General features: G+C 71.8%; 91 protein-coding genes, 1 pseudogene and 1 riboswitch. Of the genes and pseudogenes, 67 read left to right on the top strand and 25 right to left on the bottom strand.

Annotated features, from left to right (window positions below; genetic code table 11):
• From JYK17_RS18905 to nusB, 8 genes and pseudogenes are all read left to right on the top strand, one after another.
• Positions 1-139, top strand: a pseudogene (locus tag JYK17_RS18905) (shikimate dehydrogenase); the annotation flags it as partial.
• A gap of 205 nt (positions 140-344) precedes the next feature.
• Entirely contained in the window at positions 345-1529 is a 1185-nt protein-coding gene (gene aroC / locus JYK17_RS18910; RefSeq protein WP_108011380.1) for a chorismate synthase, read from the top strand.
• 32 nt (positions 1530-1561) lie between these two features.
• Positions 1562-2044 (top strand): shikimate kinase, encoded by a 483-nt coding sequence (locus JYK17_RS18915; protein WP_222810877.1) that lies wholly within the window; start codon positions 1562-1564, stop codon positions 2042-2044.
• Positions 2041-3132 carry a 3-dehydroquinate synthase gene (gene aroB / locus JYK17_RS18920; RefSeq protein WP_128803599.1) on the top strand — a complete coding sequence of 364 codons (1092 nt, stop codon included), beginning with the start codon at positions 2041-2043 and terminating at the stop codon, positions 3130-3132. The genes JYK17_RS18915 and aroB overlap by 4 nt, the downstream gene beginning before the upstream one ends.
• 185 nt (positions 3133-3317) lie before the next feature.
• Positions 3318-4202 (top strand): Pro-rich N-terminal domain-containing protein, encoded by an 885-nt coding sequence (locus tag JYK17_RS18925; protein ID WP_108011371.1) that lies wholly within the window; start codon positions 3318-3320, stop codon positions 4200-4202.
• A 65-nt stretch (positions 4203-4267) separates the two neighbouring features.
• On the top strand, positions 4268-5374 hold the full coding sequence (locus JYK17_RS18930) for an aminopeptidase P family protein (RefSeq protein ID WP_108011369.1): 1107 nt from the start codon (positions 4268-4270) through the stop codon (positions 5372-5374).
• 58 nt (positions 5375-5432) lie between these two features.
• A complete protein-coding gene (gene efp, locus JYK17_RS18935; RefSeq protein ID WP_037742222.1) occupies positions 5433-5999 on the top strand; it encodes an elongation factor P in 567 nt (188 codons plus the stop codon).
• 2 nt (positions 6000-6001) lie between these two features.
• Positions 6002-6436: a transcription antitermination factor NusB gene (nusB, locus tag JYK17_RS18940; RefSeq protein WP_108011366.1), complete on the top strand. Its 435-nt coding sequence runs from the start codon at positions 6002-6004 to the stop codon at positions 6434-6436.
• 236 nt (positions 6437-6672) lie between these two features.
• Here the strand turns inward: nusB and bldD are convergent, their stop codons facing one another.
• On the bottom strand, positions 6673-7173 hold the full coding sequence (gene bldD / locus JYK17_RS18945) for a transcriptional regulator BldD (RefSeq protein WP_016434222.1): 501 nt from the start codon (positions 7171-7173) through the stop codon (positions 6673-6675).
• A 253-nt stretch (positions 7174-7426) separates the two neighbouring features.
• Here bldD and pyrR point away from each other — a divergent pair, with 253 nt between their 5' ends.
• From pyrR to JYK17_RS19015, 14 genes are all read left to right on the top strand, one after another.
• Positions 7427-7984 carry a bifunctional pyr operon transcriptional regulator/uracil phosphoribosyltransferase PyrR gene (gene pyrR, locus JYK17_RS18950; protein ID WP_108011363.1) on the top strand — a complete coding sequence of 186 codons (558 nt, stop codon included), beginning with the start codon at positions 7427-7429 and terminating at the stop codon, positions 7982-7984.
• An 83-nt stretch (positions 7985-8067) separates the two neighbouring features.
• Positions 8068-9048, top strand: coding sequence for an aspartate carbamoyltransferase catalytic subunit (locus JYK17_RS18955; RefSeq protein ID WP_108011361.1), 981 nt, complete (start codon positions 8068-8070; stop codon positions 9046-9048).
• A 5-nt stretch (positions 9049-9053) separates the two neighbouring features.
• Positions 9054-10340 carry a dihydroorotase gene (locus JYK17_RS18960; protein ID WP_222810863.1) on the top strand — a complete coding sequence of 429 codons (1287 nt, stop codon included), beginning with the start codon at positions 9054-9056 and terminating at the stop codon, positions 10338-10340.
• On the top strand, positions 10337-10903 hold the full coding sequence (locus tag JYK17_RS18965; RefSeq protein ID WP_108011356.1) for a PH-like domain-containing protein: 567 nt from the start codon (positions 10337-10339) through the stop codon (positions 10901-10903). The genes JYK17_RS18960 and JYK17_RS18965 overlap by 4 nt, the downstream gene beginning before the upstream one ends.
• The gene (gene carA, locus JYK17_RS18970) at positions 10900-12066 is read left to right on the top strand and encodes a glutamine-hydrolyzing carbamoyl-phosphate synthase small subunit (RefSeq protein ID WP_222810864.1); all 1167 of its coding nucleotides are present in this window, start codon (positions 10900-10902) and stop codon (positions 12064-12066) included. The genes JYK17_RS18965 and carA overlap by 4 nt, the downstream gene beginning before the upstream one ends.
• Entirely contained in the window at positions 12059-15367 is a 3309-nt protein-coding gene (carB, locus tag JYK17_RS18975) for a carbamoyl-phosphate synthase large subunit (protein WP_108011349.1), read from the top strand. Before carA ends, carB begins: the two co-directional genes overlap by 8 nt.
• An 88-nt stretch (positions 15368-15455) precedes the next feature.
• The gene (locus JYK17_RS18980; RefSeq protein WP_108011346.1) at positions 15456-16562 is read left to right on the top strand and encodes a quinone-dependent dihydroorotate dehydrogenase; all 1107 of its coding nucleotides are present in this window, start codon (positions 15456-15458) and stop codon (positions 16560-16562) included.
• Positions 16559-17404, top strand: coding sequence for an orotidine-5'-phosphate decarboxylase (pyrF, locus tag JYK17_RS18985; RefSeq protein WP_108011344.1), 846 nt, complete (start codon positions 16559-16561; stop codon positions 17402-17404). Before JYK17_RS18980 ends, pyrF begins: the two co-directional genes overlap by 4 nt.
• Positions 17405-17737: 333 nt before the next feature.
• Positions 17738-18061 carry an integration host factor gene (locus tag JYK17_RS18990; protein WP_003977346.1) on the top strand — a complete coding sequence of 108 codons (324 nt, stop codon included), beginning with the start codon at positions 17738-17740 and terminating at the stop codon, positions 18059-18061.
• Positions 18062-18120: 59 nt separating this feature from the next.
• On the top strand, positions 18121-18714 hold the full coding sequence (gene gmk / locus JYK17_RS18995) for a guanylate kinase (RefSeq protein ID WP_222810865.1): 594 nt from the start codon (positions 18121-18123) through the stop codon (positions 18712-18714).
• A 53-nt stretch (positions 18715-18767) separates the two neighbouring features.
• The gene (gene rpoZ, locus JYK17_RS19000) at positions 18768-19040 is read left to right on the top strand and encodes a DNA-directed RNA polymerase subunit omega (protein WP_003977348.1); all 273 of its coding nucleotides are present in this window, start codon (positions 18768-18770) and stop codon (positions 19038-19040) included.
• 100 nt (positions 19041-19140) lie between these two features.
• The gene (gene coaBC, locus JYK17_RS19005) at positions 19141-20343 is read left to right on the top strand and encodes a bifunctional phosphopantothenoylcysteine decarboxylase/phosphopantothenate--cysteine ligase CoaBC (RefSeq protein WP_108011339.1); all 1203 of its coding nucleotides are present in this window, start codon (positions 19141-19143) and stop codon (positions 20341-20343) included.
• Positions 20344-20583: 240 nt separating this feature from the next.
• Complete coding sequence (gene metK, locus JYK17_RS19010) at positions 20584-21792, top strand: methionine adenosyltransferase (RefSeq protein ID WP_108011336.1); 1209 nt, start codon at positions 20584-20586, stop codon at positions 21790-21792.
• 166 nt (positions 21793-21958) lie between these two features.
• Entirely contained in the window at positions 21959-24112 is a 2154-nt protein-coding gene (locus tag JYK17_RS19015; protein ID WP_108011333.1) for a primosomal protein N', read from the top strand.
• A 174-nt stretch (positions 24113-24286) separates the two neighbouring features.
• On the opposite strand, the gene JYK17_RS19020 is transcribed toward JYK17_RS19015, so the two are convergent.
• Positions 24287-24829, bottom strand: a complete 543-nt coding sequence (locus JYK17_RS19020) for a hypothetical protein (protein WP_108011330.1) — start codon at positions 24827-24829, stop codon at positions 24287-24289.
• A 269-nt stretch (positions 24830-25098) separates the two neighbouring features.
• On the opposite strand from JYK17_RS19020, the gene fmt reads away from it, so the two are divergent.
• Together fmt and JYK17_RS19030 are read left to right on the top strand one after the other, a co-directional pair.
• A complete protein-coding gene (gene fmt / locus JYK17_RS19025) occupies positions 25099-26031 on the top strand; it encodes a methionyl-tRNA formyltransferase (RefSeq protein ID WP_108011327.1) in 933 nt (310 codons plus the stop codon).
• 138 nt (positions 26032-26169) lie between these two features.
• Positions 26170-27588: an RsmB/NOP family class I SAM-dependent RNA methyltransferase gene (locus JYK17_RS19030; RefSeq protein ID WP_108011324.1), complete on the top strand. Its 1419-nt coding sequence runs from the start codon at positions 26170-26172 to the stop codon at positions 27586-27588.
• Here the strand turns inward: JYK17_RS19030 and JYK17_RS19035 are convergent.
• Entirely contained in the window at positions 27569-29752 is a 2184-nt protein-coding gene (locus JYK17_RS19035) for an MMPL family transporter (RefSeq protein WP_222810866.1), read from the bottom strand. The genes JYK17_RS19030 and JYK17_RS19035 overlap by 20 nt on opposite strands.
• A 121-nt stretch (positions 29753-29873) precedes the next feature.
• On the opposite strand from JYK17_RS19035, the gene rpe reads away from it, so the two are divergent.
• The 9 genes from rpe (at position 29874) to JYK17_RS19080 (ending at position 39944) form a co-directional block, all read left to right on the top strand.
• Positions 29874-30560 (top strand): ribulose-phosphate 3-epimerase, encoded by a 687-nt coding sequence (rpe, locus tag JYK17_RS19040; protein WP_108011319.1) that lies wholly within the window; start codon positions 29874-29876, stop codon positions 30558-30560.
• Between the two features lie 90 nt (positions 30561-30650).
• Positions 30651-31694 (top strand): sugar-binding transcriptional regulator, encoded by a 1044-nt coding sequence (locus tag JYK17_RS19045; RefSeq protein ID WP_108011316.1) that lies wholly within the window; start codon positions 30651-30653, stop codon positions 31692-31694.
• A gap of 116 nt (positions 31695-31810) precedes the next feature.
• Positions 31811-32128: a barstar family protein gene (locus tag JYK17_RS19050; protein ID WP_108011313.1), complete on the top strand. Its 318-nt coding sequence runs from the start codon at positions 31811-31813 to the stop codon at positions 32126-32128.
• Positions 32129-32256: 128 nt separating this feature from the next.
• Entirely contained in the window at positions 32257-33699 is a 1443-nt protein-coding gene (locus JYK17_RS19055) for a GuaB1 family IMP dehydrogenase-related protein (protein ID WP_164932404.1), read from the top strand.
• Positions 33700-33921: 222 nt separating this feature from the next.
• A complete protein-coding gene (locus tag JYK17_RS19060) occupies positions 33922-35421 on the top strand; it encodes an amino acid permease (RefSeq protein ID WP_108011307.1) in 1500 nt (499 codons plus the stop codon).
• 10 nt (positions 35422-35431) lie between these two features.
• Positions 35432-35884 carry an Lrp/AsnC family transcriptional regulator gene (locus JYK17_RS19065; protein ID WP_108011304.1) on the top strand — a complete coding sequence of 151 codons (453 nt, stop codon included), beginning with the start codon at positions 35432-35434 and terminating at the stop codon, positions 35882-35884.
• 149 nt (positions 35885-36033) lie between these two features.
• Entirely contained in the window at positions 36034-37305 is a 1272-nt protein-coding gene (locus tag JYK17_RS19070; RefSeq protein WP_108011302.1) for an MFS transporter, read from the top strand.
• A gap of 101 nt (positions 37306-37406) precedes the next feature.
• Entirely contained in the window at positions 37407-38195 is a 789-nt protein-coding gene (locus JYK17_RS19075; RefSeq protein ID WP_128803610.1) for a carbon-nitrogen hydrolase family protein, read from the top strand.
• Between the two features lie 48 nt (positions 38196-38243).
• Entirely contained in the window at positions 38244-39944 is a 1701-nt protein-coding gene (locus JYK17_RS19080) for a flavin monoamine oxidase family protein (protein WP_108011296.1), read from the top strand.
• 97 nt (positions 39945-40041) lie between these two features.
• On the opposite strand, the gene JYK17_RS19085 is transcribed toward JYK17_RS19080, so the two are convergent.
• Together JYK17_RS19085 and JYK17_RS19090 are read right to left on the bottom strand one after the other, a co-directional pair.
• Positions 40042-40971: an LLM class F420-dependent oxidoreductase gene (locus tag JYK17_RS19085; RefSeq protein WP_222810867.1), complete on the bottom strand. Its 930-nt coding sequence runs from the start codon at positions 40969-40971 to the stop codon at positions 40042-40044.
• 66 nt (positions 40972-41037) lie between these two features.
• Positions 41038-41724, bottom strand: a complete 687-nt coding sequence (locus JYK17_RS19090; RefSeq protein ID WP_108011290.1) for a DUF5995 family protein — start codon at positions 41722-41724, stop codon at positions 41038-41040.
• Between the two features lie 174 nt (positions 41725-41898).
• On the opposite strand from JYK17_RS19090, the gene JYK17_RS19095 reads away from it, so the two are divergent.
• Positions 41899-43011 (top strand): glycoside hydrolase family 6 protein, encoded by a 1113-nt coding sequence (locus tag JYK17_RS19095; protein ID WP_222810878.1) that lies wholly within the window; start codon positions 41899-41901, stop codon positions 43009-43011.
• On the opposite strand, the gene JYK17_RS19100 is transcribed toward JYK17_RS19095, so the two are convergent.
• On the bottom strand, positions 42990-44369 hold the full coding sequence (locus JYK17_RS19100; RefSeq protein ID WP_108011285.1) for a uracil-xanthine permease family protein: 1380 nt from the start codon (positions 44367-44369) through the stop codon (positions 42990-42992). The two genes, JYK17_RS19095 and JYK17_RS19100, sit on opposite strands and share 22 nt — an antisense overlap.
• 175 nt (positions 44370-44544) lie before the next feature.
• On the opposite strand from JYK17_RS19100, the gene JYK17_RS19105 reads away from it, so the two are divergent.
• Positions 44545-45804, top strand: coding sequence for an alginate lyase family protein (locus JYK17_RS19105; protein WP_222810868.1), 1260 nt, complete (start codon positions 44545-44547; stop codon positions 45802-45804).
• Positions 45805-45904: 100 nt separating this feature from the next.
• Here the strand turns inward: JYK17_RS19105 and JYK17_RS19110 are convergent, their stop codons facing one another.
• Complete coding sequence (locus JYK17_RS19110; RefSeq protein WP_108011280.1) at positions 45905-47116, bottom strand: MFS transporter; 1212 nt, start codon at positions 47114-47116, stop codon at positions 45905-45907.
• Positions 47117-47268: 152 nt separating this feature from the next.
• On the opposite strand from JYK17_RS19110, the gene JYK17_RS41370 reads away from it, so the two are divergent.
• Positions 47269-48969, top strand: coding sequence for an ROK family protein (locus tag JYK17_RS41370; protein ID WP_222810869.1), 1701 nt, complete (start codon positions 47269-47271; stop codon positions 48967-48969).
• An 89-nt stretch (positions 48970-49058) separates the two neighbouring features.
• Here JYK17_RS41370 and JYK17_RS19120 read toward each other — a convergent pair whose 3' ends face one another.
• Both JYK17_RS19120 and JYK17_RS19125 read right to left on the bottom strand, forming a co-directional pair.
• Complete coding sequence (locus JYK17_RS19120; protein WP_128803615.1) at positions 49059-49793, bottom strand: SDR family oxidoreductase; 735 nt, start codon at positions 49791-49793, stop codon at positions 49059-49061.
• Positions 49794-49938: 145 nt separating this feature from the next.
• Positions 49939-50826 (bottom strand): RNA polymerase sigma-70 factor, encoded by an 888-nt coding sequence (locus JYK17_RS19125; RefSeq protein WP_222810870.1) that lies wholly within the window; start codon positions 50824-50826, stop codon positions 49939-49941.
• 227 nt (positions 50827-51053) lie between these two features.
• A riboswitch (FMN riboswitch) is annotated at positions 51054-51184 on the top strand.
• A gap of 144 nt (positions 51185-51328) precedes the next feature.
• Here JYK17_RS19125 and JYK17_RS19130 point away from each other — a divergent pair.
• The 9 genes from JYK17_RS19130 to JYK17_RS19170 all read left to right on the top strand — a co-directional run bounded on the left by JYK17_RS19130 (position 51329) and on the right by JYK17_RS19170 (position 58716).
• Entirely contained in the window at positions 51329-51934 is a 606-nt protein-coding gene (locus tag JYK17_RS19130; RefSeq protein ID WP_108011268.1) for a riboflavin synthase, read from the top strand.
• Complete coding sequence (gene pnuC / locus JYK17_RS19135) at positions 51931-52572, top strand: nicotinamide riboside transporter PnuC (RefSeq protein ID WP_108011266.1); 642 nt, start codon at positions 51931-51933, stop codon at positions 52570-52572. Before JYK17_RS19130 ends, pnuC begins: the two co-directional genes overlap by 4 nt.
• Positions 52569-53858: a bifunctional 3,4-dihydroxy-2-butanone-4-phosphate synthase/GTP cyclohydrolase II gene (locus JYK17_RS19140; protein WP_128803616.1), complete on the top strand. Its 1290-nt coding sequence runs from the start codon at positions 52569-52571 to the stop codon at positions 53856-53858. Before pnuC ends, JYK17_RS19140 begins: the two co-directional genes overlap by 4 nt.
• A gap of 35 nt (positions 53859-53893) precedes the next feature.
• On the top strand, positions 53894-54379 hold the full coding sequence (ribH, locus tag JYK17_RS19145; RefSeq protein WP_108011261.1) for a 6,7-dimethyl-8-ribityllumazine synthase: 486 nt from the start codon (positions 53894-53896) through the stop codon (positions 54377-54379).
• A gap of 34 nt (positions 54380-54413) precedes the next feature.
• Positions 54414-54686, top strand: a complete 273-nt coding sequence (locus JYK17_RS19150; RefSeq protein WP_016434182.1) for a phosphoribosyl-ATP diphosphatase — start codon at positions 54414-54416, stop codon at positions 54684-54686.
• Between the two features lie 52 nt (positions 54687-54738).
• Positions 54739-55596, top strand: coding sequence for an ATP phosphoribosyltransferase (hisG, locus tag JYK17_RS19155; protein ID WP_108011258.1), 858 nt, complete (start codon positions 54739-54741; stop codon positions 55594-55596).
• A 13-nt stretch (positions 55597-55609) separates the two neighbouring features.
• Positions 55610-56065 (top strand): PH domain-containing protein, encoded by a 456-nt coding sequence (locus tag JYK17_RS19160; protein ID WP_108011256.1) that lies wholly within the window; start codon positions 55610-55612, stop codon positions 56063-56065.
• 243 nt (positions 56066-56308) lie between these two features.
• Complete coding sequence (locus JYK17_RS19165; protein ID WP_108011254.1) at positions 56309-57634, top strand: hemolysin family protein; 1326 nt, start codon at positions 56309-56311, stop codon at positions 57632-57634.
• On the top strand, positions 57631-58716 hold the full coding sequence (locus JYK17_RS19170; protein WP_108011252.1) for a hemolysin family protein: 1086 nt from the start codon (positions 57631-57633) through the stop codon (positions 58714-58716). The genes JYK17_RS19165 and JYK17_RS19170 overlap by 4 nt, the downstream gene beginning before the upstream one ends.
• 91 nt (positions 58717-58807) lie before the next feature.
• Here the strand turns inward: JYK17_RS19170 and JYK17_RS19175 are convergent, their stop codons facing one another.
• Complete coding sequence (locus JYK17_RS19175) at positions 58808-60673, bottom strand: AAA family ATPase (protein ID WP_128803618.1); 1866 nt, start codon at positions 60671-60673, stop codon at positions 58808-58810.
• 429 nt (positions 60674-61102) lie between these two features.
• The gene (locus JYK17_RS19180) at positions 61103-61762 is read right to left on the bottom strand and encodes a uridine kinase family protein (RefSeq protein WP_234547548.1); all 660 of its coding nucleotides are present in this window, start codon (positions 61760-61762) and stop codon (positions 61103-61105) included.
• Positions 61763-61997: 235 nt separating this feature from the next.
• On the opposite strand from JYK17_RS19180, the gene JYK17_RS19185 reads away from it, so the two are divergent.
• From JYK17_RS19185 to JYK17_RS19205, 5 genes are all read left to right on the top strand, one after another.
• Entirely contained in the window at positions 61998-62948 is a 951-nt protein-coding gene (locus tag JYK17_RS19185; protein WP_181362431.1) for a hypothetical protein, read from the top strand.
• Positions 62949-63040: 92 nt separating this feature from the next.
• Positions 63041-64495 carry an amino acid permease gene (locus tag JYK17_RS19190; RefSeq protein WP_181362442.1) on the top strand — a complete coding sequence of 485 codons (1455 nt, stop codon included), beginning with the start codon at positions 63041-63043 and terminating at the stop codon, positions 64493-64495.
• A gap of 240 nt (positions 64496-64735) precedes the next feature.
• Positions 64736-66079, top strand: coding sequence for a C39 family peptidase (locus JYK17_RS19195; protein ID WP_108011244.1), 1344 nt, complete (start codon positions 64736-64738; stop codon positions 66077-66079).
• Positions 66080-66221: 142 nt separating this feature from the next.
• Positions 66222-66362 carry an SCO1431 family membrane protein gene (locus tag JYK17_RS19200; protein ID WP_108011242.1) on the top strand — a complete coding sequence of 47 codons (141 nt, stop codon included), beginning with the start codon at positions 66222-66224 and terminating at the stop codon, positions 66360-66362.
• Positions 66363-66484: 122 nt separating this feature from the next.
• Positions 66485-67144: a TetR/AcrR family transcriptional regulator gene (locus tag JYK17_RS19205; RefSeq protein WP_108011240.1), complete on the top strand. Its 660-nt coding sequence runs from the start codon at positions 66485-66487 to the stop codon at positions 67142-67144.
• Positions 67145-67195: 51 nt separating this feature from the next.
• Here JYK17_RS19205 and JYK17_RS19210 read toward each other — a convergent pair whose 3' ends face one another.
• A complete protein-coding gene (locus JYK17_RS19210) occupies positions 67196-68428 on the bottom strand; it encodes a glycoside hydrolase family 18 protein (protein ID WP_108011238.1) in 1233 nt (410 codons plus the stop codon).
• A gap of 348 nt (positions 68429-68776) precedes the next feature.
• Between JYK17_RS19210 and JYK17_RS19215 the strand changes: the two genes are divergently transcribed.
• Positions 68777-69949: an acyl-CoA dehydrogenase gene (locus JYK17_RS19215; protein WP_222810871.1), complete on the top strand. Its 1173-nt coding sequence runs from the start codon at positions 68777-68779 to the stop codon at positions 69947-69949.
• On the opposite strand, the gene JYK17_RS19220 is transcribed toward JYK17_RS19215, so the two are convergent.
• Positions 69912-70160, bottom strand: coding sequence for a hypothetical protein (locus JYK17_RS19220; RefSeq protein WP_222810872.1), 249 nt, complete (start codon positions 70158-70160; stop codon positions 69912-69914). The genes JYK17_RS19215 and JYK17_RS19220 overlap by 38 nt on opposite strands.
• A 137-nt stretch (positions 70161-70297) precedes the next feature.
• On the opposite strand from JYK17_RS19220, the gene JYK17_RS19225 reads away from it, so the two are divergent.
• Both JYK17_RS19225 and JYK17_RS19230 read left to right on the top strand, forming a co-directional pair.
• Complete coding sequence (locus tag JYK17_RS19225) at positions 70298-71398, top strand: Rv3169 family protein (RefSeq protein WP_222810873.1); 1101 nt, start codon at positions 70298-70300, stop codon at positions 71396-71398.
• Positions 71399-71411: 13 nt separating this feature from the next.
• The gene (locus JYK17_RS19230; protein WP_222810874.1) at positions 71412-72506 is read left to right on the top strand and encodes a phosphotransferase family protein; all 1095 of its coding nucleotides are present in this window, start codon (positions 71412-71414) and stop codon (positions 72504-72506) included.
• A gap of 10 nt (positions 72507-72516) precedes the next feature.
• Here JYK17_RS19230 and JYK17_RS19235 read toward each other — a convergent pair whose 3' ends face one another.
• Complete coding sequence (locus JYK17_RS19235; protein ID WP_108011228.1) at positions 72517-72951, bottom strand: hypothetical protein; 435 nt, start codon at positions 72949-72951, stop codon at positions 72517-72519.
• Positions 72952-73218: 267 nt separating this feature from the next.
• Here JYK17_RS19235 and JYK17_RS19240 point away from each other — a divergent pair, with 267 nt between their 5' ends.
• The 4 genes from JYK17_RS19240 to fxsA all read left to right on the top strand — a co-directional run bounded on the left by JYK17_RS19240 (position 73219) and on the right by fxsA (position 77395).
• Positions 73219-73659 carry an Lrp/AsnC family transcriptional regulator gene (locus JYK17_RS19240; protein WP_108011226.1) on the top strand — a complete coding sequence of 147 codons (441 nt, stop codon included), beginning with the start codon at positions 73219-73221 and terminating at the stop codon, positions 73657-73659.
• A 143-nt stretch (positions 73660-73802) separates the two neighbouring features.
• Positions 73803-75419 carry an amidohydrolase gene (locus tag JYK17_RS19245; protein ID WP_108011224.1) on the top strand — a complete coding sequence of 539 codons (1617 nt, stop codon included), beginning with the start codon at positions 73803-73805 and terminating at the stop codon, positions 75417-75419.
• A 535-nt stretch (positions 75420-75954) separates the two neighbouring features.
• Positions 75955-76749, top strand: a complete 795-nt coding sequence (locus JYK17_RS19250; RefSeq protein ID WP_108011222.1) for a polyprenol monophosphomannose synthase — start codon at positions 75955-75957, stop codon at positions 76747-76749.
• A gap of 91 nt (positions 76750-76840) precedes the next feature.
• Positions 76841-77395 carry an FxsA family membrane protein gene (gene fxsA / locus JYK17_RS19255; RefSeq protein WP_128803622.1) on the top strand — a complete coding sequence of 185 codons (555 nt, stop codon included), beginning with the start codon at positions 76841-76843 and terminating at the stop codon, positions 77393-77395.
• 122 nt (positions 77396-77517) lie between these two features.
• Here fxsA and JYK17_RS19260 read toward each other — a convergent pair whose 3' ends face one another.
• The 4 genes from JYK17_RS19260 to yczE all read right to left on the bottom strand — a co-directional run bounded on the left by JYK17_RS19260 (position 77518) and on the right by yczE (position 80987).
• Positions 77518-77892, bottom strand: coding sequence for an RNA polymerase-binding protein RbpA (locus JYK17_RS19260; RefSeq protein ID WP_003977404.1), 375 nt, complete (start codon positions 77890-77892; stop codon positions 77518-77520).
• 278 nt (positions 77893-78170) lie between these two features.
• On the bottom strand, positions 78171-79508 hold the full coding sequence (locus JYK17_RS19265) for an MFS transporter (protein ID WP_128803623.1): 1338 nt from the start codon (positions 79506-79508) through the stop codon (positions 78171-78173).
• Positions 79509-79569: 61 nt separating this feature from the next.
• On the bottom strand, positions 79570-80337 hold the full coding sequence (locus JYK17_RS19270) for a glycerophosphodiester phosphodiesterase family protein (protein ID WP_128803624.1): 768 nt from the start codon (positions 80335-80337) through the stop codon (positions 79570-79572).
• Positions 80334-80987 (bottom strand): membrane protein YczE, encoded by a 654-nt coding sequence (gene yczE / locus JYK17_RS19275; RefSeq protein WP_222810875.1) that lies wholly within the window; start codon positions 80985-80987, stop codon positions 80334-80336. The genes JYK17_RS19270 and yczE overlap by 4 nt, the downstream gene beginning before the upstream one ends.
• A gap of 99 nt (positions 80988-81086) precedes the next feature.
• Here yczE and JYK17_RS19280 point away from each other — a divergent pair, with 99 nt between their 5' ends.
• Positions 81087-82595, top strand: a complete 1509-nt coding sequence (locus JYK17_RS19280; protein WP_108011214.1) for an SCO1417 family PLP biosynthesis transcription factor — start codon at positions 81087-81089, stop codon at positions 82593-82595.
• A gap of 43 nt (positions 82596-82638) precedes the next feature.
• Here JYK17_RS19280 and JYK17_RS19285 read toward each other — a convergent pair whose 3' ends face one another.
• Together JYK17_RS19285 and JYK17_RS19290 are read right to left on the bottom strand one after the other, a co-directional pair.
• The gene (locus JYK17_RS19285; protein ID WP_222810876.1) at positions 82639-84369 is read right to left on the bottom strand and encodes a hypothetical protein; all 1731 of its coding nucleotides are present in this window, start codon (positions 84367-84369) and stop codon (positions 82639-82641) included.
• Between the two features lie 40 nt (positions 84370-84409).
• Positions 84410-84604: a hypothetical protein gene (locus JYK17_RS19290; RefSeq protein ID WP_016434155.1), complete on the bottom strand. Its 195-nt coding sequence runs from the start codon at positions 84602-84604 to the stop codon at positions 84410-84412.
• A gap of 258 nt (positions 84605-84862) precedes the next feature.
• Here JYK17_RS19290 and JYK17_RS19295 point away from each other — a divergent pair, with 258 nt between their 5' ends.
• From JYK17_RS19295 to JYK17_RS19315, 5 genes are all read left to right on the top strand, one after another.
• Positions 84863-85255 carry an ankyrin repeat domain-containing protein gene (locus JYK17_RS19295; protein ID WP_108011210.1) on the top strand — a complete coding sequence of 131 codons (393 nt, stop codon included), beginning with the start codon at positions 84863-84865 and terminating at the stop codon, positions 85253-85255.
• A gap of 301 nt (positions 85256-85556) precedes the next feature.
• Entirely contained in the window at positions 85557-86975 is a 1419-nt protein-coding gene (locus JYK17_RS19300) for a HEAT repeat domain-containing protein (RefSeq protein WP_108011208.1), read from the top strand.
• A 216-nt stretch (positions 86976-87191) separates the two neighbouring features.
• Positions 87192-88337, top strand: a complete 1146-nt coding sequence (locus tag JYK17_RS19305) for a glycosyltransferase family 4 protein (RefSeq protein ID WP_108011206.1) — start codon at positions 87192-87194, stop codon at positions 88335-88337.
• Positions 88334-89491, top strand: a complete 1158-nt coding sequence (locus tag JYK17_RS19310; protein WP_108011204.1) for a glycosyltransferase — start codon at positions 88334-88336, stop codon at positions 89489-89491. The genes JYK17_RS19305 and JYK17_RS19310 overlap by 4 nt, the downstream gene beginning before the upstream one ends.
• The gene (locus JYK17_RS19315; RefSeq protein ID WP_108011202.1) at positions 89488-90336 is read left to right on the top strand and encodes an SGNH/GDSL hydrolase family protein; all 849 of its coding nucleotides are present in this window, start codon (positions 89488-89490) and stop codon (positions 90334-90336) included. The genes JYK17_RS19310 and JYK17_RS19315 overlap by 4 nt, the downstream gene beginning before the upstream one ends.
• Positions 90337-90454: 118 nt before the next feature.
• On the opposite strand, the gene JYK17_RS19320 is transcribed toward JYK17_RS19315, so the two are convergent.
• The 5 genes from JYK17_RS19320 to JYK17_RS19340 all read right to left on the bottom strand — a co-directional run bounded on the left by JYK17_RS19320 (position 90455) and on the right by JYK17_RS19340 (position 94875).
• A complete protein-coding gene (locus JYK17_RS19320) occupies positions 90455-91324 on the bottom strand; it encodes a 5-oxoprolinase subunit C family protein (protein ID WP_108011200.1) in 870 nt (289 codons plus the stop codon).
• Positions 91321-91938: a 5-oxoprolinase subunit PxpB gene (gene pxpB / locus JYK17_RS19325; RefSeq protein WP_108011198.1), complete on the bottom strand. Its 618-nt coding sequence runs from the start codon at positions 91936-91938 to the stop codon at positions 91321-91323. Before pxpB ends, JYK17_RS19320 begins: the two co-directional genes overlap by 4 nt.
• Positions 91935-92693 (bottom strand): LamB/YcsF family protein, encoded by a 759-nt coding sequence (locus tag JYK17_RS19330; protein WP_108011196.1) that lies wholly within the window; start codon positions 92691-92693, stop codon positions 91935-91937. The genes pxpB and JYK17_RS19330 overlap by 4 nt, the downstream gene beginning before the upstream one ends.
• A gap of 68 nt (positions 92694-92761) precedes the next feature.
• Entirely contained in the window at positions 92762-93583 is an 822-nt protein-coding gene (locus tag JYK17_RS19335) for a putative hydro-lyase (RefSeq protein WP_108011194.1), read from the bottom strand.
• Entirely contained in the window at positions 93580-94875 is a 1296-nt protein-coding gene (locus JYK17_RS19340; RefSeq protein ID WP_108011192.1) for an MFS transporter, read from the bottom strand. The genes JYK17_RS19335 and JYK17_RS19340 overlap by 4 nt, the downstream gene beginning before the upstream one ends.
• Positions 94876-95050: 175 nt before the next feature.
• Between JYK17_RS19340 and JYK17_RS19345 the strand changes: the two genes are divergently transcribed.
• The 4 genes from JYK17_RS19345 to JYK17_RS19360 form a co-directional block, all read left to right on the top strand.
• Positions 95051-95755 (top strand): GntR family transcriptional regulator, encoded by a 705-nt coding sequence (locus tag JYK17_RS19345; RefSeq protein ID WP_108011190.1) that lies wholly within the window; start codon positions 95051-95053, stop codon positions 95753-95755.
• 95 nt (positions 95756-95850) lie between these two features.
• Entirely contained in the window at positions 95851-97377 is a 1527-nt protein-coding gene (locus tag JYK17_RS19350) for a hypothetical protein (RefSeq protein ID WP_108011188.1), read from the top strand.
• A 52-nt stretch (positions 97378-97429) separates the two neighbouring features.
• Positions 97430-98320, top strand: a complete 891-nt coding sequence (locus JYK17_RS19355) for a hypothetical protein (RefSeq protein ID WP_108011186.1) — start codon at positions 97430-97432, stop codon at positions 98318-98320.
• 37 nt (positions 98321-98357) lie between these two features.
• On the top strand, positions 98358-101206 hold a 2849-nt coding region (locus JYK17_RS19360; RefSeq protein WP_504739976.1), incomplete at its 3' end, for a coiled-coil domain-containing protein.

The following is a 101206-nucleotide window of genomic DNA, read 5'->3' on the forward strand; positions in this document are numbered from 1 at the left end:
CGCCTGGGAGGCGCGCGGCGGGCAGGCGCTCGGTGGCCTCGACCTGCTGGTGCACCAGGCCGTCTTTCAGTTCCGGCAGTTCACCGGCGATCCGCGCTCCCCGCTGGCCGCGATGCGCGAGGCCGCGCAACAGCGCTGACCCGCCCGTCTCGCCTTGGCCTCTGTCAGGCTCCGCTCCCGCCCGTCAGCCCCGTGTCCGTCTGCCGGACCGGGAGCAGAGGTGCCCCGCGGACGTGGGAGGATCGGAGGTGGCGGGCCGGGGCCGCGCACCTGGTCGCGCCGTCGCCGTGCGCGAGGACGTGCGTACGCAGGCAGTACCAGGGCGCGAGCACTGAGGAGCACCGTTGAGCAGGTTGCGCTGGCTGACCGCGGGGGAGTCCCACGGTCCCGCACTCGTGGCGACGCTGGAGGGCCTTCCCGCCGGTGTGCCGATCACCACGGAGATGGTGGCGGACCATCTGGCCCGGCGCCGGCTCGGCTATGGACGCGGTGCGCGCATGAAGTTCGAGCGCGACGAGGTGACCTTCATCGGCGGTGTCCGGCACGGTCTGACCCTGGGTTCCCCGGTCGCGATCATGGTGGGCAACACGGAGTGGCCCAAGTGGGAGCAGGTCATGGCGGCCGATCCGGTCGACCCGGAGATCCTGGCCGGGCTGGCGCGCAACGCGCCGCTGACCCGTCCGCGTCCCGGTCACGCCGATCTCGCGGGCATGCAGAAGTACGGCTTCGACGAGGCGCGGCCGATCCTGGAGCGTGCGTCGGCGCGTGAGACGGCGGCGCGGGTGGCGCTGGGCGCGGTGGCGCGGTCGTATCTGAAGGAGACGGCCGGTATCGAGATCGTCAGCCATGTGGTGGAGCTGTGCTCGGTGAAGGCCCCGGCGGGGGTGTACCCGACGCCGGCGGATGTGGCGCGGCTGGACGAGGACCCGCTGCGCTGCCTGGACGCGGACGCGTCGAAGGCGATGGTGGCGGAGGTCGACCAGGCCCACAAGGACGGCGACACCCTGGGTGGTGTCGTCGAGGTGCTCGCCTACGACGTGCCGGTGGGCCTGGGCTCGCACGTGCACTGGGACCGCAAGCTGGACGCCCGGCTGGCGGGGGCGCTGATGGGCATTCAGGCGATCAAGGGTGTGGAGATCGGGGACGGTTTCGGGCTGGCGCGGGTGCCGGGGTCGAAGGCGCACGACGAGATCGTGAACACGCCGGAGGGCATCCGGCGGGTGTCGGGGCGTGCCGGTGGCACCGAGGGCGGGCTGTCCACGGGTGAGCTGCTGCGGGTGCGGGCGGCGATGAAGCCGATCGCGACGGTGCCGCGGGCGCTGCAGACGGTGGACGTGGCCACGGGCGAGGCGACGCAGGCGCACCACCAGCGCTCGGACGTGTCGGCGGTTCCGGCCGCGGGCATCGTCGCCGAGGCGATGGTGGCGCTGGTGCTGGCGGACGCGGTGGCGGAGAAGTTCGGCGGCGACAGCGTCGCCGAGACCCGCCGCAATGTGCGCTCCTACCTCGACAACCTGGTCGTCCGGTGACCGCGGTGACCGCGATCGTGCTGGTCGGCCCGATGGGCGTGGGCAAGTCCACGGTCGGGCGGCTGCTCGCCGAGCGGCTCGGCGCCGGATATCGCGACACGGACGACGACATCGTGGCCGAACAGGGCCGCACGATCGCGGAGATCTTTGTCGACGAGGGCGAGTCGGCCTTCCGCGCGATGGAGAAGGCCGCCGTGCGCAAGGCGCTCGCCGAGCACGACGGCATCCTGGCGCTGGGCGGCGGCGCGATCCTGGACCCGGACACGCGCGCGCTGCTGGCCGGTGCGCGGGTCGTCTATCTCTCGATGGACGTCGAGGAGGCGGTCAAGCGCACCGGGCTGAACACCGCGCGCCCACTGCTCGCGGTCAACCCGCGCAAGCAGTGGCGGGAGCTGATGGAGGCCCGGCGCGCGCTGTACGAGGAGGTCGCCACCGCGGTCGTGGCCACCGACGGCCGTACGCCCGAAGAGGTTGTCCAAGTCGCCCTGGACGCACTGGAGTTGAAAGAAGCATGAGCGAGGCAGTCACCCGGATCCAGGTCGGCGGCAGCGCGGGCAGCGACCCCTACGAGGTCCTGGTCGGCCGTCAACTCCTGGGCGAACTGCCCGGGTTGGTGGGGGAGAAGGCCCGGCGCATCGCGGTGATCCACCCCGAGGCGCTCGCCGAGACCGGTGACGCGCTGCGCGCCGATCTGGCCGAGCAGGGCTTCGAGGCCGTCGCCATCCAGGTGCCCAACGCCGAGGAGGCCAAGACCGCCGAGGTCGCCGCCTACTGCTGGAAGGCGCTGGGGCAGTCCGGCTTCACCCGCTCCGACGTCATCGTGGGCGTCGGCGGCGGCGCGACCACGGATCTGGCCGGCTTCGTCGCCGCGACCTGGCTGCGCGGGGTGCGCTGGATCGCCGTACCGACCACCGTCCTCGCGATGGTGGACGCGGCGGTCGGCGGCAAGACCGGCATCAACACCGCCGAGGGCAAGAACCTGGTCGGCGCCTTCCATCCGCCGGCCGGAGTGCTGTGCGACCTGGCGGCGCTGGACTCCCTGCCGGTCAACGACTACGTCTCCGGGCTCGCCGAGATCATCAAGGCCGGCTTCATCGCCGACCCGGTGATCCTGGAGCTGATCGAGGCGGACCCGCAGGCGGCCCGCACCCCGGCGGGACCGCACACCGCCGAGCTCATCGAGCGCTCGATCCGGGTCAAGGCCGAGGTCGTCTCCTCCGACCTGAAGGAGTCGGGCCTCAGGGAGATCCTCAACTACGGCCACACGCTCGGCCATGCGATCGAGAAGAACGAGCGCTACAAGTGGCGGCACGGCGCCGCGGTCTCCGTCGGCATGCACTTCGCCGCCGAACTCGGGCGCCTCGCGGGCCGGTTGGACGACGCCACGGCCGACCGCCACCGCACCGTCCTGGAATCGGTCGGCCTGCCGCTGCACTACCGCCACGACCAGTGGCCCAAGCTGCTGGAGACGATGAAGGTCGACAAGAAGTCCCGCGGCAACCTGCTGCGCTTCATCGTCCTGGACGGACTGGCCAAGCCCACCGTCCTGGAGGGCCCCGACCCCGCCGTGCTGCTGGCCGCGTACGGCGAAGTGGGGGAGTAAGTACTCCGGAGCGTCATCCGTCCGATTTGCCTTGCGAGGCTGGGCACTTCGGGCCTTCCCCGGCCGTTCACCAAACGACGGCCGGGGAAGGTACCGTTCGGTAGGGAGCGGGATCAGCCCCCGCTCCCGGCGTCGATTGCCTGCGGCGACACCGCGCCCACGAGAACGAGACGGAGTGGCACCGGATGCAGCACGCAGTGGGTCCTCCGCTGCCGCCGCCCCATCAGCCGGGGCACGGACCGGCCGCCGGCTGGTCGCCGGCCGCACATCACCCGGGTCCGCATCAGGCGGACCCGCAGCACGGCCCGGCCCCCGTTCCTCAGCCGCCCCCGCCGCCCTCGGCCCCCGGCCATCCCTCGGCACCGGGCCACCCCTCGGCGCCGGCCGGGCCCGCGGCTCAGCACGCCCCCGTTCCGCCGCCCCCGGAGACCACGGGCCATGTCCCGCTGCCGCCCGGCGGCCCGGTCGCCATGCCCAGCGCACCGCCCGCCACGGCGGTGCCGGACGCGACGGGCACGACCCTCGCGGTGCTGCTCATCGGCCCCGCGGGCGCCGGAAAGACGAGCGTCGCCAAGTACTGGGCGGACCACCGCCGGGTGCCCACCGCCCACATCAGCCTCGACGACGTACGGGAATGGGTCCGCTCGGGCTTCGCCGACCCCCAGTCGGGGTGGAACGACCACTCGGAGGCGCAGTACCGCCTCGCCCGCCGCACCTGCGGCTTCGCCGCCCGCAACTTCCTGGCCAACGGCATCTCCTGCATCCTGGACGACGCCGTCTTCCCCGACCGCCCGGTCGTCGGCCTCGGCGGCTGGAAGCGCCATGTGGGCCCCGGCCTCCTGCCGGTCGTCCTGCTCCCCGGCCTGGAGATCGTCCTGGAGCGCAACGCGGAACGCTCCGGCAACCGCCGCCTCACCGACGAGGAGGTCGCCCGCATCCACGGCCGTATGGCGGGCTGGTACGGCTCGGGACTGCCGATCATCGACAACTCCCAGCTGGACGTGCCCTCGACGGCCCGTGTCCTGGACGACGTACTGGCGCGGTCGATCGCGAGCCCGCCCGCCTGGTAGCGCCCGTCCCCCGAACGGCACCCTCCCAACCGGCACAAAACGCCCACCGCTCCTACGCTCGTGTCATGTCAGAGGTGTACGCCACCCGCCGCAGGCGGCTTCGGGAACAGTGCCAGGCGAGCGGCAGCGCAGCGGCGCTGATCTCCCGCCCCGCCAATGTCCGCTACCTCGCGGGCACGGCCCCGCGGGGCGCCGTCCTGCTCCTGGGCAAGGCCGACGACGTGCTGCTGTGCGCCGGTCCGCCGGACGACCGCCTCGCGGAGGGCAGGCCGGACGACCTGCTGCGGGTGCAGACGCTGCCCGGCACCGCGGGCGATCCCGCGGTCGCCGCGGCCGACCTCGCCGAGGCCGGGCGCGCCGACACCCTCGCCGTGGAGGAGCACCACCTCACCGTGGCCCGCCACCGCGCCATCCGCTCGGTCGTCCCGCGGCTGCGCCTGACCGACCTCGGGGGAGTGGTCGAGCAGCTGAGGGTGGTCAAGGACGAGGAGGAGATCTCCTGTCTGCGCATCGGCGCAGAGATCGCCGACCAGGCCCTGGGCGAACTCCTGGAGTCCATCCTGGTCGGCCGCACCGAGCGGCACCTCGCCCTCGAACTGGAGCGCCGCCTGGTCGACCACGGCGCCGACGGACCCGCCTTCCCGACCTCCGTCGCCACCGGCCCCAACGCGGGGCGCCGCGGCCACCGGCCCACCGACCGCCGGGTCGAGGAGGGCGACTTCCTCTCCGTCTGCCTGGGCGCCGCCTACCGCGGCTACCGCTGCGAGATCGGCCGCACCTTCGTCATCGGCACCTCCCCCGCGGACTGGCAGATCGAGCTCTACGACCTCGTCTTCGCCGCCCAGCGCGCCGGACGGGAGAATCTGGTGCCCGGCGCGGCCTGCCGCGACGTCGACCGCGCCGCACGTCAGGTGCTGGACTCCGCGGGGCACGCGGAGGGACTGCCGCCCCTGACGGGGCACGGTGTGGGACTCGAAATCGACGAGGACCCGCTATTGGCCCCTGCGGCCATGGGTAAACTGGACGCTTGCGTGCCGGTCACCGTCGAACCGGGGGTCCACCTCCCGGGCCGGGGCGGCGTCCGGATCGATGACACGCTCGTCGTCCGCCCCGAGGCGGACGGCGGACCCGAGCTACTCACCATCACGACCAAGGAGCTGCTCGCGCTCTAGCTCTCGGCTATGCGCGTGCGCCGGGGTCGTCCACGTCAGTCCAGGAGATTCCGCAACCGTGGCTTCCACGAACGACCTCAAGAACGGCCTGGTGCTCAAGCTCGAAGGCGGCCAGCTCTGGTCCGTCGTCGAGTTCCAGCACGTCAAGCCCGGCAAGGGCCCTGCCTTCGTGCGCACCAAGCTCAAGAACGTGCTCTCCGGCAAGGTGGTCGACAAGACCTTCAACGCCGGCGTCAAGGTCGAGACGGCCACTGTCGACAAGCGCGACATGCAGTTCTCGTACATGGACGGTGAGTACTTCGTCTTCATGGACATGGAGACCTACGACCAGCTGATGGTGGACCGCAAGGCCGTCGGCGACGCCGCCAACTTCCTGATCGAGGGCTTCACGGCCACCGTCGCGCAGCACGAGGGCGAGGTGCTCTTCGTCGAGCTGCCGGCCGCCGTCGAGCTCGTCGTCCAGGAGACCGAGCCGGGCGTCCAGGGCGACCGCTCCACCGGCGGCACCAAGCCCGCCACCCTGGAGACCGGTCACCAGATCCAGGTCCCGCTCTTCATCACCACCGGCGAGAAGATCAAGGTCGACACCCGTACCAGCGACTACCTCGGCCGGGTGAACAGCTAACCGTGGCTGCCCGCAACACGGCCCGCAAGCGCGCCTTCCAGATCCTCTTCGAGGGCGACCAGCGCGACGCCGATGTCCAGACGGTCCTCGCGGACTGGATCCGGCTCTCCCGGGACGACACCCGCCAGCCGCCGGTGAGCGAGTACACCATGCAGCTGGTCGAGGGGTACGCCAAGCACGCCCGGCGCATCGACGACCTCATCGCGCAGTACGCGGTCGGCTGGACGCTGGACCGGATGCCGGTGGTGGACCGCAACGTCCTGCGTCTCGGCGCCTACGAGCTGATCTGGGTCGACGAGACCCCGGACGCCGTCGTGCTGGACGAGATGGTGCAGCTGGCGAAGGAGTTCTCCACGGACGAGTCGCCGGCGTTCGTCAACGGTCTGCTGGGCCGGTTCAAGGAGCTGAAGCCCTCGCTGCGCCGGGACGAGGCGTAGGAGACTGGTCTTTCTCGCAGGCCTCGCAGGCCTCGCAGGCCTCGTGGAAGCCACCTGCAGAGCCACGTATCGCCAGGGGGCCCGCAGCGCGACTGCTGCGGGCCCCCTGGCGTCCCCCGGCGTGTGCCGCCGTCTCCCGGTGCCCGCGAGGCCCCCGAAGCCCGCAGAAAGCCGCCGGGGTGGCCGGAACCATGAAGTTCCGGCCACCCCGGCGGCACGTTTCTGCGCTGTGGGCGTCAGGCGTCCTCGTGGACGACCGCGCGGCGTGCGTCCGCGTCCAGCACACCCCAGCTGATCAGCTGCTCGGTCAGGACCGAGGGGGACTGGTCGTAGATGACGGCGAGTGTGCGCAGGTCGTCCTGGCGGATCGACAGCACCTTGCCGTTGTAGTCACCGCGCTGGGACTGGATCGTCGCCGCGTAGCGCTGGAGGGGGCCCGCCTTCTCGGCCGGCACCGTGGCCAGCCGCTCCAGGTCGAGGACCAGCTTCGGCGGCGGCTCGGCGGCACCGCCCGGGGTGGTGCCCGGGAGCAGCTCCTGGACCGGGACCCCATAGAAATCCGCCAGCTCGGCAAGGCGCTGCACGGTCACGGCTCGGTCGCCGCGCTCGTACGATCCGACCACGACCGCCTTCCAGCGTCCCTGGCTCTTCTCCTCGACACCGTGGAGGGAAAGGCCCTGCTGGGTGCGGATGGCCCGGAGCTTGGCCCCGAGCTGTTTGGCGTATTCGCTGGACATATAGCTCCCCGGACACTGTGTCGGCGCAGCTCGAGGGGTTCCGAGCCGCGCGTCTCGTAACTCACTGTGAGGTTACGCAGCGTGACTCTCGCGCGTCAAGCCGAATGGTCCACACCGACTCTTCCGTGACAGCGGTGGCCGGTTACGCCAGGGGGGTGATCCGGGGCGTCCGACGGGCCTGCTACCGTGGATGGCGCAAATCCGACGTCCTTTAAGGTCCGTCCCGTGAGGCGGAGAAGGGGGTCCGTTTCGTATGGACATGCAAGCGTCCGATGCCCGGCCCGTGCTCGAAGGGCCCGACATCGCGCGGGTGTTGACCCGCATCGCCCACGAGATCGTCGAGCGCGCCAAGGGCGCCGACGACGTGGTGCTCCTCGGCATTCCCACCCGAGGTGTCTTCCTCGCCCAGCGGCTCGCCGCGAAGCTCGAGGAGATCACCGACCGGAAGATCCCGGTCGGCTCGCTCGACATCACCATGTACCGCGACGACCTGCGCATGCACCCGCCGCGTGCGCTGGCCCGCACGGAGATCCCCGGTGACGGCATCGACGGCCGGCTGGTCGTCCTCGTCGACGACGTGCTCTTCTCCGGCCGCACCGTCCGCGCCGCCCTCGACGCCCTGAACGACGTCGGGCGCCCGCGCGCGGTCCAGCTCGCGGTCCTGGTCGACCGCGGCCACCGCGAACTGCCCATCCGCGCCGACTACGTCGGCAAGAACCTCCCCACGTCGCTGCGGGAGACGGTCAAGGTCCTGCTCGCCGAGGAGGACGGTCGCGACACCGTGCTGCTCGGTGTGAAGCCGACCCAGTAGCAGACCGAGGGGCGTGCCGTCCTTCGGCGTGCCCCGGTCTGCCCGGAATCTCCCCGACCGAACTGCCTTACGGAGCCTGACAGATGCAGCGTCATCTCATCTCGGCCGCCGACCTCACCCGCGACGACGCCGTCCTGATCCTCGACACCGCCGAGGAGATGGCCCGGGTCGCCGACCGGCCGATCAAGAAACTGCCGACCCTGCGCGGCCGTACCGTCGTCAACCTCTTCTTCGAGGACTCCACGCGCACGCGGATCTCCTTCGAGGCCGCCGAGAAGCGGCTGTCCGCGGACGTCATCAACTTCACCGCCAAGGGCTCCAGCGTCTCCAAGGGCGAGTCCCTGAAGGACACCGCGCAGACCCTGGAGGCCATGGGCGTCGATGCCGTGGTCATCCGGCACGGCGCCTCCGGAGCCCCGTACCGCCTGGCCAACTCCGGCTGGATCGACGCCGCCGTCATCAACGCCGGTGACGGCACGCACCAGCACCCCACGCAGGCCCTGCTCGACGCCTTCACCATGCGCCGCCGCCTGGTCGGCCGGGACGCCGGTCTCGGCCAGGACCTGTCCGGCAAGCGCATCACGCTCGTCGGCGACGTCCTGCACAGCCGGGTCGCGCGCTCCAACGTCGATCTGCTGCACACCCTCGGCGCCGAGGTCACCCTCGTCGCGCCGCCCACCCTGGTGCCGGTCGGCGTCGAGACCTGGCCCTGCGAGGTGTCGTACGACCTCGACGCCGTACTGCCCAAGTCCGACGCCGTGATGATGCTGCGCGTGCAGCGCGAGCGGATGAACGCCGCGTTCTTCCCGACCGAGCGCGAGTACTCGCGGCGCTACGGCCTCGACGGCGACCGCATGGCGCGGATGCCCGAGCACGCCATCGTGATGCACCCCGGCCCGATGGTCCGCGGCATGGAGATCACCGCCGAGGTCGCCGACTCCGACCGCTGCACCGTCGTCGAGCAGGTCGCAAACGGAGTCTCCATCCGGATGGCCGTTCTGTACCTGCTGCTCGGTGGCAACGAGCCCGCCGTCACCCACGCCCGCACCACCGAGGAGAAGTAAGACACATGAGCAAGATCCTGATCCGTGGTGCGAAGGTGCTCGGCGGCGAGGTGCAGGACGTCCTGATCGACGGCGCGACGATCGCCGAGGTGGGCTCCGGACTGAGCGCCGACGGCGCCGAGGTCGTCGAGGCCGCCGGCAAGGTGCTGCTGCCGGGCCTGGTCGACCTGCACACGCATCTGCGCGAGCCGGGCCGCGAGGACTCCGAGACGGTGCTGACCGGCACCCGCGCGGCCGCCTCCGGCGGCTACACGTCCGTCTTCGCCATGGCCAACACCTTCCCCGTGGCCGACACCGCCGGCGTGGTCGAGCAGGTCTACCGGCTCGGGCAGGAGCACGGCTACTGCGACGTGCAGCCCATCGGCGCCGTCACCGTCGGCCTGGAGGGCAGGAAGCTCGCCGAGCTCGGCGCCATGCACGAGTCCGCCGCCGGCGTCACCGTTTTCTCCGACGACGGCAAGTGTGTCGACGACGCCGTGATCATGCGCCGGGCGCTGGAGTACGTGAAGGCCTTCGGCGGCGTCGTCGCCCAGCACGCCCAGGAGCCGCGGCTGACCGAGGGCGCCCAGATGAACGAGGGCGTCGTCTCCGCCGAGCTGGGGCTCGGCGGCTGGCCGTCGGTGGCCGAGGAATCGATCATCGCCCGGGACGTCCTGCTCGCCGAGCACGTCGGCTCCCGCGTGCACATCTGCCATCTGTCGACCGCCGGGTCCGTCGAGATCGTCCGCTGGGCCAAGTCCCGCGGCATCGACGTCACCGCCGAGGTCACCCCGCACCACCTGCTGCTCACCGACGAGCTGGTGCGCACCTACAACCCGGTCTACAAGGTCAACCCGCCGCTGCGCACCGAACGCGACGTGCTGGCTCTGCGCGAGGCGCTCGCCGACGGCACCATCGACATCGTCGCCACCGACCACGCCCCGCACCCGCACGAGGACAAGGACTGCGAGTGGGCCGCGGCCGCCATGGGGATGGTGGGCCTGGAGACCGCCCTGTCGGTGGTGCAGGAGACCATGGTGGACACCGGGCTCCTCACCTGGGCCGGGGTCGCCGAGCGGATGTCCGTCAAGCCCGCCGAGATCGGACAGGCGAAGGGGCACGGGCGTCCCGTCTCGGCCGGTGAGCCCGCCAACCTCACACTCGTCGACACGGCATACCGTGGGTCGGTGGACCCCGCGGGCTTCGCCTCGCGCAGCCGGAACACCCCGTACGAAGGGCGTGAGCTGCCCGGCCGAGTGACGCACACGTGGCTGCGGGGCAAGGCCACGCTCGTCGACGGGAAGCTCACGTGACACCTCTGCATCTGACGTATCAGGCCGCCGCGAAGCAGTCGGCCGAGGTCACCGACTGGGCCGCCCGGGTCGGCTGGCTGGTCGGCCTCCTCCTGTTCGTCGCGCTCGTCTACTGGCTGATGCGCGAGGGCTGGAAGTGGCGCGGCACGCTCCAGGGAGACGTGCCCGAACTGTTTACCTCGCCGGACGAGCCCGGCGAGGCGAAACTGACCATGAGCGGGCGTTACCACGGCTCCACCACGGCCGGTCAGTGGCTGGACCGCATCGTGGCGCACGGCCTGGGCACCCGCAGCCGGGTCGAGCTCACGCTGACGGACACGGGACTGGACGTCGTACGCCCCGGCGCGAGCGACTTCTTCGTCCCCCTCGCGCAGCTGCGCGAGGCCCGGCTCGACAAGGGCATCGCCGGCAAGGTGCTGACGGAGGGCGGACTGCTCGTGGTGACCTGGCAGCACGGCGAGCGACTGATCGACTCGGGCTTCCGCTCCGACCACGCCGCCGAGCACACCGAGTGGGTCGAGACCCTGAACCACATGATCAACAAGACGGAAGGCGCACGATGACAACCTCCACCAGGGGAACCGCCGCTCGCAGGCACGCGGCTCCCGCCGTACTCGTCCTGGAGGACGGCCGGATCTTCCGCGGCCGTGCCTACGGGGCCGTGGGGGTGACCTTCGGCGAGGCGGTCTTCTCGACCGGCATGACCGGCTACCAGGAGACCCTGACCGACCCGTCGTACCACCGCCAGGTCGTCGTGATGACCTCCCCGCACGTCGGCAACACCGGCGTCAACGACGAGGACCCGGAGAGCAGGCGGATCTGGGTCGCCGGCTACGTCGTGCGCGACCCCGCGCGCGTGCCGTCCAACTGGCGCTCCCGGCGCTCGCTGGACGAGGAGCTGCGCGAGCAGGGCGTCGTCGGCATCTCGGGCATCGACACGCGCGCGCTGACGCGCCATCTGCGCGAGCGCGGCGCCATGCGCGTCGGCATCTTCTCCGGCAACGCGCTGCCCGACGAGGGCACCATGCTCGCCGAGGTCCGCCAGGCCCCCGAGATGAAGGGCGCCGACCTCGCCGCAGAGGTCGCCACCAAGGAGGCCTACGTCGTCCCGGCCATCGGCGAGAAGAAGTTCACCGTGGCCGCCGTCGACCTCGGCATCAAGGGCATGACCCCGCACCGTATGGCCGAGCGCGGCATCGAGGTGCACGTGCTCCCGGCCACCGCCACCGTCGAGGACGTCTACGCCGTCGGCCCCGACGGGGTCTTCTTCTCCAACGGACCCGGCGACCCGGCCACGGCCGACCACCCCGTCTCCGTGATGCGGGCGGTCCTGGAGCGCGGCACCCCGCTCTTCGGCATCTGCTTCGGCAACCAGATCCTCGGGCGGGCGCTCGGCTTCGGCACGTACAAGCTCAAGTACGGCCACCGCGGCATCAACCAGCCCGTGCAGGACCGCACGACCGGCAAGGTCGAGGTCACCGCGCACAACCACGGCTTCGCCGTCGACGCCCCGCTCGACCGGGTCTCCGAGACGCCGTACGGCCGCGCGGAGGTCTCCCACGTCTGCCTGAACGACAACGTGGTGGAGGGGCTGCAGCTCCTCGACCGCCCGGCCTTCAGCGTCCAGTACCACCCCGAAGCGGCAGCGGGCCCGCACGACGCCGCCTACCTGTTCGACCGCTTCACGTCTTTGATGAGCACAGCTCTGGAGGGCCAGCGTGCCTAAGCGCACCGATATCCAGTCCGTCCTGGTCATCGGCTCCGGCCCGATCGTCATCGGCCAGGCCGCCGAGTTCGACTACTCCGGCACGCAGGCGTGCCGCATCCTGCGCGCCGAGGGCCTCAGGGTCGTCCTGGTCAACTCCAACCCGGCGACGATCATGACCGACCCGGAGATCGCCGACGCCACGTACGTCGAGCCGATCACCCCGGAGTTCGTCGAGAAGATCATCGCCAAGGAGCGCCCCGACGCGCTGCTGCCCACCCTGGGCGGTCAGACGGCCCTCAACACGGCCATCTCGCTGCACCAGGCGGGCACGCTGGAGAAGTACGGCGTCGAGCTGATCGGCGCCAACGTCGAGGCCATCAACAAGGGCGAGGACCGCGACCTGTTCAAGGAGGTCGTCGAGGCCGTACGCCGGAAGATCGGGCACGGCGAGTCCGCCCGCTCGGTCATCTGCCACTCCATGGACGACGTCCTGGCCGGCGTCGAGACGCTAGGCGGCTACCCGGTCGTCGTCCGCCCCTCCTTCACGATGGGCGGCGCCGGCTCCGGCTTCGCCCACGACGAGGAGGAGCTGCGCCGCATCGCGGGCCAGGGCCTGACCCTGTCTCCCACCACCGAGGTGCTCCTGGAGGAGTCCATCCTCGGCTGGAAGGAGTACGAGCTGGAGCTGATGCGCGACAAGCACGACAACGTCGTGGTCGTCTGCTCCATCGAGAACTTCGACCCGATGGGCGTGCACACCGGCGACTCGATCACCGTCGCCCCGGCGATGACGCTGACCGACCGCGAGTACCAGATCCTGCGCGACATCGGCATCGCCGTGATCCGCGAGGTCGGCGTCGACACCGGCGGCTGCAACATCCAGTTCGCGGTGAACCCGGAGGACGGCCGGGTCATCGTCATCGAGATGAACCCGCGCGTGTCGCGCTCCTCGGCGCTCGCCTCCAAGGCGACCGGCTTTCCCATCGCCAAGATCGCGGCCAAGCTCGCCGTCGGATACACCCTCGACGAGATCCCGAACGACATCACGCAGGAGACGCCGGCCTCCTTCGAGCCGACGCTCGACTACGTGGTCGTCAAGGCCCCGCGGTTCGCCTTCGAGAAGTTCCCCTCCGCCGACTCCACCCTCACCACCACCATGAAGTCGGTCGGCGAGGCCATGGCCATCGGCCGCAACTTCACCGAGGCCTTCCAGAAGGCGCTTCGCTCGCTGGAGAGGAAGGGCAGCCAGTTCACCTTCGTGGGCGAGCCCGGCGACAAGGCCGCCCTTCTGGAGGAGGCGGTCCGCCCGACCGACGGCCGCATCAACACGGTCATGCGGGCCATCCGCGCCGGTGCCACACAGGAGGAGGTCTTCGACTACACGAAGATCGACCCCTGGTTCGTCGATCAGCTCTTCCTGATCAAGGAGATCGCCGACGAACTCGCCGAGGCCCCCGAGCTGACGCCGGACCTGCTGGGCGAGGCCAAGCGGCACGGCTTCTCCGACACCCAGATCGCCGAGATCCGCGGCCTGCGCGAGGACGTCGTCCGCGAGGTGCGGCACGCGCTCGGCATCCGCCCGGTCTACAAGACGGTCGACACCTGCGCCGCCGAGTTCGCCGCGAGGACGCCGTACTTCTACTCCTCCTACGACGAGGAGAGCGAGGTCGCGCCCCGCGAGAAGCCCGCGGTGATCATCCTGGGCTCCGGCCCCAACCGCATCGGCCAGGGCATCGAGTTCGACTACTCCTGCGTCCACGCCTCCTTCGCGCTGAGCGACGCCGGGTACGAGACCGTGATGGTCAACTGCAACCCGGAGACCGTCTCCACGGACTACGACACCTCCGACCGCCTGTACTTCGAGCCGCTGACGCTCGAGGACGTGCTGGAGATCGTGCACGCCGAGCGGCAGGCCGGTCCGGTGGCGGGCGTGGTGGTCCAGCTGGGCGGCCAGACCCCGCTGGGCCTCGCGCAGGCGCTGAAGGACAACGGCGTGCCGATCGTGGGCACCTCCCCGGAGGCCATCCACGCGGCCGAGGACCGGGGCGCGTTCGGCCGCGTCCTCGCCGAGGCGGGCCTGCCGGCCCCCAAGCACGGCACCGCCACCACCTTCGCCGGTGCCAAGGCCATCGCCGACGAGATCGGCTACCCGGTCCTGGTGCGGCCCTCGTACGTCCTCGGCGGGCGCGGCATGGAGATCGTCTACGACGAGACCCGGCTGGAGTCCTACATCGCCGAGTCGACCGAGATCAGCCCCTCCCGGCCGGTCCTGGTCGACCGCTTCCTCGACGACGCGATCGAGATCGACGTCGACGCCCTCTACGACGGCCACGAGCTCTACCTCGGCGGCGTCATGGAGCACATCGAGGAGGCCGGCATCCACTCCGGCGACTCGGCGTGCGCGCTGCCCCCGATCACGCTCGGCGGCTTCGACATCAAGCGGCTGCGGGCGTCCACGGAGGCCATCGCCCGCGGCGTGGGCGTGCGCGGCCTGATCAACATCCAGTTCGCGATGGCCGGCGACATCCTCTACGTCCTGGAGGCCAACCCTCGCGCGTCGCGCACCGTCCCCTTCACCTCGAAGGCGACCGCGGTGCCGCTGGCGAAGGCCGCCGCCCGCATCTCGCTGGGCGCGACCGTCGCGGAGCTGCGTGTCGAGGGCCTGCTCCCGGCCAACGGCGACGGCGGCGAACTGCCGCTGGACGCGCCGATCTCCGTCAAGGAGGCCGTGATGCCGTGGTCGCGCTTCCGCGACATCCACGGCCGCGGCGTCGACACCGTCCTCGGCCCGGAGATGCGCTCCACCGGTGAGGTCATGGGCATCGACTCGGTCTTCGGCACGGCGTACGCCAAGTCGCAGGCGGGTGCCTACGGCCCGCTGCCCACCAAGGGCCGTGCGTTCATCTCGGTCGCCAACCGTGACAAGCGCTCGATGATCTTCCCGGCCCGCGAGCTGGTCGCCCACGGCTTCGAGCTGCTCGCCACCTCCGGCACCGCAGAGGTCCTCAAGCGCAACGGCATCAACGCCACGGTCGTGCGCAAGCAGTCCGAGGGCCCCGGCCCGAACGGCGAGAAGACCATCGTCCAGTACATCCACGACGGAGAGGTCGACCTCATCGTCAACACCCCGTACGGCACCGGCGGCCGCCTGGACGGCTACGAGATCCGTACGGCGGCCGTGGCGCGGTCGGTCCCGTGCCTGACGACGGTCCAGGCGCTCGCCGCCGCCGTCCAGGGCATCGACGCCCTCAACCACGGTGACGTGGGCGTCCGTTCGCTCCAGGAACACGCGGAACACCTGACCGCGGCCCGCGACTAGCAGCCGACGAGGGGGACATCGGAAACGGTGTCCCCCTCTGTGTCCCCATACGGAAGGGGGCACAGAGGACACAGAGGACTCATCCGAGATGTACAAGCTCTTCTTCCGCCTGGTCTTCCGGCGCATGGACCCCGAGCAGGCGCATTACCTCGCCTTCCGCTGGATCCGCCTCGCCGTCCGCCTCCCCGTGCTGCGCACCTTCGTCGCCGCCGCGCTCGCGCCGCGCCACAAGGAGTTGCGCACCGAGGCGTTCGGGCTGCGTATGCACGGTCCCTTCGGGCTCGCCGCCGGCTTCGACAAGAACGCGGTCGCCATCGACGGCATGTCGATGCTGGGCTTCGACCACGTCGAGATCGGCACCGTGACCGGGCAGGCGCAGCCCGGCAACCCCAAGAAGCGGCTGTTCCGGCTCGTGAAGGACCGCGCGCTGATCAACCGCATGGGCTTCAACAACGAGGGCTCGCTGGCCGTGGCGGCCCGCCTGGCGTCCCGTGAGCCGGTCTTCAGGACAGTCGTGGGCGTCAACATCGGCAAGACCAAGGTCGTCCCGGAGGACGAGGCCGCCGCGGACTACGTGAAGTCGACCGAGCGCCTGGCGCCGTACGCCGACTACCTGGTCGTGAACGTCTCCTCGCCGAACACGCCCGGCCTGCGCAATCTGCAGGCCACGGAGGCGCTGCGCCCGCTGCTGAGCGCCGTCCGCGAGGCCGCCGACCGTACGGTGACCGGCCGCCGCGTCCCGCTGCTGGTGAAGATCGCGCCGGACCTCGCCGACGAGGACGTGGACGCCGTCGCCGACCTCGCTGTGGAACTCGGCCTGGACGGGATCATCGCCACGAACACCACCATCGCGCGCGAGGGACTCGGTTTGACATCCGAACCTTCCCTCGTCAAGGAGGCCGGCGGACTGTCCGGCGCGCCCCTGAAGGCCCGCTCCCTGGAGGTGCTGCGTCGCCTCTACGCGCGCGTGGGCGACCGCATCACCCTGGTGGGCGTCGGCGGCATCGAGAACGCCGAGGACGCCTGGCAGCGCATCCTGGCCGGCGCCACCCTGGTTCAGGGCTACAGCGCCTTCATCTACGAGGGCCCCTTCTGGGCCCGCGCCGTCCACAAGGGCCTCGCCGCTCGCCTGCGCACCAGCCCGTACGCCACCCTCGCCGACGCGGTCGGCGCCGACACGAGGAAGTCCGCATGACTGTCCTGGAACCCTTCGGCACCCGTCTGCGCCACGCCATGGACGAGCGCGGTCCGTTGTGCGTCGGCATCGATCCGCACGCCTCGCTGCTCGCCGAGTGGGGCCTGAACGACGACGTCGCCGGTCTGGAGCGGTTCAGCCGCACGGTCGTCGAGGCGGTGGCCGACCGGGTCGCCGTGCTGAAGCCGCAGAGCGCGTTCTTCGAGCGCTTCGGGTCGCGCGGCATCGCCGTACTGGAGAAGACGGTCGAGCAGGCGCGGGCGGCCGGCGCGCTGGTCGTGATGGACGCCAAGCGCGGCGACATCGGCTCGACCATGACCGCGTACGCCGAGACCTTCCTGCACAAGGACTCCCCGCTCCTCTCGGACGCGCTCACCGTCTCGCCCTACCTCGGCTACGGCTCGCTCTCCCCGGCCGTCGCCCTCGCCCGGGAGAGCGGCACGGGCCTGTTCGTGCTCGCGCTGACCTCCAACCCGGAGGGCGGCGAGGTACAGCACGCGGTGCGCGCGGACGGGCGCAGCGTCGGAGCGACGATGCTGGCGCACCTCGCCGCCGAGAACGCGGGCGAGCAGCCGCTGGGCTCCTTCGGGGCGGTCGTCGGCGCCACCCTGGGCGATCTGTCGACGTACGACCTGGACATCAACGGGCCGCTCCTGGCGCCCGGCATCGGCGCCCAGGGAGCCACCGCGGCCGACCTTCCCGGCGTCTTCGGCGCGGCGGTGCGCAATGTGGTGCCGAATGTCAGCCGGGGGGTGCTGCGGCACGGTCCGGACGCCGGGGCGCTGCGCTCGGCCGCGGACCGTTTCGCGGAGGAGATCCGGGTCGCCGTCGCGGCCGTGTGAGGTCTTCGTGACGGCCCTCCGCGGCCGTCACGATCGCCCTCGTGGGCGTTCCGGCCGGTCGAGCGAGTCCTCCGACGAGTGGCCGGACGGGTGTTCTAGGAACCTCTTGAGCCTGGATACATGCTCAAATCCGGGGCAGTATGTCCTCAATGTCCGACCTGGCGGAGGCTGACCAGGACTTTTCCGCTGTTCTCGCTGACTCTGGCGGACTTGCCCGCTAGTCTCCGACGAGAGTCAACGGGCAAGCGTGTTGCTCGTGGCTCCCCAGGTGTGGGGCGACTAGGTTCCTCACCGGTCCGTATCCGACAGTTCGACATCCGAGGTGACGTAGGCGTGGCTCTTCCGCCCCTTACCCCTGAACAGCGCGCAGCCGCGCTCGAAAAGGCCGCCGCGGCTCGCCGGGAGCGGGCCGAGGTCAAGAATCGACTCAAGCACTCCGGCGCCTCCCTGCACGAGGTCATCAAGCAGGGCCAGGAGAACGACGTCATCGGCAAGATGAAGGTCTCCGCGCTGCTCGAGTCCCTGCCTGGCGTGGGCAAGGTCCGCGCCAAGCAGATCATGGAGCGACTCGGCATCTCCGAGAGCCGCCGTGTGCGCGGCCTCGGTTCCAACCAGATCGCCTCCCTGGAGCGTGAGTTCGGCAGCACCGGCTCCTGAGTCCGGGTTCCCGGGACCGGGCGTCCCGGGCACTTGGGGATTGCTGGAATAATCGCTGCATGGCTGCAACATCCCGGGGGACGACCCCCGAGCCCCCGGACGCACGTCCGCGGCTGACCGTGCTCTCCGGCCCCTCCGGGGTCGGCAAGAGCACGGTCGTCGCGCATATGCGCAAGGAACACCCCGAGGTCTGGCTCTCGGTGTCGGCGACGACCCGCAGGCCCCGCCCCGGTGAGAAGCACGGTGTCCACTACTTCTTCGTCACCGACGAGGAGATGGACAAGCTGATCGCCAACGGCGAGCTGCTGGAGTGGGCGGAGTTCGCGGGCAATCGCTACGGCACGCCGCGTGCGGCCGTGCTGGAGCACCTGGAGTCCGGCGTGCCGGTCCTGCTGGAGATCGACCTCCAGGGCGCCCGGCAGGTCCGCGAGACCATGCCCGAGGGCCGGCTGGTGTTCCTGGCTCCGCCCTCCTGGGAGGAGCTGGTGCGCAGGCTCACCGGGCGGGGCACCGAGCCGCCCGAGGTGATCGAGCGCCGCCTCGACGCGGCGAAGGTCGAGCTGGCGGCCGAGCCCGAGTTCGACGTGACCCTGGTCAACACCTCCGTCGAGGACGTGGCTCGCGAGCTGCTAGCCTTGATGGATGTCCTGTGATCACGAGTGATGTGATCGCAACCGATCTTTTCCCATCCATCGGAAGGTAGAGCGTGTCCTCTTCCATCTCCGCGCCCGAGGGCATCATCAACCCGCCGATCGACGAGCTCCTCGAGGCCACCGACTCGAAGTACAGCCTCGTGATCTACGCGGCCAAGCGTGCCCGCCAGATCAACGCGTACTACTCGCAGCTCGGCGAGGGCCTCCTCGAGTACGTCGGTCCGCTCGTCGACACCCACGTCCACGAGAAGCCGCTCTCGATCGCCCTGCGCGAGATCAACGCGGGTCTGCTGACGTCCGAGGCCATCGAGGGCCCGGCGCAGTAGTACTTTCGTATCGCATTCGGTTTTTCCACAGGCCCGGCAGCGCGACTGTCGGGCCTGTGGTGTGTCATGGAGTCCGTACGTCCGACGAAGGGGAGGCCCGGTGGACAAGCCGAAGGTCGTGCTGGGAGTCAGCGGTGGGATCGCCGCCTACAAGGCCTGCGAGCTGCTGCGCAGGCTGACGGAGTCGGGACACGAGGTGCGCGTCGTGCCGACCGCCTCCGCCCTGCACTTCGTGGGCGCCGCGACCTGGTCCGCCCTGTCCGGCCACCCCGTCTCCACCGAGGTCTGGGACGACGTCCACGAGGTCCCGCACGTCCGCATCGGCCAGCACGCCGATCTGGTCGTCGTCGCTCCGGCGACCGCGGACGTCCTCGCGAAGGCCGCCCACGGTCTCGCCGACGACCTGCTCACCAACACGCTCCTGACCGCCCGCTGCCCGGTCGTCTTCGCGCCCGCCATGCACACGGAGATGTGGGAGCACCCGGCCACCCAGGAGAACGTGGCGACGCTGCGCCGCCGCGGCGCCGTCGTCATCGAACCCGCCGTCGGCCGGCTGACCGGCGTCGACACCGGCAAGGGCCGGCTGCCCGACCCGGCCGAGATCTACGCCGTCTGCCGCCGCGTGCTCGACCGCGGCGTCACCGAGCCCGACCTCAGAGGCCGGCACGTCGTCGTGAGCGCGGGCGGCACGCGCGAGCCCCTCGACCCCGTGCGCTTCCTCGGCAACCGCTCCTCCGGCAAGCAGGGCTACGCGCTTGCCCGCACCGCCGCGGCGCGCGGCGCCCGGGTCACGCTCGTCGCCGCGAACACCGGACTGCCCGACCCGGCGGGCGTGGACGTCGTCCCCGTCGGCACGGCCGTGCAGCTGCGCGAGGCGGTCCTGAAGGCCGCCGCGGACGCCGACGCCGTCGTCATGGCGGCCGCGGTCGCGGACTTCCGCCCCGCTGCCTATGCGGCCGGGAAGATCAAGAAGAAGGACGACAAGGAGCCCGACCCGATCGTCCTCGTGCGCAATCCGGACGTCCTCGCGGAGATCTCGGCGGAGCGCGCCAGGGCCGGTCAGGTGATTGTCGGCTTCGCCGCCGAGACCGACGACGTCCTGGCCAACGGCCGGGCGAAGCTGGAGCGAAAGGGCTGTGACCTTCTGGTGGTGAACGAGGTGGGGGAGCGCAAGACCTTCGGCTCCGAGGAGAACGAGGCGGTGGTGCTGGGAGCCGACGGCACCGAGACCCCGGTCGCCCACGGCCCCAAGGACCACCTGGCCGAAACGGTCTGGGACCTGGTGGCGCAGCGCCTGGGCTGACCGTTTCAGCCGCCTCCCGGACCTCTCGAACCACTGCCACACAGGTGTGGCGCCCCTGGCCAAGCGACCAGAGGATTGGGCAGAATGCCCGTGCCCCAGGTCACAGCACTCCCGAGAGGCGAGACAGGGAGGCCGATCGCAGGGCACGACCGATAAACTGTTCTCGGACGATGCCGGGCGCAGCCCCCGGGCCCGTCCGCCAATGATCAGCCAGCAGCCGCTGCAACCCCAGGGAGCGTTGTGTCCCGTCGCCTGTTCACCTCGGAGTCCGTGACCGAGGGTCACCCCGACAAGATCGCTGACCAGATCAGCGACACCATTCTCGACGCGCTTCTGCGCGAGGACCCGACCTCCCGGGTCGCGGTCGAGACCCTGATCACGACCGGCCTGGTCCATGTCGCCGGTGAGGTCACCACCAAGACGTACGCGGACATCGCGACGCTGGTGCGCAACAAGATCCTCGAGATCGGCTACGACTCCTCCAAGAAGGGCTTCGACGGCGCCTCCTGCGGTGTCTCGGTGTCCATCGGCGCGCAGTCGCCGGACATCGCCCAGGGTGTCGACACCGCGTACGAGTCGCGGGTCGAGGGCGACGAGGACGAGCTGGACCGCCAGGGCGCCGGCGACCAGGGCCTGATGTTCGGCTACGCGACGGACGAGACGCCCACCCTCATGCCGCTGCCGATCTTCCTGGCGCACCGTCTGTCGAGCCGCCTGTCCGAGGTCCGCAAGAACGGCACCATCCCCTACCTGCGCCCCGACGGCAAGACGCAGGTCACCATCGAGTACGACGGCGACAAGGCCGTCCGCCTCGACACCGTCGTCGTCTCCTCGCAGCACGCGAGCGACATCGACCTGGAGTCCCTGCTCGCCCCCGACATCCGCGAGTTCGTGGTGGAGCCGGAGCTGAAGGCGCTCCTGGACGAGGGCATCAAGCTGGACACGGAGAACTACCGCCTCCTGGTCAACCCCACCGGCCGCTTCGAGATCGGCGGCCCGATGGGCGACGCCGGCCTCACCGGCCGCAAGATCATCATCGACACCTACGGCGGCATGGCCCGCCACGGCGGCGGCGCCTTCTCCGGCAAGGACCCGTCCAAGGTGGACCGCTCCGCCGCGTACGCGATGCGCTGGGTCGCGAAGAACGTGGTCGCCGCGGGCCTCGCCTCCCGCTGCGAGGTCCAGGTCGCGTACGCCATCGGCAAGGCCGAGCCGGTCGGTCTCTTCGTCGAGACCTTCGGCACCGCCAAGATCGACACCGAGAAGATCGAGAAGGCCATCGACGAGGTCTTCGACCTCCGCCCGGCCGCGATCATCCGCGACCTCGACCTGCTCCGCCCGATCTACGCCCAGACCGCGGCCTACGGCCACTTCGGCCGTGAGATCCCCGACTTCACCTGGGAGAACACGGACCGGGTGGACGCCCTGCGCAAGGCCGTGGGTCTGTAGTCCCTGCCGCAAGGCGGTCGGTCCGTAGTTTCTGCGACGTGCCGAGAGGCCCGGTTCCCCTTCAGCGGGGAGCCGGGCCTCGGCGCGTTCACGGCAGCGAGCGTCCCGTCGCCGGTCGGGAACGCGGGCGCGCGGCACTGTCAGTGGGCTTTGCAAGAATGCAGGGGTGAGCAGCGAGGACGGGCCGGTGGACGGTGGGGCCGAGGGGGCGCCGCCCGAGCAGCTTGCGCTGATCCGGGAGAGCGTGCGCAAGGCCCAGGTGCCGAGGGCCAAGCCGCGGACGTGGCGGGGGGCCGCGCTGGCCGAGGAGCTGCCGGTGGCGCGCGTCCTGGTCGACAAGGGCGTACTGCATCTCGACCGGTACTTCGACTACGCCGTGCCGCAGGAGCTGGACGCCGACGCCCGGCCCGGGGTACGGGTGCGGGTGCGGTTCGGGGCCGGACGGCACCGGGTGCGCGACGGGCGGCGTGAGGGCGGCGGGCTCATCGACGGGTTCCTCGTCGAGCGGCTCGCGGAGTCCGACTACTCGGGGCCGCTCGCGGCGCTGGCCCAGGTCGTCTCGCCGGAGCCGGTGCTGAGCGAGGAACTGCTGGGGCTCGCGCGGGCGGTGGCCGATCGGTACGCGGGCAGCCTCGCCGACGTGCTGCAGCTCGCGGTGCCGCCGCGCAGCGCGCGTGCCGAGCAGCGCCCCTCGCCCGAGCCGCTGCCGCCGCCGGGGGCGCCCGAGGCGGGGTCCTGGGATCGGTACGAGCGAGGGGCCGGCTTTCTTCAGTCGCTGGCGTCCGGGGGCGCGCCGCGAGCGGTGTGGAACGCGCTGCCCGGGCCCGAGTGGAGCGACGAGCTGGCGCGTGCCGTGGCCGCGACCCTGGCCTCAGGACGCGGTGCGCTCGTCGTGCTGCCCGACGGTCGGGCGGTCGCGCGGGTCGACGCCGCGCTGACCGGGCTGCTGGGGGAGGGGCGGCATGCGGTGCTGACCGCGGAGGCCGGACCCGAGAAGCGCTACCGCGAGTGGCTCGCGGTGCGGCGCGGATCCGTGCGGGCCGTCATCGGGACCCGGGCCGCGATGTTCGCCCCGGTGCAGAACCTCGGCCTCGTCGCCATCTGGGACGACGGGGACGACAGCCACAGCGAGCAGCACGCCCCCCAGCCCCATGCGAGAGAGGTGCTGCTGCTGCGGGCGGCGCTCGACAAGTGCGCCTTCCTGCTGGGGAGCTGGAGCTGCACCGTGGAGGCCGCGCAGCTCGTCGAGAGCGGCTGGGCCCGGCCGCTCGTCGCCGTTCGCGAGCAGGTGCGGGGCGCCGCTCCGCTGGTCCGGACCGTCGGTGACGGCGACCTCGCCCGGGACGAGGCCGCCCGGGCCGCCCGGCTGCCGACGCTCGCCTGGCAGGCCGTCAGGGAGGGCCTGCGGCACGGCCCGGTGCTCGTACAGGTCCCGAGGCGGGGCTACGTCCCCCGGATGGCCTGCGCCAACTGCCGAGCTCCCGCGCGCTGTCGGCACTGCTCGGGGCCGCTTCAGGCGCAGGAGTCGGGGGCAGACCTGCGGTGCGGGTGGTGCGGGCGCGCGGAGGCGGCCTGGCACTGTCCGGAGTGCGGGGCGCACCGGCTGCGGGCACAGGTCGTGGGGGCGCGGCGGACCGCCGAGGAACTGGGGCGGGCGTTTCCCGCCGTCGCCGTACGGACCTCCGGGCGCGAGCATGTGCTCGACACCGTGCCGGGCGCGCCCGCGCTGGTCGTGAGCACCCCGGGGGCCGAGCCCGTCGCCGAGGGCGGTTATGCGGCGGCCCTGCTGCTGGACGGCTGGGCCATGCTCGGACGGCCCGATCTGCGGGCCGGTGAGGACGCGCTGCGCCGATGGATGGCGGCCGCCGCGCTCGTGCGTCCGCAGAGCGCCGGAGGGACCGTGGTCGTCGTCGCCGAGCCGACACTGCGGCCGGTGCAGGCGCTGGTGCGCTGGGATCCCGTCGGACACGCGGTGCGGGAACTCGCCGAACGGGCCGAGCTGGGCTTCCCACCGGTGTCCCGGATGGCGGCGGTGTCCGGACCGGGGGAGGCCGTCACCGACTTCCTGCGCACGGTCCAACTGCCGGGCGACGCCGAGGTACTGGGCCCCGTACCCCTACCGGTCACCACAGCGGGCCGACCTCGTCGGGCGGGCGCGCCACCCCCCGGCGAGCACTGGGAGCGCGCCCTGATCCGGGTACCACCGGGGAGCGGCGCCGCGCTGGCTTCGGCCCTGAAGTCCGCCCAGGCGGCACGGATGGCGCGGGGGCCGGGGGAGTTGGCGGTGCGGGTGCGGGTTGATCCGCCGGATATCGGGTGAAGTTGCCGCGGGGGAGTTCGCGGTGCGCGTGTGGTTGATCTGCCCGGCAGCGGTTGAGCCGGCTCCGGCACCCGGCGCCCCCAACCCGGCACCCGCGACCCGGCGCGCAAGCGCCCCGCCTCACGCATCTGCCCTCCCAGCGCCGTGCCGGGAGGGCAGGGGAGAGGAGGTGGCTCAGCCGTTGCGGGGGCCGGGGAAAGCTGTGGGCCTTGGGTCCTCGCGGAGGACGGGGCTGCCTGCTGTTGGCTGGGTCGGCATGGAGCGGGCCGCGGGGACCGTCGGCACCGTTTGGACGCCGGTGTTGACGCCGACCGGCAGGGAGCCCGTCGGCTCGGTGGCCCGTTCGTTCTCGGCGGCGGCCTGGGTCGCGGCGCGACGGGCGCCGTAACGCCGGTGCACCGCCTGCTTGGTGACGCCGAGTGCGGAACCCACCGCGTCCCAGGAGAAGCCGAGGGAGCGGTCGAAGTCCACCGCGGCCGTGACCAGGGTCTCGACGCTGTCCCGCAGTTCCTGCGCGAGACGGACCGTCGGTGCGGGCGCACGTCCGTAGACGACGAAGCCCGTGGAGGGACCGGAGCGGCGCGGACGGTAGACGTTGCCCAACTGCGCGGTGAGGGTGCGCAGTGCGTCCACCTGCCGGCGGACCCGCTCGATGTCCCGCACCAGCAAGTGCAGGCTGGCCCGAGCCTGGGCGTCGTGGGTTGCGTGGTCGGCCATGAACAAGCCTCTCGAACCGGCGATGAAAAGGGTCCGGGCCGCGTGACGCGGCCCGTTGTGGTCAACTCTTTCTTGACCAACGTGTTTTTGCTCCGGGGGTCACGGTCAGGGGGCGTAGGGGCATATGCATACGCCCCCGGAGGCGGTCGCGCGCCGCGGACCTCGACCGATTCCCGCCCGTCCGCGCACACCGACGCGGCACCGTCCGGCCACGGTCATAGACTTGCATGTCGCCGCAACAGCCCCCGCCCGAGAGGCCCCGCCCACCCATGAAGCTCGTCTTCGCCGGTACCCCCGAGGTCGCCGTTCCCGCCCTGGACGCCCTCATCTCCTCCGGGCGGCACGAGGTGGCCGCCGTCGTCACGCGCCCCGACGCACCCGCCGGCCGCGGCCGCAGGCTCGTCGCCTCACCGGTGGCGCAGCGGGCGCAGGACGCGGGCATCGAGGTGCTGAAGCCGCTCAGGCCGAAGGAGCCCGAATTCCTGGAGCGGCTGCGGGAGATCGGGCCGGACTGTTGTCCCGTCGTCGCCTACGGCGCGCTGCTGCCCCGCGTCGCCCTCGACATCCCCGCCCACGGCTGGGTCAATCTGCACTTCTCGCTGCTGCCCGCCTGGCGCGGTGCCGCGCCGGTGCAGCACTCGATCATGGCCGGCGACGAGCTGACGGGCGCGTCCACCTTCCTCATCGAGGAGGGACTCGACTCCGGACCCGTGTACGGCACGGTCACCGAAACGATCCGCCCGACCGACACCAGCGGCGACCTGCTGACCCGACTCGCCTTCGCCGGCGCCGGGTTGCTCGCCGCCACCATGGACGGCATCGAGGACGGCACCCTGAAGGCGCTGCCGCAGCCCGCCGAGGGCATCACCATGGCGCCGAAGATCACCGTCGAGGACGCCCGGGTGGACTGGGCCACCCCGGCGCTCAGGGTCGACCGGGTGGTGCGCGGCTGCACCCCGGCGCCCGGCGCCTGGACCACCTTCCGGGGCGAGCGGCTCAAGCTCATCCAGGTCACGCCCGTGCCGGACCGCACCGACCTCGGGCCGGCGCAGCTGGCCGTGGGCAAGAACAGCGTGCACGCGGGCACCGGTTCGTACGCCGTCGAGCTGCTGTGGGTGCAGGCCCAGGGCAAGAAGCCGATGCGGGCTGCGGACTGGGCGCGCGGCGCGCGCATCACCGACGGGGAGACGCTCGGCGAGTAGCGGCGCGAGAGCGCCGGACACGGGAACCACGAGCGGGAGACGCCCGTACGACGAGCAGCGGTACCGGCACGACGTGCGGGTCATGGCGGGACGTACCCTTGGTGCGTATCTCTCTCAGACTTCCGGAGCACCTTTTTCGTGAGCGACACCTCCCGTGGGCCGCGCAGGCCCGGCAAGCCCTACCGGCGGCCGAAGAAGGACCCCGTCCGCATCCTCGCGTTCGACGCGCTGAGGGCCGTGGACGAGCGGGACGCGTACGCCAACCTCGTGCTCCCGCCGCTGCTGCGCAAGGCGCGCGAGAAGGACGACTTCGACGCGCGGGACGCGGCGCTCGCGACCGAGCTGGTGTACGGCACGCTGCGGCGGCAGGGGACGTACGACGCGATCATCTCGGCGTGTGTGGACCGGCCGCTGCGTGAGGTCGACCCCCCGGTGCTGGACGTGCTGAGCCTCGGTGTGCACCAGCTGCTGGGGACGCGGATCCCGGCCCATGCCGCCGTGTCGGCCACCGTCGAGCTCGCCCGGGTGGTGCTCGGCGACGGCCGGGCCAAGTTCGTCAACGCGGTGCTGCGCAAGGTCGCGCAGCACGACCTGGACGGCTGGATCGAGCGCGTCGCACCGCCCTACGACGAGGACCCCGAGGACCATCTCGCCGTCGTCCACTCGCACCCGCGCTGGGTCGTCTCCGCGCTGTGGGACTCCCTCGGCGGCGGCCGGGCCGGTCTGGAGCGGCTGCTGGAGGCGGACAACGAACGGCCCGAGGTCACCCTCGTCGCACGGCCCGGACGGGCCACCACCGAGGAACTGCTCGGCGAGGAGGCGGCCGTGCCGGGGCGCTGGTCCCCGTACGCCGTGCGGCTGGCCGAGGGCGGCGAACCCGGCGCCATCGAGGCCGTACGGGAGGGTCGTGCGGGCGTGCAGGACGAGGGCAGCCAGCTCGTGGCGCTGGCGCTCGCCGCAGCGCCCGTCGAGGGCCGGGACGAGCTGTGGCTCGACGGGTGCGCGGGCCCCGGCGGCAAGGCCGCGCTGCTCGGTGCGCTCGCCGCCCAGCGCGGTGCCACCCTGCTCGCCTCCGAGAAGCAGCCCCACCGCGCGGGGCTCGTCGCCAGGGCCCTGGACGGCAACCCCGGGCCCTACCGGGTCATCGCCGCCGACGGCACCCGGCCGCCATGGCGCCCCGGCTCCTTCGACCGTGTGCTGATGGACGTGCCCTGCACCGGGCTCGGCGCCCTGCGCAGGCGGCCCGAGGCGCGCTGGCGGCGCCGCCCCGAGGACCTGGACGGGTTCGCGCCGCTGCAGCGCGCCCTGCTCGCCGGCGCCCTGGACGCCGTACGGGTCGGCGGCATCGTCGGCTACGCCACCTGCTCGCCGCACCTCGCCGAGACCAGGGCCGTCGTCGACGACCTGCTCAAGCAGCACCCCGAGGCCGAACTCGTCGACGCGCGCCCCTTCCTGCCGGGCGTACCGGACCTCGGCGACGGCCCCGACGTACAGCTGTGGCCGCATCTGCACGGCACCGACGCCATGTATCTGGCCCTCATTCGGAGGACTGGCTGATCCGCGCCCCGGGCCGGGCCGCGTCGGGCGCCACGCCGTCCTCGCGGGCCAGCCGGTGCGGCCACCACACCTTCCGGCCCACGTCCAGGAACAGCGACGTGACCAGCACCGACCGTACGACGAAGGTGTCCAGCAGGACGCCGAGCGCGACGGCGAAGCCGATCTCGGCGAAGGCGACCATCGGCAGCGTGCCGAGGGCCGCGAACGTGCCCGCCAGCACCAGGCCGGCCGAGGTGATGACCGCGCCGGTCGCGGCGAGGCCCGTCACCACGCCGGGGCGCGTGCCCCGGTGGGCGGCCTCCTCACGGATGCGCGTGGTCAGGAAGATGTTGTAGTCGATGCCCAGCGCCACCAGGAACACGAAGACGAACAGCGGGAAGTCGGTCTGCTCGCCCGCGTAGTCGAAGATGTGCCGGAAGGCGAGCGCGCTCGCGCCGAGGGCCGCCGCGAACGACAGCACCACGGTGGCGATCAGCAGCAGCGGGGCCACCAGGGCCCGCAGCAGGGCGCCCAGGATCAGCAGGACGACCACGAGGACCGCCGGGATGATCACGAGGTTGTCGTGCGTCGTCGCCGCGTCCTGGTCCAGCAGGGCCGCGCTGCCGCCGCCCACCTGGGCGTCGGCGTCCGGCACCGCGTGGACGGCGTCCCGGACCCGCTCGACGGTGTGCTTCGCGGCCTCGCTGTCGGACGGGTCGGTCATCGTGGCCTCGAACAGCACCCGGCCCCGGTACGAGGGTTTCGTGCCGGGCGGGACCGTGAGGCTCCGCGGCACCACGCCCCTGGTGCCCGCGACCGCCTTGCGGACCTCGGCGCCCCGGTCCTGGTTCGCCACGATCACCAGCGGATCGCCGCTGCCCGCCGGGAAGTAGCGTTCCGAGACCTCCTGGCCGGTGATCGAGTCCGGCTTGCCCGTGAACGCGTCCGCGTTGCTGATGCCCTCGGCCCGCAGTTGCAGCAGGCCGAGGGAGACGAGCGCCAGGGCCGCCGCCGTCGCCGCCCAGACCGCGCGCGGGTTGCGGGCGATGGTGCGGCCCGTGCGGGCCCAGACACCGCGCTCGGTCGGGTCGGCCGAGCCGAAGCGCGGGATCACCGGCCAGAAGATCCAGCGGCCGAGGATCAGCAGCAGGGCCGGGAACAGCGAGAGCATCGCCAGCAGCGCGACGGCCACGCCGATGGCGGCCACCGGGCCGAGGCCGCTGGTGGAGTTCATCTCGGCGGCCAGCAGCACCAGCATGCTGATGACGACCGTGGCGCCGGAGGCCAGCACGGCCGGACCCGCCCGGTGCAGGGCCAGGGCCAACGCCTCGTGACGGTCCTCGTGCCGGCGCAGCTCCTCCCGGTAGCGGGCGACCAGGAGCAGGGCGTAGTCCGTCCCCGCGCCGAACACGAGCACCGTCAGGATGCCCGCGCTCTGGCCGTTGACCGTCAGTCCCGCGTGCTCGGCCAGCAGGTAGACCAGCGCCTGCGCGGTGAACAGGGAGACGACCACGCCGATCAGCGGGACGAACAGCAGGGTCGGGCTGCGGTAGGTGAGCAGCAGCATCACGATGACGACGCCCATCGCCGAGAGCAGCAGCGTCGAGTCGATGCCCTCGAAGGCCTTGGAGAAGTCGGCCGAGGTGCCGCCGGGACCGGTGACATGGACGGAGAGGCCGCCCGTGCCGCTGCCCGTCCGGTCGCGGATGGAGTCGACGGCGGGCGCGATCTCCTCCCAGCCCTTCGCGTCCATCGTGATCGGCACGTAGATCTGGGCCGCCTCGGGGGCCGACCGGCTGTTGTAGACGGGACCGCGGGTCTCGGCGCCGCGGACGCCGTGCGCGGTCAGCCGCTTCAGCTGGTCGGCGTCCTGCGCGATCGTGTCCCTGTCCTGGGCGGTGAGCCCGCCCTCGCGCGCGTAGACGACGACGGCCGGGATCTGCTCCGGCCTGAACTCGTTGGACGCGTCCAGGACTTGGGTGGACTCCGCGGAGCCCGGCAGCCAGGACGCGGCGTCGTTGTCCTGGGCGTCGGTGAGCTTCGAGGCGAGCGGCGCCGCGACCACGAGCACCACCAGCCACAGGGCCACGATGACCCACTTGCTGCGATGCCCGGTCAGGACTCCGATGAGGCCGCGGCGCACATGGCGTCCGTGCCCCTTGCCGTCCCTCTTCCCCTCGGTCATGGCCACCCCCGTAACCGTGAGCCGCCCAGCATGGCACGCCGGGGCCCGCTGCGGCATCCGAAGAACGCCCCAGGTCTGGACCGGCGCGAACAAACGTGCCCGGACATGGCAGGCTTGGGGCATGGCAGCGCAGATCAACCCCAGCATCCTGTCCGCCGACTTCGCCCGCCTCGCGGACGAGGCGAAGGCGGTCGAGGGAGCCGACTGGCTCCATGTCGACGTGATGGACAACCATTTCGTCCCGAATCTCACGCTCGGTGTGCCGGTCGTAGAGTCCTTGGCCCGTGCGACGGACACCCCGCTGGACTGCCACCTGATGATCGAGGCCCCCGATCGGTGGGCGCCCCAGTACGTCGAAGCGGGGGCCGCATCCGTCACCTTCCACGTCGAGGCGGCCACCGCCCCGGTGCGACTCGCCCGGGAGATCCGGGCCAAGGGCGCCCGCGCGTCCATGGGACTCAGGCCCGCGACGCCCATCGAGCCGTACGAGGACCTGCTCCCCGAGCTCGACATGCTGCTGATCATGACGGTGGAGCCGGGCTTCGGCGGGCAGGCGTTCCTCGACATCATGCTCCCGAAGATCCGCCGCACCCGCGAGTTGATCAGCAAGCACGGCCTGGAGCTGTGGCTGCAGGTCGACGGCGGTGTCTCGGCCTCCACCATCGAGCGCTGCGCCGAGGCGGGCGCGGACGTCTTCGTCGCGGGATCGGCCGTGTACGGGGCGGACGACCCGGCCGAGGCGGTACGTGCACTGCGCACCCAGGCGGAGCAGGTGACCGCCAAGGCGTCCTGGGCATGCGACCACTGACCGACCAGAACGTGAACAGCTACGTGAACGCCGCCCATCAGGGCGGATCAAGTACGCCGAATCTGCAAGGATGAACGGCGAATCCAGTGCGTGAACAGCAGTGAGGAGATCGCCGTGTCGGGTATGACGGCGGGCCGGTCAGCAGTACGGATGGGACCCGCTGAGCTGGTGCAGGCGGCGGCCATGGCCCGCCGCTTCTACCTCGAGGGCAAGTCCAAGATCCAGATCGCGGAGGAGTTCGGCGTCAGCCGCTTCAAGGTGGCCCGGGTTTTGGAGACGGCGCTCGAGCGGGACCTCGTACGCATCGAGATCCGGGTCCCCGCCGAGCTGGACGCGGAGCGCTCGGACGCGCTGCGCGCCCGCTACGGCCTCAGGCACGCGGTGGTGGTCGAGTCACCGGCAGAGGCCGACGAGTCGCCCGACCCCGAGAACCTCGGTGAGGTGGCCGCCGACCTGCTCGGCGAGCTGGTCAACGAGGGCGATGTGCTCGGTCTCGCCTGGGGCCGCTCCACCATCCACATGGCCGCGGCCCTCGACAAGCTGCCACCGTGCACGGTGGTGCAGCTGACGGGTGTCTATGACGCCGGGACGGCCGAGCGCGGCTCGGTCGAGGCCGTGCGCCGCGCCGCCCAGGTCTCCGGCGGCGACGCCCACCCCATCTACGCGCCGATGCTGCTGCCGGACGCGGCCACCGCGGCTGCACTGCGCAACCAGACCGGGATCGCCCGCGCCTTCGAGTACTTCGACAAGGTCACGGTCGCCTGTGTCTCCATCGGCTCCTGGGAGCCGGGCATCTCGACGGTGCACGACATGCTCAGCGACGAGGAGCGCGCGCACTACGCCTCCCTCGGAGTCGCCGCCGAGATGTCCGCGCACCTCTTCGACACCGAGGGCCGCCGGGTCGGACGGGACCTGGGGGAGCGGTGCATCACGGTCAAGACCGACCAGCTCCGCCGTATCCCCGAGGTCGTCGCGATTGCGGGCGGTGCGCGCAAGGCGGCCGCCATCGACGCGGTGCTGCGGTCCGGACTCGTCACCAGCCTGGTGACGGACACCTCCGCCGCGGACGTCCTGATGACCTCGGGCCCGACCCCGAGGCCCGCCCTCAACAGGGCGGACCCGGACGGCCCCTGACGGCCAATCAGCAGGCGTATCGGTCAGCAGGCGTACGGCCGCGGTGGCAGCGCCGACTTGGTGCCGCGGCTTCACCACGACACGTTCAGGCACGACACGTTCAGGGCGGAGAACGGATGACGGAGCTCGTCGTCACGCTGGACCTCGACGGGGTCACGGACAAGGCGGGCCTGATGGACCGCTGCGCCCGTGCCCTCAGGCTGCCCGACTGGTTCGGCCGCAACTGGGACGCCCTCGCCGACAGCCTCTCCGACCGTAGCCTGTGGCCCGAGGGCGCGGCCGAGCGGGGGCTGCTGGTCGTCGTGCACGGCTGGCGGCCCTACGCCGAGGCGCGCCCCGAGGAGTGGGGGACGGCTCAGGAGGTCTTCGCCGAGGCGGCCGACCGCACCCCCGCGCTCTCGGTGGCGCTGGCCCTCGGAGGATCCTCCAAGTAGCGCTCTGACCTGCCTGGACGATCTGCCCGGGCATCGCATTCCGGTCGCCGTGGGACAATGAAGTACGTGCTCTTCCCCCTGGCTGACCTGTCCGGGGGCCACCTCTGATCGACTGGGATGTGCAGCACGTGCGTTTCCTCAACGACATCCAGCCCGCGTACGACCTGACGTACGACGACGTCTTCATGGTCCCGAGCCGCAGTGCGGTCGGCTCGCGGTTGGGCGTGGACCTCAGCTCCCCGGACGGCACGGGCACCACGATCCCGCTGGTCGTCGCCAACATGACCGCCATCGCCGGTCGCCGCATGGCCGAGACGATGGCCCGGCGCGGCGGCCTCGTGGTCATCCCGCAGGACATCCCGATCGAGGTCGTCACCGAGGTCGTCGGCTGGGTCAAGAGCCGCCATCTGGTGCTCGACACCCCGATCGTGCTCTCCCCGCACCAGACCGTCGCCGACGCCCTGGCCCTGCTGCCCAAGCGGGCGCACAACGCGGGCGTCGTCGTCGACGAGGACGGCCGGCCCGTCGGTGTCGTCACCGACACGGACCTGACCGGTGTCGACCGCTTCACGCAGCTGGAGGTCGTCATGTCGCGCGACCTGCTGCTCCTGGACGCCGACATCGACCCGCGCGAGGCCTTCAACCGGCTCGACGCGGCCAACCGGCGCTACGCCCCGGCCGTGAACGCGGACGGCCGACTCGCCGGCATCCTCACCCGCAAGGGCGCCCTGCGCGCCACGCTGTACACCCCGGCCGTCGACGCCGACGGCAAGCTGCGCATCGCCGCCGCCGTGGGCATCAACGGCGACGTCGCGGGCAAGGCCAAGCAGCTGCTCGACGCGGGCGTGGACACCCTCGTCATCGACACGGCGCACGGCCACCAGGAGTCGATGATCGGCGCGATCAAGCTGGTGCGGGCGCTCGACCCGCAGGTCCCGATCGTGGCCGGCAACATCGTCGCCGCCGAGGGCGTACGGGATCTGATCGAGGCGGGCGCCGACATCATCAAGGTCGGCGTGGGACCCGGCGCCATGTGCACCACCCGCATGATGACCGGCGTGGGCCGACCGCAGTTCTCCGCGGTCCTCGAATGCGCCGCCGAGGCGAAGAAGTACGGCAAGCACGTGTGGGCCGACGGCGGTGTCCGCCACCCGCGCGACGTCGCCATGGCGCTGGCGGCCGGTGCCTCCAACGTGATGATCGGCTCCTGGTTCGCGGGCACCTACGAGTCCCCGGGCGACCTGCAGCAGGACGCGAACGGCCGCCTGTACAAGGAGTCGTTCGGCATGGCCTCGGCGCGCGCGGTGCGCAACCGCACGTCGGAGGAGTCGGCCTACGACCGCGCCCGCAAGGCGCTGTTCGAGGAGGGCATCTCCACCTCCCGGATGTTCCTCGACCCGGCCCGCCCGGGCGTCGAGGACCTGATCGACTCGATCATCGCGGGCGTCCGCTCCTCCTGCACCTACGCCGGCGCCAACTCCCTCGAGGAGTTCGCCGAGCGGGCCGTCGTCGGCATCCAGAGCGCCGCGGGCTACGCGGAGGGCCAGCCCCTGCACGCCAGCTGGAGCTGACCCGACCGGATCCCCGTCCGCAACGAATGGGCACCCCCGCCGTACGGAACGCAACGATCTTGCGCGCACATGCAAGGTTGCTGCATTACGCCCGTGAAGCCCGGCCCCGTAGGGTCATGCGCTGTACGTGGCGTGGCGGGGACCCCGCTCGGTGGGTCCCTGCATACGCAGGGATGCCGCCGGTTCCCGCCGCCCTGACCGCAGTGACGAAGGAGTCAGCGCGTGCTCGACCACAGCGCACCCCCGCACGACCGCACCACCCACGCCCCGCCGTCCCCGGGCGTCGGCGCGCGCCTCATGCGCCGCAAGCCGGTGGAGCGCCTGGTCGCGGAGGGCGGTCAGGGCGAGGGAGGGAGCCTGCGGCGCTCCCTCGGGCTGTGGCAGCTCACCATGATCAGCATCGGCGCCACCCTCGGCACCGGCATCTTCGTGGTCCTCGGCCAGGCCGTGCCCAAGGCCGGACCGGCCGTCACCCTCTCCTTCGTGATAGCCGGCCTCACCGCGCTCTTCTCGGCCCTGTCCTACGCCGAGCTGGCGGGCACGATCCCGGTCGCCGGGTCCTCGTACTCGTATGCATACGCAACCATGGGCGAGCTGATCGCCTGGATCTGCGGCTGGTGCCTGATCCTGGAGTACGGCGTCTCCGTCGCGGCGGTGGCGGTCGGCTGGGGCGAGTACCTCAACGAACTGCTCGACGGCACCATCGGCGTCACGATCCCCGACGCCCTGTCCGCCCCGCCCGGCGACGGCGGCATCTTCAACCTCCCCGCGCTGATCGTCGTCATGCTGGCCATGGCGTTCCTGCTGGGCGGCGCCAAGGAGTCCGCCCGCGCCAACACGATCATGGTCTGTGTGAAGATCGCCGCGCTGGTGCTGTTCTGCGCCATCGGCATCCAGGGCTTCAGGTCCGGCAACTACGCGCACTTCATGCCGCTGGGCATGGCGGGCGTCAGCGCGGCCGGTGCCACGCTCTTCTTCTCCTACATCGGCTTCGACGCCGCTTCCACCGCCGGTGAGGAGGCGAAGAACGCACAGCGCGACCTGCCCCGCGCGATCATGCTGTCGCTGGTCATCGTCACGGCGCTCTACGTCCTCGTCGCCGCCGTCGCCGTCGGCGCCAAGCCCTGGCGGCAGTTCTCCGACTCCGAGGCCGCGCTCGCCCAGATCATGCGCGAGGTCACCGGCCAGAGCTTCTGGGGCACCCTGCTCGCGGCCTGCGCGGTCATCGCCATCGCGAGCGTCGTGCTGACCGTGCTCTACGGCCAGACCCGCATCCTGTTCGCGATGGCCCGGGACGGGCTCGCCCCCAAGGTGTTCGCGAAGGTCCACCCGAAGACCGGCGCGCCCCGCGCCAACACCGTCATCGTCTCGCTGTTCTGCGGCGTCCTCGCCGCCGCGATCCCGCTCGGCCAGCTCGCCGACGCCACCAGCATCGGCACGCTCTTCGCCTTCGCGCTGGTCAACATCGCCGTGGTCGTGCTGCGCCGGACCCGCCCCGCCATGCCACGCACCTTCCGCGTCCCGCTCTCGCCCGTCCTGCCCGCCGTCGGCTTCGCCCTCTGCATCTGGATGATGGGCAGCCTGTCCACGGTCACCTGGGTCGTCTTCGGGGTCTGGATGGCGGTCGGGCTCGTGTTCTACTTCGGGTACGGCTACCGCCGCTCCCGCCTCGCCACACCAGAAGGTCTCGCGCCGGAACATCCCGCGCCCGAAGAGAAGTGAACGACCAGCAGTGCTGAACGATCTCGACGAACGCATCGTGCACGCCCTCGCCGAGGACGCCCGCCGCTCCTACGCGGACATCGGGCAGCTCGTCGGCCTGTCCGCGCCCGCCGTCAAGCGGCGCGTGGACCGGCTGCGCGCCACCGGGGCCATCACCGGCTTCACCGTACGGGTGGACCCCGGCGCCCTCGGCTGGGAGACCGAGGGGTTCGTCGAGATCTACTGCCGGCACAACACCTCGCCGGAGACCATCCGCCGGGGCCTGGAGCGCTACCAGGAGGTCGTCGCCGCCTCCACCGTCACCGGCGACGCGGACGCCGTCGTGCAGGTCTTCGCCTCCGACATGCGGCACTTCGAACGGGTCCTGGAGCGCATCGCCGGGGAGCCGTTCGTCGAGCGCACCAAGTCCGTGCTGGTGCTCTCGCCCCTGCTGCGTCGCTTCTCGTCCGGTTCGCCGACGTAACCGCCCGGCGAAATTCCGCGCCCGCCCGCGCCTGCTCCGCCTATCATCGGTGCCATGACCTGGCGACATTGATCCACCAGCCGTGCCTCCCGAGGACCGCCTCGGACGCCGTACCTCCGGCATCTGATCCGTCCCTGCGGGAAGGCCTCATGACACTCTCACCTGCGCGTGTGCCCGACACCGCCACCGCCGGCGTTCGCCGGCTCACGGTCACGCTGTACGGCTACGCGTTCCTCGACGACTTCGTCCTGCTCTACCCGGTGTACGCGCTGCTGTTCAGTGACACCGGCCTCTCGGTCTGGCAGATCTCCTCCCTCTTCGCGATCTGGTCCCTCACCGGTGTGCTGCTCGAAGTGCCGTCCGGCGCCTGGGCCGACGCCGTCTCCCGGCGCGTACTCCTCTGGCTCGGCCCGCTGCTCACCGCAGCCGGCTTCACCCTGTGGGTGCTCACCCCCTCGTACTGGGCCTTCGCTCTGGGCTTCTTCCTGTGGGGCGCGCGCGGAGCGCTCGGCTCCGGTGCCCTGGAGGCCCTGGTCTACGACGAGTTGGAGCGGCTCGACGCGGCCGGGCGCTACGCCCGGATCATGGGCCGGGCCAGGGCCGCGGGGCATGTCGCGATCATGGCGGCCCTGGCGCTGGCCGGGCCGGTGTTCGCGTGGGGTGGCTATCCGGCCGTGGGAGCGGCGAGCGTGCTGGCCTGTCTGGCGAGCGCCGTGACGGCGACCCGGTTCCCCGAGGACCGGCCGAAGCCCGAGGCCGGGGGTGAGGGCTGGGCCGCGACCCTGCGGGACGGACTGGCCGGGGCCCGCCGTGACCGGTCGCTGCGGGGCGCGCTGCTGCTCGTCCCGGCGGTCGGGGCCGTGTGGGAGGCGCTCGACGAGTACGCGCCCCTGCTGGTCCGGGACACCGGTGTGGCCGAGGCGACGGTGCCGTATCTGCTCCTGCTGATCTGGGCGGGAGCGACCGCCGGAAGCCTGCTGGCCGGGCGGTGGGAACGCCTCGGCACGCCGGGACTGGCCGCGGTCCTGACGGTCGCCGCCCTCGCCCTGGCCGCGGGCGCCGCGGCGCGCACGCCCCTCGCCCTCGCCCTCGTGGCCGTCGCCTTCGGCGGCTTCCAGCTGGCGACCGTGCTCGCCGACGTGCGTCTGCAGCGGCGCATCGACGACACCGCCCGCGCCACGCTGACCTCGGTGGCGGGGCTGGGCAGCGACCTCGCCACGGTCGCGGTCTACGGCCTGTACGCGGCCGTGCAGACCAGGGCCTCGCACAGCACCGCCTTCACGCTGTTCGCGGTGCCGTACCTGGTGACGGCGGTGCTGCTGATGCTCGGCAGAACATCGCGGACCCGACCCCGAAGCGGCGGCAGGCGAGGACAGGGGGCGCGCAATGAATCGCCGCCCGAGGAGCCTCGGACGCAATGAACCGCTCACGGGCGCGCAACGGCTCCTTCTTGCCGGTCCGCGGGGGGCGACCGTACCGTCTAATTGCCCCCCGCACGCACCTGTACCGGTGAGGAACACGCATGCGTACCGCCCTGCTCCAGAGCTCCGGCCGCCCCGGCTCCGTCGCCGAGAACCTCAAGGTCCTCGACGCCGCCGCGGGCCGTGCCGCCGCCGCGGGCGCCGCGCTGCTGACCGCGCCGGAGATGTTCCTGACCGGGTACGCGATCGGCGACGACATCGCCCGCCTCGCCGAGCCGGCCGACGGCGACTCCGCGGACGCGATCGCGGAGCTCGCCGCCCGGCACGGCCTCGCGATCGCCTACGGCTACCCGGAGCGCGACGGCGGCACGGTCTTCAACTCCGCCCAGCTGATCTCCGCCACCGGCGACCGCCTCGCGAACCACCGCAAGGCCCACCTCTTCGGCGGCTTCGAGCGCGACCACTTCACGCCGGGCGAGCAGCCGGTCGTCCAGGCCGAGCTGGGCGGACTGACCGTCGGGCTGATGATCTGCTACGACGTCGAGTTCCCGGAGTACGTCCGCGCCCACGCCCTGGCCGGCACCGACCTGCTGCTCGTCCCGACGGCGAACATGCATCCGTTCCAGCTGGTCGCCGAGTCCATGATCCCGGTGCGGGCGTGGGAGAACCAGATGTACGTGGCGTACGCCAACCGGGTCGGCCAGGAAGGGGAGTTCGAGTTCTTCGGGCTCTCCGCGCTGGCCGGTCCCGACGGGGTCGCCCGGGCCCGCGCCGGACGCGGCGAGGAACTCGTCCTCGCAGACGTCGACCCCGCCTTCCTGGCCTCCTCCCGTGAGGCCAACCCGTACCTGAAGGACCGCCGCCCCGGCCTGTACGGGTCCCTCGTCTGAAACCCCGAGCCACCGCTCAAGCCTTTCCCCGCAAGGAGTCCGTACCCCATGACGTCCACCGTGCCCAACGCCGTCGAGCACGCAGACGAGCAGCAGCCGCCGATCACCATGTTCGGCCCGGACTTCCCCTACGCCTACGACGACTTCCTCGCCCACCCCGCGGGTCTCGGCCAGATCCCGGCGACCGAGCACGGCGCCGAGGTCGCGGTCGTCGGCGGCGGTCTGTCCGGCATCGTGGCCGCGTACGAGCTGATGAAGATGGGCCTGAAGCCCGTCGTCTACGAGGCCGACCAGATCGGCGGACGGCTGCGGACGGTCGGCTTCGAGGGCGCCGGCACCGAAGGACTCACGGCCGAGATGGGCGCCATGCGCTTCCCGCCGTCCTCCACGGCCCTGCAGCACTACATCGACCTGGTGGGCCTCGAGACCCGGGCCTTCCCCAACCCCCTTGCGGAGACGACGCCTTCGACCGTCGTCGACCTCAAGGGCGAGTCCCACTACGCCGAGACGATCGACGACCTGCCGCAGGTCTACCGCGATGTCGCCGACGCCTGGAACAAGTGCCTCGAAGAGGGCGCCGACTTCTCCGACATGAACCGCGCCATCCGTGAGCGCGACGTGCCGCGCATCCGCGAGATCTGGGCGAGGCTCGTCGAGAAGCTCGACAACCAGACCTTCTACGGCTTCCTCTGCGACTCCGAGTCCTTCAGGTCCTTCCGCCACCGCGAGATCTTCGGCCAGGTCGGCTTCGGCACCGGCGGCTGGGACACCGACTTCCCGAACTCCATCCTGGAGATCCTGCGGGTCGTCTACACCGAGGCCGACGACCATCACCGCGGCATCGTCGGCGGCTCCCAGCAACTGCCGCAGCGGCTGTGGGAGCGCGAGCCGGAGAAGATCGTGCACTGGCCCTACGGGACGTCCCTGAAGTCCCTGCACGTCGGCGGCGAACCCCGCCCGGCCGTCACCCGCCTCACCCGCACCGCCGGCAACCGGATCACCGTGACCGACGCGGACGGCGACATCCGCACCTACCGGGCCGCCGTCTTCACCGCGCAGTCCTGGATGCTGCTCTCCAAGATTGCCTGCGACGACTCGCTCTTCCCGATCGACCACTGGACCGCGATCGAGCGCACCCACTACATGGAGTCCTCGAAGCTGTTCGTGCCCGTCGACCGGCCGTTCTGGCTGGACAAGGACGAGGACACCGGTCGTGACGTCATGTCGATGACGCTCACCGACCGCATGACGCGCGGGACTTACCTCCTCGACGACGGTCCGGACAAGCCCGCCGTCATCTGCCTCTCCTACACCTGGTGCGACGACAGCCTGAAGTGGCTGCCGCTGTCCGCGAACGAGCGGATGGAGGTCATGCTGAAGTCGCTCGGGGAGATCTATCCGAAGGTCGACATCAGGAAGCACGTCATCGGCAGTCCGGTGACCGTCTCCTGGGAGAACGAGCCGTACTTCATGGGCGCGTTCAAGGCCAACCTGCCCGGCCACTACCGCTACCAGCGCCGCCTGTTCACGCACTTCATGCAGGACCGGCTGCCCGAGGACAAGCGGGGGATCTTTCTCGCGGGCGACGACATCTCCTGGACGGCCGGCTGGGCGGAGGGTGCCGTCCAGACGGCGCTGAACGCGGTGTGGGGGGTCATGCACCACTTCGGTGGGGGGACCGATGCGAGCAACCCCGGGCCGGGGGATCTGTATGACGAGATCGCGCCGGTGGAGTTGCCTGAGGACTGAGTGTCTTTGTGGGGCCGCGGTTTGTCCACTGCGGCGCCCTCGTGGCTGGTCGCGCAGTTCCCCGCGCCCCTTTGGGGCGCTGCTCGGACCCGGAGGATTAGATCCCTGCGGCGCGTGCCTTTTCGTACACCTCCGCTGCTACGTCCTGGAGTTCTCGGGCGTCGCGCAGGGTGCTCTGGAGGTCGATGATGATCTCGTCCGGGTCGGTGGCGGCGTAGGCGGCCAGGTCTTCGACGATCTGGTCCACGGTGCCGTGGAGGGGGCGGCGGGCGGTGCCCTCGTGGGGGTGCGTGGAGTGGCGGGCGCTGGCGCGCAGTACCGTGCGGATCGGGCGGGTGCGGCCGCGCTCGGCGGCCAGGTCCTCCAACTGGCGCCGCTGCGCGAGCAGTTGCTCGACGCCCGAGGCCACGGGCAGCCAGCCGTCCGCGCGGTCGACGAGCCGGATCATCGCCCTTTTGCCGGAGGCGGCCAGCAGAATCGGGATCGGCCGGGCGGGCTTGGGGCCGACCACCGCGGGGGCGATGCGCGTGAGGTGGCCGTCGTACGACACCGGGTCGGGGCCCCACACCGCCCGGCACACCTCGATCACCTCGTCGAGGGCCCGGCCGCGCTCCTCGAAGGGGCGCGCCGAGGCGGCCGCGTACTCGTCGTGCGACCAGCCCGTGCCGAGGCCCGCGACGACCCGACCGCCGCTCGCCGCGTCCAGCGTGCCGAGCGTCCTGGCCAGCTGGAACGGCCCGTGCAGCGGGGCCACCAGGACGCTGGTGCCGAGCCGGGCCCGCTGCGTGGCCGCGGCCGCCAGTGTCAGCGTGACCAGCGGGTCGGCGGCGCCTCGGTAGTGGTCCGGCCAGGGGAGGCCCTCCACGCCGTACAGGCCCTGGCGGGCCGGCTCGGGGAACAGAATCCGTTCGAACACCCACAGGCTCTCGTAGCCGGTCGCCTCGGCGGCCCGCGCCACGTCGGGGATGTCCCGGCCGAGGTGATACTGCCTGGTCTGGGGTAGCCCGAGTCCGAGCGCGACCGCCATGCCTGTGCTCCTTTGCGGAAGGTCCAGCGGTGTCGAACGTACAACGTCGATGCGGGAGTTGCGGGATCAGTCCCCGAGCGGGGTGAGCAGCATGCGGCCCGCGAAGCCGACGGCCGCGTCCAGGCGCTCGGTGAACTCCTCTGCCACGTCGGGTAGTCGGCGCAGCGCCCAGAGCGCCCGCGCCGCCGACCAACTGGCGTCCCGGGCGCGCTCCAGGCTCCAGGAGCCGAGCAGATGGGTGAGCGGGTCGGCGATCCGCAGCAGATCGGGGCCCGGCATCAGATCGTCGCGGATGCGCTCCTCCAGCGAGACGAGGAGATCGCCCACGCGGTCGAACTCGTCCTCCAGGTCGGCCGGTTCGCACCTCAACGTACGACAGCTGTCCACGACGGCGAGCGCCAGGTCGTGGCCGATGTGCGCGTTGATGCCCGCAAGCGCGAACTGCAGGGGACGTACGCCGGGATGGCGGCGGAACTGGAACAGGGGCCGCCAGCAGGCGGGCGCGCGCCGCCCGTCCGCCACCGTGTCGACGGCCGCGAGATAGCGCTCCGCGAACCGCACGTCCAGCGTGGCCGCGGCCCGCGCGTCCGGGAACCGTCCGGCGTCGATGCGCCGGTCCACCGCCTCGGTGACGACGAGGTACACGCGGTTGAAGACGGCGACCCCGTCCCGTGCGGGAAGGGTCGCGTCGAGGGCGCGCATACGGGAGACGACCGCGTCTACGGATGTGGTGAACTGTTCCAATTGCGCCATGGGGGAAGAATCCCAGTCCTAGGCTGACCGCGGTGGCGGCAGGTCCGACGCTTCCCCGGATCGGGGGAACGCATCCGCCGCCGGGGGAGGGGGAGCAGCACCGTGGCAGGCCCACGAGCCCAGCGGTCGGCCGCACACAGGGCCGGGCGCCGCCGCGCCGCCCGGCGGGGCGTCATGGTCGCGGCGGCCTCGGTCGTCGTCGCTGTCGGCACCGCGGCCGGCTTGATCAGTGCGCTCGGTGACGGCCGGGGCGCAGACGAGGCGAGGCCCGAGGTGACCGGCTCGCTGCGTCTCGAGCAGCTGCCGGTGGTGCCGTCCCCGTCGGTGAACTCCGCCTCGCCCTCAGCCGGTTCGAAGCGCACGGCGACTCTCGCTCCGTCCGCGACCAGGCCCGCGAGGAAGCCGCACACGGCCCCCGCCGCCACCGGCCTGTACCGCCACCCCGACTCCCAGGTGCTCGACTGGGTCCGCGCCCACCCGGGCGACCCGCGCACCGCGGTCATCAAGTCCCGTATCGCGGACCGGCCGGCCGCGGTGTGGTTCGCCGACTTCACCCCCTCGACCATCGCCTCCCGGGTCCGCGCGGTCACCTCCGGTGCCGCGGCGCAGGGCCGGGTTCCGGTCGTGGTGGCGTACGCGATACCGGGCCGGGACTGCGGCGGCGCCTCCGAGGGCGGGGCGCCCGACCTCGCCGCCTACGACGCCTGGATCGAGAAGTTCGCCTTAGGGCTCGGCTCCGGCGAGGTCGTCGTCATCCTCGAACCCGACTCGATCGCCCAGGCAGACTGCCTCTCCGAGAGCGACCGCGGCGCCCGATTCGCCTCGCTGGCCCGCGCGGGCCGCACCCTGAAGGCCGCCGACCCCAGGGCCCGGGTCTACTACGACGCGGGCCACTCCGACTGGAACCCGGCCGCCCGGCAGGCGTCGCTGCTGAAGCAGGCAGGCGCCGCCTCGCCCGCCTCCTCCGACGGCATCTTCAGCAACGTCTCCAACTTCCACACCACGGCCGACGAGATCGCCTACGACCGGCGGGTCCTCGCGGCCCTCGGCGGCCCCGCCGACCTGGGCGCCGTCATCGACACCAGCCGCAACGGCAACGGCGCCCCGGCCGACGGCGAGTGGTGCGACCCCGCGGGCCGCAGGATCGGCCGGCCGCCCACGCTCAGCACCGGCGAGGCCCGCATCGACGGATATCTGTGGGTGAAGCTGCCGGGGGAGTCGGACGGCTGCAAGGGCTCGCCCGGCACGTTCAGCGCGTCGTACGCCTACGACTTGGCCTCGCCGTAGGTGGACGTGCCCTCGTCGAGCAGCGGTTGCTGCTGCTTGAGATGGGCCGGTGCGAACGCTCGCAGCGCGTGGTAGCCGGTGATGACGACGACGGTGCCGAGCGCGATGCCGCTGAGCGAGAAGGTGTCGGTGAACTTCATGCTGACGTTGCCCACGCCGATGATGATGCCCGCCGCGGCCGGTACCAGGTTGAGCGGATTGCGCAGGTCCACCCGGGCGTTGGTCCAGATCTGCGCGCCGAGCAGGCCGATCATGCCGTAGAGGATGACGGTGATGCCGCCGAGGACGCCGCCCGGGATCGCGGCCACGACCGCGCCGAACTTCGGGCACAGGCCGAAGAGGAGGGCGAAGCAGGCGGCGGCCCAGTAGGCGGCGGTCGAGTAGACGCGGGTCGCGGCCATCACGCCGATGTTCTCGGAGTAGGTGGTGGTGGGCGGGCCGCCGACCGCGGTGGAGAGCACCGAGCCGATGCCGTCGGCGGCGATCGCCGTGCCGAGCCGGTCGTCCAGCGGGTCGCCGGTCATCTCGCCGACTGCCTTGACGTGCCCGGCGTTCTCGGCGACCAGGGCGATGACCACGGGCAGCGCGACCAGGATCGCCGACCAGTGGAACGACGGCCCGTGGAAGGAGGGCAGACCGATCCAGTCGGCCTTGCCGACACCCGACAGGTCGAGCCGCCAGTGGTCGGTGACCCTGCCGCTCGCGTCGGCGGAGTGGATACGGCCGAAGATCCGGTCGAAGGCCCAGGAGATGCCGTAGCCGAAGACCAGGCCGAGGAAGATGGCGATCCGGGACCAGAAACCACGAAGGCAGACGACGGCGAGACCGGTGAAGAGCATGACCAGCAGGGCGGTCCACTGGTCCTGCGGCCAGTACGTGGAAGCGGTGACCGGCGCGAGGTTGAAGCCGATCAGCATGACGACCGCGCCGGTGACGATCGGCGGCATCGCCGCGTGGATGATCCGCGCACCGAAGCGCTGCACGGCGAGGCCCACCAGGAACAGCGCGACGGCGACGACCAGGACCGCGCCGGTCACCGTGGCGCTCGTACCGCCCTGGGCGCGGATCACCGCGGCCACGCCCACGAACGACAGTGAGCAGCCCAGATAGCTGGGCACCCGGCCGCGGGTGGCGACCAGGAAGATCATGGTCGCGACGCCGGACATCATGATCGCGAGGTTGGGGTCGAGGCCCATCAGGACCGGTGCCACGAAGGACGCGCCGAACATGGCCACCACGTGCTGCGCGCCGAGGCCCGCCGTGCGGGGCCACGAGAGCCGTTCGTCCGGGCGTACCACCGCTCCGGGCGCGGGCGTGCGCCCGTCTCCGTGCAGCTTCCAGCGCACGCCGAGGTCCATGGTGAGTTCGCTTTCTGTACGAGATCTCTGTACGAGTTCTCTCCACGCATTTCCGTGTACGTGAAGAGTGTCCGGACCATTGTCACGGTTACCAGGACGTCCTACGCTCGCACGGTCCTCATCATGAACTGTATTCACTTATATGAACGCCACGTTCGGCTGATCGGAGTGCCAGATGAGTGGAAGATCCCGTGCCGCCGTCCTGCTGGCCGCGGTGCTGACCCTCGGAGCGGGCCTCGTCCCCTCCGCGCACGCGGCGCCCAGGGTCCCCGACACCGCCGTGCTCGACGGTGCCCGGCTGCAGCAGACCAAGCTCCGTCTGGACCGCGGTGATCCACAACTGCGCCGCGCCCTGCGGAACTTGACGGCGCGCGCCGACACCTGGCTGGACCAGGGTCCCTGGACGGTCGTCGACAAGCCGAAACCGGCACCCGGCGGCGACGTCCACGACTATCTGAGCCAGGCCCCCTACTGGTGGCCCACCACCACCCCGACCGCCGACAACCCCTGGGGCTGCCCGTACGTTCAGCGGGACGGACAGCGCAACCCCGAGGTCGACTCGGGCACCGACCGCCAGGACGTCGAGAAGGTCTTCGACTCGTCGTACGACCTCGCACTGGCCTGGTACTACACGGGCGAGCGGCAGTACGCCGAGAAGGCCGGGCAGATCCTGCGCACCTGGTTCCTCGACCCGGCCACGCGCATGAACCCCGACCTGAACCACGCGCAGTTCATCCCCTGCAAGTACGACGGCCGCGCCATCGGCATCATCGACTTCTCGCAGTCGTACACCGCCGTGGTCGACGCCCTCGCGGTCCTCGGCACGGCTGCCCCCGGCTGGACGAAGGACGACCGCGCCGGGATGACGAAGTGGAACACCGACTTCCTGGACTGGCTGAAGAACAGCGACTTCGGCAAGCAGGAGGGCGCGGCGGACAACAACCACGGCACCTTCTACGACATGCAGCTCGCCGCCCTCGCGTACGCGACCGGCGACCGGGCGCTGGCCCGCCGGACCGTGCTGGACGCTCGGGCGCAGCGGATCGACCCGCAGATCGCGGGCGACGGCAGCCAGCCGCAGGAGCTCGCGCGGACGCGGAGCTGGCACTACTCCACCTTCGACCTGGTGGCCTACACCCGGCTCGCCGCCATCGGTCGGCACGTCGGCGTGAACCTGTGGGCCTATCAAGGGCCGGACGGTCAGGGCCTGTTCAAGGCCGTGGACTTCCTGCTGCCCGCCGCGACCGGCGCCGCCCCATGGCCGTATCCGGAGCTGGAGTTCCACCGCTTCGCGGCGAGCGACGTCGTCCACGCGGCGGCGGACGCCGGGGACAGGGCGGCACGCCAAGCCGTCCCGAAGCTGGAGACACCGCCCGGCGGCGACCTCTGGGAGCTGCGGCCGGCGGCCGAGCAGTTGGACTCGATAGCAGGCTGACCGGCCCCCCGACCGGGGTTCCCGGGCGCCCGCCGAGGAGTGAGCGTCCCCCACCGCTTGCTCCCGGCGCCCGGGAACCCCTCCCCGCTTCGCGAACCCTTCAGGGCCGCGGGTCGGGAACGGGTGTGCTGGGGTGGGCGACCTGGGTGCGGTTGCGTTCGCCGGACCGGAGGACTCCCGCGAAGGCCGCGAGGCCGCAGGCCAGGACTGTCACCAGGACGAAGGAGATCATCAGGTTCGTCGCCTGGGCGACGCCGCCGATCAGGCTCGGTGCGATCAGGCCGGAGGTGTACGTGATGGTCGCGACGCCCGCGATGGCCTGGCTCGGGTTGGGCCCGCTGTGCCCGGCCGCCGCGAAGCACAACGGCACGACCACGGCGATGCCGAGGCCCATCAGCGCGAACCCGCTCATCGCCACCACCGGATGACCGGCGAGGACGATCAGCACTCCGCCCACGACGGCGAGGGCCCCGCCGGCCCGGACCGTACGGACCGCGCCGAACCGGTTGACCACCGCGTCGCCCACCAGCCGGGCCACCGCCATGGTGAGCATGAACCCGGTGGTGCAGGCGGCCGCCAGACCCGCCGAGGTCTCCAGCCGGTCGCGCAGATAGACCGCCGACCAGTCCAGGCTCGCGCCCTCCGCGAACACCGCGCAGAAGCCGACCGCGCCGATCAGCAGCGCGGACTTGGGCGGCAACGCGAACCTCGGCGGCGGCTCCTCGTCCTCGGCGGGCTGCAGGTCGAGCACCCAGCGGCAGGCCAGCATGCCGAGGAGCGTGAGCGTCGCCGCGGCCAGCGCGAAGTGCACGCGCGCGTCCGCGCCGAGGTGCGCGGCGAGCGTGCCGGCCGCCGAACCGATCAGGGCGCCCGCGCTCCACATGCCGTGCAGCCCGGACATGATCGACTTGTCGAGCAGCCGCTCCACCTCGACACCCAGCGCGTTCATGGCGACGTCGGCCATGCCCGCGCTCGCGCCGTAGACGAACATCGCCAGGCACAGGGTGTACAGGTTCGGCGCGAGCGACGGAAGGATCAGGGACAGCGTCCACAGCGCGATCAGTCCGCGCAGCGCCGCACGGCTGCCGAAGCGGTGACTGATCCGGCCGGCCAGGGGCATCGAGCAGGAGGCACCGAACGCCGTGAAGGCGAGGGCGAAGCCGAGCTGTCCCGCGCTGAGCGAGGCATGGTCCTGGACCCAGGGCACCCGGGTCGCGAAGGAGCCCGTGACGGCTCCGTGCACGGCGAACACGGCGGCCACCGCGTACCGGGCACGCCTCACCTCGCGCAGGTCGCGGACCACGTCGCTCATCCTCCGGCCCCTCCCGGTCTCACCGTCTCCAGGGTTCCCCACCAGCGCCCGGTAAACTATCAGGAACCCTGCCTGATAGATAGGGCTTTCCCGGCCGTGCGACCGCACGGACCTCGTGCGGTGCGGCCCCGCCGATCTGGAAGGATCCCGGCATGCCTGCATCTCCGAGCACCGCCCGGGCCATCAACGACCGGCTCGCCCTGCGCCTGCTCCAGGAGGAAGGCCCGCTCACGGCAGGGCAGTTGAAGCAGCTGACCGGACTGTCCAGACCGACCGTCGCCGACCTCGTGGAACGCCTGACCGTCTCCGGGCTGATCACCGTGGTCGGGGAGGCGGGGGAGCAGCGGCGCGGGCCGAACGCCAAGCTGTACGGGATCGTCGCCGACCGCGCGCATCTGGCCGCGCTGGACGTGCGCACCGAGAGCGTGCGCGTGGTGGTGACCGACCTGGTGGGCCGGGTGCTCGCCGAGGCGTCCGTGCCGATCGGCGGGGACACGGGTACGGGGCCGGTGGTGGAGCAGGCGGTCGCGCTGGTCGAAGGCGCGGCGAAGGAGGCCGGGGCGACGGGTGCGCCCGCGCGCGACGCCGGCCGGGCGTGGGGGCGCCTGCACACCGTGGGCATCGGCGCTCCCGGCCTGATCGACCCGACCATCGGCGAACTGCGCGACTCCTCCGGCCTGCCCGAATGGCACCGCCGTCTCGTCGCCGCCGTCCAGGACCGGTTCCCCGAGGCACGCGTCGATGTCGGCAACGAGGCCAACCTCGCGGCACTCGCCGAACAGCGCGACGGCGCCGCCCACGACCGCGACACCTTCGTCCTCCTCTGGCTCAGCCACGGCACCGGCGCAGCAGTGGTCCTGGACGGCGCCCTACGCCGCGGCGCCTCAGGCGGCACCGGCGAGATCGGCTTCCTGCCGGTACCAGGAACCATCGGACTACCCTCCGCGACGGACTGCGCCGGAGGCTTCCACTCCCTGGCGGGATCGGCGGCGATCGTGGAGCTGGCGGGGGAGTACGGGTTGACGGCCGAGGACGCGGCGGAGAGGCCGGCCGCGGCGGGGGTGGTGCGGGCGGCGGTGGACTTGGTGGGGCGGGGGGCGTGGGGTGCTGAGGCGGATCCGGGGCGCGGGGAGGCTGCCGGCTCGCTCGGCAGGGGGGACGTCGGCTCGGTTCGCAGCGAAGATGCCGGCTCGGTCGGCGGTGGGCGTGCGGCGCAGGGTGGTGGCGAGGACGCCGGTCCGGCCGGCATGGGGGAGGCCAGCTCTGCTCGCAGCGGGGACGCGAGCTCAGTTGGCGGTGAGCGCGCCGTGCAGGATCGTGGCGAGGACGTCGGCTGGGCTCGAAGGGAGCGCGACGGCTCGGCTGGCGGCGAGCGCGCCATGCGGGATCGTGGCGCGGACGCCGGTCCGGCCGGCAGAGGGGACCTCGGCTCCGCTCGCAGCGGGGGCGCGGGCTCGGCTCGCGGCGAGCGCGCCGTGCAGGATTGCAACCAGGACGCGGGCCCAGCTGGCAGCGGGCACGCCGACCCGCCCAGCGGCGAGCGCACCGCGCAGAACCCTGCGCGCATCGAGGTGGCCGGGCGTTTCCTCGATGCCCTCGCCGATCGGCTCGCCGTTGGTGTCGCCTCCGTGGTGGCGATTCTTGACCCCGGGTGTGTCGTTCTGGGCGGTGAGGTCGGACAGGCCGGTGGCAAGGAGCTTGCCCGGCGTGTGGAGGATCGCGTTCGCCGTATGTCCCCGCTGGCCACCGAGGTCCGCCCGAGTACGCTCGGCGGCGCCGCCGTTCTGCGCGGCGCCCTGCTCACGGCGCGGGACCAGGCCCAGGACGAACTGTTCGCGCCTCCGGAACGGTAGTTCCCTCCGGGGGTTCTGCGGGCCCGGTGCCCCTCGAACTCGCCTGAGGGCACTGAAAACTGCGGCCCCGCCGCCTCACACCCGCCGTCTCACACCCTCCGCAGATACTCCTCGAACGTCCCCTTCCCCGTCGCCTGCTCCGGCGCCAGATGTCCCCCCTGGCGGACGGCGCGGTACGTCCTGCCCCACAGCGGCACGTTGAGGATCGCGCGACGGCGACCCGTCGACTTGAGCCAGGCGCGGGCCAGGGACTCCAAGGTACGGATCTCGGGGCCGCCCATGTCCTGGACGCGCCCGGCGGGCGCCTGACCCGCCAACTCGGCCAGCCGCTGCGCCACTTCGGCCACCTCGACCGGCTGGTCCCGCACCCCGGCCGGCAGCAGCAGGACCGGCAGCTTGGCCAGCGCCCGGAAGATCATCACGGGCAGATCGTGGAACTGCGTCGCGCGCAGCACCGTCCAGCCGATGCCCGACTCCTCGATCAGCTTCTCCACCGCGAGCTTGGCCTTGTAGTAGCCGAGCGGCACCTCGTCGACGCCGACGATCGAGATGTAGACCAGATGCCGTACACCCGCCCGTCGCGCCGCCTCCACCAGGTTCCGCGCGGCCTTCTCGTCACCGCCGGTCTGCGTGGTCGCGCAGTGCACGACCGTGTCCACGCCGTCGACCGCGGCGTCCAGCCCGGCACCGCCCTTGCGCAGGTCGACGGCGTACGGCGGGGTGTGCCGGCTGAGCACCCGCACCTCGTGACCGTCCGCACGCAACCGCTCGGTGACGAGCCGGCCGAGGGTACCGGTGCCGCCGGTCACCAGGATCGTGGTCATGCTGTTCAGCTCCTTCGACGCCGGGCGCTCCCGGACGGAACACCCTTCGGCAACTGAGACCGAGCAGCCGGTGCCCGATGTGACAACCCGCTACGACTGCCTCAACCGCGCCTCACCCACGGCCCGTCCATGCCTCTTCCGCGCCTCAGCCCTGTCTCAGCTGACGCTGCGCGAAGACCAGCTTGTCCGGGTTCAGTACGGTCCGCACGTGGGAGGTCAGCCCGTCCCGCATCTCGAACGCGACCAGGCCGAAGAGCAGGTCGCCGTCCCATACGGCCACCCCCTGGGCGCCGTTGACCTCGAGCGTGGTCAAGGAGAGCCCGGAGAGGTACCGCTGGACGATACCCACCACGAGCCGCGCCACCTTGTCGGGCCCCTCCACCGCGCGCAGCGCCGCGCGGACCTTGCCGCCGCCGTCGCTGGAGAAGGTCACGTCCGCCGTCAGCAGCTTCTCCAGGCTCGCCAGATCACCGTCTCGCGCCGCCGTGATGAAGGAGGTGACGAGCTCCTCCTGCTGCTCGGGCGCCGGCTCGAACCGGGCCCGCTCCTCGCTCACCCGCTGCACCGCCCGCCGGTGCAGCTGGCGGGAGTTGGCCTCCGTCAGGTCGAGCGCCTCGGCGATCTCGCGGTGGCCGTAGCCGAAGGCCTCGCGCAGCACGTACACCGCGCGCTCGGTCGGACCGAGCCGCTCCAGCAGGACCAGCATCGCGAGCGACACCGCCTCGCGCTGCTCCGCCGACTCCAGCGGGCCGAGCGTCCCGCCCGAGGTGACCACCGGCTCCGGCAGCCAGACCCCGACGTAGCTCTCGCGCCGGGCGCGCGCCGAGGTCAGCCGGGTGAGACAGAGGTTGGTGACGACCTTGGCGAGCCAGGCCGCCGGGTGCTCGATGCCCGTACGATCAGCCCCGCTGAAGCGCAGATAGGCGTCCTGGACCGCGTCCTCGGCCTCGTCCGCCGAGCCCAGCATGCGGTAGGCGAGACCGAACAGCCGCGGGCGGTGCGTCTCGAACTCGTCGGCGATCGCGCTGCTCATGGGCACCACCCTGCCAGAGCGCCGCTGCCCGGGAGTTGGGGGCCCGGCGGCGGGCAAGGGCCGTCGTCACCACCGCCGGGCCGGACTGCGGGTCCAAAAGGACTAGACCAAAGGGTCCAGCAGATCGGGATGGTTGAGAAGTCCACAGTCACGTCCTGTGAGCCAACGCACACCCTTCGCCCGTATGGACGACGATCGGGCGTGGCACACTGACTCTGTACCAGAAGCAGCGCACTCCGGGGTCGGTGTAATTCCGAACCGGCGGTTACAGTCCGCGACCCGGCCGCTTCCAGCGGCCGGTTGACCAGGTGAAACTCCTGGACCGACGGTTAAAGTCCGGATGGGAGGCAGTGCGCGGCGGGCGGGCATTCGTGCGCGCCGCCGTATCGGTTCCGTCCTGCGGGACGAGAGCGTCCGGCGTCGCCCCCGGTGTCCTCGCCCGTTCATTCTGTCGTCATCGACAGGCCCCGGAGTCCGTGCCCGAAGAGGGAGGACCCGGGAAGTGTTCACCGGAATCGTCGAAGAGCTGGGCGAGATCACCGCCGTCGAGGACCTCGGCGACGCCTGTCGCTTCCGAGTGCGCGGCCCCGTCGTCACCGAGGGCGCGAAACACGGTGACTCCATCGCGGTGAACGGCGTATGCCTCACGGTCGTGGACCACGAGGGCGACGAGTTCACCGCCGACGTCATGGCCGAGACCCTCGTCCGCTCCAGCCTCGGCGCACTCTCCGTGGGCTCCCGCGCCAACCTCGAACGCCCCATGGCCGTCGGCGCCCGCCTCGGCGGCCACATCGTGCAGGGCCATGTCGACGGCACGGGCCAGATCCTGGAGCGCAAGCCCTCCGACCACTGGGAGATCGTCAAGGTCTCCCTCCCCGCGGACCTGACCCGCTATGTCGTGGAGAAGGGCTCGATCACCGTCGACGGCATCAGCCTCACCGTGGTCGACGCGGGCCCCGACTACTTCACGGTCAGCCTCATCCCGACCACCCTCGCCCTGACCACGCTCGGCCACAAGCAGCCCGGCGACCCGGTCAACCTCGAGGTCGACGTCGTCGCCAAGTACGTCGAGCGCCTGCTCGGCAGCGCTCAGGGAGCAGACCGGTGAACTGGCTGAACTCCGAGGCGTTCACCCTGTTCGGCCAGCACATCATCTGGTCGGACATGATCGGCAACGTCCTCGGCCTGATCACCCTCGCCCTCGGCTGGCGCCGCTCCCTGCTGACCTGGCCGGTGCAGTTCCTCTCCGGCCTGGTCCTCTTCGTCGCCTTCTACGGCCATCTGGCCGGCAGCGCGGGCAAGCAGACCGTCGTCATGGCCGTAGCCCTGTACGGCTGGTGGCAGTGGAGCCGCAGCAAGGACCGGGCGCAGGACGGCCACATCGTCCCGCGGTTCGCCACCTGGCGGGAGCGCGGCGCGATGGTCGCCGCCGCCGCGGTCGGCACGGTCGCGGTCGCCCTCCTGTTCAAGGCCTACCCGTCGCTGTCCTGGGACCCCTGGCCCGACGCCTACATCTTCGTCGGCACCGTCGTCGCCATGTACGCGCAGGCCCGCGGCATGGTCGAGTTCTGGATCGCCTGGCTCCTGGTGGACGTCGTCGGCGTCCCCCTCAACTTCGCCAACGGCTACGCCTTCTCCGGCTTCGTCTACGTCATCTACGGCGCACTCGTCCTGTGGGGCATGCGCGACTGGTGGCTGCGCTCCCGCGACGGCGCGCGGCCCGTCCTGGAAGGAGCGCCGGCATGACTTCGGCACCCATTCTCTACAGCACCGACGGCATCGAGGACTGGTCGCTCGACCCGATCGAGCAGGCCGTCGCCGACATCGCGGCCGGCCGCCCCATCGTGGTGGTCGACGACGAGGACCGCGAGAACGAGGGCGACCTCGTCGTCGCCGCCGAGAAAATCACCCCCGAGATCGTCGCCTTCATGATGAGCGAGTGCCGCGGCCTGATCTGCGCCCCCATGGAGGGCGAGGAGCTGGACCGGCTGAAGCTGCCGCAGATGGTGGACGACAACACCGAGTCGATGAGGACCGCGTTCACGGTCTCCGTCGACGCCTCCGCCGCGCACGGCGTCACCACCGGCATCTCGGCAGCCGACCGCGCCACCACGCTCCAGCTGCTGGCGAGCGGCGACGCCGAACCGTCCGACTTCGTGCGCCCCGGCCATATCTTCCCGCTGCGCGCCAGGTCCGGCGGGGTCCTGACCCGCGACGGCCACACCGAGGCCGCCGTGGACCTGGCCCGGCTCGCGGGACTGCGCCCGGCCGGCGCGATCGTCGAGATCGCCGGCGAGGACGGCCGGATGCTGCGGCTGCCCGAACTGATCCCGTTCGCCCGCAAGCACGGCCTGACGATCATCTCCATCGAGGACCTGATCGCCTACCGCCGAGCCTCCGAGCCCACGGTCCGCCGCGAGGCCGAGACCCAACTGCCCACCAAACACGGCCAGTTCACGGCCTACGGCTACCGCTCCACCGTCGACGGCGTCGAGCACGTCGCCCTCGTCCACGGCGAGATCGGCGACGGCGAGGACGTCCTCGTCCGGGTCCACTCCGAGTGCCTGACCGGCGACATCTTCGCCTCCCTGCGCTGCGACTGCGGCCCCCAGCTGGACGCCTCCCTGAAGCGCATCCAGGCCGAGGGCAGGGGAGTGGTGGTCTACCTGCGCGGGCACGAGGGCCGCGGCATCGGGCTGCTGTCCAAGCTGCGCGCGTACGAACTCCAGGAGCGCGGCCGCGACACCCTCGACGCCAACCTCGAACTGGGCCTGCCCGCCGACGCCCGCGACTACGGCGCGGGCGCGCAGATACTGGCGGACCTCGGCGTTCGGAGCGTCCGCCTGATGACCAACAACCCCGACAAGACCGACGCACTGGTCCGCCACGGCATCGCGGTCTCCGGCCGCGAGCCGATGCCGGTGCAGGCGGGCGAGCACAACCTCCGCTACCTGCGCACCAAGCGGGACCGGATGGGGCACGATCTGCCCTGGCTGGACACGGCTCCCGCGTCCACCTGCGGCAACCAGTAAGACATGTTCAAAAGGCACGAAGGAGACACGGGAACGTGAGCGGCAAGGGCGCACCGGAGCTGTCGGTACGGAACGTCGGGGACCTCAGGGTCGCCGTCATCGCGGCGCAGTGGCACGAGAAGGTGATGGACGGCCTGGTGGACGGCGCACTGCGCGCCCTGCACGACCTCGGGATCGACGAGCCGACCCTGCTGCGGGTGCCCGGCAGCTGGGAACTCCCGGTCGTCGCCAAGGCCCTCGCGGGCCGCGGCTACGACGCGATCGTCGCCCTGGGCGTCGTCATCCGCGGCGGCACCCCCCACTTCGACTACGTGTGCCAGGGCGTCACCCAGGGCCTCACCCAGGTCTGCGTCGACACCGGGGTGCCGGTCGGCTTCGGCCTGCTCACCTGTGACAACGAGGAGCAGGCCCTGGACCGGGCCGGTCTGCCCGGCTCCAACGAGGACAAGGGCCACGAGGCGGTGACCGCGGCGGTGGCGACCGCGGCCACGCTCCGCTCAGTATCCGAACCGTGGCACTGACACATCCGGTGTGTGGCATAGGCTGAGCGTCACCATGTCCAAGAAGACGTTCGAGGAGCTCTTCACCGAGCTCCAGCACAAGGCCGCCCACGGCGACCCCGCCACTTCCCGTACCGCAGAACTGGTCGGCAAGGGCGTCCATGCCATCGGCAAGAAGGTCGTCGAAGAGGCCGCCGAGGTATGGATGGCCGCCGAGCACGAGGGCAAGGAGGCAGCCGCCGAGGAGATCTCGCAGCTGCTGTACCACGTCCAGGTGATGATGGTCGCCCGCGGCATCTCCCTGGACGACGTCTACGCCCATCTGTAAGCCGCCCCGGCTCAGAGCACACCCACCCCATCACGCAAAGGAAGCCGACCTCATGCTGCGCATCGCCGTCCCCAACAAGGGTTCCCTGTCAGGCCCTGCGGCGGAGATGCTGCATGAGGCCGGCTACCGCCAGCGCCGCGAGTCCAAGGAACTGCGCACCGTCGACCCGTCGAACGAGGTCGAGTTCTTCTACCTCCGCCCCCGCGACATCGCGATCTACGTCTCCTCCGGGAAGCTCGACATCGGCATCACCGGCCGCGATCTGCTGATCGACTCCGGCGCCCACGCCGAGGAGATCCTCCCGCTCGGCTTCGCCCGCTCCACCTTCCGCTTCGCCGCCAAGCCGGGCACCGCGAACGGACTGGCGGACCTGAAGGGCAGGACGGTCGCCACCTCCTACGAGGGCATCGTCGAGGGTCACCTCACCGAGCACGGCGTCGACGCCTCCGTCGTCCACCTCGACGGCGCCGTGGAGACGGCGATCGAGCTGGGCGTCGCCGAGGTCATCGCCGACGTCGTCGAGACCGGCACCTCGCTGCGCAACGCGGGCCTGGAGGTCTTCGGCGAGCCGATCATGAAGTCCGAGGCCGTCGTGATCCGCCGTACGGGCGCCGACGCCGATGAGAGCGCCGAGCCCAAGGTCCAGCAGTTCCTGCGCCGCCTCCAGGGTGTCCTGGTGGCCCGGACGTACGTGATGATGGACTACGACTGCCGCGTCGAGCAGCTGGAGAAGGCCGTGGCCCTCACCCCGGGTCTGGAGTCCCCGACCATCTCCCCGCTGCACAACGAGGGCTGGGTCGCCGTCCGTGCCATGGTCCCCACCAAGGACGCCCAGCGCATCATGGACGACCTGTACGCGATCGGCGCCCGGGCCATCCTGACCACTGCCATCCACGCCTGCCGTCTCTGAGGGGTACGCAGAGATGTCCGAGCTGCCCGCTCTTCCCGTCACGTTCCGGCCGGGCCGCACCCGCGCCGTCCTGCTCGCCTCCGGTGCCGTGATCTTCGTGGTCATCACGACGGTCGCGCTGCTGCTCGAGCACCTCGGCCCGGGCGAGCGCATGAGCTTCGTCCTCACGGCCGCGCTGCTGTTCGCCGTGCTCGCCCAGCTGGGCCGGGTGAAGGTCGTCGCCGACGAGTCCGGCGTCACGGTCGTGAACATCGTCGGCAGGCGGCGCCTGGCCTGGGCCGAGATCGTGCAGGTGAACCTGCGGCCCGGCGATCCCTGGGTGTTCCTCAACCTCAGCGACGGCACCAGCCTGCCCGCGCTCGGCATCCAGCCGGGCATCGCCAAGCAGCGCGCCATCGCCGACGCGCGCACCCTGCGCGCCCTCGCGGAGGCCCGGTCCGTCAGGGATCCTGAGCAGCATCAGGGCTGATCGGGGCGGTCCCGGGCGATCTGAGAGCCGCCCGGGACAAGTCCGCACTGCCGTAGTACCCCTTGTCTTGATTAATCTGTTGTCGGAGGCGCTGTCGTTGCGCCTCCACCGCTGATGCTCCCGCCGGTCTCCACCGGCCCTCAGCGGGCCCCTGCTACCCGAGGAGTGACTCCCTCCAGCGATGGACGGATCGTCCTGTAGTACCTGCGCCGTCCCCTCTTCGCACCACGAGGCGGCGGCATCATGACCACGCCCCTGCTCCTTCTCGCAGCGGCCTTCCTGCTGATCCTGGCCAACGGCTTCTTCGTCGCCGCGGAGTTCGGCCTGGTCACGGTCGAGTCCACGGACGCCGAGAAGGCCGCGGCCGAAGGCGACAAGCGGGCCCGCCGGGTCGCCGAGTCGCTGCGGCAGCTGTCCTTCCAGCTCTCCGGCACCCAGCTCGGCATCACCATCACCTCCCTCGTCGTCGGCATGCTCGCCGAACCGGCGCTCGGGGCACTGCTGCGCGGCCCCTTCACGGCCGTCGGCGTCCCCGACGGCGCGGTCTCCTCGGTCGCGGTGGTCGTCGGCATGCTGCTGGCCTCCGCCGTGCAGATGGTCATCGGCGAGCTCGTGCCCAAGAACTGGGCGGTGTCCAAGCCGATGCAGGTCGCGCGCTTCGTCGCGGGCCCGCAGCACGCCTTTGCCCGGCTGTTCCGCCCGGTCATCTCCGCGCTGAACACCGTGGCCAACCGCCTGGTGCGTGCCCTGGGCGTCGAGCCCGCCCAGGAGCTGGCCTCCGCCCGCACCCCCGGCGAACTCGTCTCCCTCGCCCGGCACTCCGCCCAGGCCGGCGCCCTGGAACAGGACACCGCCGACCTCTTCGTACGGACGCTGTCGCTGGGCGAGCTGACCGCGCAGCACGTGATGACCCCGCGGGTGAAGGTGAGCGCGCTGCAGTCGTCGGCGACCGCCGAGGACGTGGTCAACCTCACCCGTGCCACCGGACTGTCCCGCTTCCCGGTCTACAAGGAGCGGATCGACGAGGTCGTCGGCATGGTCCACCTCAAGGACGCCCTGGCCGTCCCGGCGCACGACCGGCTGCGCACCCCCGTCGGCCGCATCGCCCGCCCGGCGCTGCTCGTTCCCGAGACCCTGCCGGTCCAGCCGCTGCTGGCCCAGCTGCGCAGCGAGCAGCCCATCGCGGTCGTCGTCGACGAGTACGGCGGCACGGCGGGCGTCGTCACCCTGGAGGACATCGTCGAGGAGATCGTCGGCGAGGTCCGCGACGAGCACGACGGGCAGGACGTGCCCGAACTCGCCGCCGCCCCGGCCGAGGACGGCAGGCCCGCCTGGGACGCCGACGGCAGCTGCCGTGTCGACATCCTGCAGCGCATAGGCCTGGACGTGCCCGAGGGGCCGTACGAGACCGTCGCCGGGCTGATCGCCGACCGGCTCGGCCGGATCCCGGCCGTCGGCGACCGGGCCGAGCTGCCGGGCTGGCGGCTGACCGTGCGCCGCGTGGGGCACTACCGCGCCGAGCGGGTCCGGCTGGTGCGCACCGGACCGGTCGTGGAGGTCGCCCGATGAGCGTGCTCCAACTCCTGTTCGCCGCCCTGCTGGTGCTGACCAACGGCTTCTTCGTCGGCGCCGAGTTCGCGCTCGTGTCCGTACGCCGCAGCCAGATCGAACCGCTCGGCACGGCCCGCGCCCGCCAGGTCCTCTACGGCCTGGAGCGGCTGCCGCAGATGATGGCCGCGGCGCAGTTCGGCATCACCGTCTGCTCGCTGACGCTGGGCGCGGTGGCCGAACCGACCGTCGCGCATCTGCTGGAGCCGGTCTTCGAGTGGATCCACCTTCCGGACGGGACGATCCACCCGCTGGGCTATGTCATCGCGCTCGCCGCGGTCGTCTTCTTCCACCTCGTCATCGGCGAGATGGTCCCGAAGAACCTGGCGATGGCGGCCCCGGAGAAGGTCGCGGTGTGGCTCGCTCCCGGCCTGGTGGCCTTCGCCCGCGTCTGCAGGCCGATCACCGTCGCGCTCGGCGCCTGCGCGCAGGCGATCCTGCGGCTGTTCCGGGTCGAGCCCAAGGACGAGGTCGAGGCCGTCTTCACCAGCGAGCAGCTCAACCGCCTGGTGGAGGACTCCGGCCAGGCGGGCCTGCTGGACCCCGAGGAGCAGGAACGCCTCGAGGACGCACTGGAGTTGGGCTCCCGCCCGGTGACGGACGTCCTGCTGAGGGCGGAGTCCCTGGTGACGGTGCCGCCGTCGGTCACCCCGGGCCGGATCGTCGAACTCACCGCGCGCACCGGGTACTCCCGGTTCCCGATCGCCGCGGAGAACGGCGCCTTCATGGGCTATCTGCATGTGAAGGACGTACTGGACCTGGAGGACTCCGAGCGGGCGGTGCCGCAGCAGCTGTGGCGTCCGATGACGACCCTGCGCTCCGAACTGCCCCTGGACGACGCCCTGACGGTGATGCGTCGGGCGGCCACGCATCTGGCCCAGGTGGCCGACGCGTCCGGCAAGGTGCTGGGCCTGGTCGCCCTGGAGGACGTGCTGGAGCTCCTGGTCGGCGAGGTCACGGACCCGGCGCACCGCGACGTGCCGCCGGTGAAGGTGACCGAGCCGCGGGCCAGCGGTGAGCCGGAGAACGCGCTGACCGCCTGACCACTCGACCGCCTGACCGCTGACCGCTGACCGCTGACCGCCTGACGCGGGACCGGAGGCCGGGGAACAGGGGCCTGGGGCCGGGGGTCCGTCACATCGGGGACGGATCCTGCGGCCCCCGCCCCGACAGCACCTCGCCGTAGGCCTGCATCAGGTCGGGCAGCCGCAATGTCGACAAGTCGTCACGGGACAAGGTCCCCGGATAGATCGACAGCCGCAGGTCGCGGTACGCGCAGCTCTTCTCGTAGAGCGTGCGCAGGAATCGTCCGTTGCCCAGCTCGTCGATCCAGCCCTGGTCCACCACGTGCCCGGCGATGGAGCGCAGCTCGTCGAGCGCCTCCTCGTCCCACACGTCGCCGTTCTCCGCGGCCAGGACCTCGCCGATGGAGGTGAGTTCGAGCGGTCGGTAGGACGGGAAGTCGACGCGGGTCGTGAAGCGGGACGACAAGCCGGGGTTGGCCGCCAGCAGGCGGTCCATGCCCTCGGGGTAGCCGGCCAGGATGACCACCAGGTGGTCGCGGTTGTCCTCGGCCCGCTTCAGCAGCACCTGCAGCGCCTCGTCGCCGTACGCGTCGCCCTTGCCGTAGCCGGAGTTGGAGAGGGAGTAGGCCTCGTCGACGAAGAGCACGCCGCCGATCGCGGAGTCGATCAGCTCGTTGGCCTTCACGGCCGTCTGGCCCAGGTACTCGCCGACCAGGTCGGCCCGCTGGGCCTCCACCAGGTGGTCACCGCCGAGCAGGCCGAGGGCGTAGAAGACCCGGCCGAGGATGCGCGCCACGGTGGTCTTGCCGGTGCCGGAGGGCCCGGAGAAGACGAAGTGCCGCTTGGGCGGCTGGACCGGCAGGCCCTGACCGGCCCGCAGCCGCGCCATGTTCAGCTGCGCCGACAGGGCCTTGACCTGGCGCTTGACCGGCTCGAGGCCCACCATGCGCTCCAGCTCGGCGAGCGCCTCCTCCAGCAGCAGCGGGTCGGTGGGGCCCGCGGGCAGCGGGGACCCGGACGATCCGGTGTTCTTGTGCCGTACGGCCGGGTCGATCGTCGAGGAAAGCGGGCCGACGGGCGGCAGGTCGGAGTCGGACAGTCTGAGGTCCCGGCCCTCGGCGCCGAACAGCGGGTCCAGGGTGTCGGGGCCCTCCAGGGCGTCCTGGCCGCCGGAGAGCGTGATCGCCGCGAGGTCGGCGGACTCGTCGTACCCGTCGCCCTCGGCGATCGCAGCGAGCCGGGCCGAGGTGTCCATGAAGGCGGGGTCGACGCGGTGCACGGCGCGGTACAGGGGGAGCGCGGCGGCCGAGCGGCCGGTGCCCTCGTGGGCCCGCGCCAGCCAGTAGCGCAGCTCCTTGCGCTGCGGCTGCTCGCTGCGGCAGCGCATCAGGGCGGCCGCGAGCAGCGGTTCGGCCTGTCCGTACATCTCCAGGCGCACCCGCGCCATGCCGCCGAACAGGCCCGCCTCGATGCCGAGCAGGGCGTCGTCGATCAGCGGGTCGGTGTGCCGGACCAACTGGTCCCAGTCCTTGACCAGATAGGCACGGCAGGCATGCAGAAAACGGACCTGCGGGTCGGTGTCCACGGGCGGCAGCCCGGCGAGCGCCCGGTCCAGCTCCGGGACATGGCGGCCGTCCAGCCAGTGCGAGGCGTGCGCGAGCAGCAGATCGCGCGGGCTCTCCAGCACGGGCTGCACCCACCAGCCGAGCCAGTACCAGGAGTTGAGGGAGCGGCGGTGCCGGGCGCGCTGCTCGCCGAAGCGGTCCCGGTGCCGGAACATCCGCAGCAGCGCGGTCGTCGTGTCGACGCGCAGCGCGTGCAGTCCGAGCCAGCCGTCGGCCATCCCGGGATCCATCCGGACCGCCGCCCGGAACTCCTCCTCCGCCTGCGGATAGGCGCCCATGGTGTAGGCGTCCACGCCTCGCAGCCAGGCGAGGTCGGCCGGGGCCTCGGGGCCCTGCGTGCCGAAGTCCATCACGTCCCCCACAAACCGTGCCCCCGTCGGTTGACCCCCGGGCCGTCGTCCAACGGCCGCTTTGATCGAAACGTCGTGCCGCGAACCGGAGTTGCGGTGCGCGCAGCCGTCTGTCAGGTCGCACCGATGGCATCGTACCTGCGCCGGTGTCGCCCGCCGAAGGGTGCCGCACAGGCCGTTTGACGAGGTGGGAGCAGACGGGGGCGCACTTCGGACGGTGACCGTGGGTGAGCGAATCGCGCCTCGGAGCGTCCGGAAAGGGGGAATGAGGGCAGAACGAAGCCCCCGATCACGGGGGAACAACCGGGGGCTTCGCGTCTGCATGCGGCTTCGAATGGCCGCTCATTCAGAACGTAAGTCCTGTACGGCCCCTCGGTCAAGCGGAGTTGAGGCACTCCGGGAAGTTGAACGGCAGTCGTCTTCACAAGTTCAGCACACTGCCGTTGGTCCGTCACCGTGCGTGAACGGCTGGTCCGGTCCAACCGTTGTCGCGGGCCCCGGGAGCACCTCGTAACCCTCCTCCAACTGCCGCACCAGAAGATCGGCGAACGGCCGCGAAGGGTCTTCGGCGAAGTGTCGTCGCTCCGCCAAAACCCACCCGGCCCAGAAGTCCCGCTGCTCCTCCCCGTCCCGCCGCCGCCCACGTGTCCAGGACTCCTCGGGAGCTACCTCCATCCACAGCAGCGCGGCCAGGTGCGGCCGCAGCGCGCGGCGGCCGGCGCCCACGCCCTCGACGAGGGCCACCGGGGCGGGGGGCAGGTGACGGGGCGCCCCGAAGCGGCGCGCGTGCCAGTCGTAGGGGGCGTACTCGGCCGGCTCGCCGCGCCCGAGCGGCTCGATCACCTGCGACAGGAGGCGGCCGGTCCAGCCGAAGAGCTCGTCGTGGTTGGCGATGTCGTCGAGGTGCAGCACGGGCGCCCGGTCCAGTGCCGCGGCCAACTGCCCGGCGAACGTGGACTTTCCGGAGCCGGCGTGTCCGTCGACGCCGATCAGACGGACCGGCCCGCAGGACGGGGGCAGGCGGCGCAGCCACGTGGCGAGCTCTTGAATGGTCGTTTCCTTGTGCGGTACGGGCCGGGGGTCGGGCATATTCGTGGGGAACATTCTAATGGTGGGTGAAATCGGGGCGAATGGGCTGGCCGAAAATAGTGCCGATTTGAACTAGTCGGGGGTCGCCCGCCGGGCCGTCACATTCGCGCCGCAAACCCTTGACAGGCTATGTCGAAAACCACGTTCCGGTTGCGCCCTCCGCTGAGTAGGGTGCCAGGTGCACAGTTGACCAAGGTGCCAAGTGCGAGGCGTTCGTACGGGGAGACAGGAGCAGATGGCCGCTGGGTTATTCGAAGGCCAGTATGTGTGGCATCCGGCGGCGGACGACCGCCTGCTCGCGAACGTCTGCGTGGACGTGCGTGCGGGCCGCTACCGAAGTGCCCACGAGGCCCTCGTCGAAACGCGCCAGGACTTCGGGCTGCGCGCCCACCGTTCCCTGGTGCTCGCCTCCGAGGCGGCCGACTCCGACCTGACCGAGCGCTGGCTGGACGAGGAGCCGAGCGCCGAGGCCGCACTGGTGTGGGCGCGGGTCGCCGTCCTGCGGGCGCTGCGCGCTGCAGACACCCGCGACGAGCGGGCCGAGGCGCTGGAGCGGATCGCCCTGACGGCCTGCGACCGGGCCGCCGCGATGGACCCCCGTGACCCCACGCCCTGGACGGCCCGGCTGGCGATGGCCCGGCTGCACCGGATCAGCGACCCCGCCCCGCGCGGACTGCTCACCGCGCCGTCCGGCCCCTGGCGCCTCTTCGCGCACATCCTCTCCCTCGACCCCTGGCACCGCGAGGCCCATCACCGCTTCCTGTCCTGCTTCTTCAGCCGCTACGGCGGCTCCGTGAACGCCGCCTGGGACGTCGCCGCCTTCCTCGGCCAGCGCGCCTCCGCCGACTCCCCGCTGCGCCTGCTCCCGCTCGTCGCCCTGGTCGAGAGCTACAACCCGGCCCAACTGCTCGCCGACCGCCTCTGGGAGCAGCCGCAGTGGCGCTCCACCGCCCTCGCGATCTACCAGAACTGGCTGCCCACGGTGGCCGGTTACCGCTTCACGCCGGTGCTCGACCTGGCCTACCTCGCGCACGCGCTGGTCATGGGCAAGTGCGAGTTCGAGGCACGGGCGGTCTTCTCCGCGATGGGGCCCTACGCCTCCCGCATGCCCTGGTCGGCCTTCGGGGAGCCGGCCGAGCAGCTGTCCCGAGCCCGCCGCGCCTGCGGCCTTCCCGTCCCCCCGTGAGAACGACCGTCCCCCCCATAGAGAAAGGCCGGTACGTGTCAGAGAGAACAGTAGGTCGGGCCGAACTGGACGACGACGCCACGCTGCATGCGATGGGTTATCCGAGAAAACTCACGCGTCGCTTCAAGGCGTTCGACAACTTCGCCATCTCGTTCACCATCATCAATATCATCTCGGGTATTTTCTCCAGCTTCGGATTCGGCATGAATGCCGGTGGGCCCCGCATTCTGGTATTCGGCTGGATCGGCGTCTCCGTCATGGTGCTCTTCGTCGGCCTCGCGATGGCGGAAGTCGCCTCCGCCTATCCGACGAGCGGTGCGCTGTATTTCTCCGCCGGTAAACTCGCCAAACGGCACAAGGGCGCCTGGTCCTGGTACACGGGATGGCTGAACTTCGTGGGCCAGATAGGCGGCACGGCGGCCACCGGCTACGCGGCCGCCACCTTCATCCAGGCCTTCGTCGCCCTGCAGTGGCCCTCGTACGTGCCGACCGCGCACCAGACCGTGCTGATCACGGCGCTGATCATCGTGCTGCAGGGACTGGCCAACACCTACACCGTGCAGTTGGTCGCCCTCCTCAACCGGATCTCGGTGTGGTGGCTGCTGATCGGTCTCGTGGTGATCGTGACCGCCCTGATCGTCGGCCCCGACAGCCACCGCTCGGCTTCGTTCGTCACGCATTTCGCGAACAACACCGGTTTCACCAGCGGGCTTTACGGCGGGATGCTCGGACTGCTCGTCACCAGCTGGACCTTCACCGGCTTCGACGGCAGCTTCCACATGTCCGAGGAAACAGTGCAGGCCACCGTCAACGCCCCGAAGGGGATCACACGGGCGATCGGTTACTCGGCGATCACCGGCCTGATCCTGATGCTCGCACTGGTCTACAGCATTCACGACTACGACCATGTGGCGGGCGCTTCCGCTCCGCCCGTCCAGATTCTGATAGACGGCCTCGGTCTCACCACCGCCAAGCTGCTCCTGCTGATCGTGATCGGCGCGATGCTCTTCTGCGGTCTGGCGAATCTCACCAGCAACACCCGGCAGATCTTCGCCTTCTCGCGGGACGGCGCGATGCCCGGTTCGCGCTGGTGGCACACCGTCTCCTCGCGCACCCGCACCCCCGTCAACGCCGTCTGGCTCGCGGTCGGCTGCTCGCTCGCGCTCGTCCTGCCCGGCTGGTGGTCGCACACGGCGTTCACGGCCATCGTCAGCGTCAACGTCGTCGGTCTCTTCCTCGCCTACGCCGTGCCGATCCTGCTGCGGCTGCAGCTGGGCGGCGAGTTCCAGCCAGGTCCGTGGAACCTCGGCCGCTGGGGCCGTCCGGTGGGCGTGGTCGCGGTGGTCTGGATCGTGCTGAGCAGCGTGCTGTTCATGCTGCCGCAGGCCTCCCCGATCACGGCCGACTCCTTCAACTACGCGCCGATCGCCCTCGCCGTGGTGCTCATCGTCGCCACCGTCTGGTGGTTCGCCACCGCCCGCCGCCGCTTCCAGGGACCGGTCAGCTACGGCCGCCCCGACGAGGTCGCGGCGATGGACCTGATCTGAGTCCGGTGCCCGGCGCGCCCCGTGGTGCGCCGGGCCGGCCGGTTCCGCAGGTCATATCAGTGGTCGAGACCAATATTCATGGGCGTGGCATGCGCCGAAGTGCTGGCAGGACGTGGGACCTGCGGCCATAGTTGGCGCACACGCGGCACCACGGTGCAGCGCATCGGTGCAGCACGACAGTGCCGTACAGCAGTGCCTTTGGACCCGTCCCGACTCGGACACCTGGGGGTCAATCCGCCCATGAGCAGAGCCGAAAAGCCGTCCCGCAGAACCGTTCTGGCCGCCGCGGTCGCCGCCGCGGTGGTGGGCCCGGCGGTCACCGCCGGCGTCGCCGAGGCCGCGAAGGTGCCGGCCCGGCCGGTCGACTACCGCGCCTGGACCACACACCACGACTGGCGCTCCGGCACCGCGAAGGGCGTCCGCGCCGTCGCGGGCGCCCGTCCCGGCGTGGTGATCGCCACCCCCGCCGGCACCACCGACTACACGGACCCGCACACCGGCACCACCGCCACCTGGGAGTACGCGACCTGGACGTCCCCCGTCCACCGGCTGCGCGTCCCCTCCACCGAGACCATCGCCTCCTGGAACGCGCACACCCCGGCCGGGACCTGGATCCAGGTCGAGCTGAACGGCACGTACTCCGACGGCACCCGGACCCCCTGGTACGTGATGGGCCGCTGGGCGGCCGGTGACCAGGACATCAAGCGGACCTCGGTGGACGACCAGAGTGACGGCAAGAGCTCCATCTGGACGGACACCTTCGCGATCGACGACGCGACGACGGGGCTGCGCCTGGTCTCGTACCGCCTGCGGCTGACCCTGTACCGCAAGCCCGGCACCCGGCTCACCCCGACCGTCTGGCGGCTCGGCGCGATGGGCTCCGACATCCCCGACCGCTTCACGGTCCCGGCCTCGACGCCCGGTCTCGCGCAGGAGCTGAGCGTCCCGCGCTTCTCGCAGGAGATCCACAAGGGCCAGTACCCCGAGTACGACAACGGCGGCGAGGCCTGGTGCAGCCCCACCTCCTCGCAGATGATCATCGAGTACTGGGGCGGCCGCCTCACGCCCGAGCAGCTGTCCTGGGTGGACCCGAGCTACGCCGACCCGCAGGTCGACCACGCCGCCCGCTTCACCTACGACTACCAGTACGAGGGCTGCGGCAACTGGCCCTTCAACGCCGCCTACGCGGCGACGTTCGAGGGTCTGCAGGGCGTGGTGACCCGGCTCGGCTCGCTCACCGACCTGGAGACGCTGATCGCGGCCGGCATCCCGGCCATAACGTCGCAGTCGTTCCTCAAGGAGGAGCTGACGGGGGCCGGTTACGGCACCTCGGGGCACCTGATGACGATCATCGGCTTCACCGCCGACGGTGACGTGATCGCGAACGACCCGGCCTCGCCGAGCGACGACGCGGTGCGGCGCGTCTACAAGCGGCGCGAGTGGGAGAACATCTGGCTGCGCACCAAGCGCTACAACGCCAGTGGCAGCGTGGTCTCCGGCACCGGAGGCGTCTGCTACCTGTACTTCCCGGCGCGCCCCACGCCCCATCAGCGCAGGGCGCTCGCGGCGGTCGGCGTGCGCTGAGGCGGCCCCGACGTGCGAAGGCCCCGGGCGACCGGGGCCTTTCCCGTGTGACCAACGTCTCGGCCGCAAAAGCCCTTCCAGGTGGCAAGGTGGACGAAACGGTGGGGGGAGTCCACCGCACATCCGACCTCAGCGAGACGCCATGACCGCACACTCAGCAACCGCCGCCCGCACCCGCACCGGCGGCCCCGGCGACGACGGCCCGAAGATCCTCGAGCAGGTCATGGGCTGGACGCTCGTCGTGGTCGTCGCGATGTTCGTCGTCCAGCTCGGTCTGCTGTGATCCGAGCCGTACGCATCCCGGCCTGACCCCCGGCCCGTTCGTTGATCGGACTCGAACGAGTGGCCGTGGTTGTTCTGACATACTGCGGACGTCCCGCCGCCCGCTGGAGACCAGGGTCGAAATTGAAGATCAGCCAACAGAGCGAGGCCGCCCGCCCCCGGGCGCGCGGTACCGAGCGCTCGCTGGCGCGTCGCGCCGAACTCATCACCATCGGGCGGAAGTTGTTCGCCGACACGTCGTACGACACGCTCTCGATGGACGACATAGCCCGGCAGGCGCACGTCGCCAAGGGGCTGATCTACTACTACTTCCAGTCCAAGCGCGGCTACTACCTGGCGATCATCCAGGACTCCGTGGCCGATCTGGTCAGCTACGCGGCGAGCGGTGCCGAACTGGAGCAGGTGGACCGGGTCCACCGCACCATGGAGGGCTATCTGCGCTACGCCGAGCACAATCACGCGGCCTTCCGCGCGATCGTCAGCGGCGGTGTCGGCTTCGACGCCGAGGTGCACGCCATCCGGGACGGAGTGCGCGAGGCGATCGTCGCGACCGTCGCCGAAGGGGCGTACGGCCGCACGGACATCAGCCCGGTCGCCCGCATGGGCCTGTTCGCCTGGGTGTGCAGCGTCGAGGGCGCCACGCTCGACTGGATCGACCGCCCCCGCCTGACCCGCGACCAGATGCGCGAGCTGCTGGTCAAGACGCTCGGCGGCGCGATGCGCGCCATCGAGGAGCTCGACCCGTCCTACCCCGCTCCGGCCCCAGCCCGCCGGGATTCGTGAGCGAGGGGCGGAGGCTCCCGCGCCCCCGCCCCAACCACCGTACTGCTGCGGTCAGTCGATGGCCTTGATCAGTTCGCCGTTCGTGGTGTCACCGCTCAGTTCCCAGAGGAACGTACCGCCCAGGCCCTGCTGGTTCTTGTAGTCCATCTTCGTCGCGATGGTCGCGGGCGTGTCGTAACTCCACCAGTCGTTGCCGCACTTGGCGTACGCGGTGCCACCCACCGTGCCGGTGGCCGGGCACTTGGTCTTGAGCACCTTGTAGTCGTCGATGCCCTGCTCGTAGGTGCCCGCTGCCGGTCCGGTCGCGGTGCCGCCGGGCGCGTCCTGCGTGACACCGGTCCAGCCGCGGCCGTAGAAGCCGATGCCGAGCAGCAGCTTCGAGGCGGGGATGCCGAGGCCCTTGAGCTTGGCGATGGTCGACGAGGTGTCGAAGTCGGCCTTCGGGATGCCGGAGTACGAGGTCAGCGGCGAGTGGGGGGCGGTCGGGCCCTGGGCGTCCCAGGCGCCGAAGTAGTCGTACGTCATCGGGTTGTACCAGTCGACGTACTGCGCGGCGCCCGCGTAGTCCGCGGCGTCGATCTTGCCGCCGCTGGTGGCGTCGGCGGTGATGGCCGCGGTGACGAGCTTGTCGCCGCCGAACTTCGAACGCAGCGCCGCCATCACGTTCTTGAAGGCGTCCCGCCCGCTGGTGTCGCAGCTCAGACCGCAGGCGTTGGGGTACTCCCAGTCGATGTCGATGCCGTCGAAGACGCCCGCCCACTTGGAGTTGTTCACCAGGTCGTAGCAGGACTGGGCGAACCCGGCCGGGTCCTTGGCGGCCTCGCCGAAGCCGCCGGACCAGGTCCAGCCGCCGAACGACCAGAGGACCTTCAGTCCCGGGTGCTTCTTCTTCAGCTTCAGCAGCTGGTTGAAGTTGCCGCGCAGCGGCTGGTCCCAGGTGTCGGCGACGCCGTCCACGGACTCGTCGGCGGTGTAGGCCTTGTCGGTGGCCGCGTACGAGTCGCCGAGCGCGCACTTGCCGCCGGTGACGTTGCCGAAGGCGTAGTTGATGTGGGTCAGCTTGTCCGCCGAGCCGGACGTCTCGATGTTCTTGACGTAGTACTTGCGGTCGTAGGTGCCCCATTCGGTGAAGTAGCCGACGACCTTCGAGCCGGCGGCCTCCTTCGCCGAGGGCTTGGCGCTGGCCGTGCCCGCGCCGGCCAGCAGCCCGGCGCCGAGGGCGGCACAACAGGCCGCGGACAGAAGCGCCCGCAGCCTGAAGCGGGGGCGGTGGGGGATGTGCATCGGGTGCTCCTCGTGGGGGAGAGGGAACGCGCGCCGATTGGCATGAACGCGGTAAAGCGTTGGTCATGAACACTAGGAGGACTAGACCAGTCCGGTCAATGGTGCGGACCAATTCCGCGGGGCCGTGCGCGCGCCTTTCGGGCGGGCCGGGATAGTCTTGAAGTAAGCGGTCGTTAACTGGTGACGGGATGCCCCGGATCGGGCATACTCACTGCGCACAGCCGCTGGTCAGCAGCTTCCGAGACCCGGAGGAGCGAGGACCGGCCCGGCATCAGAACGACCCGGCGGAGCCGTCCACCCACGGCGCGCATTCCGCTGATGTGCCCCAACAGGGAGGAGAGCGTCGCCATGCCCGACCGCGCCCCGCAGCCGGTGGACCGGCAACTGCCCACCGAGGAGGCCCGGGATCTGATCTCGCTCGTCCGTGACATCGCGCAGCGCGAGATCGCGCCCAAGGCGGCCGAGGAGGAGGACGCGGGACGCTTCCCGCGCGAGGTCTTCACGCTCCTGTCGGAGTCGGGCCTGCTCGGCCTTCCCTACGGCTCCGAATACGGCGGCGGGGACCAGCCCTACGAGGTCTATCTCCAGGTGCTCGAAGAGCTCGCCGCGGCCCGCCTCACGGTGGGACTCGGCGTCAGCGTGCACACCCTGGCCAGCTATGCGCTCGCCGCCTACGGATCGAAGGAGCAGCGGGTCGAGCATCTGCCCGACATGCTCGGCGGCGGACTCCTGGGCGCCTACTGCCTGTCCGAGCCGTCCTCCGGCTCGGATGCCGCCTCCCTGCGCACGAAGGCCGTCCGCGACGGCGACGACTGGGTGCTCAACGGGACCAAGGCCTGGATCACCCACGGCGGCGTCGCCGACTTCTACACGGTCATGGCCCGCACCGGCGAGGAGGGCCCGCGCGGGATCACCGCCTTCCTGGTGCCCGGCGACGCCGAGGGCCTCGGCAGCGCGGCGCCCGAGAGGAAGATGGGCATGAAGGGCTCACCCACCGCGCAGGTCCACTTCGACGGGGTGCGCGTGCCGGACGAGCGGCGCCTGGGCGAGGAGGGCCAGGGCTTCGCGATCGCCCTGTCCGCGCTCGACTCCGGCCGGCTCGGCATCGCGGCCTGCGCCATCGGCCTCGCCCGGGCCGCACTCGACGAAGCCGTCGCCTACGCCACCGGGCGCCGGCAGTTCGGGCGGCCCATCGCCGACTTCCAGGGCCTGCGCTTCATGCTCGCCGACATGGCCACCCAGGTCGAGGCGGGCCGGGCGCTGTATCTCGCGGCGGCGCGGCTGCGCGACGCGGGGCGGCCGTTCGCCAAGCAGGCGGCCATGGCCAAGCTGCACTGCACGGACACCGCGATGAAGGTGACCACGGACGCCGTGCAGATCCTCGGCGGATACGGCTACACCGCCGACTTCCCGGCCGAGCGCTACATGCGCGAGGCCAAGGTGCTGCAGATCGTCGAGGGCACCAATCAGATCCAGCGGATGGTCATCGCCCGTCACCTCGCGGGTCCGGAAACCCGCTGAACTGACCGGTCGCGACCTGCGGGGCCGCCAGTCTGACCCACTCCGGGTCGTGGCGGCCCGGCAGGGTGCGGCCCCGGTCGGCCCAGGTGCGCATCAGGTCGCGGTAGATCGGCGGGTCCTGCGGCTGCGGGGGAGCGGGCAGAGCCGCTCCGGTGGGGGGCGGGACGAAGACGCGTCGCTGACGCCCGATGGTGGAGTAGGTGGGGGGCATACCAGGGCAACGCGGAGGTAGGCGACAGGTCACCTTTCTGCGGATTCGAGCGTGAGTTCGTGGACGTACGCCGCTCCTCTGGTCACCGCCGATTGTCTGACGTACCGTCAGGCCAAGCGTCCTGAGGGAGGTTTGGCATGGCCGACGACCGCCCCGTACCGCTCGACGAATACCCCGTGCACCAGGTCCCGCTGTCCATGCGGCACGTGGCGACCGGGGATCGCAACGCCTACGACCGCTGCATCTTCCACGTCCTCGACCACGAGGGGCGGGCGCTGCTCGTCGCGGGACTCGGCGTCTACCCCAACGTCGGCGTGATCGACGCGTACGCGACCCTGCGCACCGGGAACGTGCTGCACGCCGTACGTGCCTCCGACGCCCTCGGCGACGACCGCCTGCGCCTCTCTGTCGGGCCGCTGCGGATCGAGGTCGAGGAGCCGCTGCGGCGCCTGCGGCTGGTCTGCGACGACGATCGGTTGTCGTACGACCTCGTCTGGACCGCCGAGTTCCCCGCCCTGTGGGAACCCCACCATCTGCAGCGCCGCGGCGGCCGGCTCACCCTCGAAGGGCGCCGCTTCGTACAGGCGGGCGGGGTGACGGGCACCGTCCGTGCGGGCGGCGAGGAGTTCAGGGTCACGGCCGGGGAGTGGACCGGCACCCGCGACCGCAGCTGGGGGGTGCGGCCCATACCGGGGGAGGAGGGCGGCCGGCTCGCCGAGGAGCATCCGACCGAGGGCTTCCACTGGCTGTGGTGCCCGGTCCGCTTCGAGGACCGCTTCCTGATGGTGATCGTCCAGGAGGACGCGGACGGATACCGCTCCCTGAACGACGCCACCCTCGTCCGCCCCGGCCACCGCGACCGCCAACTCGGCTGGCCCCAGGCGGAGATCGGCTACCGCTCCGGCACCCGTGACCCGGTCCGCGCCCTCGTCCACCTGGGCGATGTGCGCAAGCCGCAGGAGCTGGAGGTCGAGATCCTCACCTCCTCGCCGCTGGCCGTCGGCGCCGGCTACCCGCCCGCCGACGACTGGCAGCACGGCACCTGGCGCGGCCCCGGCTGGACGGACCGCCGCACCTACGACCTGACGCAGCCGCAGCCCCTGGCCGCCTACGGGGTCACCGACCATGCCGCCCGCTTCCGGCTGGACGGCCGGACCGGGCACGGCATCTTCGAACACGGCTCGTTCGGGCGGCACGATCCGAGCGGGTTCACGGACTTCAACTCGGTCGCACCCTAGGGGGGTTCGCGACATGGCCACGGCACCCCGCCCACGCACCACCACCCGCGACCGGGAGGACATCGCCCGCCGCCTGACCGCCTGGCTCGGCACCCGGCTGCCCGGCGCCAAGGCGGTCAGGGTGACCGTCCCCGAGTCCAACGGCATGTCCAGCGAGACCCTGCTCTTCGAACTCGATCACCCCGAACCCCCGGCGCGCGCCTGCGCGTTGCGGCTCGCCGCGGACCCGGCGGCGTACACGGTCTTCCCGGTGTACGACATGACGCGCCAGTACCGCACGATGCGCCTGGTGGCGGAGCACTCCGACCTGCCCGTGCCGAGGATGCTGTGGCTGGAGGAGGACCCCGTCCCGCTCGCAGCCCCGTTCTTCGTGATGGAACGCGTTCGTGGACGCGTGCCGCCCGACGTGATGCCCTACACCTACGAGGGCAACTGGCTGCACGCGGCCGACGACGCCGAACGCGAGCGCCTGGAGGCCGCCTCGGTCGGGCTGCTGGCCCGGCTGCACGACCAAGTGCCGCCGAAGGAGGCCGAGTTCCTGACGCTCCCGGGCGAAGGCGACGCGCTGCGCCGCCATGTCACCGCCCAACACGCCTACTACGACTGGGTCGTCGACGGACGCGCCCGCTCACCCCTCATCGAGGCCGCCTTCGACCGGCTGGAGGAACTCTGGCCGCGCGATCCGGGCGAGGCGGTGCTCAACTGGGGCGACGCGCGCATCGGGAACGTCGTCTACGACGGCTTCGAGCCCGTCGCGGTGCTCGACTGGGAGATGGCGGCCCTGGCCCCGCGCGAGGTCGACCTCGGCTGGACCGTCTATCTGCACCGCTTCTTCCAGGACCTGACCGTCGCCTTCGGTCAGCGCGGCCTGCCCGACTTCCTGCGCCGCGACCGGGTGGAGGCCCGCTATGCCGAACTCACCGGCCACACACCGCGCCACATGGAATTCTACACGCTGTACGCCGCGCTGCGGCACGCGATCGTCATGCTGCGCATCGCCTACCGGCAGGTGCACTTCGGCGAGGCGACCGTCCCCGCGGACCCGGACACACTGATCCTGCACCACGGCAGTCTGCGCGCCATGGTGCAGGGCAGCTACTGGGATTGAGCGGAGTCGCTCAGGCGGCCTGGCCGCGCAGCACGGTGCCCCGCATGGGCCGCGAGCCGGGGCCGCCGACGTGCGAGAACGGCTGTGTGCGCCAGTCGAGCCCCTGAGGGAGCGTCAACAGCAGGGCCGTGTCCTGCTCCTGGGGCCCGGCCGACTCGTCCGCGGGGCGGGCCTCGCCCGCGCGGCGCCCGGTCCCGGCGCACACCGTCAGACCGAAGGGGTTCCACGGCGAAGCACACAGCGCGTGCTCCGGCAGGACCTCCTCGTCCGCCAGCAGGGCGATGGGCTGCGCGCAGTCCGGGCAGATCACCCGGTACATCTCGAAGGTGTCGTACGCGTCCAACTCGTCCTCGAAATCGTCCGGTTCGACGCCCTCCGGCTCGGGCTCGGTGACCGCCTGGAGGCGCTTGGGCGCGGTTCGACCAGGGCGCTTGGGACTCTGCATGGGTTCTCCCCCTCGGGCTGGGCCGTTCAGGCACTGCGGCCTCGACCACAGCAAGCACTTCCCGTCCGGTCACGGCGGTAACCACGAGAACATCACGGAGAGGTCTCATGGCCTGTGGCGTTCGTCACATGCCGCTCGCAGATGCCGTACCGGGCCGCCGCGGCGCCCGGACGGCCCACGGTCAGCTCTCGCGTACATCACAAACCGGGCATGACCCGGCCTGCTCAGGTATCCCGGGAGGTCAGGCGCACTGTAGGTTCTTGCGCCATGGAGGAGCTCGACCGACAGATCGTGCAGCTGCTCGTCAAGGACGGGCGGATGAGCTACACAGACCTGGGCAAGGCCACCGGCCTGTCCACGTCGGCCGTGCACCAGCGGGTGCGCCGGCTCGAACAGCGCGGGGTCATCCGCGGCTACGCCGCGGTCGTCGACCCCGAGGCCGTCGGGCTGCCCATGACCGCCTTCATCTCGGTCAAACCGTTCGACCCCAGCGCCCCCGACGACATCGCCGACCGGCTGGCCGATGTGCCCGAGATCGAGGCCTGCCACAGCGTCGCCGGCGACGAGAACTACATCCTCAAGGTGCGCGTGGCGACCCCGCACGAACTGGAGGAGCTGCTGGCCCGGCTGCGGTCGCTGGCCGGCGTCTCCACACGGACGACGGTCGTCCTGTCGACACCGTACGAGGCGCGTCCGCCACGCGTCTGAGGCGACGGGGTCGCTTCGTTCGAGGCGATGGGGCGCTTCGTCCGAGGCGAAGGGGGTCGGGGCTGAGGCGAGGGGCGCCGCCGTGCCCCGGCAGGGGCGCCCCACGTGCAGCCCCGGCCGCGCGGCGCGAGAAACTGTCCGGCATGAGCACGCGCACCCCCGACCCGAAGACCGTCCTGCTCCGCCGCGGAGAGGTCCACAGCCCCGCCGACCCGTTCGCGACCGCGATGGTCGTGGAGCGCGGCCAGGTCGCCTGGGTCGGCTCCGAGGGCGCCGCCGACGCCTTCGCCGACGGGGTCGACGAGGTGGTCGACCTGGACGGCGCCCTCGTCACCCCGGCGTTCACCGACGCCCATGTGCACACCACGTCCACCGGCCTCGCGCTCACCGGACTCGACCTGTCCGACGCGCCCTCCCTGGAGGCGGCGCTCGCGCGCGTACGGGACTTCGCAACGGCCCGCCCGCGGGACAAGGTGCTGCTCGGGCACGGCTGGGACGCCTCCCGCTGGCCCGGCGGGCGCCCCCCGACGCGCGCGGAACTGGACGAGGCCACCGGCGGCCGCCCCCTCTATCTCTCCCGCATCGACGTCCACTCTGCGGTCGTCACGACGGCCCTGCTCGACCTCGCCCCGGGCATCGGCAACGGCGTGGGCGACGGCCCGCTGACCACCGACGCCCATCACGCCGTTCGGGCCGCCGCGTTCGCAGCCGTGACGCCCGCCCAGCGCGCCGAGGCCCAGCGCACCGCGCTCGCCCACGCGGCCTCCCTCGGCATCGGCTCGGTCCACGAGTGCGCGGGCCCGGACATCTCCTCCGAGGACGACTTCACCGACCTGCTGCGCCTGGCCGCCGAGGAACCCGCGCCGCGGGTCGTCGGCTACTGGGCCGAGGCGGGCGAGGAGGGCGTGGCGAAGGCGCGCGGGCTGGGCGCCGTCGGCGCGGCCGGTGATCTCTTCGTCGACGGTGCCCTCGGCTCGCACACCGCCTGCCTGCACATGCCGTACGCCGACAGGGACCACACCGGCACCGCCTACCTGGACGCCGCGGCAGTCGCCGCACACGTGATCGCCTGCACCGAGGCCGGTCTGCAGGCCGGCTTCCACGCGATCGGGGACGCCGCCGTGACCACCGTCGTCGAGGGTGTGCGCGCCGCCGCCGACAAGATCGGCCCGGCCCGCGTCCGCGCCGCCCGGCACCGCGTCGAGCACGCCGAGATGCTCACCCCCGAGACGGTCGCGGGCTTCGCCGAGCTGGGCCTGACCGCCTCCGTGCAGCCCGCCTTCGACGCGCTGTGGGGCGGCGAGGACGGCATGTACGCCCAGCGCCTGGGCGCCGAGCGGGCCCGCACCCTGAACCCCTTCGCGGCCCTGCTCAGGGCGGGCGTGCCGCTCGCGTTCGGCTCCGACAGCCCGGTCACCCCCTTCGACCCGTGGGGCACGGTCCGCGCGGCCGCCTTCCACCGCACGCCGGAGCAGCGGGTCTCCGTGCGCGCGGCGTTCACCGCCCACACGCGCGGAGGCTGGCGGGCCATCGGGCGGGACGACGCGGGCGTACTGGTGCCTGGGGCGCCCGCCGACTACGCCGTCTGGCGCACCGACGAGCTCGTGGTCCAGGCTCCGGACGACCGGGTCGCCCGCTGGTCCACCGACCCCCGTTCCGGCACACCCGGTCTGCCCGACCTCACACCGGGCCGTGAGCTGCCCGTCTGCCTGCGCACCGTGGTGGGCGGCCGGACCGTGTTCGTAGGGCCGGGCGAGTGATCTCCCGGGGTGGCGCGGCGCCGATCGCCGCCCGCCACGCCGTCGCACGACCCGCGTATCCTCGGCGCTGACCAGGGCTTTGACGGAAGACCCGCAGGTCGAACGGCAGTTGACAGCCGACGGCTGGGGGCCGGTAGGTTCGGCGGAGTCCACCACCGGACGCCCGACCGGCGAACTTCCTCGCACTTGTCGCAGCGCCGCTGGGTCAGGGACGGTGTGCCGCACCGGAGCACCGCCACTGGGAGCCAGGCTCAGCGCCCGCGCGCGACGAGGGAACGTTCCGGCTGGTCGGGGAGGTGTGACCCGGGTGGGGCCCGGACGCTCAGTAGACAACGGCTTTCGGTCGATCCGCAGCCAGCGGGTCCCAGGTCGGCCCGAAGGGCGCCGGGCCCCCATCCGTAGTGCACAATCGTGCCCGAACAGGCATTCTTACCCCGCTCTTGCGGAATCGACACCACGATAGGCACCTGCTGTCGAGTCATCGCAGGCCGCGGACACTATGGTGGACCTCTGCGACGGACACGAAGGGGCAGTAGTGAACGACGGTGACGGGACCCTCGCGGAACAGGCCCAGCAGCGGCAGTTCGGCCCGCTCGGCACGGCCTTGGTGATCATTCCGACCTACAACGAGGCGGAGAACATCAAGTCCATCGTCGGCCGGGTGCGCGAGGCGGTCCCCGAGGCGCACGTCCTCGTGGCCGACGACAACAGCCCCGACGGCACGGGCAAGCTCGCCGACGAACTCGCCGCCGAGGACGACCAGGTCCAGGTGCTGCACCGCAAGGGCAAGGAGGGCCTCGGCGCCGCCTACCTCGCGGGTTTCCGCTGGGGCATCGAGCACGGCTACGGCGTCCTGGTCGAGATGGACGCCGACGGCTCCCACCAGCCGGAGGAACTGCCCCGTCTGCTCACCGCGCTCAAGGGCGCCGACCTCGTCCTCGGCTCCCGCTGGGTGCCCGGCGGCCGGGTGGTGAACTGGCCCAAGAGCCGCGAGTTCATCTCCCGCGGCGGCAGCCTGTACTCCCGCCTCGCCCTCGACCTGCCGCTGCGTGACATCACCGGCGGTTACCGCGCCTTCCGCAAGGAGACCCTGGAGGGCCTCGGCCTCGACGAGGTCGCCTCCCAGGGCTACTGCTTCCAGGTCGACCTCGCCCGCCGCGCGGTCAAGGCCGGCTATCACGTGGTCGAGGTGCCCATCACCTTCGTCGAGCGGGAACTGGGCGACTCCAAGATGAGCCGCGACATCCTGGTGGAGGCCCTGTGGCGGGTCACGACGTGGGGTGCGGCGGAGCGGGTCGGCAAGGTGTTGGGCCGGGGCAAGAAGGCCTGAAGGCCTGCCCTCGGAGAGCGCCGCGCCCTGCGCGGGTGCGGCTGATCATCCCCTTATCCCGCACTGAGCCGGGGCCAGGCACACTGGATGCATGACGACTGGTGCTCCGACCCCTGCGCATCCCGCCCGGCCCCGGCGCTCCCGGCTGCGGACGTTCCTGCCGCTGGGTGTCGCGGCCTGGCTGGTGCTGGAGATCTGGCTGCTGATCGTGGTCGCGGGCGCGTCGAGCGGGTTCGTCGTGTTCCTGCTGCTGGTCGCCGGGTTCGTCCTCGGCGCGGCGGTGATCAAGAAGGCGGGCCGGCGCGCGTTCCAGAACCTCAACGAGGCCCTGCAGCGCGGCGGCACCCCGCAGAGCGGCGGTGGCAACGGCCTGCTGATGCTCGGCGGTCTGCTCCTGATGATCCCCGGCCTGATCTCGGACGCGGTGGGTCTGCTGCTGCTGATCCCGCCGGTCCAGAAGGCGCTGAGCCGCTACACGGAACGCACCCTCGACCGCAGGCTGCGCGAGGCTGTCCCCGGCGGTCTCGGTGACGCCTTCCAGCAGGCCCGCATCCACCGCCCGGACGGCAAGGTCGTCCAGGGCGAGGTGATCAGGGACGAACCCGGTGACACGCCCCAGGACCCGCGCCCGCCGCTGACGCGCTGACCACGCGGTAGGGCACAGAACGGCGGGTCGTACGGCATACGACGGCGGGCGGCCTACGTGTTTCCACGTAGGCCGCCCGCCGTCGTATGCGTGCGTTTGTCGTCCGCTCGACCCCGCCGGTGCTAAGCCGACTTGCGGCTGTCCCGCGGGTGGACCGCGATGTTCATCGCGCCCGAACGGAGAACGGCCAGACGCTCCTCGAGGACCTCTTCAAGTTCCTCGCGGGTACGCCGTTCCATCAGCATGTCCCAGTGCGTACGCGCGGGCTTGGCCTTCTTTTCCTCAGGGCCGTCGCCGTCGACCAGGAGTGCTTGAGCCCCGCAGACCTTGCACTCCCACTCCGGCGGAATCTCCGCCTCGACCGAGAAGGGCATCTCGAAGCGATGCCCCTTCTCGCATGCGTACTCCACGGCCTGGCGCGGGGCCAGGTCGATACCGCGGTCCGTCTCGTAGCTGGTCACCACGAGGCGCGTGCCGCGAAGAGCTCGCTCACTCATGAATCGTGCCTCCCGGGCTTGTCGCCCACAGGACAGGTGTCGCTGTCGTCGTCATCCGGTCAACGTCCGGTCGGCGGTAAAGATTCCCGTCCCGTATCGCGTTCCGGGTCGTGCGTCGCCGTCGTAGCCGCAGCCTTGCTGACCAATGTCGTACCCACCGGCGCCCGGTTTGTCACATCTGTTAGGAGATGTCACCCAGCGTTTCGGCATCTTTGACGCGCAGTAACGGTACGCCTGGCAGGCCAAACGCGTACACTACAGCCCTTTCGTCGTGAGTACTAAATCCGCTCCGGAACCGGATTGCCCGCATCGAGGATCGCCCGCCGCACCGGAACCCGTGCGAGCAGGGCGAATCCGATGACGAAGAAGGCGACGAGCGAGATGATCGCGTCACGATAACTTCCAGTCAGCTGGTAGGTGATCCCGAACAGAAGCGGTCCGAGCCAGCTCATTCCCCGGTCGCTCATCTCGTACGCGGAGAAGTACTCGGCCTCCTTGCCGGGCGGCACCAGATGCGAGAACAGGGAGCGGGACAGGGCCTGGCTGCCGCCCAGGACGAGCCCGATCCCGGACGCCAGGACGAAGAACCACACCGGAGCGCCGGCCGGCAGGAAGTACCCGGCCGCCAGCGTCACCGTCCAGGCCACCAGCGAACCGAGGATCGTGCGCTTGGCCCCGTACGTCCGCGCCAGCCGTCCCATCCCCAGCGCCCCCGCCACCGCCAGCACCTGCACGAGCAGCACGGCGCCGATCAGCGTCGACTGCCCGAGCCCCAGCTCCTCCGAGCCGTAGACCGAGGCCTGGGAGATCACCGTCTGGATGCCGTCGTTGTAGATGAGGTACGCCAGGAGGAAGGCGAGGGTCAGCGGGTGGCGGCGCATGTCACGTACGGTCGCGGCCAGTTGACGCAGCCCGGGAGCGGTGGTCGGCGTCGTTCCTTTGGCGCCGCGGTCGCGCAGCCGGTTCAGCGGGACGAGCGTGAAGGCGCCCCACCACAGTCCGGCGGTGGCCAGACAGATGCGTACCGCCATGGTCTCCGAGACGCCGAAGGAGTCGTGCCCCATGTACAGCACCAGGTTGACGATCAGGACCAGCGAGCCCGCCGCATAGCCGAAGGCCCAGCCGCGCGAGGAGACCGCGTCGCGTTCCTCGGGCGGGGCGATCTGCGGCAGATAGGAGTTGTAGAGCATCGACGCCACGGATTGCGCCGCGTTCGCGACCACCAGCAGAACGCCGCCGAGCAGATAGCGGTCGCCGTCGAGGAAGAACATGCCCGTCGTCGCCGCGGCCCCCGTGTAGGCGGCGGCCCCGAGCAGCGGCTTCTTGCGCCCGGTGCGGTCGGCGGCCGCGCCCACCAGGGGCATCACCAGCACCGCCACGATCACGGACAGGGACACCGAGTACGCGAAGAACGAGCCGGCGCGCACCGGGACGCCCAGGGGATGGACGAACCCGTCCGCGTCGGCCGCGGACTTGGCCACCGACGTCAGATAGGGGCCCAGGAACACGGTGAGGACGCTCGTCGAGTAGACGGAGCAGGCCCAGTCGTAGAAGTACCAGCCGCGCTGCTCACGCTTTCGGTCGAAGACTTCCGTCCGCACGGTGTCGGCGCTCACCCGTGCCCTCGCTTCCCCGCTGAAGTGCCGTGCCAAGGCTCGGGGGACAGGCTCGGGGCGCTCAGACCCAGACGCCGCGTTCTTCCATGACCTTGCGCAACGTGTCGATGTGATCGGTCATGATGCCATCCACGCCCAGGTCCAGGAGCCGGTGCATGCGCTCGGGTTCGTTGATGGTCCACACGTGAACCTGCAGCCCACGCGCGTGGGCGGCGCGTACGAAGCGGTGGTCGACGACCTGGATGCCGGACTGGGACTCGGGCACCTGGGCCGCGACCGCCGATCCGCGCAGCGCGGCCGGCACTCCCCAGGAGCGCAGCCGGAGGTTGAGCACACCGCGCGTGCCGTACGACGTCGCAAGACGCGGACCGGCGAGCCGCTGGGCGCGCACCACCCGCGCCTCGGAGAATGAGCCGACGCAGACGCGGTCCCACGCGCGCGTGCGCTCGACCAAGTCCAGGAAGGGGTGCAGCGAGGACTCCGCCTTCAGGTCGACGTTCCAGCGCACCTCGGGGAAGGTCTCCAGCAGTTCCTCGAACAGCGGCACCGGTTCCTTGCCCGCCACGCGCGCGTGGCTCACCTCCTGCCACGGCAGGTCCGCTATGCGGCCGGCGCCGTCGGTCACCCGGTCCAGCGTGGAGTCGTGGAAGGCGACCAGCCTGCCGTCCGCCGTGGTGTGGACGTCGGTCTCGATGTAGCGGTACCCCGCCTGCACCGCCCGCCGGAACTGCAGCGCCGTGTTCTCCAGGCCGTCGGCGGCGCCGCCCCGGTGGGCGAAGGCGATCGGGCCGGGATGGTCGAGATAGGGGTGGCGTATCCGCGTGGTCACGGACGCAGTATCGCTCCCTGTGGTTGCCCTCCGGCAACGACCGTGCTGCCGCCGGATGCCGGCGGGACGTCGAAGAGCCGCAGGAACAGCTGGGCGAGCGGGCCGATCGACACCGCGTACAGGACGGTGCCGACGCCGAGCGAGCCGCCGAGGGCGAAGCCGGTCGCGACCACCGCCACCTCGACCGCCGTCCGCATCAGCCGGATCGAACGGCCCGTGCGCCGGTGCAGCCCGGTCATCAGCCCGTCCCGCGGGCCCGGCCCGAAGCGGGCGGCGATGTAGAGCCCGGTGGCCGCGCCGTTGAGCACGATGCCGGACAGCAGGAGAGGGATTCGTACGGCCAGGGAGTGCACGTCCGGTACGACCGAGAGCGTGCCGTCCATGGCCAGGCCCACCACGAAGACATTGGAGACCGTGCCGAGACCCGGACGCTGGCGCAGCGGGATCCACAGGAGCAGCACCGCCGCGCCCACGATGATCGACACGACGCCGATCGTCAGGCCGGTGAGCTCGGCCACGCCCTGGTGCAGCACGTTCCAGGGCTCAAGACCCAGGCCCGCCTCGACGAGAAGCGCGGAACTCGCGCCGTAGAGCGCGAGTCCCGCATACAGCTGGATCAACCGCCGCCCGAGACGGTCCTTGGTGGACAACAGATACCCCCAGTGGTCGTAGTGGCCTGACTCATGACACCCTGTGGCTTGGGTGAAAGCTTGATCCATGGCCAATTCGGGGAAGGTGGACTGATTTCCATGGCGCAGTGGACCTCGGCGATGGGTGCGGCGCAGCTGGCCAGGCTGCTCAACTCCCAGCAGGACCGCCCGGCGGGCCCCGGCACGCGCCGTCCGCCCGCCTATCGTGCGCTGGCCGACGGCATCCGCTTGCTGGTGCTGGAGGGCCGCGTCCCCGTGGCCGCCCGGCTGCCCGCCGAACGCGAACTGGCGCTCGCCCTGTCCGTCAGCCGTACGACCGTGGCCGCCGCGTACGAGGCGCTGCGCAGCGAAGGGTTCCTCGAATCCCGGCGCGGCGCGGGCAGTTGGACCGCCGTGCCGGCCGGTAACCCGCTGCCCGCGCGCGGCCTCGAGCCCCTGCCGCCCGAGGCGCTCGGCTCGATGATCGACCTGGGCTGCGCGGCCCTTCCCGCCCCCGAGCCGTGGCTGACCCGCGCAGTCCAGGGCGCCCTGGAGGAGTTGCCCCCGTACGCCCATACGCACGGCGACTATCCGGCCGGACTGCCCGCCCTGCGCTCGATGATCGCCGACCGGTACACGGCGCGCGGTATTCCCACGATGCCCGAGCAGATCATGGTGACCACGGGGGCCATGGGCGCGATCGACGCGATCTGCCACCTCTTCGCGGGCCGCGGCGAACGCGTGGCCGTCGAGTCGCCCTCGTACGCCAACATCCTCCAGCTGATGCGCGAGGCCGGGGCGCGGCTGGTGCCCGTGGCGATGGCCGAGGGGCTGACCGGCTGGGACCTGGACCGCTGGCGGCAGGTGCTGCGGGACGCCGCACCCCGGATCGCGTACATCGTCGCCGACTTCCACAACCCGACCGGCGCGCTCGCCGACGACGACCAGCGGCGCCGACTGGTGGAGGCGGCCCGCTCGGCCGGGACGGTCCTGATCGCCGACGAGACGATGAGCGAGCTGTGGCTGGACGAGGATCTCCGGCAGGAGGCGATGCCGCGGCCCGTGTGCGCCTTCGACCCCGCCGGGTCCACGGTGATCACCGTCGGTTCGGCCAGCAAGGCCTTCTGGGCGGGGATGCGCATCGGCTGGGTGCGCGCGGCGCCGGACGTGATCCGCAGCCTGGTCGCCGCGCGCGCGTACGCCGACCTCGGCACCCCGGTGCTGGAACAGCTCGCCGTGAACTGGCTGTTCAGCACCGGAGGCTGGGAGCAGGCGGTGGAGGTGCGGCGCGGACAGGCCCGGGAGAACCGGGACGCCCTGGTCGCCGCGGTGCGACGGGAGCTGCCCGACTGGGAGTTCGAGGTACCGCGCGGCGGCCTCACGCTGTGGGTGCGCACCGGCGGACTGTCGGGCTCGCGGCTCGCCGAGGTGGGGGAGCGGGTCGGCGTACGCGTGCCGTCGGGACCGCGCTTCGGCGTCGACGGGGCCTTCGAGGGCTACGTGCGGCTGCCGTTCACCGTGGGCGGAGCGGTGGCCGAGGAGGCGGCGGCCCGGCTGGCCGCGGCGGCGCGCCTGGTGGAGGGCGGGGCGAGCGGGGGCGGGGAGACGCCCCGGACGTTCGTGGCGTAGGCGCCGCCGGGGAGGCGGCATCCGCGCCCTGGGGCATCGCGCTCTACGGCGCCTCCGCCGCCACGGCTTCGGTGGAGAGCGGCTCCGTCTCGCGGTCCTCCTCGCCGACCGGTTCCTTCTTCATGTCGACGGGCTGCGCTCGGAATCGGCCCGCGTCAAGGGGTGCCGCCTCGACCGGTTCCGCGTCCTCGGCCGGGTCCGCGTCGAGAGGCTCCGCCTCGACCGGGTCGCTGGGCGCCGAATCGATCCGCTCCGCCTCGGCCGGAGTGGTCAGCGGCGGGAGCAGGGCCAGCACCGCCTCCCGGTCCGCCTCGCCGGTCTCGTCGTCGTACGGGTCCGGGGTCGAGGGAACCTGCAGCCGGTGCACCGGGCCCGCGCCCAGGCGGGCGTAGCCGCGGCCGGGCGGGACGTCGACGGCCGGGGTCGTGGCGGGCAGGGCGCCGAGAACGCCCGCCAGCTGATCGGCTGTCGCGGGCCCGAGCACGACACGCGCGCGTGTGTGCTGCCGTACGGCGTCGCTGAGGGCATCGGCGTTGTCGAACTGGTCGGCCACCACGACGGTCACGTTCGCCGCGCGGCCGTGCCGGAGGGGGACCTGGAGGAGGGACTGCGGATCCTTGCGGCCGTCCGCGGCCGCCAGGGGGACGAAGGCGCTCGGCCGGTCGAGCAGGAGCCACAGGGGACGCCTGGTGTCCTCCGGTGGCGGATGCCCGGCCTGGCGGGCGCGGTTCGCGGCGATCAGCCGGCGCTCCGTCTCGGTGGCGGCCCACTCCAGGCTCGCCAGCGCTCCGGTCAGACCGCACTCGACGGCCAGCACGCCCTCCCGTCCGGCGAGGCACGCGTACTCGCCGGTGCCCCCCTCGACGATCACCACGTCTCCGTGCTGGAGCGCCTGGAGGGCGATGGAGCGCAGCAGGCTGGTGGTGCCGCTGCCCGGCTGGCCCATGATCAGCAGATGGGGCTCGGTGGAGCGGACGCCGGTGCGCCAGACGACCGGTGGTACGTCGCGCCGCTCCTCGCCGTGGGTGAGCGGGAGCGTGCGCCTGACCTGGGTGGGGTCGGTGACGCCGAGCACCGTCTCCCCCGGAGCCGTGACGAATCGCTGGGCGGCGATGTCGGTGGGCAGCGGGGGCAGGACCGTGACGGTGAGGCGGTTGCCTTCCTCGTCCCAGGCGAAGTGGTACTCACGGCCGCGCCCGCACTTGGCGTGCAGCAGCTGCTCGATGCGGGTGCGGGAGTCGATCTCGCCGTCGGTGAAGTAGGCCGGGTAGCGGATCACCAGCTGGGTGACCCGGCCGGATTCGTCGAACGCGTACTCCGGGAACGCCTTGCCCCATTCGCCGCCGTGGGCATAGAGGGGGGAGGGGTCCCCGGCCAGCGAGAAGTACGGGACCAGGGCCTCGTAGAGCGATGAGAGGCGCTCGGCCTGGGACTCGTCGGGGCCTTCGGGCGCCGACGGTGTGCGCGGTTCCCGGCCGTGCCAGGCTGCCGCCGCCATCACGGAGATGACGGCGAGCAGCGGGCCGTACGGCAGGAGTGCCACGACCAGGACCACCGAGGCCGCCAGGAACAGCAGCGGCCCGCGCCGGTCCTTGGGCGTGTCGGCCCACTTGCGCCGCCCGGCACCAGCCAGCCGGCGCAGACCACGGGTGATCGAGATCAGCGGGTGGAGGACGTCGGTGGCGCTGTCGGCCGCCGTCCGGGCCAGCTCCCGGCCCCGGGCGATCTGCGCGCTGCCTGTGCTCAGGATGCGAGGGAGGGGGCGCCGAGCCACTGAAGTCTCCTGTCGGTGCGTACGGACGGGGCGGACGGCGTCAGAACTTGATGCCGCCCAGCAGGCTCGCGAGGCTCTCGCCGCCGGCCTTGATGCTCGGCGCGATCGCCGTACTCGCGAGATAGAAGCCGAACAGGGCCGAGACCAGGGCGTGCGACGCCTTGAGCCCGTCCTTGCGGAAGAAGAGGAAGACGATGATGCCGAGCAGGACCACGCCGGAGATGGACAAGATCATTTGAGTTCTCCTGGTTCACGGGGACAGTCACCATGAGTACTTCCAGGATCACAGCATGCATCCATACTATTAAAGGTGCAATTGGGTGAAATCCGGCTGATTTCGCCCAGATGGCCTGGTGTCCTGCACCGCTGGGACCGGTTCTCGCGTACGGCCGCGGCTGCGGTGATCCTTACCTCCGGCGAGGCACGTCATGTGCCGCTGAAGCCAGTACGCTGGCGATTCACCTGAACGGTTGCATGGAAGGCGGTCCGGCCGATGAGTGAAGCCCCCGACCCCGAGGTCGTGGAGCTGGCGACCAAGATCTTCGACCTGGCCCGGCAGGGACGGACCGAGGAGCTGGTGGCGTACGTCGACGCGGGTGTGCCGGCCAACCTCACCAACGACCGCGGTGACTCGCTCGTGATGCTCGCGGCCTACCACGGCCACGCCGACGCGGTGCGCGCCCTGCTCGCCCGCGGCGCCGAGGGCGACCGCATCAACGACCGGGGCCAGACCCCGCTCGCCGGTGCCGTCTTCAAGGGTGAGACGGAAGTGATCCGAGCCCTCCTCGAAGGAGGCGCGGATCCGGCCGCCGGCACCCCGTCGGCCGTCGACACGGCACGGATGTTCGGCAAGACGGAACTGCTCGACCTGTTCGGCGCACACTGATCCGTAGGTTCTGACCAGCGAAAACACCAAGAACGGGGGAGGCGGTACAGGGCCGCCGAAATATCGGTCGCGGCAGCACGAAGTGCCGGGTCATCATGACGTCGTGATTCACGGACGCGATGGCTGGGCAGGTGTTGCCGCACCGCGCGGGCCGTGAGCCGGTCCGCAAGGGCCACCGACGAGAGGCAGAGGAAGATGGTCTACAGCAAGCAAGAGACGGCGGGCGCCCCGACGTTGTGTCACGCGGCCAGGTAATGCGTGCTCCCCGGTTGCGTCGACGCTTGATGTGAGGCTGTTTCCCATGTTCGATCCGGTCATAGCGCCCAGCGGTACCCTGCTCGGCCTCCTGCAGAGGGGGCGTGGCGACGGCACGCTGCACGCACTCACCGCACCGCGCGCCGAGGCGCTCGCGGCACTGAACCACTGCGTGCTGCGTGATCCCCGCCACGACTGGCAGGTGGAGAACCGCTCCCTCTACTACGCCCGTCTCTACCTCGACCTGAACGGCGAGCTGGACGACATCGAGGCACACCTCTTCGACGTCGAGGACGTCTCCGACACCGAGGAGTGCCGTACGGGCCTGGCTCTCGCCGTGCTCGGCCATCTCGCCTCCTATGGCAGGCGGGACGCGCTCGAACTGCTGCGCAGGTACGCCGCGTCGGGCTCCAACTGGGCCTGGGCCCTGGATGAGCTGGCGCTCAGGGACGACGACGCCGGGCTGCGCGCCCTGGCCGCGCCCGTCCTGGCCCGCTTCCCGACCGATGCCGAGGGCGAGGCCGAACTGGCCTGCGTCGTGCGGGACGCCTTCGAGCCCCGGCCGTGGCGTCTGTGGGCCGAGGATCCGCGCGAATCGATCGCCACGCGCGTGCGTGCCGCCCAGGAAACCGGCTGCTTCGACCGCTGGCAGCGGCAGATGCGACCGTCCGGGCCCCGCCCCGGCTGGAGCGTGCAGGCCGTCTTCGAGTGGGCCCAGCAGGGCCTGGACCGCGGCGCCGCACTGCATGTACCGGCCGCCCGCTGCCTCACGGCGGTGGCCGGACCCGAGGACCGGGCCGAGATCGTGCAGGCCGCCAAGGACGGCACCGACGGAGCCCGCTGCACCGCCCTGCGCTATCTCGCCGACGGCAATGATCCCGACGCCCCCGGCCTCATCGAGCAAGCCGTGATGACCGGCTCCCCGGCCGTCGTGGAGGCCGCCGCCGACGCCTTCGAACGGATGCGCAGCGTCGCCGCCGTCGACCGGGCCCGTAGCTGGGTCCACCGGCCCGACGCCCTGGGCGCCTCCGCCGGGCGCATGCTCGCCTGTCGCGGCGGCGCCGCGGACAAGGACCTGGTCCTCGCCGCGCTGCGGGAAGCGGTACGGGGCGAAGGCCCCGACGCCCCCACCTTGTGGACCCTCGTCGACGGCACCGGCCGCCTGGGCATCGCCTGCGCCGCCCCCGTGCTGCGGCACATCTACCGCGAGACCGCCTCGTCCCATCTCCGCGGCCGCGCCGCACGCGCCCTGGCCGCCACCGACCCCTCCTTCCCGGCGGGCTTCGCCGTCGAGTGCCTCTGGGACTGCGAGGAGACCACCCGCGAGATCGCCGCCCGGCACGCCGAGACCGGTGACGCCCGAGTCGTCGAGCAGCTGCGCCGGCTCGCCGCCGATCCGGCCGAGGAGGCCGAGGTGCAGACCGCCGTACGAAGTCGCATCACACCCGACGGGCCCGCTGTTTGAGCCGGCCCCTCACCTGTTCTCCTGGTGGCACCGGGCGGTATTGAGCGGCACCGGGCGGCGGCACGGTGACCGGATGAACAGCGGGTGACCCGCGGGTCAGGCGGTCATGGACACGGCCTGACCTGCTCGGGTGTGCGCGGGAACGCTCACGGGACGTTCATCGTTCGCATAGATCCACGTTGACGCGGGCACGTCCAGTGCGGCGAGAACACGGGTATGCGTGTCGTCATCGTGACCGAATCCTTTCCCCCCGACGTGAACGGCGTGGCCCACTGCGCGCTCCAGACCGCCCGGCACCTCGCAGATCGCGGTCACCTCCCCCTCGTCGTCGCTCCGGCAAGCACCGCACTCGTCGGCCGCGCCGGTACCGGGCCCGACGCCCAGGCGCCGTGCCCCGTCGTCCGAGTCCCCTCCCTACCGCTCCCGGGCTATCCCCAGGTCCGGGTCGCCCTGCCCAGCCGCCGCCTGGCCGCGGCAGTCGCCGGGCACCGGCCCGACGTCGTCCACCTGGCCAGCCCCTTCGTCCTCGGCGTCCGCGGCATGGCGGTCGCCGCCCGGTGCGGCGTGCCGGCCGTCGCCGTCTACCAGACGGACCTGGCCGGATACGCCCGTACCTACATGGGCGCCGGCGAGGCGACGGCCTGGCGGCGCATCCGCTCCGTGCACGCCGCCGCCGACCTCACCCTCGCCCCCTCCAGCGCCTCGCTGCGCGACCTGGAGGCCCACGACGTGCCCCGGGTCAAGCTCTGGCCCCGCGGCGTGGACACCGCCCGCTTCCGCCCCGAGCTGCGCGACGGGTCCCTGCGCCGTGAACTCGCCCCGAACGGCGAGCTGATCGTCGGATACGTCGGCCGGCTCGCACCCGAGAAGCACATCGAGCTCCTGGCCGGCGTGTGCGGGCTCGACGGCGTCAAGGTCGTCGTCGTGGGCGACGGCCCGAGCCGGCCCAGCCTGTCCGAGGCCCTGCCGGGCGCCGTCTTCCTCGGCCGCCGCACCGGTGACGACCTCGCCCGGATCTACGCCTCGCTGGACCTGTTCGCCCACACCGGGCCCTTCGAGACCTTCTGCCAGACCGTGCAGGAGGCCATGGCGAGCGGCCTCCCCGTGGTCGCGCCGGCCGTCGGCGGCCCCCTCGATCTCGTCGCCCACGGGCGCACCGGGCTGCTGGTGCCGCCCCGCGACGCCGACGCCGTACGCGAGGCCGTGCGGTCCCTGATGGCCGACCCGGCCCGGCGGGCCGCCTTCGGCGCCACCGCGCGCGCCACGGTCGAGGGACGCACCTGGGCGGCGGTGGGCGATCAGCTGATCGGGCACTACGCGGATGTGCTCGCCGCGCGCAGGAAGACGGCGGTGGCGGCATGAGCTCCCTGCGGATCGTGCGCCTGGCGAACTTCGTCGCCCCCGCCTCCGGCGGTCTGCGCACCGCCCTGCGCGAACTGGGCAAGGGCTTCCGGGCGGCCGGGCACGAGCCCGTGCTGATCGTGCCCGGCGAGCGCGCCGACGACCGCGACACCGAGCAGGGGCGCGTCATCACCCTGCCCGGGCCGCTGCTGCCCGGCACGGGCGGCTACCGCGTCCTCACCGACAAGCGGCGCGTGGCACGGGTCCTGGAGGAGCTGGAGCCGGACCGGCTCGAGGTCTCCGACCGTACGACCCTGCGCTGGACCGGCAAGTGGGCGCGACGTGCCCGCGTGCCCGCCGTGATGGTCTCCCACGAGACCGCAGACGGCGTCCTGCGCACCTGGGGCCTGCCGGAGGGTGCGGCCCGGCGCACCGCCGACGCCCTCAACGTGCGTACGGCACACACGTACGCGCGCGTGGTGTGCACCACCGAGTTCGCCGAGCGGGAGTTCGTGCGGATCGGAGCCCGCAACGTCGTACGCGCTCCTCTGGGCGTCGACCTCGTGCAGCGGCACCCCGCGCTGCGCGACCCGGGGCTTCGCGCACGGTACGCGCGCGAGGACGAGACGCTGCTCGTCACCTGCACCCGGCTTTCCGTGGAGAAGCGGCCGGGCACGGCGCTGGACGCCCTGGAGTCGCTGCTGCGGCGGGGCAGGCGGGCGGTGCTGGTGGTGGCCGGGGACGGACCGCTGCGCCCGCGGCTCGAACAGCGGGCGCGTGAGCGCGGGTTGCCGGTCACCTTCCTCGGCCACGTCCACGACCGCGTCGTCCTGGGCACGCTCCAGGCCTCCGCCGACGTGTGCCTGGCGCCCGGACCCGCCGAGACGTTCGGACTGGCCGCGCTGGAGGCGATGGCCTGCGCCACACCCGTCGTGGTGAGCACCTCGTCCGCGCTGCCCGAGGTGGTCGGCTCCGCCGGGGCCGTCGCGGCGGACCACGGGGACGCCTTCGCGGACGCCGTGGACATGCTCCTCGACCTGCCCGAGCGGGAGCGGCGCGGGGCGGCACGCGCGCGTGCGGAGTGCTTCGGCTGGGACACGGCCGTGGAGGCGTTCCTCGCCGCACACGACGCGACGGCGACGGCGCGTCCCTTCGTTCCCGGGGGCGTGGCATGAGACCGGTGCGCTTCGTCGCTCTCGGGGACTCGCTGACCGAGGGCGTGGGCGATCCCGTCGGGGACGGGTGGCGCGGCTGGGCCGCGCTGCTCGCCGACGGGCTTGCCGAGGACCGCGTCGAGTTCACCAACCTCGCGGTCAGCGGCGCACAGACCCGCGAGGTGCTGGAACTGCAGACCCCGGCCGGCCTCGAACTGAGGCCCGACATCGCCTCCGTGGTCATCGGCGTCAACGACACCCTGCGCTGCACCTTCGACATCCACGCCGTCGCCGAACGGCTCGACAAGGTCTACGCCGCCTTCACCGGGCAGGGCGCGACCCTGCTCACCGCCTGTCTGCCCGACCCCGGCTCGATGCTCGGGCTGCCGGGTGCGCTGGCCCGTCCACTGGCCCGGCGGCAGCGAGCGGTCAACCGGGTGGTGCACGCGCTCTCCGACCGCTACGGCGCCGTCCACCTGCATGCCGCCGAGGCCGACTGGATCACGGACCGTGCGATGTGGAGCGCGGACCGGCTGCACCCCGGCGAGCAGGGGCACCGGCAACTGGCCCTGCGCTTCCACGCGTTGCTGGCGGAGGCGGACCTGGCGGCAGGCCCGGCCCCCTCACCCGAACCCCAGTTCCCGGCTCCCACCACCTCGGCGAGCCTGCTGTGGCTGGCGACGGCGGGAACCGGGTGGGTCGCCCGGCGGTGCACCGACCTACTACCTCAACTGCTACGGCTCGCCGCCGATGAGATGCGGCACCGGGCGCGGGGGACGAGTGCGCGGCTGGACCTGCGGGCCGCGGCCGCGGTGTCCGCGGCGCTGGCTGCGGTGTCGGTGGTGGAGCAGCCCGATGCGGTGTAGCTGTGCGGGTCGGGTGGGAGTGGGGTGCCCTGAGTGGCTCGGTGCGGCTTCGTCGTGGCTGGTCGCGCGCACGCGGCGGAGCCGCATATCGGATGGGGCCCCGCGCCCCTTCAGGGCGTCAGTGGTGACGTTTGTTGATGAAGCGGAGCGGGGTGCCAGGTGCTGCCTGGGCTGTTGCCGGGAGGTCGTGCGGGTGGACCACCGCGATCACCGGGTAGCCCCCGGTGGTCGGGTGGTCCGCCAGGAAGACCACCGGGCGGCCGTCCGGAGGGACCTGGACCGCGCCCAACACCATGCCCTCGCTGGGGAGTTCGCCCGGTACGGCCCGGTCGAGGGCGGGTCCTTCCGTGCGCAGGCCGATGCGGTTGCTGGCGGAGGACACCCGGTACGTGCGGGACGTGAAGGTGCGCAGGGCCTCCGGGGTGAACCAGTCGTCGCGCGGGCCCGGCGTCACGCGCAGGACCAGCTCGGCCGGGGGAGCGGGCTGCGGAGCGACGTCCACGCGCGCGTGCACGTCCGCCGGCGTTCCCAGGGGCAGCACCGTGCCGTCCGCGAGCGGCGCCGGCCCCAGACCGGAGAGGAGGTCCGTCGAGCGGCTGCCGAGCACCGGCTCGACGGCGATGCCACCGGAGACGGCCACATAGCCGCGCACTCCGGACGCGACCGCTCCGACGTCCAGGAGCGCACCGGCCGACACCCGCACCGGAGCCCCCCAGGCGACCGGCCGTCCGTCCACCGAGACGGGGCAGGGGGCGCCCCCGACAGCGACGGTGACGGCCGAACGTGGCCGTACGGCACAGCCGTTGACGGTGGTCTCCAGGACGGCTGCTTCCGGAGGGTTGCCCACGAGCCGGTTGACCAGCGCCGCGGTGGGCCCGTCGAGCGCCCCGGAGCGGGGCACGCCGAGATGTGCGTGCCCGGGGCGTCCGCGATCCTGCACGGTGGTCAGTGCCCCGGCCCGTACGACGACGAGCGCCCGGTCCGTCATGAGCCGTCCACCGGGACGAAGCGCACGCGCGTGCCGGGCGACAACAGCGCGGCCGGCACGCGCGCGTGGTCCCACAGAACGGCGTCCGTGCGCCCGATCAGCTGCCAGCCGCCCGGCGACGAGCGCGGATACACGCCCGTGTACGGGCCCGCCAGCGCCACCGAACCGGCCGGGACGGCCGTGCGCGGAGTGGCCCGGCGCGGAACGTTGTAGCGCCGCGGAAGACCCGTGAGGTAGCCGAAGCCGGGCGCGAACCCGCAGAAGGCGACGGTGAATTCGGCGTCCGCGTGGATGCGGGCCGCCTCCTGCTCCGGCACGCCCCAGTGCGCGGCGACCTCGGCCAGGTCCGGGCCGTCGTAGCGCACCGGGATCTCGATCGCATCCCGCGCGCGTGGGGGAGCGGGGGGTACCTCGGAGGCGGTCAGTTCCGACGCCAGACGGGCCGGGTCGTCGAGGCCGTCGAGCAGGACGGTGCGGGCCGCGGGAACGATCTCACGGACCGTGAGCAGGCCTTCCGCGCGGCGACGCAGCAGATCGGCGTGCAGGGCCTGCGCCTCGTGACCGGAGGACACCTCGACGAGCAGGGCGCTGTCCCCCACGGGAAGTGCCCTCATGCGAAGGCCTCCACCGTCACGCCCGACTCCTGCAGGCGCCGCCGCACCAGCAGGGCCAGTTCCACGGCGCCCGGTGTGTCCCCGTGCAGGCACAGAGAACGCGCGCGTACGTCGACCGGCGACCCGGCGTGGGAGGTGACCGTGCCGAACCGGGCCAGCCCCACCGAGCGTTCCACCACCGTCTGCGGATCGGTGACCACGGCGCCGTCCTGGCCGCGCGGCACGAGCGTGCCCTCGGCGGTGTACCCGCGGTCGGCGAACGCCTCCGCCACCGTCGCGAGGCCCGCCTTGACGGCGTACTCCAGAAGCCGCGAACCCGGCAGGCCGAGCACGGGCAGGGCGGGGTCGGCGAGCTGCACCCCCTCCACGACCGCGGCGGCCTGCTCCTCGTCGTGCACGACGCGGTTGTAGAGCGCGCCGTGCGGCTTGACGTACGACACGCGCGTGCCCGCCGCGCGTGCGAAGACCTCCAGGGCACCGATCTGGTACGCCACTTCGGCGGCGAGTTCGGCGGGCGGCACGTCCATGGCGCGCCGCCCGAATCCCGCCAGGTCCCGGTAGGAGACCTGGGCACCGATCCGCACGCCGCGCTCGGCCGCGAGCTCGCACACCCGCCGCATGGTGGCGGCGTCCCCGGCGTGGAAGCCGCAGGCCACGTTGGCGCTGGTGACGACGGACAGCAGCTGCTCGTCGTCGGTCAGCCGCCAGCGGCCGAAGCCCTCGCCGAGGTCGGCGTTCAGATCGATCGAGGTCATGGATCTCCTTCGGTTCCTCTCAGTTCGCGCCGAGCTGTTCGTCGCACCGCCTGGTGCCGCATCGCGCGTCAGGCCACGCGGTACTGCTCGTCGCGGGCGTCGGTCAGGAACATCTGTCCCGGTGCGTGGGTGATCGCGAAGGGCGGGCGCGAGGCCATCACCGCCGCCTGCGGGGTCACCCCGCAGGCCCAGAACACCGGGATGTCGTCCGGTTCGGCGTCCACCGGGTCGCCGAAGTCGGGTCGGCCGAGGTCCTCGATGCCGAGCGCCGTGGGATCGCCGCAGTGCACGGGGCTGCCGTGCACCGCCGGGAGCAGGCTGCTCTCCCGGAGCGCCGCCGCGAGGTGCACCGGCGGCACCGGCCGCATCGACACCACCAGCGGTCCGTGCAGCCGCCCCGCCGGGCGGCACTGACGGCTGGTCACGTACATCGGGACGTTGCGGCCCTGCTCGATGTGGCGGATCGGGACGCCCGCCCCGGCGAGCGCCCACTCGAAGGTGAAGCTGCAGCCGATGAGGAACGACACCAGATCGTCCCGCCAGTGCGCGCGTACGTCCGTGGGCTCGTCCACCAACTCACCGTCCTGCCACACCCGGTAGCGCGGCAGATCGGTGCGCAGGTCCGCGCCCTCGGCGAGGACGGTCGTGACGTCGCCGGCGTCCGTGACGTCGAGCACCGGGCACGGCTTGGGGTTGCGCTGGCAGAACAGCAGGGTGTCGTAGGCCCAGTCGGCCGGCACCGAGATCAGATTGACCTGGGTGTGCCCGGCCGCGACCCCGGCGGTGGGGCCGGTGAGCCCTTCGCGGAACCGGGCCCGGGCGGTTTTCGGGCTCCACGCGTGCGCGTGCCCGTCGACGGCGGTCAGCGGCCGGTCTTCCGTACGGTTCACGCCAGTTCCCTCCCCCGGGTCTCCGGCAGCCCCAGCAGCGCCAGGGCCGCGATGCCGTAGCCGATCGCGCCGAACACGAGCGCCCCGCCCACGCCCCAGCTGTCGGCGAGGAAGCCGACCGTGGTGGGGAAGACGGCGCCGACCGCGCGTCCGGTGTTGTACGTGAAGCCCTGTCCGGTGCCGCGCACGGCCGTCGGGTACAGCTCGCTCAGGTAGGAGCCGAAGCCGCTGAAGATCGCCGACATGCAGAACCCGAGCGGGAAACCGAGCACCAGGAGCAGGGTGTTGGCGCCCTGCGGGATGTTCGCGTACGCCAGGATGCAGATCGCCGACAGCAGGGCGAACAGCCAGATGTTGCGCTTGCGGCCCAGCCGGTCCGTGAGGTAACCGCCGGTCAGATAGCCCAGGAAGGCGCCGGAGATCAGGAACGTCAGATAGCCGCCGGTACCGACCACCGACAGGCCACGGTCGCTCTTGAGGTATGTCGGCACCCAGGTGGCCAGTGTGTAGTAGCCGCCCTGGACGCCTGTGGAGAGCAGCCCGGCGAAGATCGTGACGCGCAGCAGGCCCGGCTTGAAGATGGCCGCGAACGAGCCTTTCCGGGCGCTCTTCTCGCGTACGGCGACCGCCTCGGGGGCGTCGTGCACCCGGCGCCGCATCCAGATCACCAGCAGGGCCGGCAGCGCGCCCGTCCAGAACATGATGCGCCAGGCCAGGTCGTCGCCGGCGAACGAGAAGACCAGCGTGTAGACGACCGCGGCCAGTGCCCAGCCCACGGCCCACGAACTCTGGACCGCGCCGAGGGTGCGGCCGCGGTGCCGGGCGCTCGCGTACTCGGCGACGAGGATCGCGCCGACGGCCCACTCGCCGCCGAAGCCGAGGCCCTGCAGGGCCCGGAAGACCAGCAGCGTCTCGAAGTTGGGTGCGAAGCCGCAGGCCACGGTGAAGATCGCGTAGGTGACCACCGTGATCATCAGTGCCCTGACCCGGCCGAACCGGTCCGCCACCACCCCCGCGAGGGCGCCGCCGACGGCGGACACCACGAGCGTGACGGTCGTGAAGAGGCCGGTCTGGCCGCTGTCCAGGCCGAAGTACGCCGCCAGCGCGACCATGCTCAGGGGCAGCGTGAAGTAGTCGTAGGAGTCCAGGGCATAGCCGCCGAACGCGCCCGCGAAGGCGCGGCGGCCACGCGGCCCGAGGGCGCGCAGCCAGCCCAGAGCGCCGTCGTCGAGGGCGTGTTCATCCGTTCCGGGCTGTGCGGTCAGGGCCTGCGGTGAAGGGGTCGTGCTCATGGGCACCTCGCAGTGGGAGGACGGAGGGTGCATCAGGAGTTCGCCGTGCCGTGCGTGAGCGGTCGGGCGCCTCGGGGTGGGGGGGCGGCGCCGTTCGTAGCAACGTAGAGGATCGTTCAACGATCCTTCAATACCCATGTTGTTTCGTTCTTGTATCTGCGATTGAATTCCGGGCATGGCAGAGCAGCTGACCGGACTGGCCGACGACCGGGCTCTCCTGGGGCGCACCAGTACCGCCGAGCGTGTCTCGGACATCCTCAGGGGCCGTATCGCGGAAGGGTTCTTCCCGCCCGGCACCCGGCTGTCGGAGGACAGCATCGGCGGTGCGCTGGGGGTCTCCCGCAACACACTGCGCGAGGCGTTCCGCCTGCTCACCCACGAACGCCTGCTCGTCCACGAGCTCAACCGGGGAGTCTTCGTCCGGGTCCTGACCGTCGAGGACGTCGAGGACATCTACCGCACCCGCCGCCTCGTCGAGTGCGCCGTCGTCCGCAGCCTCGGCGAGGCGCCCTACGACCTGGAGGCGCTCGCCGCGGTCGTCGAGGAGGGCGCGAAAGCGGCGCGCGAAGGTGACTGGAAAGGACTGGGTACGGCCAATATCCACTTCCACCGCGAACTGGTCGCCCTCGCCGGCAGCGCCCGGACCGACGAGCTGATGCGCAGCGTCTTCGCCGAACTGCGCCTCGCCTTCCACGTCGTGGACGACCCCAAGCGCCTGCACGAGCCCTACCTCGCCCGCAACCGCCAGATCCTCCAGGCCCTGCAGGCGGGCGACCGCTCGGCGGCCGAGGAGATGCTCGCCATCTACCTCGACGACTCCCTGGAGCGCGTCGTCGACGTCTACCGCAGAAGGGTCGGAGAGGGCGAAGCCCTCCTCTGAACAACGGCTCACCACCGCTGGTCGCCCGCCCGGCCGCCGGGCGGCGATCCGTGCCGTTTGGGTCGTTGTCAGACCCAGGACCTAGTCTGTGCACCGTGACTTCGCCTGCTCCGACGGACCGTGTTCCGCCCCAGCTCAGCGCGGGGCCGCGCCCCGCACCGGGCCCGGCCGCCGACGAGGGACTGGCGCGCCGCCTGCGCGCGCTCGCCTGCACCGCACCGCTGCACGACCTCGACACCCGCAAGGCCAACCTCGCGGGGGAGTACTCGGTCTACGGCATGGCGGAGGTGGCCCTCGCCGCCATCGACCTGGTCACGCTCAACATGGACTTCGACACGGGCGCCGACCACGACCAGATAGTGGCCCGGCTCATCCCGCGCATCGCCGCCCAGGCCCCGCAGCGGCCCGTCGCCGAGCACGAGCGCGTCGCCCGCTGGGTGCTGGAGAACCTGATCAACGTCGGCAGCGTCGACCGAGGCTTCAGGGCGGTCTACGGCACCTTCACCACCGACGGCAGCTACGTCCGCCGTGACTACGACTTCAAACTGATCGAGGAAGTGCCGGGCCCCGGCGGCACCGTCTACCTCCGCACGACGGACGAGGCGGTCAACGTCCTGGTCGGCGCCCTGGACACGGACGTCACCAGCGCCCAGATCGCCGCCGAGGTCAAGCTGGAGGTCCTGATCAACAGGGGCCGCCTCGCCGACGCCCAGCTCGCGGCCGAACAAGCCCGCTACCGCACGGTGCAGTATTCGGAGAGCCTGCGCCGGGCCCTCGACGCGACCCGCCGCAACGTCCGGGCGGTGGACTGGCTGAACGCCGTGCCGGACATGATCGCCGAGGCCCTGGACCACGTGGCCGACCGCTACCGCCACGAGAACGCGATCCTCACCAACATCCGCAAGGCCCGCGACGAGACCGAGGACGCCGAGCACAAGCGGCGAGCGGCCGAGCTCGTGGACATCGTGAAGGACTGCATCCGCAGGCACACACAGCTGCAGTCACGGCTCCTGGAGGCCGGCCCGCTGTTCCGCGCCGAACAGGACCGGCAGGCCTTCGCCACACCCCTGGCCTCGTCCGGGATCGACCTCTACGGCCATCTCCTCGCCCCCGCCCTGCCGTTGCCGCTGGAGCAGGCCGTCCACGTCACGGACGCGTTCTTCGCGCGCGGGACGGGATTGCGCACACCGGTGTCCGTCCGGGTGTCGGACCTGGTCGACATCCTGCTGACCCCTCCGGTGGAGCGGGAACACCTGGGCGCGGAGATGCCGGAGCCGGACCTCATCGCCACACCGGACGACAGCCGGTTCAGCGAGGAGCAGCTGGCAGCGGCCACCGAGCTGCTGGATCTGCCGGCGGACGCGCCGCGCCGGCTGTCGGGGCTGCTGGCCGAAGCGCGCCGCCGCGACCCCGATCTGCCGTATCTGGTCGCCCTGCTGGCCGTGCACGCGGCCAGCCCGCCCGTGGGCACGGCCTACCGCCAGGGCGAGGAGAAGCTGCTGTTCGCCGTGGACGACGGGACGGAGCTGGACGACCCCGAGTTCGGCGGCGCCGACCTCATCGTCGGCACCGCACTGCTGGACGCGGCAGGGATGGCGGCCGACAGGACGGAGGCGGCGTGAACGGCTTCGGGCAGCGTACGGACAAGTGTGAATGCAGCAAGGAGCGACAGCCGTGACCGAGCACGTCGAGTGGAGCGAGCCGGACAGCGGTGCGGCGCCGCCGGCCGCCGCCCCCGTCACGCCGGCCGACACCGCCGACGCCGCGCGCCTGGTCGCGTTCGGCCTGCAGCCCAAGCTGCAGCCCGCGCGGGACCAGGAGTACGCCGAGCTGCTGCGCCGCTACCGCGAGGACCCTCCGTTCGCACGGCTCGCCGACGCCGTGGCCACCGGGCTCGGACTCGTGGTGCTGGAGGTCTCCCCGCGCGCGGGCATGGCCGTCACGGCCGCCGAGGACTCGGTGTTCGCCGTCCGCATGGGCGACTACGCCCGTCGTACGTCCGCCGACGGCGGTGACCGCTTCCTGCACGGCCTGGCCCATCTCGCCATCGCCGCCATGGCGTTCCCGCGCCCCGAGGACCTGGCCGACGACGGATACATCGGCCGCGTCTCCGTCAACGGCGTCGACACCTTCGTACGACAGGCCTGCCGCCGTCTGGAGGAGCGCGCGGAGCAGCACGGCGACAACACCGATCCGGCCACCGACGCACCCGGCCTGGAGGCCGCGTGGCGGATCTGGGTCAGACGCAGCGCGACCGGCGCCACCAAGGACGCCCGCAGACTGGCCGGTTCGACCACCGGCATCGTCGGCAAGGCCGCGGCGTTCCTGACCGACTCCGGCTTCCTGCAGCGCACCGGCGACGACAACGGCGGTACGTACCGCACGACCTCCCGCTACCAGCTCCAGGTCCGGGACATGGCGGGCAGCGCCGCGATGGCCGAGCTGCTGGAACTGGGCGTCGTCCCGGTCACCGACGGCACACCGACCCTGCTGCCCGCCCAGGACACCGACGACCTGGACCTGGCCGCCGACGCCGGACTGCCGTTCCACTCGTCCCGCTCCTGAACGTCCCCCACCTGCCGAAGACTTACGAGAGTCCGCCATGTACGAGCTGTCCCGGGTCCGCCTCTACTCCATCGGCCCCGCCGGTGCGCGCTACGCCGACACCGTGCTTGACCTGCGCGGCGTCGGCGAACCCGTACCCGACCCCGCGCCCACCCAGGCGGAGTTCTTCGAGGAGGAGCCGTCCGGCCCGCCCCGCCGCCCCGCACCCGCCGGCGTGCTCTTCCTGGAGAACGGCGGCGGCAAGTCCGTGCTGCTCAAGCTGATCTTCTCCGTGATGCTGCCGGGTCACCGCAACACCCTCGGCGGCGCCAGCTCGGGCGTGCTGCGCAAGTTCCTGCTCGCCGACGACTGCGGGCACGTGGCCCTGGAATGGCAGCACACGCTGACCGGCGAGTGTGTCGTCGTCGGCAAGGTCAGCGAGTGGCGCGGGCGGCAGGTCTCCAACGACCCACGGAAGTTCGCCGAGGCCTGGTACTCCTTCCGGCCCGGCCCCGGCCTGGCCCTGGACAACCTGCCCGTCGCCGAGGCCACCGCCGTGCGGCCCGTCACCGAGGGCCAGTCGGGCGCACAGGGCCGCCGGCGCACCATGAAGGGCTTCCGAGACGCCCTCACCGAGGCGGGCAAGGCGTACCCCCACCTGGAAGTGCACTGGGAGGAGATCCACGACCGGTGGATCGAGCACCTCGGCGACCTCGGTCTCGACCCCGAACTCTTCCGCTACCAGCGGGAGATGAACGCCGACGAGGGCGAGGCGGCCGGCCTCTTCGCGGTCAAGAAGGACTCCGACTTCACCGACCTGCTGCTGCGCGCCGTCACCGACACCCGGGACACCGACGGCCTCGCCGACCTGGTCGGCGGCTTCGGCAACAAGCTCGGCCGACGTGCCGAACTGATCGCCGAACGGGACTTCACCGCAGGGTCGGTGGACCTGCTCGGACGCATCGTCGAGGCCGCCGAGGCCCGCGCACGCGCGCGTGACATCCACACCGCCGCCGAACGGCGTACGCGCGCCCTGGCCCGCCGGCTGTCCGCGCGCGGCGTGCAGGAGCGGGGCAGGGCCGCCGACCTCGCCCAGCGCGTCACTGCGGCCGCCTACGCGGTCACCCACTCCGAGTCGGCCCGCGAGCGCAGCGCCCTGATCGCCGCCGAACTCGCCTACCGCAACGCCTCCCTGGCGCTCGGCGCCGCCGAGAAGTCCGCCGCGGCACAGAAGCGCGAACTCGCCGACGCGCGCACCCTGCACTCCGCCTGGCAGGCCGCCGAGGCGGTGCTGCGCCACCGCGCCGCCGCCGACCGGGTCGCGCGCGTGACCGCCGCGATCCAGGAGGCCGAGCGGGATGCCGCCCCCGCCCTCGCCGCCCGCACCAAGGCCGCCGTCGATCTCGTCCGAGCCCTCCACGCGGCCGCGGAGCGCGCCGAGAGCCTCGCCAACGAGGAGGAGGAGCGGTCCGCCGCACTGCAGGAAGCCGGCGAGGCCGCCTACCGTGACTCGACCGCCGCCGCCACGGAGGCGCAGCGGGCCCGCAGCGAGGTCGGGCATCTGCGCCAGCGCCTGACCGAGGTCGAGCAGGAGACGGCCGAGGCGGTGCGCGCGGGATGGCTCGACGACAGCGCGCCCGACGCCGACCCGGCCCGCGCCGCCCTCGCGGCCAGCGACGCCGAGAAGACGGCGGTCGCCGCCTGGGACACGGCGCGCGAGGCATCGCACCGGGCCGCGGAGCACGCGCGCGAGGCGGCCTCCACGGAGTCCCGTGCCGAGCTGACGGCGGCTCGCGCGGCGGACGCGGCCACCGCCGCCGAGCGGTCCTACGAGGCCGAGCGCCGCATCGCCGAAGCGCTGGCCGCGGAGGAGCGGCTCGCCGAACTGCTGAGCGTCTCCGGCGCCGACCGACCCACCACCGTCCCACGGCCCCGGCAGGAGACCGAGAGCGACCAGGCGGCGCTGACCCCCGAGGAGCTCGACCGTTTCGCCGACGAACTGCGCGAACTGCTCGACGACTCCGTCTCGTCCGCCGAACGGCAGCTCTTCGAACTGCGCACCGCCGCGGCCGACGACGCCCGGATCCTCGGCGCGCTCGGAGACGGAGGGCTGCTGCCGCCCGGCCCGGACGTACTGGCCACCGTGGAGTTCCTCGGCGAGCACGGCATCCCGGCACTGCCCGGCTGGCGCTACCTCGCCCAGGCCGTCGACCCCGCCGACCACGCGCGCGTGCTGGCCGCCCGGCCGGAACTCGTTGACGGCGTGATCATCACCGATCCCGACACCCACAGCCGCGCCCGCGAGACCCTCCGAGATGCGGCCCTGCTGCCGCGCTCGACCGTGGCCGTCGGCACCGCCGCCGCCCTCCTCGCGCCCACCCCGGCCACGGACTCGGGCGACGGCGGCGACGGCAGCGTCTTCCTCGTACCGCCGAACCCGGCCATGCACGACGAGCACGCCGCCGACGAGGAACGGCAGGCCCTGCGCGCGCGGGCGGCCGAACGGGACGAGGAGATCAGGACGCTTGCCGCGCGCCTCGGCAAGGACCGGGAACTGGCGGCTCGCCTGGCCTCCTGGCGCACGGGCTGCCCGGCGGGCCGGCTCGTCGAACTGGCCCAGGCCGCGCGCGAAGCGCGCGCGTTCGCCGAGGAGGCCGAGACCGAGCTGGCCGAGGCGCGTGCGATCCGGGCCGAGGTCGATGAGACCGCCGCCGAGGCCGCGCAGGCGCGCGACGAGCGGCAGGAGGCCGCCCAGCGGGCCCGGCGCTCGGCCGACGCCCTCGCGGGGCTCGCCTTCCGGCTGCGCGAGCGGGCGGGCTGGCAGGTCAAGGTGCGCGAACTGGCCGACGAGGGCGCCGAGTCGGAAGCCCGCGCCCAGGCCTGTCTCGAGCGCGCCCGCGCCGCCGA

The organism is Streptomyces plumbidurans, from assembly GCF_019857225.1.
Lineage (GTDB): Bacteria > Actinomycetota > Actinomycetes > Streptomycetales > Streptomycetaceae > Streptomyces > Streptomyces plumbidurans.

Coding starts and splice junctions, on each gene's coding strand:
- JYK17_RS18915 (WP_222810877.1), top strand. CDS start 1,562: ATGGGCGTGGGCAAGTCCACGGTCGGGCGGCTGCTCGCCGAGCGGCTC.
- aroB (WP_128803599.1), top strand. CDS start 2,041: ATGAGCGAGGCAGTCACCCGGATCCAGGTCGGCGGCAGCGCGGGCAGC.
- JYK17_RS18925 (WP_108011371.1), top strand. CDS start 3,318: ATGCAGCACGCAGTGGGTCCTCCGCTGCCGCCGCCCCATCAGCCGGGG.
- JYK17_RS18930 (WP_108011369.1), top strand. CDS start 4,268: ATGTCAGAGGTGTACGCCACCCGCCGCAGGCGGCTTCGGGAACAGTGC.
- bldD (WP_016434222.1), bottom strand. CDS start 7,173: ATGTCCAGCGAATACGCCAAACAGCTCGGGGCCAAGCTCCGGGCCATC.
- pyrR (WP_108011363.1), top strand. CDS start 7,427: ATGGACATGCAAGCGTCCGATGCCCGGCCCGTGCTCGAAGGGCCCGAC.
- JYK17_RS18955 (WP_108011361.1), top strand. CDS start 8,068: ATGCAGCGTCATCTCATCTCGGCCGCCGACCTCACCCGCGACGACGCC.
- JYK17_RS18960 (WP_222810863.1), top strand. CDS start 9,054: ATGAGCAAGATCCTGATCCGTGGTGCGAAGGTGCTCGGCGGCGAGGTG.
- carA (WP_222810864.1), top strand. CDS start 10,900: ATGACAACCTCCACCAGGGGAACCGCCGCTCGCAGGCACGCGGCTCCC.
- JYK17_RS18980 (WP_108011346.1), top strand. CDS start 15,456: ATGTACAAGCTCTTCTTCCGCCTGGTCTTCCGGCGCATGGACCCCGAG.
- pyrF (WP_108011344.1), top strand. CDS start 16,559: ATGACTGTCCTGGAACCCTTCGGCACCCGTCTGCGCCACGCCATGGAC.
- gmk (WP_222810865.1), top strand. CDS start 18,121: ATGGCTGCAACATCCCGGGGGACGACCCCCGAGCCCCCGGACGCACGT.
- JYK17_RS19020 (WP_108011330.1), bottom strand. CDS start 24,829: ATGGCCGACCACGCAACCCACGACGCCCAGGCTCGGGCCAGCCTGCAC.
- fmt (WP_108011327.1), top strand. CDS start 25,099: ATGAAGCTCGTCTTCGCCGGTACCCCCGAGGTCGCCGTTCCCGCCCTG.
- JYK17_RS19035 (WP_222810866.1), bottom strand. CDS start 29,752: ATGACCGAGGGGAAGAGGGACGGCAAGGGGCACGGACGCCATGTGCGC.
- rpe (WP_108011319.1), top strand. CDS start 29,874: ATGGCAGCGCAGATCAACCCCAGCATCCTGTCCGCCGACTTCGCCCGC.
- JYK17_RS19050 (WP_108011313.1), top strand. CDS start 31,811: ATGACGGAGCTCGTCGTCACGCTGGACCTCGACGGGGTCACGGACAAG.
- JYK17_RS19070 (WP_108011302.1), top strand. CDS start 36,034: ATGACACTCTCACCTGCGCGTGTGCCCGACACCGCCACCGCCGGCGTT.
- JYK17_RS19075 (WP_128803610.1), top strand. CDS start 37,407: ATGCGTACCGCCCTGCTCCAGAGCTCCGGCCGCCCCGGCTCCGTCGCC.
- JYK17_RS19080 (WP_108011296.1), top strand. CDS start 38,244: ATGACGTCCACCGTGCCCAACGCCGTCGAGCACGCAGACGAGCAGCAG.
- JYK17_RS19085 (WP_222810867.1), bottom strand. CDS start 40,971: ATGGCGGTCGCGCTCGGACTCGGGCTACCCCAGACCAGGCAGTATCAC.
- JYK17_RS19090 (WP_108011290.1), bottom strand. CDS start 41,724: ATGGCGCAATTGGAACAGTTCACCACATCCGTAGACGCGGTCGTCTCC.
- JYK17_RS19095 (WP_222810878.1), top strand. CDS start 41,899: ATGGTCGCGGCGGCCTCGGTCGTCGTCGCTGTCGGCACCGCGGCCGGC.
- JYK17_RS19100 (WP_108011285.1), bottom strand. CDS start 44,369: ATGGACCTCGGCGTGCGCTGGAAGCTGCACGGAGACGGGCGCACGCCC.
- JYK17_RS19105 (WP_222810868.1), top strand. CDS start 44,545: ATGAGTGGAAGATCCCGTGCCGCCGTCCTGCTGGCCGCGGTGCTGACC.
- JYK17_RS19110 (WP_108011280.1), bottom strand. CDS start 47,116: ATGAGCGACGTGGTCCGCGACCTGCGCGAGGTGAGGCGTGCCCGGTAC.
- JYK17_RS41370 (WP_222810869.1), top strand. CDS start 47,269: ATGCCTGCATCTCCGAGCACCGCCCGGGCCATCAACGACCGGCTCGCC.
- JYK17_RS19120 (WP_128803615.1), bottom strand. CDS start 49,793: ATGACCACGATCCTGGTGACCGGCGGCACCGGTACCCTCGGCCGGCTC.
- JYK17_RS19125 (WP_222810870.1), bottom strand. CDS start 50,826: ATGAGCAGCGCGATCGCCGACGAGTTCGAGACGCACCGCCCGCGGCTG.
- JYK17_RS19140 (WP_128803616.1), top strand. CDS start 52,569: ATGACTTCGGCACCCATTCTCTACAGCACCGACGGCATCGAGGACTGG.
- JYK17_RS19150 (WP_016434182.1), top strand. CDS start 54,414: ATGTCCAAGAAGACGTTCGAGGAGCTCTTCACCGAGCTCCAGCACAAG.
- hisG (WP_108011258.1), top strand. CDS start 54,739: ATGCTGCGCATCGCCGTCCCCAACAAGGGTTCCCTGTCAGGCCCTGCG.
- JYK17_RS19160 (WP_108011256.1), top strand. CDS start 55,610: ATGTCCGAGCTGCCCGCTCTTCCCGTCACGTTCCGGCCGGGCCGCACC.
- JYK17_RS19165 (WP_108011254.1), top strand. CDS start 56,309: ATGACCACGCCCCTGCTCCTTCTCGCAGCGGCCTTCCTGCTGATCCTG.
- JYK17_RS19170 (WP_108011252.1), top strand. CDS start 57,631: ATGAGCGTGCTCCAACTCCTGTTCGCCGCCCTGCTGGTGCTGACCAAC.
- JYK17_RS19175 (WP_128803618.1), bottom strand. CDS start 60,673: ATGGACTTCGGCACGCAGGGCCCCGAGGCCCCGGCCGACCTCGCCTGG.
- JYK17_RS19180 (WP_234547548.1), bottom strand. CDS start 61,762: ATGCCCGACCCCCGGCCCGTACCGCACAAGGAAACGACCATTCAAGAG.
- JYK17_RS19185 (WP_181362431.1), top strand. CDS start 61,998: ATGGCCGCTGGGTTATTCGAAGGCCAGTATGTGTGGCATCCGGCGGCG.
- JYK17_RS19190 (WP_181362442.1), top strand. CDS start 63,041: ATGGGTTATCCGAGAAAACTCACGCGTCGCTTCAAGGCGTTCGACAAC.
- JYK17_RS19195 (WP_108011244.1), top strand. CDS start 64,736: ATGAGCAGAGCCGAAAAGCCGTCCCGCAGAACCGTTCTGGCCGCCGCG.
- JYK17_RS19200 (WP_108011242.1), top strand. CDS start 66,222: ATGACCGCACACTCAGCAACCGCCGCCCGCACCCGCACCGGCGGCCCC.
- JYK17_RS19210 (WP_108011238.1), bottom strand. CDS start 68,428: ATGCACATCCCCCACCGCCCCCGCTTCAGGCTGCGGGCGCTTCTGTCC.
- JYK17_RS19215 (WP_222810871.1), top strand. CDS start 68,777: ATGCCCGACCGCGCCCCGCAGCCGGTGGACCGGCAACTGCCCACCGAG.
- JYK17_RS19220 (WP_222810872.1), bottom strand. CDS start 70,160: ATGCCCCCCACCTACTCCACCATCGGGCGTCAGCGACGCGTCTTCGTC.
- JYK17_RS19225 (WP_222810873.1), top strand. CDS start 70,298: ATGGCCGACGACCGCCCCGTACCGCTCGACGAATACCCCGTGCACCAG.
- JYK17_RS19230 (WP_222810874.1), top strand. CDS start 71,412: ATGGCCACGGCACCCCGCCCACGCACCACCACCCGCGACCGGGAGGAC.
- JYK17_RS19235 (WP_108011228.1), bottom strand. CDS start 72,951: ATGCAGAGTCCCAAGCGCCCTGGTCGAACCGCGCCCAAGCGCCTCCAG.
- JYK17_RS19240 (WP_108011226.1), top strand. CDS start 73,219: ATGGAGGAGCTCGACCGACAGATCGTGCAGCTGCTCGTCAAGGACGGG.
- JYK17_RS19245 (WP_108011224.1), top strand. CDS start 73,803: ATGAGCACGCGCACCCCCGACCCGAAGACCGTCCTGCTCCGCCGCGGA.
- fxsA (WP_128803622.1), top strand. CDS start 76,841: ATGACGACTGGTGCTCCGACCCCTGCGCATCCCGCCCGGCCCCGGCGC.
- JYK17_RS19260 (WP_003977404.1), bottom strand. CDS start 77,892: ATGAGTGAGCGAGCTCTTCGCGGCACGCGCCTCGTGGTGACCAGCTAC.
- JYK17_RS19280 (WP_108011214.1), top strand. CDS start 81,087: ATGGCGCAGTGGACCTCGGCGATGGGTGCGGCGCAGCTGGCCAGGCTG.
- JYK17_RS19290 (WP_016434155.1), bottom strand. CDS start 84,604: ATGATCTTGTCCATCTCCGGCGTGGTCCTGCTCGGCATCATCGTCTTC.
- JYK17_RS19295 (WP_108011210.1), top strand. CDS start 84,863: ATGAGTGAAGCCCCCGACCCCGAGGTCGTGGAGCTGGCGACCAAGATC.
- JYK17_RS19300 (WP_108011208.1), top strand. CDS start 85,557: ATGTTCGATCCGGTCATAGCGCCCAGCGGTACCCTGCTCGGCCTCCTG.
- JYK17_RS19305 (WP_108011206.1), top strand. CDS start 87,192: ATGCGTGTCGTCATCGTGACCGAATCCTTTCCCCCCGACGTGAACGGC.
- JYK17_RS19310 (WP_108011204.1), top strand. CDS start 88,334: ATGAGCTCCCTGCGGATCGTGCGCCTGGCGAACTTCGTCGCCCCCGCC.
- JYK17_RS19315 (WP_108011202.1), top strand. CDS start 89,488: ATGAGACCGGTGCGCTTCGTCGCTCTCGGGGACTCGCTGACCGAGGGC.
- JYK17_RS19320 (WP_108011200.1), bottom strand. CDS start 91,324: ATGACGGACCGGGCGCTCGTCGTCGTACGGGCCGGGGCACTGACCACC.
- pxpB (WP_108011198.1), bottom strand. CDS start 91,938: ATGAGGGCACTTCCCGTGGGGGACAGCGCCCTGCTCGTCGAGGTGTCC.
- JYK17_RS19330 (WP_108011196.1), bottom strand. CDS start 92,693: ATGACCTCGATCGATCTGAACGCCGACCTCGGCGAGGGCTTCGGCCGC.
- JYK17_RS19340 (WP_108011192.1), bottom strand. CDS start 94,875: ATGAGCACGACCCCTTCACCGCAGGCCCTGACCGCACAGCCCGGAACG.
- JYK17_RS19345 (WP_108011190.1), top strand. CDS start 95,051: ATGGCAGAGCAGCTGACCGGACTGGCCGACGACCGGGCTCTCCTGGGG.